The following is a 110,414-nucleotide window of genomic DNA, read 5'->3' on the forward strand; positions in this document are numbered from 1 at the left end:
TTCGATACATTTGATTTTGCTTGTGATTTCGTCACACCCGCGATCCCTTCCGGCGCCCGCGCCGGCCCAAGTTTTGATCCAGATCAAATTCTGGCACATGCCGTGCATAACGGAAATACGAAGCATACTTCGCTTTTTCAATGCGGCGCGCCACCGCGCAAATATGGACGGAGATCCAGATGGCTGAACCTGCGGGCTACGATATCCTCCTCAAGGGCGGACATGTCATCTGCCCCGCCTCCGGCATTGACGGCACCTATGACGTGGCGATCCGCGACGGACTGATCGCGGCGGTGGAACAGACCATCCTGCCGTCGAGCGCGGTGGAGACCATCGACGTCTCCGGCAAGCTGGTGCTGCCGGGCATGATCGACACCCACGGCCACGTCTACCAGTACGTCACCGGCCGCTTCGGCCTGAACCCGGACATGGTGGGCGTGCACTCTGGCGTCACCACCGTCATCGACCAGGGCGGCCCCTCCTGCATGACCCTGCCGGGGTTCCGGAAGTTCATCGCCGAACCTGCCGATACCCGGATCTATGCGTTCCTCTCGGCCTATCTGGTGGGCGGGCTGGAGGGTCATTACTACCCGAACCTGTACAGTCCCGAAGGTGTCGATATCGACGCCACCGTACGCTCCGCCGTCGCCAACCGCGACCTGGTGCGCGGCATCAAGGGCCATGCGGAAATCGGCGGCTTCGCCCGCTGGGGCATCAAGGTGATGGAGATGGCGGCGGAGATCGCCCGCCGCGCCGAAGTCCCGCTCTACGTGCATTTCGGCACCCTGTGGGGCCTGCCCGAGAGCGGCGCCAACGGCGAGGATGCCGACACCATCCTGGAGCGCGTCATCCCGCTGCTGAAGGAAGGCGACGTGCTGGCCCATCCCTTCACCCGCCATCCCGGCGGCTTCGTGAACCAGCAGGGCGAGGTCCATCACGTCATCCGCGCCGCCCTCGACCGCGGCCTGAAGGTGGATGTGGGCCACGGTAGCCACTTCTCCTACCGCCTTGCGAAAAAAGCTATTTCCGCCGGCGTGGTGCCGCACACGCTGGGTGCCGACATGCATGGCTACAACACCCATGTGCCCCCGCCCGCCGGCACTCCGGCCGAGCACTATGACGACGAGAACCACCCCTTCAAGGGCCAGGCCCGCTTCAGCCTGACCCAGGCCATGAGCTCCATGATGGCCCTCGGCCTGTCGCTTCAGGACGTGGTGCCCATGGTCACCAGCAACCCGGCGCAGATGATCGGCCTCACCGATCGCCTCGGCGCGCTGAAGGTGGGCTATGCGGCCGATGTCTCGGTGCTGGACGACCATCGCGGCCGCTTCCTGCTGCGCGACAACGAAGACACCAAGGTGATCGCCGAGCGCCTGCTCACCCCGGCCTTTTGCCTGCGCGCCGGCAAGCGCTTTGACGCCGACGCGCCCATCCTGCCCCAGGCGGTGGCGGCGTGAGCGGGGCCTCCGCTCCGGCCCCGCAGGCGGCGTGGGACACCCTGTCCCAGGCTGAGCGGGATGCCGCCTACAACAACAACGCCGCAGTGCCGGACAGCGCGGCGTGGGTGGCGGCGCGCGACCTTGCGGCGGCTGGATTCCGCGCCACGGCGCAGGCCCATCTCGATATCCCCTATGGCGACGGCGCGCGGCAGAAGCTGGACCTTTATCCCGGCCAGCCGGGTGCGCCGGGCCTGGTCTTCATCCATGGCGGCTACTGGCAGCGCAACACCCGCGAGGCCTTCGCCCATTATGCGCAGGGCCTGCTGGCCCATGGCTGGTCGGTGGCCCTGCCCGGCTACACGCTGGCGCCCGAGGCCCGCCTCGGCCAGATCGTGGCGGAGATCGGCGCAGCGCTGGACCTTATCGCCCGGGATGGCGCGGCCTATGGCGTCACCGGCCCGCTGGTGGTCTCCGGCTGGTCCGCCGGCGCGCAGCTGGCGGTGATGCAGCTGGACCATCCAGCGGTCGCCGCCGGGCTCGCCGTGTCCGGCGTCTATGAGCTGGCGCCGATCCGCGACACCTTCCTGAATGGCCCGCTCGACCTATCGGATGAAGACATCGCGGCCTGTTCGCCGCTGCGCCATGCCCCGTCGCAAAAGCCGCTCGCCATCGCCTACGGCACGGCGGAACTGCCGGCCCTGGTGCACGATTCCCGTGCGCTCGCCGCCCGGCGGACGGCGGCCCACGCGCCGGGCGCGCTGCTGCCCATCGCCGGCGCCAACCACTTCTCCATCCTCGATGAATTGCGCCGCCCCGACGGCCAGCTGGTGCGCGCCGCCCTCGACCTGATGGCAGGAGCCGCCGCATGAGCGAGACCCAGGCCCACGAAGGCGTGGGCGCCCGGCTTCCGCGACAGGAGGGTGTGGGCGCCCGTCTTCCGCGGAAAGAAGACGACCGGCTGATGCGCGGTCGCGGCCAGTTCATCGCCGATATCCGCATGACCGGCATGCAGGACGTGGCCTTCGTCCGCAGCCCGCTCGCCCATGCCCGCATCCGCGGCATCCATGTGCCGGACGACCTGAAGGACCGCGTCTTCACCGCCGCCGATCTCGACGGTGTCAAGCCCATCCGCGCCGTCTCCGGGCTGCCGGGCTTCAAGGTGTCCGAACAGCCGGTGCTGGCCACCGGCAAGGTGCGTCAGGTGGGCGAGCTGATCGCCATGTGCGTCGCCGACACCCGTGCCGAGGCCGAGGATATGGCCGCGCGCGTTGAGCTGGACCTCGAAGAGCTGCCCGCCCTCCACGACATGCTGGAGGCGCGCAAGCCCGGCGCACCCCTCGTGCACGAGCACTGGGGCGACAATGTCTTTCTGGAAAGCCTCGTGAACATCAACATCGAGGCCGCCTTCGACGCGCCGGTGAAGGTCTCGCGCACCATTTCCACCGCACGCCAGTGCATGGCCCCCATCGAGGGGCGCGGCGCCGTCATCCATTTCGACCACCGCTGCGACCAGTTGGTGGTCCACACCGCCAGCCAGATGCCGCACATCGTGCGCTCGGGCCTCTCCGAATGCCTGCAGATGGAAGAGGGCCAGATCCGCATCATCTCTCCGGATGTGGGCGGTGGCTTCGGCTACAAGGCCATCCTCTTGGCGGAGGAGGTCTGCCTCGGCTGGCTGGCGCAGAAGCTGCGCCGCCCCGTGCGCTGGCTGGAAGACCGGCGCGAGCACCTCACCGCCAACGCCAATTGCCGCGAGCACCATTACGAAATCACGCTCTATGCCGAGCGCGACGGCACGTTGCGCGGCATCGACTGCGAGGCGAGCGTCGATAGCGGCGCCTATTCGGCCTATCCCTTTTCCGCGTGCCTGGAAGCCGCGCAGGTGGCGAGCATCCTGCCCGGCCCCTACGACTTTCCGGCCTATCGCTGCCGCACCTGGTCGGTGGCCACCAACAAGTGCCCCATCCTGCCCTATCGCGGCGTGGCCCGCACCGGCGTGTGCTTCGCGCTGGAAGTGGCGCTGGATGCGCTGGCGGCGGAGCTGGGCCTTCCCCCCGAGGTGGTGCGGCTGAAGAACCTGGTGCGGCCCGAGCAGATGCCGTTCGACAACATCACCAACAAGCATTTCGACAGCGGCGATTATCCGCAGGCGCTCCATCGCGCCCTCGACGCCATCAAGGCGGATACGGTGCGCGCGCGTCAGACGGCGGGCGAGAGGGACGGGCGGCGCATCGGCCTCGGCCTCTCCATCTATTGCGAGCAGGCGGCGCACGGCACTTCGGTCTATTCGGGCTGGGGCATTCCCATGGTGCCGGGACACGAGCAGGCCGGCGCGCGCCTCACCCCCGACGGCGGGCTGGAGCTGCGCATCGGCGCCCATTCCCACGGCCAGGGGCTGGAGACGACGCTGGCCCAGGTGGCCTGCGAAATCCTCGGCATTCCCGTCGCCCGCACCCGGCTGGTGCATGGCGACACCGCCATGACCCCCTATTCCACCGGAAGCTGGGGCTCGCGGGTGATGGTGATGGCGGGCGGGGCGGTGGCCACCGCCTGCACGGAGCTTGCCGAGCGCGTCCGGCGCATCGGCGCCCACATGCTGCAGGCGCGGCTGGACGAGGTGCGGCTCGAAAACGGCCGCGTGGTCGGCCCCGCGGGTGATGTCACCATCAGCCAGGTCGCCCACACCTGGTATCGCCGCCCGCAGGACCTGCCGGCGGACGTGGATCCCCACGGGCTGGAGGTGACAGCCGGCTACAAGCCGCAACGTGACAGCGGCACCTTCAGCTATGCCGCCCATGCGGTGGTGGTGGCGGTGGATCCCGAGCTGGGCGAGGTGGAAATCCTCGACTACGTCATCGTTGAAGATGGCGGCACGCTGGTGAACCCCATGGTGGTGGACGGCCAGATCCTCGGCGGCCTCGCCCAGGGCATCGGCACCGCGCTTTACGAGGAAATGCCGTTCGACACCTCCGGCCAGCCCTTGGCCTCAACGCTGGCGGACTATCTTCTGCCCGGCGCGCCGGAAGTGCCACTGCCCTTCATCGACCATATGGCGACGCCCTCGCCCTACACGGCGTTCGGCGTGAAGGGCATCGGCGAAGGCGGGGCCATCGCGCCGCCGGCGGCCATCGCCAATGCCATCAATGATGCGCTGCGCCCGGTCGGGGCGGAGATGCTGCGCGCGCCCGTCACGCCGCGCCGCATCGTCGAGAGCGTGCTCAAGGCTCGCGCCAACCGCAGGAGCGCCGCATGAAGCCCGCGCCCTTCCGCATGGAGCGTCCGCGCGACATCGCCGGCGCCACGGCTCTCCTCGCCACCGGCGGCGACGGAGCGAAGGCCATGGCCGGCTCGCAGTCCCTCGGCCCCATGCTGAACCTGCGCCTCGCCACGCCCGAGCTGATCGTGGACCTCACCGGCATCGACGCCCTGCGCACAGTGCGCGAGGAGCCGGGCCACGTGGTCTATGGCGCCCTCATCACCCATGCCGACGTGGAAGACGGGCGCGTGCCGGATGTGGGCGCGCACATCCTGCGCCGGGTGGCGGGTGGCATCGCCTATCGCGCGGTGCGCAATCGCGGCACCCTGGGGGGCAGCCTCGCCCATGCCGACCCCGCCGCCGATTGGGTGAATGCCCTGTCCGCCCTCGGCGCTGAGGTGGAAATCGCTGGCCCGGACGGAACCCGCCGCCTCGCCATCGGGGCCTTTCTCACCGGCGCCCTTTCGACAGCGCTCGCGGCGGGGGAGATCCTCGTCGCGGTACAGGTGCCCAAGGTGCCCGCCTCCGCCCGCTTCGGCTATGTGAAGCACTGCCGGAAGGTGGGCGAGTTCGCCCACGCCATCGGCGCCGTGCTGGTGGACCCGGAGGCGGGGAGCTGTCGCGCGCTGATGGGCGCCATCGACGCCCCGCCCCTTCTCTTCCCCGATGCCGCACGGCTGTTCGGCGGCCACATCGATGCCGGCTTTGCCGCCCGCTTCGACGCAACGGCCGCCGACGCCGCCCTCACCGCCGCCGGAATGGACGATGCGGTCGACCGCCACGTCCATGTGGAGGTGCTGCGCCGCGCCGCCGTGCAGGCCGCCACCCTCTTCACCGAGACGCGGAGCGCCGCATGAACGCCCTGCCCCGGCCGGAAGGCGCAGCCCTTGGCGCCTCGCCCATGATCACCCTCACCCTCAACGGCCGGCCCGTCGCAACGGCGGCGGAAGCCCGCACCAACCTTGCCGATCTGGTGCGCGACACGCTGAACCTCACCGGCACGCACCTCGGCTGCGAGCACGGGGTGTGCGGCGCCTGCACCATCCTCGTGGACGGCGAGCCGGCCCGCGCCTGTCTCTCGTTCGCCGCCGCCTGCCAGGGCGCGGATGTGGTCACCATCGAGGGGCTCGACGATGATGCGGTGACCGCCGAGCTGCGCGCCGCCTTCAATCGCGAGCACGCCTTGCAGTGCGGCTTCTGCACGCCGGGCATGCTGGTCTCGGCCCGCGACCTGGTGCTGCGGCTGCCGGAGGCGGACGAGGCGCGCATCCGCCTCGGCCTTGCCGGCAACCTCTGCCGCTGCACGGGTTATGCGGGCATCGTCAAGGCGGTGGCCTCGGTCATTGCCGCGCGGCGGGCGCAGGGCATCGGCCCGGCCACGGCCGAGCGGCGGCTCGGGCCGGTGGGCGCGCGGGCCGGCGGGGCGACCGTGCTCGCCGTTCCGCTGGCGAACGTCGCCGCCCTCGCGGCGCCGGCTGCGGCCCCGCTCGCCCTCGGCGAAACCTTCATCCCCGCCCACAGCTTCGAGCAGGGCTTCGAGGTGCCGTTCCCGCCCGCCGACGTGTTCGCCTTCTTCGGCAAGATCGAGGAGGTGGCGGCCTGCCTGCCGGGCGCGGTCATCGATGCCATGCCGTCCGCCGATCTGGTGGAAGGCGGCATGCGGGTGAAGCTCGGCCCCATCGGCACCACCTTCCGCGGCACCGCCCGCATCCGCCGCAATGAAGCCACCGCCAGCGGCATCATCCACGGCGCCGGGGCGGACGGCCGCTCGCGCACGGAAGGCGAGATCCGCTATTGCGTCCTGCCGGGCACGGCGCCGGGCTCGGCCCGCGTGGCGCTCACCGTAGGCTACACGCTGAAGGGGCCGCTCGCCCAGTTCGGCCGGCCGGGCCTGGTGCGCGAGGTGGCAGGACGGCTCATCGCCGACTTCGCCACAAATCTTGCGGCCCGCCTGTCCGGCGCGCCGACCCCGGCGGCGGCAGGCCCCGGCCTCAACCCGCTCAAGCTTTTTACAGCCCTGATTTTCCAACGGCTCGGCGCCCTGTGGCGCCGCATCCGCCCCGCTTCCTGACCCTGACTGCCCCTTGAGACTGGAGACCATCATGATGATTTCGCGCAGGACGACACTCGCGGCCCTCGCCTTCAGCCTCCTCGCCGGCACGGCGATGGCCGCCGACACCATCAAGATCGGCGTCAACGAGCCCCTCACCGGCGCGTTCGCTGCCTCCGGCACCTATGTGGTGAACGGCGCCAAGATCGCCGCCGACGAGATCAACGCCAAGGGCGGCGTGCTCGGCAAGAAGATCGAGCTGGTCATCGAGGACAACAAGAGCAACCCCACCGAGGCCGCATCGGTGGCGGAAAAGCTCATCACCTCCGACAAGGTGCCGGTGCTGATGGGCTCCTGGGGCTCCAGCCTGACGCTGGCCACCATGCCGAAGCTGGAGGAATACCAGGTGCCCATGCTGGTGGAGACCTCCTCCTCCGGCAAGATCACCACCTCCGGCAATCCCTTCATCTTCCGCATCTCGCCGCCGTCCTCGGTGGAGGCCGACGCGTTCGAGCCCATCGCCAAGAAGCTCGGGCTGAAGAAGGTGGACTTCCTCGTCATCAACAACGACTGGGGCCGCGGCGCCGCCGCCGACTTCTCCAAGATGCTGAAGGCCAACGGCGTCGAGGTCGGCCTCACCGAGACCATGGACCAGTCCGCCCAGGACATGAGCGCCCAGCTCTCCAAGCTGAAGGCCTCCGACGCCGACACCATCATGGTGACCAGCGCCGTGGACCAGCTGACCCTGCTGTTCAAGCAGATGGCCGCCCTCGGCCTGAAGAAGCGCGTCATCACCACCGGCGGCTCGCAGAACCCTGACCAGATCATCGCCCAGGCCGGGGCGGCGGCCGACAACACCATGCACCTCACAACCTTCCTGCCCTGGTGGCCGGAGAAGACCCCGAACCCCGAGGCCACCGCCTATTTCCTCGGCGAGTGGAAGAAGCGCGGCTTCGAGTTTGCCGGCGCCACCGAGAGCTTCCGCGGCTATGACGGCATCCGCTCCGTGGCGGCCGCCATCGCGGCCGGCGGCGGCACCGATCCCGCCTCCATCCAGAAGGGCTTCTGGAAGGTGGACATCGTCGGCCTCAACGGCCCCATCAAGTTCGCCAAGAGCGGCCCGACGGGCAAGGAAAGCGGCCAGTCGAAGCCCAACGTCTACCTGATCGAGATCACCGACGGGAAGGTGAAGCAGGTTCAGCTCGGCGGCTGATGCCCGCCCTTTACCGGTGTTTCCCCGCATTTGCGCGGGGGCGCCGGGGTGAGGGACTGCACGCACTCAACTGCCTGATTGCGCAAGCTATCCCTCACCCCGCTCCCAGCTTCTCGCTCCCGTGGCGCGCAAGCCCCTCCCGCGCGGCCCCGCAAGGCCGCCCCGCACCGCCCCGAATGCCAGACGGACAGGCCAGATGGACCAATTGCTGCAACACATCCTGAATGCGCTGGTGCTGGGTGGCACCTATGCGCTGCTGGGCATCGGCCTCACCTTGATCTTCGGCATCATGAACGTGGTGAATTTCACCCACGGCGCGCTCTACACCTTCGGCGGCTATGCCATGTACCTGGCCGCCGTCGCGCTGGGCCTCAACTTCTTCGTGGCACTGCCGGTGGCCCTGGTGGCGGGCCTGCTGCTCGGGGCCTTCATCGAATTCACGCTGCTGCGGCCGCTGCGCCGCTCCGATATCGACACCACCATGCTGGTGATGATCGGCGCCGGCATCATCATGCAGTCGGGCACGCTTTGGATCTTCGGCGGCGTCGCCAAGGCGGTGCCGACCCCGTTCCCGGCGCAGCCGCTGGTCATCGGGCCGGTGTCGCTGTCCTACGTGAACCTGTTCGTACTGGCCGCGGCCATCGCCCTCATCGCCATTACCTATTTCACCATCAACGGCACGAGGCTCGGCCGCGCCATGCGCGCCACCTTCCAGGACCACGACACCGCCGCCCTCATGGGGGTGAACGTCTCCCTCATCTACACCGCCACCTTCGCCATCGGCTCGGCGCTGGCCGCGGCGGCGGGGGCGCTCTTGGGGCCGGTCTATGTGGTGACCCCGCAGATGGGCGAGCTGGCGGCGGTGAAGGCCTTCGCGATCGTCATCCTCGGCGGGCTCGGCTCCATCTCCGGGGCGACCATCGGCGGCTTCATCCTCGCCTTCGCGGAGGAACTGGGCGCCGGCTACATCTCGTCGGGCTATCGCGACGCCATGGGCTTCCTCATCATCATCGCGGTGCTGCTGGTGAAGCCCACCGGCCTGTTCGCCCGCGCGGAGCGGATCGGATGACGCGCTTCATCGCCCCCCTCTTCCTCGTGGTCTTCGCCCTGGTCCCGCTCGGGCTGAAGGACCCCTATCTACTCAATGCCCTGATCATCACCGGCATCCTCACCATCTGCGCCATGAGCCTGAATTTGCTGCTCGGCTTCACCGGGCAGCTCAGCCTCGGGCACGTGGCCTTCTTCGGCATCGGCGCCTATGTCAGCGCGCTCACCGCGCTGGGCTTCGACGTAAGCCTGCCGTTCGGCCTGCGCATCACCCATGAGGGCGGATCGCCGCTGCTGGGCTTCGTGCTGGCCGTGGGCCTTACGGGGCTGTGCGGCTATCTCATCGGCCGGCTGTCGTTCCGGGTGCGGGGCGCCTATTTCGTCATCGTCACCATCTCGTTCGCCGAGGTGGTGCGGCTGGTGGCGCTGAACTGGGTGGAGCTGACGCAAGGGCCCCTCGCCCTCACCGCCATCCCCAACATGGTGCTGCCGGTGCCCGGCCTCGGCGACGTGGCGCTGCGCTCCAAGATGCAGAACTATTACCTGGTGCTGGCGGTGGCGGCGGTGAGCTATCTCATCATCGCCCGGCTGGTGGCCTCGCGCTTCGGCCGGGCCATGCGCGGGCTGAAGGAGAACGAATCCCTCGCCCTCTCCCTCGGCATCAACGCCACCCGCACGCTCACGGTGGCGGCCACTATCTCCGCTGCCATGGCGGGGGCGGCGGGCAGCCTCTATGCCCATTACATCCGCATCATCGATCCGGACGTGTTCCTGTTCTCCTACACCGTCACCATGGTCATCATGGTCGTGTCGGGCGGCAAGGGCACGCTGGCCGGCCCGCTGGTGGGCGGCATCCTCTTCGGCCTGCTGCCGGTGGCGCTCAGGCCCGTGATGGCGCCGGAAGCGCAGTGGATCGTCTACGGCGCCATCCTCATCGCCATCCTGTTCCTGATGCCGCGCGGGATCGTGCCGGCGCTGGAGAGCCTCGCCCTGCGCCGCAGGCCGGCGACCGAGACCAAGAGCGCGGCAAAGCCCGCCGAAGCGGGGGCCAACCCATGAGCACGCCCATGAATCATCCTGCGGGCACCGCCATCCTCAATGTGGAGCATGTGGGCATGCGGTTCGGCGGCCTCACCGCCATCGCCGACCTGCATTTCGACGTGCATGACGGCGAGATCGTGAGCCTCATCGGTCCCAACGGCGCCGGCAAGACCACCGCCTTCAACATCATGACCGGCTTCCTCAAGCCCACCCAGGGCCGGGTGCTGTTTCGCGGCCAGGACCTCTCCCAGACCCGGCCCAACGAGATCGCCCGGCTGGGTCTGGCCCGCACCTTCCAGCGCACCAGCGTGTTCGCCGACGACACGGTGCGCGACAACGTGCTGATCGGCCTCCACCGCCACGGCGACGTGGCGCTCCTCGACCGCCTGTTTCCCACCCCCCGCGGCCGGCGCGCGGAAGCCGCAGTGCGCGAGCGGGCCGACGCCATCCTCGACCTCGTGGGCCTGGCCGCCCGCGCCGACGAGAAGGCGGGCTCCCTCTCCTACGGCGAGCAGCGCCTCGTGGGCTTCGCTTTGGCGCTGGCAGTGGAGCCGAAGATGCTGCTGCTGGACGAGCCGGTGTCGGGCATGAACGCGTCGGAAACCCAAGGCTTCGTGCGCCTCATCCGCAAGGTGCGGGACGAGGGCGTCACCATACTTCTGGTGGAGCACGACATGCCCATGGTGATGGAAGTGTCCGACCGCATCGTCTGTCTCAATTACGGCCGCCTCATCGCGGAAGGCCCGCCGGCGGCGATCCGCGCCGATCCCAAGGTGATCGAGGCCTATCTCGGCAAGAGCGCCGCCAAGCTGGAGCACAAGGAGCCGGTCCATGCTTGAGATTTCCGATCTCGTCTGCGGCTATGGGCAGGTGGCGGCGCTGAAAGGCATCTCGCTCACCGTCGGCCAGGGCCAGCTCGTCGCGTTGGTGGGCGCCAACGGGGCGGGAAAATCCACCACTCTGCGCTCCATCTCGGGCCTGGTGCCGGCGCGCGGCGGCGCCATCCGGCTCGAAGGGGACGACGTGACCCGCGCCGGTCCACAGCTCATGCTGCGGCTCGGCGTCGCCCATTGCCCGGAGGGCCGGCGGGTGTTCCCGCATATGAGCGTTGCCGACAACCTCGCCATGGGCGCATACCTGCGCCCGAGCGATGCCGCCCTCAGGGACGACTACGCGCGCATCTACGCCACCTTCCCCCGCCTCGCTGAACGGCGCGCGCAGATGGCGGGCACCCTCTCCGGCGGCGAGCAGCAGATGCTGGCCATCGGCCGGGCGCTCATGTCCCGTCCCCGCCTGGTGCTGTTCGACGAGCCCTCGCTGGGGCTCGCACCCAATATCGTGGAGCAGATGTTCGCCATCATCGGCTCCATCCGCGACGCCGGCACCACCGTGCTGCTGGTGGAGCAGAACGCCTTCGCGGCGCTCGAACTGTGCGACTACGCCTATCTGCTGGAGGCCGGCCGCATCGTGAAGTCCGGCACCGGCGCCGAGCTGATCGACGATCCGCACGTGCGGGCAGCCTATCTGGGCAGCTGATCCGGCGTCGGGGGATAAGCCGCCTCCCGCGGGGGCAGGGGTGGCGGCGGACGGAGGATCGTCACACTTCTGTCGCCGGCTTGTCACGGAAGGAGTCGACATCTCCCGCCGGATCAGATCGGGTGCCCCACATGGACTATTTCAAGCGATTCAACTTCCTGTTCGCGACCCCGGTCTTCGACGCAGAGGATCTGGAGGGCGCCCGCTACAACCAGATCGTCGCGGAGATCGAGCGCTCCGGCTTCGAGGTGGTGAAGGCCCGCAACCTCGAAGACGCCGAGATCGCGGTGCAGACCGATGCCGCCATCGGCTGCATGCTGGTGGACTGGGGCAAGAAGGGGCTGGAGGGCAAGACCGCCTCGCTCATCAACCTGATGCGCCGGCGCGGCCTCGACTTCCCCATCATCCTGCTGATCCGCCGCAAGCGCTTCGAGGATGTGCCGGTGGAGGTGCTGGACTTCATCGACGGCTACGTCTTCCTCTCCGAGGAGACCCCCGCCTTCATCGCCAAGAACCTCATCAGCCGGCTGAAGCAATATGCCGAGACGCTGAAGACGCCCTTCTTCGGCGCGCTGGTGGACTATGCCGAGGAAGGCAACCAGCTGTGGACCTGCCCGGGTCACAATGGCGGCGTGTTCTATTCCCGCAGCCCCATCGGCCGGGTGTTCATGGAGCATCTGGGCGAGGCGGTGTTCCGCGACGACCTCGACAATTCCGTTCTCGATCTCGGCGACCTCCTGACCCATGAGGGCCCGGCGCTGGCGGCGCAGAAGGAGGCGGCGAAGATCTTCGGCGCCGAGAAGACCTATTTCGTCCTCAACGGCACCTCCACCTCCAACAAGGTGGCGCTTTCGGCCCTCGTCACCGATGGCGACCTGGTGCTGTTCGACCGCAACAACCACAAGGCCGCCCACCACGGCGCGCTGATGATCTCCGGCGGCATCCCGGTCTATGTGCCCACCGTGCGCAACGCCCATGGCCTCATCGGCCCCATGGACTTCGCCGCTCTGGACGAGACCGCCTTGCGCGAGCGCATCCGCACCCACCCGCTGGTGAAGGACCCCGACGCGTGGCAGAAGCCGCGTCCATTCCGCGTGGCGGTGGTGGAGCAGTGCACCTATGACGGCACCATCCACAATGCCGAGATGATCCTCAAGGCCATCGGCCACCTCACCGACTACATCCTGTTCGACGAGGCATGGGCGGGCTTCATGAAGTTCCACCCGCTCTATGCCGGGCGCTTCGCCATGGGCTTGGCCGACCTCGGCCCCGACGCGCCGGGCATCATCGCCACACAGTCCACCCACAAGCAGCTGGCGAGCTTCAGCCAGGCGTCCCAGATCCACATGAAGGACCGGCACATCACCGGTCAGAAGCGCCGTGTAGAGCACCGGCGCTTCAACGAGAGCTTCATGCAGCACGCCTCCACCTCGCCCTTCTATCCTTTGTTCGCCTCCCTCGACGTGGGCGCGCAGATGATGAAGGGCCGTTCGGGCGAAGTGTTGTGGGACGACACAATCCGCCTCGGCATCGAGCTGCGCAAAAAAATCCGGGCCGTGCGCCGCGAGTTCGAGGAGAAGGAGCTTCGCCCCGAGCGCCGCTGGTTTTTCGAGCCGTTCGTGCCCGACCGGGTCGCCATCCCCGACGTGTCGAGCCCCGGCGCGGTGCACGAGGTGCCGTGGGAGAGCGTCGCCACCGACCTCCTCGCCACCAATCCGGCCTTCTGGCACCTGACCCCCGGCGCGTCCTGGCACGGCTTCGACGGCATGGCGGCGGGCTTCGCCATGACCGACCCCAACAAGCTGACCCTTTTGACCCCCGGCTTCGACCGCGCCACCGGCGCCTATGCCGAGCACGGCATTCCCGCACCTGTGGTGGCGCAATATCTGCGCGAGAACCGCATCGTCGCCGAGAAGAACGACCTGAATTCCCTGCTGTTCCTGCTCACCCCCGGCGTCGAGGCGTCGAAGGCGGGCACCCTCATCTCCGGCCTCGTCGCCTTCAAGAAGCTGCATGACGAAAACGTGCTGCTGGAGGAGGCGATCCCGGAATTCTTCCGCCGCCGCCCCGGCCGCTATGGAGGCGTGCGGCTGCGCGACCTGTGCGGGGAGATGCACCGCTTCTTCCGCGCCGCCAATGTCAGCGCGCTCCAGGCCATGCAATTCTGCGCCGCGCACCTGCCGGACATCGCGCTGTCGCCCCACGACGCGGCGCGCTGCCTGGTGCGCAACGACGTGGACTACCTGCCCATCGACGCCATCGCCGGTCGTATCGCGACCACGCCCTTCGTTGTCTACCCGCCGGGCATCGCCACCATCGTGCCGGGCGAGCGGCTGACCGAGCGGGCCAAGCCCATGATCGACTATCTCAAGATGTTTGAAGCCAGCTTCAACACCTTCCCCGGCTTCGACGTGGAGATCCAGGGCGTCTATCGCGAGACGGATGCATCCGGCCGCGTGCGGCTCCATACTTATGTGGTTGCGGAATAGGCTTTGGTCAGCTTGGGAGTGTCGGGTTCGTCCATGGAGCAGGAGCAAGCTGTCGTCGTCCGCCCGTCGCGGGAAGCGGACGTGGATGCCATGCTGGCGATCTATCGCCACCATATCCGTCGCGGCGTCGAGGAAGGCGTGGACGATGGCGAGACGCCGCAGCCGGACGACCTGCGCGAGCGCCGCAAGAACCTGAAGAGCCGGCGCTTCCCCCACCTCGTCGCCACCCGCGGCGAGGTGGTGGTGGGCTATGCCTATGTGGTGCTGTTCCGTAAACGGCCGGCCTATCGCTACAGCGTCAAGCACTCGATCTACGTGCACCACGCCCATCTGGGCGAGGGCATCGGCGGCCATCTCATGCGCGGGTTGATCGATGCCTGCGCCGCGGCCGGCTTTCGTCAGATGATCGGCTATATCGATGCCGACAACACCGCCTCGCTCACGCTGCACGAGAAGTTCGGCTTCGTGCGCGTGGGGCATCTGCCAGGGGTCGCCTATCGCTATGGCCGCTGGGCGGACAGCGTGATGGTGCAACGCTCGCTGGGTCCCGGCGCCACCACCCCGCCGCCCCCGCTGCCGCTCTCCACCCGCTGAGGCGACAGGGAGAGGGCCTGCCCCATGTCGGTTGCAGTGCCGGCTGCCGGTGCGGGCACCCCGCGCGCCGGCAGCGGAGGCGTGCCTCGACTTTTCCCGAAGTCCCGGGCCGCGGCCGCATGCTCCCCTATCGGCTACTGGCGAAAGGCCCGCGCGGGGCCGGAGCGAAGCTGCCCCGGCGTCGGCCAAAACCCGGGGCGCCTCGTCATAAGCATGCGTTTCGTGTCGTTTTTTCCCGGACCGGAAAAGGTACGTGATTATCGCATATTGCGGCCCCTCCCTGCCGGGCGTATCGAACCTTTCGAAGACAATACAATACGTTGAACACCGAAAGGCACCTCATGTCCCATACGACGGCGGAGCTTGAGACGCTCCTCATGCAGCGGTCCTTGACCGACACGCAGCTTCTGGCGGCAGCGGAGACGGCGGAGGATTTCCGCATCCTGCCGGACGCCACCGTCATCAAGATCGGTGGCCAGAGCGTCATCGACCGCGGACGCGCCGCCGTCTACCCGCTCGTCGAAGAGATCGTCGCCGCCCGCAAGGCCCACAAGCTGCTCATCGGCACCGGCGCCGGCACCCGGGCCCGGCACCTCTATTCCATCGCGGCCGAACTCAACCTGCCCGCCGGCGTGCTGTCCCAGCTCGGCGCCTCGGTCGCCAACCAGAACGCCGAGATGCTGGGCCAGCTGCTGGCCAAGTACGGCATCTCCAAGGTTGACGGCGCCGGCCTCTCCGCCGTCCCGCTCTATCTTGCCGAGGTGCAGGCCGTGATCTTCGCCGGCATGCCGCCCTATTCGCTGTGGACCCGCCCCGCAGCCGAGGGCGTCATCCCGCCCTACCGAACCGACGCCGGATGCTTCCTGCTCGCCGAACAGTTCGGCTGCAAGCAGATGATCTTCGTCAAGGACGAGAACGGCCTCTACACCGGAAACCCGAAGACCGACAAGACCGCAACCTTCATCCCCAGGACATCCGTCGACGAGATGAAGGCCCGTGGCCTCGCCGACTCGATCCTCGAGTTCCCCATGCTCGACCTGCTCCAGAAGGCCCGCCACGTCCGCGAGGTCCAGGTCGTGAACGGCCTCGTCCCCGGCAACCTGACCCGCGCGCTCGCCGGCGAGCATGTCGGCACCATCATCACCGCGAGCTGAAGAAGAACTGCCATGTCTGATATCACCACCGGCATCAAGCACGTCGCCTCGCCGCTCGCCAGCCAGACCCTCCTCGACGGCCAGCTCACCCGCCCTGTCGCAGGCGTCAAGCCCATCCGCCTCCTGCCCTGGCTGCAGGTGGTGAAGATCGGCGGACGCGCCATCATGGACCGCGGGTCCAAGGCCATCCTTCCCATCGTCGACGAGATCCGCAAGCTGCTGCCCGAGCATCGGCTGCTCATCCTCACCGGCGCCGGCATCCGCGCCCGCCACCTCTACGGCGTCGGCCTCGACCTCGGCCTGCCGGTGGGCACCCTCGCCCCCCTCGCCGCCAGCGAGGCCGGCCAGAACGGCCACATCCTCGCCTCCCTGCTGGCCCCCGAAGGGGTCTCCTACGTGGAACACCCCACCATCGCCAGCCAGCTTGCCATCCATCTGTCCGCCGCCCGCGCGGTGGTGGGAAGCGCCTTCCCGCCCTATCACCACCACGAGTTCCCCGGATCGCGCATCCCGATCCACCGGGCCGACACCGGCGCCTTCCTGCTCGCCGATGCGCTGGGCGCGGCGGGCATGACCATCGTGGAGGACGTGGACGGCGTCTATTCCACCGATCCGAACGGCCCAGACGGTGCCGCCGCCAAGTTCCTGCCCGAGGTCAGCGCCGCCGACCTTGCCACCGGCGAGGGCACCCTGCCCTTCGACCGCGCGCTCCTCGAGGTGATGGCCACCGCCCGCCACATCGAGCGCGTGCAGGTGGTCAACGGCCTCGTCCCCGGCCGCCTCACCGCAGCACTGCGCGGCGAGCACGTGGGAACCATCGTCCACACCGCAGCACGCAGAAACTGAACCTCAAAACCAAAATCCCCCTCCCTCAAAAGGGAGGGGGCAAGTGCCTTGGCCAGTACACTGCCGGGTGCGCTCGCGCGAGGTGGGTGCAGCCGGCATGGTCGCCGTCCGGTACCGCCCACCGGTATCGGACGGAAGCAAGGCACGGCGACAGCGGGACTTCGACCCGCGTGGAGGGCGCTGATCCCCGCACCATCCGACGCCGCCTCGTGTCGGGCGAAAAACACCGGAAACACAAAGCTGCTAACGACCAGGCCTCCGAGGACCCGGGAGCACCTGATGACGCCTGCCACGCCCTTCACCGGCACACTGCCTGCCGGTTCACCACGCAGCCGGGCGCGGACCGCGCGCCAGTTCCTGGCTACCCTCATCGCCACCCTCATCGTGGCCTTTGCCCTCGCCTGGGCGTTCGCGAGCACGGCAGCGGAGCAAGGCGTGCACCTGTTCAAGATCATCACCGTGCGTGACGAGATCGTGGTGGGGGTGGGACCGCAGGACGCAGCGTCCCTCGGTGGCAATGATGTCACCGTCATCGGACGTGCCCTCAAGGGCGGGGGCGAGCTGACCCTCTGGCAGTATGCCGTGCGCAAGGCGCCCGACGGCGAGCTGGAACAGGCGCCGCTGCGTCGCATCAGCATCATCGGCAGCGACAGTCTCCGCGTGGAGCCCTATGCCACCCCGCTGCGGGTGGTCGCCCCCAAATGAGCCGCCCCCGGACGGCGCAACCCCTGCTCCACATCGCCCTCGCTTCGGGCCTCGCCCTCTGGCTCGCGGTCCCGCTCCCGGCCCAGGCGCAAGACACCGGCTGGCTCGCGGAGGCGAAGGCGAAGCTGCCGCCCTCGCTGGTGGCGGGGCGCGTCATCCACCTCGATGAGACGGCGCTGAAGGCCACCGTCGCCGTGTTTCCCGCCGGGGCCGATTCGCCCGCAACTCCCGGCAGCGTGTTCACGCCCCTCCAGATGCTGGAGGTGCATCTCAAGTCGGACAACGGCACGCTCGCTGTGGCCACGACCACCGTGCGCCCGCGCCGCCCCGACGAGCCAGCCGACGACGACGACAGCGAGTCCTACCAGGCCGAGTTGCGCGCGGTATTGGCGGCCGCGCGCAAGGCGGAGCCGGAGGTGGAACCGTGCCGCATCAAGGGATGGGCACTCAACAACACCCGGCACAGTTTGCCGGTGCGCGCCGCGCCTTCGGCGCAGGCGAAGGTGGTGGGCCGCCTGGCGCCGGTACATGTCACCCCCGAGTCCGGGCAAGGCTCGGAAGAGGGGTGGCGGGTGGAATTCGACATCACCGGCTACAGCCACGGCTGGTTCCGCATCACCCATGCCACCCCGCCCGGCGCGCCCTATGGCGACCCGCCGCCCAGGGGCTATCCGAAGACCTATTCCGGCACCGGATGGATTCGGGCCAGCGACGCTGGCGGGGCCTATGCCAACTCGCAGATGCCGGTGCGGCGGCTGTTGTCCTATCCCCATGTGGATGCACCGGGCGAGCCGCCGGGCACGGACGTGGCGGGCCCCGATGGCGCGCTTTCCATCGACGGAACGCTGGTGCGCCTTTTCGCCTGCTCGGCGAACTGGGCATTGACCGAGAGCCGGGACGGCCGCCGCGGCTGGTGGCGCGGCATCTGCTCCAACCAGGTCACCAATTGCAGCTGACGGGGCAAGGGGTCGCGACCCAACCTGCGCCTTGACCATTCCGTCCAGGAGTTGTCCCCCCTAGAATGCTCGCACGGCGGGCATCAGACGAAGGGGAGCGCTTCTGGCGCGCGACAATGGCGGGGCAATCGGCGGGCGGCGAGACGGGCCCACGCATCATCGTCGTGGACGACGAGGAGGCGGTGCGCGAAACGGTGGCGGACTATCTCGCCGGCCAGGGCTTTCACGTGCGCTCCGCCGCCAGCGGGCGCGAGCTGGATGCATTCCTGGCCCGCGAGCCGGCGGACCTCATCCTCATGGACGTGCGCATGCCGGGGGAGGACGGCCTCACCATCGCCCGCCGCATCCGCGCGGCCTCCGCCACGCCGGTCATCATGCTGACCGCCGCCGACGACATCGTGGATCGCGTGGCGGGTCTTGAAGTCGGTGCCGACGATTATGTGCTGAAGCCGTTCGACCTGCGTGAGCTCAAAGCCCGCATCCGCGCCGTGCTGCGCCGCTACACCGCGCCCCTGCCGGCAGTGCCGGCGAACGGCGCCGCGTCCGTGCCTGCGGAGCTGGTGCCGTGCGGCGCTGTCTTCCTCGACATGCAGGCCCATTGCCTGGTGAAGCGGGACGGCACGCGGGACATGCTCACGGCCATGGAATTCGACCTGCTGCGGGTGTTCCTGCAGAACCCCAACCGCGTTCTCACCCGCGACCGGCTGCTGGACCTCGCCCACGACCGGGACAACGAGCCGTTCGACCGCAGCATCGACGTGCGGGTGACGCGCCTGCGCAAGAAGATCGAAGCCGACCCTGCCAAGCCCCAGGCCATCAAGACCGTGCGGGGAGTCGGCTATCTGTTCGTGCCCGGTCCCCGGGGCACATGACGACACCTCCGGCCGGGGTCTCCCTGAACGGGAGGCTCCGGCCGGAGGATCGCACACGGAACGGCAGCGCGGGGATGCCGCCGTCCGCGTTTCAGGACGCGCCCGCGGAGGCGGGACGCGAAAGCATGTCAGCGGCCGTGCCGCCCTCTACAGCGGCGCGACGGGCGGCCGCCATCATCACCCCCGCCACGGCCTCATAGGCGCCGACCCAGGCCCGGCGCAGCTCCGCCGTGAAGCGGCGGCCGAAATAAAGCGACAGGGTCTCGATCAAGGCTGCGCCCACCGTCGCGTAGTGACCATCTCGCACGCCATAGCGGACATGACGCACGGCGAGCTGCTCCAGCACCGGAACCACCTTGTCCAGGCTCCGCAGCGAGGCGACGACCAGGCCCAGCGCGGCGAAAAGCTTTTCGCCCTGCCCCGCCATATCCGTATCGCCGAACAGCCGCTTCAGTGCCGGATCAAGCACGAACAGCCGCTCGTAAAACAGCGCCGCCGCGTCCCGGCTCGCGGAAACCTCGGCGAAGCTGGTTTCGAGAAGTGCGATCTGGTCGTCGTGCATGAGCGTCCCGAGGATGAACGAGGCGCACTTTGGCCGGCGTGTGTTGCGGGACGCGGTCAGTTCTCGGTCCGCCGTGTTTCAAATGTTTCAGGCGGCGGCACCTGATCGGCGATGAGATCGCCCAGGAAGGCGCGGACATCGGCGGGCGTGAACGGCTTTTCGATGAGCGGGCATCCCGAGCGGGCCAGAAAGCGGCCGGCGGATGGGCCAAGCGTGTCGCCGGAGATGAAGCCGATCCGCATGGACAGCTCGGGCCGGTGGGTCAGCAGCCAGTTGTAGAGGCTCGGGCCATCACCGTCGGGCATTCGGATGTCGCACAGGATGCCGGCGAAGTCGTGCCCGCCGGCGGCAGGCGCGCGGGCCAGCAGCGCCTGCGCCTCCCGGCCGCTGTGGACGACCACGGCCGCATAGCCGCTGCCTTCGGCGATCTCCGCAAGCAGCCCGGCGATGTCCGGCTCGTCGTCGATGATGAGCACACATCCCAGATGCGCTCCGACCGCATGCCCAGCGTCCTCCTGCGGTACGGGCGACGGCGCTTCGGCCGCGGCCTCCTCCAGCGGCAGCTGGATGGTGAACAGGGCGCCGCCGTCCGGCCCCGCGCCGAGTTCCAGCGTACCGCCATGGGCCTCGATCAGCCCGCGCGAGACGGCGAGGCCGATGCCGGTACCCACGCCCTGGGCCTTGGTGGTGAAGAAGGGATCGAAGATGCGCGAGCGAATGTTCTCCGCGATGCCCGGCCCGTTATCGCCGACCCGGATCAGCACGGACCCGCGATCCGCATCAGCCGCCACCGAGACGGTGACGCACCGGTCGCCCGCCTTTTCCTCCAGGGCCTGCTGGGCATTGACCAGCAGGTTGAGCAGCACCTGGTGGATCTGGCCGGCATCCAGCATCAGGCGCGGCAGGCCGGGCTCGATGACGAGGGAGACATTCACCCCCGAGGCCCGCATGTTGTAGCCCAGCAGCTCGACGGCCTCACGCGCCACGTCGGCGAGATTGGTGGCCCGGCGCTCCGCCTCGCGCTGGCGCGCCATGTCGAGGAAGCTGCGCACGATCCGGGCGCAACGGTGCGCGGCCGTCTCGATGCGGTCGCAGCGCTGGATGACCTTCTCAAGCCTGGGCAGGCCCCTGGCTTCCTTCAGGACCTGCTCGCGCAGCAGCATGGTCTGGCCGGTGACCACCGACAGCGGGTTGTTCAGCTCATGGGCGACGCCCGCAAGCAGGGAGCCGAGCGCCGCGAGCTTCTCCTTCTGGTGGAGCGCGTTGCGTTGCCGCTTGATCTCCTCTTCCGCCTGCTTGGCGGCGCGCAGGTCGCGCATGTGCGCGGCAAATAGCCGGCGCTCGCCGCGGGTCACGTCGGTGATGGCCAGTTCGATGGGGATGCGCGTGCCGTCGGCCAGCAGCGCCGGCAGCTCCAGCCGCTGGCCGATCAGCCGGGTGATGCCGGTGGCGAGGTAGGACCGCATGCCCGCCGCGTGGGCGGCGCGCAATTCCGGCGGCACCAGCAGCTCGGCGATGGAGCGGCCGATGGCCTCGCCCTTCCGGTAGCCGAAGATCTGCTCGGCGGCCGGATTGAAATCCACCACGGTGCCCTCTTCGTCCACCACCACGATGCCGTCGAGGGCGGTGCCGACGATGGCGGCGTGATAGGCCTCGGCCTCCATCTGCGCCTGCGTGCGCCGGACGATCTCCATCTCCTGGTGCTTCATGTCGGTGAGGTCGCGGCCGACGCCGAAGCAGCCTACCACCGGGCCGGTGAGGTCCATCCGGTAGGGCGAGATCACCTCCTCCAGGTATCGCTTGCCGAGTCGGCCGTAATCCACCCAGGCCACCCGGCGCACCGGCTCGCCGCCGAATACCCGTTCCATGAGCGGGGCGTAGGATTCGAGCACGCTGGGTTCGAGGAAGTCCTGAACAGGCCGGTCAATCACCTCATCCCGACCCAGCCCGATGAAGTCCATGAACTCCTGGTTGGCGAAGCGGCAGATCCCGGCACTGTCCAGCAGCACGGCGCGGCCGGGAATGGACTGGAACAGCGCAGTGAACAGGCCGAGGTCGGAGAGCCGGACGAGGCTGGCATTGCCGCCGTCGGCCGGGCCGGGCTCCTGCGTATCCAGAGGCGATGTCATCGCGTCCTCCTGCCCCGCCGCCCCGGAGCACCATCGGTGCACCCCGCGCTGCGGGGAAGCGCATTAGGCCACCATTGTTTCAGCCCGGTTTCAATCCGGCCAACCCGCTGCGGCCACGCTCGTGGCACGCTCTTGGCGCGCTCTTGGCGCGCGGCAGGCGTCGCGCCTCCGGGGTAGCCCGCTATTGATCGGCCGGAAGCGCCTTGCCATTCTCCCGGCCGTCACGCCCGGGGATTTCCACCCGGAAGCTTCCATAGCCGGGAAACGACGCGATCCTGCCGAGATGGCCGGCTCCGACATCGTCCGGACGTGCGAAGATGGGGCATCATGCCGGGGCCCGCGCATGGTCCGGGGATCGAGGGAACATCGTGAACGCCGCCTCCGCGACCTCCCGGGAAAAGCGACCCGACAGCCTGCATGCCTTCTGGACCCAGCCTCCCGAAGCCGTCTGCGCCCGGCTTGGCTGCGGGCACGATGGCCTGAGCACGGACGATGCCGCCCGCCGGCTGGCGCAATACGGGCCGAACAGCGATGTGGAGGCGAAGGCCGACAGCCTCGCCCGCGCCATCTTCCGACGCCTGCTGGAACCGCTCTCCCTCATCCTGCTTGCCGCCGGCATCGTCTCGGTGCTGACCGGCGATGCCGTGGGCGGATCGATCATCGTGGTGATCCTGGTGGTGTCCATCGGGCTGGACACGGTGCAGGAAGGCCATGCCGCCCGGACGGCGGAGATCCTGCGCCGCTCGGTGGCGCTGAAGGCCGAGGTGAAGCGCGACGGCGTCTTCCGCGAGATCGAGGTGGACCAGGTGGTCCCCGGCGACCTGCTGCGGGTGCGGGCGGGCGACATCATCCCCGCCGATGCGCTGATCCTCGACTGCAAGGCCTTCACCGCCGGCGAGGCGGCGCTGACGGGCGAGCCCTATCCGGTGGCGAAGCGCGCCGGCCCCAGCGCCGGCGAAAGCCCCGGCGAGGCCGCCAATGCCCTGTTCCGCGGCGCCGTGGCGCAGACCGGGGAGGCCATCGCGCTCGCCGTCGGCACCGGGCGCAACACCGTGTTCGGCGCCGCTGCCTCGGCCCTGGCGCAGGCGCAGCTGCCCTCTCCGTTCGAGCGCGACCTGCACCAGTTCGGCCTCGTGATCGCCCGCCTGACGCTCGGCCTCGTGCTGGTGGTGCTGGCCACCCGTGTGGCGTTCGGACGCCCCGCGCTCGATTCGCTGATGTTCGCCGTGGCCCTGGCCGTTGGTCTCACGCCCGAACTCCTGCCCATGATCACCACCGTGACGCTGGCCCGCGGCGCCATGCGGATGGCCTCCCGCAAGGTCATCGTCAAGCGGCTGGCCTCCATCCACGATCTGGGCGCCATGACGGTGCTGTGCACCGACAAGACCGGCACACTGACCTCCGCCGAGATTACGCTGGCCCGCAGCCTCGATGAGGCGGGGGCCGACGACCCGCGCGCCGCCCGGCTCGGTGCTGTCGCGGCGGACCTCGGCGGCGATCGCGGCGCGCTCGATGCGGCGCTGGTGGCGTGTTCCACCGAGGCTGCGAAAGGCTGGTTGCTGTCGGGCCGGCAGGCCTTCGATTTCTCGCGTCGCCTGGGATCGGTGCTGACAGCCGGCCCGGAGGGTCCGCTGCTGATCGTGAAGGGCGCGCCGGAGGCGGTGCTGGCCCTGTGCACGGCGCAGCGGGCCGGCGATGTCCGCTCGCCCATGGGCGAGACCGAGCGCGCGCACGCCCTCGAAACGGTTCATGCCCTGGCCCAGGACGGGTTGCGGACCATCGCCATCGCTTCGCGGGCATGGTCCGGCGCGCCCCATGAGATCGCGGCCGACGACGAGAAGGAGCTGGTGTTCGAGGGCCTGTGCGCCTTCGCCGATCCGCCCAAGGCCACGGCGGCAACCGCCATCGCCCGGCTCGGCGCGGCCGGCGTGCGGCTGAAGATCCTGTCGGGCGATGATCCCATCGTGGTGAAGCGCCTCGCCGGCCTCGTCGGGCTGAACGCGCAGACGGTCCTGTCCGGCACCGACATCGCTGCGCTCAGCGACGACGCCCTGGCCGTCCGGGTACAGACCGTGGACGCCTACGGACGCCTCGCCCCCGACCAGAAATCGCGCGTCATCAAGGCTTTGCAGGCCCGAGGCGCGGTGGTGGGCTATCTCGGCGACGGCATCAACGACGCCCCGGCATTGAAGGGGGCGGACATCGGCCTGTCGGTGGCGGGGGCGACCGGCGTCGCCCAGGCCGCGGCCGACATGATCCTGCTCGCCTCCGACCTCGAGGTGGTGGCCGATGGCGTTCAGGAAGGCCGGCGGACCTTCGCCAACATCCTCAAATACGTGCGCATGGGGGCAAGCTCCAACTTCGGCAATATGCTGTCCATGGCGGTGGCCTCCATCGCCCTGCCGTTCCTGCCCATGCTGCCGACGCAGATCCTGCTCAACAACCTGCTCTATGATCTCTCGGAGATCGGCATCCCATTCGACGACGTGCGCCCCGAGGCGACCCAGCGGCCGCAGGTCTGGGACATGCACGGCCTCCTGCGCTTCGCCGGGGTGATGGGGCCGCTCTCCTCGCTGTTCGATTTCCTGACCTTCGGCGCCCTGCTGTTCGTGTTCCACGCCGCGCCGGAGGAATTCCGCACCGCGTGGTTCCTGGAATCCATGGCGACGCAGATCCTCGTCATCTTCATCATCCGCACCAATGGGCGTCCGTGGCAGGACCTCCCCAGCCCGGCGCTGGCCCTCTCCTCGCTGGTGGCGCTGCTGGTGGCACTGGCCCTGCCCTTCACGCCCATGGGCGCCTGGTTCGGCTTCGTGGCGCCGCCGCCCGCCATGCTCCTCGGCATCGCCGGCGTGGTGGTCACCTATCTGGTCTGCGCCGAACTGTTGAAGCCCCTGGCCCTGAGCGGAAGACAGCGCGCCAAGGCCATGCCCGGCGCCGCCTGACCCACTCCGGTCATCCCGTTGCGGTCACGCCTGGCCCGCCGTGCCCGTACCGGTGCGATAGCTGTCCTCGACCAGGGCGATCAGATCCTGCCGGATCGACAGGGTGCGGCTGTAGAGGCCGATGGTACGTGTTGGCTGGGGCGGCGGCAGCGGCAGGGTCAGCACTTTTGCCCCTTCAAGGCGCGGCCCGGTCCAGTCCGGGATGATCGCCACGCCGAGGCCGGCAGCAACCATGGCCACAATCCCGTCCAGGGCGTCCAGCTCGATCCGCTCTCGTACCACAATCCCGGTGGTGCGCAGAAAGCGGTCGACAATCCGGCCGCCCCAGTTGCGCCGGTCGTAGCGGATGAAGGCCTCGCTGGAGAGCAGCGAAATGGGGTCGCGCCCCGCGCAGGCGGGAGGCGCGATCAGCACCAGCGGCTCGACGGCCCAGGGGCTGAAGCGCTCGCCCTTGCGCAAAGGCGCGGGCGGCTCAACCACGATGGCGGCGTCGAGCGAGCCGTCCAGCACCCTCTCGCACAGGTCGAGGGAGGTTCCCGGCTGGATCATCACGTCGAGGTCGGGATGGCGGGCCGTGAGGGTGCACAGCAGCGGCGGCAGAATCCCGGTGCTGGCGGTAGCGATGGTGCCCAGCCGCAGTTCCCCCGCGATGCCGCCGCTGTCGATGGCGCGCCTTTGCAAATCCGTCGCCTGGTCGACCATGGCGCGCAGGCCCGGCAGCAGCCGCGCCGCCGACGCGGTGGGCGCGATGCTGCGCCCGGTCCTGCCGACCAGGCTGGTGCCAAGCTCGCTCTCAAGGGTCTTGACCCGCAGCGCCACGGCCCCGGCCGTCAGGCCGAGCCGCCGCGCGGCGGCGGCAATGGAGCGCTCCTCAATGACGGCGATGGCGGTCCTGACGAACTCGGTTTCCATCCGTAGCTTTCCTGATGCCTGAAGTCAGGCACCCGCAGCTTTTATCGTCTTTCGGACTGGCGTAGCAATGACGTGCACAGGAGATTGCCCCATGTCGCTCGGTTCCCCCTCGCTTCGCCCCTTCCACCTCGCCTTCCCCGTCCATGATCTTGCCGCCGCCCGCGCCTTCTACGGGGAAAAGCTCGGCTGCCCCGAGGGGCGCAGCTCCGATGAATGGATCGATTTCGATTTCTACGGTCACCAGATCGTCGCCCATGTAGTGCCCGGCATGGCCGAGGCCGACCGGGGCGGCAATGCGGTGGACGGCCATCACGTGCCGGTGCCGCACTTCGGCGTGGTGCTGAAGATGGCCGACTGGCAGACCCTGGCCGACCGGCTGACGGCGGCGGGCACCCATTTCGACATCGAGCCCTATGTGCGCTTCAAGGGCCAGCCCGGCGAGCAGGCAACCATGTTCTTCCGCGACCCGAGCGGCAACGCCATCGAGATAAAGGCCTTCGAGGATCTCGGCCAGCTGTTCGCGAAGTGAACGCAACGCTTGAGGCGTAAACCCCGGGAAGGACGGCGCGGATTCAGCCCCGCGTCGCCCCCCGGGCCTTCTCATAGCGCTTGATCACGCGTTCCCGCTTCAGTCGCGAGAGCCTCTGGGTCCAGAACACGCCGTCGAGCTGGTCGATCTCATGCTGGTGGCAGACCGCCCGCAGGCCCTCGGCCTCCTCGACGTGTTCGGCGCCGCTCAGGTCCTGGTAGCGCACGCGGACGCGCGCCGGACGCTCCACCTCCTCCGACACGCCGGGCATGGACACGCTGCCTTCCGGATGCCGGATCAGCTCCGCCGAGGCCCACACGATCTGCGGATTGATATAGGCGCGCACCCCGTCCTCGGCCGAAAGCTCCAGCACCACCACCCGCTGCGGAACGCCGATGTGCGGTGCCGTGATCCCGATCCCCGGAGCGGCACGCAGGGTGTCGAGCAGATCCGTGACGAGTTGTTCCAGCGCCTCGTCGAAGACGGTCACGGGCGTGGCTACGCTGCGCAGGCGCGCATCCGGGAAGGTGATGATATGCCGTACCGCCACGATCTGGTGCCTCCTCTGCCGCACCGGCCCGGCGTTCAGCCACGCGCGGGCCGCCGCCGATACCCGCATATAAGGCGGACGCTGCCCACGATCGACCCACGGGCCGGGCCTGCAACCGGAAAACACGCCAGAAAGCGCGTCCGCCTCGGAGCGGCCGCGATGACTGGCGGTTCGCCTTCCGGCGATGGCTAGACCAGCATCTGCAGGTCGCCGTCCACGGCGATGGCCTGGCCGGAAATGGTTGAGCCCATCGGGGAGGCGAGGAACACCGCCACATTGGCCAGATGCTGCGGGGGGATGAGGCGCTTCAGGGAGGTGGCGGAGAGTGCCATGGCCTGCACCTCCTCCATGGACATGTTGCGCTCGCGGGCCTTGTGCTCGAACACCGAGCGGATGCGCGGCCCGTCCACGGAGCCCGGCAGGATGGCATTGGCGCGGATGCCGAATTCGCCCAGTTCCATGGCCAGCGACTTGATGAAGCCCACCACTCCCCATTTGGCCGCCGCATAGGGCGAACGCAAGGGAAAGCCGAACCGCCCCGCCGCCGAGGCAAGGCCGATGATGGAGGGATTGTCGCTCTGCTTCAGGGCCGGGACGGCCAGCCGGGTCACGTTGAAGTGGCCGGTGATGTCCACCGCCAGCGTGCGGTCCCAGTCCTCGGGGGAGATCTGGTCCACGCGGCCGGTGGGGCCGGCGATGCCCGCGTTGTTCACCAGAACGTCGAGCCCGCCGAGCCGGCCGAGGGCGTCATCCATGAAGCGCTGCACCGCCGCGCGGTCGGCTACGTCGCAGACGGAGCCGGTGACGCCGGGCGCGGTCTCGCCGAGGGCGTCGAGGGCCGCCGCGTCCACGTCGCAGACCTCGACACGCGCACCCTCCGTGAGGAAGGCCCGGGCGATCTCGAGGCCGATGCCTCCCGCCCCTGCGGTGACGATGACGCGAATGCCGGCGATGCCGAGGTCCATGGCGTTTCTCCGTTGAAGTGCTTGTTGTTCTGGGTGTGAAGGCCGCGTCAGTCCGGCAGGACATCGCGGGAGAGGATGAAGTCGCCTGCGCTCCAGATGTCGGCGACGAGCGCGACGCGGGCCGCCTCCGGGTCGCGGGCCTTGAGGGCGGCAACGATGGCGGCGTGGCGGATGTGCGCCTCGCCCTGGCGCACACGCTCAGGGCCGGCGCGGAAATCGAGGTTCAGCACCGGGCCGATCTGCAGCCAGAGCCCCTCGATCATCTGGAACAGGGTGGGCAAATGGGCAGCCCGGTAGAGGGCAAAATGCAGGTCCTTGTTGTGGCACATGGCGACGGCGCCGTCCGGCGCCGGCTTGTCTCTTTCAGCAGCGAACAGACGCTCGAACCGCTCCACTTCCGCGACCTCGACGTCGGTCGCCTCGCGCACGGCGATCTCGGTGGCGAGGCCCTCGAGGCTGCAACGGATGAGGCGCAGTTCCTGGAAGCGGGCGCGCGGCATCAGCGGCACCCGCACCGCCCGGTTGGGGAGGACTTCCAGCGCATTCTCGGCGACCAGGCGCGACACCGCCTCGCGCACCGGCATGGCGCTGGTGCCGATGGCGCTCGCGAGGCCCCGCAAGGTGAAGCGCTCGCCCGGGGCGGCACGGCCGGCGAGCAGGATCTCCTTGAGGTCACCATAGACCTGGTCCGCGAGCGTCTGGCGCACGATGCGGCCCACGCGTGCGTCGAGGCCTCCGGAGGCCTCTCCCGCCGCTCCGTCCTCCTGCTCGTCCGCAGATGCCGTCTTGTGTTCCATGTTTCCCGTCTGCTATGTGTGATCACAGATAACAGATAGCCGAGCCTATCGGCAATCATCCGGTGCGGGTTGGACAGGGAAAATCCCGCCTCCGCAACACGCCGGTTCAAAAGGGAGGAGACCCACGCCGTGAAAGACACCTCACATCCCGCCTCGCTTGCGTCCGCTCCGCTGGCCCGCCGCACCCTGCTGAAGGGCGTCGGCGCAGCCGCGCTGCTCGGCGGCGTCGGCATGCCGGCCATCGTCAGAGCTCAGGCCGACACCATCACCTTCGGCCACCTCACCCCGCTCACCGGCTTCCTCGGTCCGCTCGGCGCCTATGGGCAGATGGGCGTGCAGCTCGCGGTGGAGGAGCTGAACGCCGTCGGCGGCATCAACGGCCGCAAGATCAACCTGGTGATGGAAGACAGCGTGAACCCCGCCACCGCCTCCTCCAAGGCGGAGCGCTACATCGAGCGCGACAAGGTTCCGGTGATCATCGGCGAGATTTCGTCCGCCTCGGCGCTCGCCATTTCCCAGGTGGCGGCGCGCAACAAGGTGGTGTTCGTGAACACCGGCGGCAATTCGGATGCCCTGCGCGGCAAGGACTGCAACCGCTACATGTTCCATGTGGAGGGCGCCAACACCCAATATGTGAAGGCAGTGGGCGCGGCCATGGTTCGCGACGGGCTGGTGAAGGGCAAGAAGCTGTTCTTCCTCACCGCCGACTACGCTTTCGGCCATGATCTCTCCCGCGTGGCCAAGCGCTACATCACCGCCAATGGCGGCGAGGTGGTGGCCGACGAACTGGTGCCCACCGATGCCACCGACTTCTCGCCCTATCTGCTGAAGGTCCGCCAGGCGCGGCCCGACGTGGTAATCTCAAACCTCGCCGGCAACCAGATCACCAACTTCATCAAACAGTATTCGGAATTCGGCCTCAAATATCCGTTCGGTGGCTTCGGCTTCGACACGGCGGTGGCGTGGGGCGCGGGCAAGGGCACGTTCGGCGGCCTCTGGCCCATGATCTGGCATCACGACGTGCCCGCCGCAGATTCGAAAGCCTTCGTGGCCGCGTTCGTGAAGAAGTTCGGCAAGCCGCCGGAGAACCAGGCCTGGGGCGACTATGTGGCCACCAAGGTGGTGGCCCGCGCCATGATCGAGACCAAGAGCACCACGGCGGCCGATCTCATCGGCTTCTTCGAGAAGGAGCCGGAACTGGACATCCTGAAGGGGCGCAAGGGCTATTTCCGCGCCTGGGACCACCAGCTCATCCAGGAGATGTACACAGTCACCGCCCGGCCGGTGGCCGAGGTGAAGGACCAGTGGGACCTGATGATCCTCGGCCCCGCCGTGCCCGGCCCGGAGACCGCGCTCTCGGCCATCGCCCCGACGCCGGAAGAAAACGCCTGCACCTTCCCGGCCTGAGAGCCATCGCGATGCCGCCCCTCTCCCGCGCCACCCGCGGGTGGGGGGCTTGCCGTCATCCGGGACGCGATGCGCCGCACGCGTGCCGGGTTTCCGCCTCAGGCCGGAGAACACCCCATGCCCCTCGAACTCGTCTTCCTGATCGAGCAATTGCTCAACGGGCTGCTGGTGGGCGTCGCCTACCTGCTCATCGCGCTCGGCCTCTCGCTCATCTTCTCGTTGGGCGGCATCGTGAACCTCGCCCACGGCGGCTTTTATGCCATCGGCGCCTATATCGGCGTTGAGATCGGCAACCGCTTCGGCTTTCCCGCCGCTTTCGTCGCGGCGCCGCTGTCAGTGGCGGTCATCGGCATGGTGGTCGAGCGCCTGTTGTTCTCGCGCTTCTACCGGGCCGATCCCATCCTCTCCCTGCTGCTCACCTTCGGCCTCGCCATGGTGATCGAGCAGGCGCTGCGCATGACCTTCGGCGCGACGCCCATTCCCTTCGCCATCCCCGAATTCCTGAAGGGCCAGGTGTTCGTCGGCGAGTTCATCTATTCGCGCTATCGCATCGCCATCCTCCTTGTCGCCGCAGCTGCGGTGCTGGGCCTATGGCTGCTGCTCCAGCGCACCGCCTTCGGCCGGGTGGTGCGGGCCGGCGTGCAGAACCCCGACATGGTGGGCGCACTCGGCATTTCGCTTCGGCCCTATCTGACGGCGGTGGCGGCCATCGGCATCGGCCTTGCGGGGCTCGCCGGCATCATGCTCGCGCCCATCTCCGGCGTGCATCCGGCCATGGGCGCGGAAATCCTCACCGCCGCCTTCGTGGTGGTGGTCATCGGCGGGCTGGGCTCGTTCTGGGGCGTGGTGCTGGCGGGGCTGCTGGTCGGGCTGGTGCGCGGTCTCACGGTGTATTTCATCCCACCGGCAGCCGAGGCCTCCATGTATCTGCTGATGCTGATGGTGCTGCTGTTGAGGCCGCGCGGCCTCTTCGGCGAGCGCATCCTGCGGTTCGAGTGAGGCGGCCATGCTCCAGCCCCCCACCTCCACTCTTCGCCCCGATCTGTCCGCCCGCACGGGCAAAGGAGGCGCCATGCTCGCGCGCAACGCCAATCTGCTCGTCGCGGCCGCAAGCCTCATCGCGCTGCCGTCGGTATTGTCCGCCCTGGGCCTGACCCTGACCTCCGCCAGCGACGTGGTGCTGCTGGCCATGGCCTGCATGGCGCTGAACCTGCTCGTCGGCTACACCGGCCTCGTCTCCTTTGGCCATGGCGCGTGGTTCGGCCTCGGCGCCTATGCGGCGGCCCTGCTCCAGCACCACCTCTTGCCCGGATGGGGCGTGGTGCTGGCGCTGCCGGCGGCACTGGTGGTGGCACTCGCCGCCGTTCCCATCGGCTTCGTGGTGCTGCGCCGGCGCGGCGTCTATTTCTCGCTGCTGACGCTGGCCTTCACCGCCCTGCTGTTTTCCGTCGCCTTCCGCTGGACCGCCGTGACCGGCGGCGAAAATGGCATCGGCGGGGTGCGGCGCGGCACCCTGTTCGGCTTCGACCTGGAGACGGGACCAGCCTTCTATGTGGTCGTCGCGGTAGTGATGTTCGTGGTGGTGTTCAAGCTGCAACGGTTCGTGCGTTCGCCCATGGGCTCGGTGCTGGTGGCGATCCGCGAGAACGAGCAGCGCGCCCGCTTCATCGGCTATGACACGCGGGCCTACAAGATCGCCTGCTTCACCCTCTCGGCCGGCGTCGCGGCACTGGCCGGCGCGCTCATGAGCTTCAACCATCGGTTCGCCTCGGCGGACCCCATCGCGGTGGCGTTCTCCGGCGAGCTTCTGGCCATGGTGGTCATCGGCGGCATGCGCAGCTTCCTCGGGCCGGCTCTTGGAGCGCTGTTCTTCGTGCTGTTCCGCGAGTTCCTGTCCATGTGGACGCCCAACTGGCTGTTCTACTTCGGCCTGCTGTTCATGGCCTTCATCGTCTATTCCCCCACCGGCCTCGTGGGTGTGGCGGGCCGCCTGATCGCGCCCCTGCGCAAGAAGAGCGAGGAAGCCGCCGCCATGGGCCAGCGCACCGGGGCGCTGGTCGGCGCCCTGCCCGCCGGCCTCACCGCCCGCCCGCGCTGGGACCGGCCCGAGCCGGTGCTGGAGGCGAAGGGCCTGGCCCGCAGCTTCGGCGGCATCAAGGCGGTGCGCGAGGGCGCGGTGGCGGTGAAGGACCGCACGCTTCACGCCCTGATCGGGCCGAACGGCGCGGGCAAGACCACCACGTTCAACATGATCTCCGGCATGTTCCCGCCCAACGCGGGCGAGATCCGCCTCGCCGGCGAGCGCATCGACGGCCTCGCCCCGGAAGCGGTGTGCATGAAGGGCCTGTCGCGCTCGTTCCAGATCACCAATCTCTTCCCCACCCTGACCGTGGAAGAGAACCTGCGCCTCGGCGTGCAGGCCACCCACAAGAGCCGGCTCGACCCCTGGCGGGACGCCGCCGCCATTCCCGTGATCGTCGCCGAGACCAGGGAGATGATGGACTTCCTCGGCGTCGCCGGCATGGAGAAGGCGGAGGCCGGCGCCCTCTCCTATGGCGGGCAGCGGCTGCTCGACATGGGGCTCGCCCTCACGTCACGCCCGCGGGTGCTGCTGCTGGACGAGCCCTTGGCCGGCCTGGCCGCCGCCGAGCGCACACGGGTGTCCAACCTCATCAAGCAGATTTCGGCGCAGGTGCCGGTGCTGCTGGTGGAGCACGACATCGACCGGGTGTTCGAGCTGGCCGATGCCGTCACCGTCATGGCCGATGGCGCCGTGCTGGTGGACGGCACGGTGGAGGACGCGCGCTCCAACAAGAAGGTGCAGGAGGTCTATATCGGCTCCGGCTCGGCGGCGCTGGCGTCGCGGGACCTTCAGTCGGCGGCCACCGACACCCCCATGCTGACGCTTTCGAAGGTGGATGCCTTCTATGGCAAGAGCCGCATCCTCACCGATGTGTCACTGGAGGCCAAGGAGGGGGAGATCCTGGCGTTGCTCGGCCGCAACGGCGCCGGCAAGTCCACCCTGCTCAAGACCATCACCGGCATCGTGAAGCCGGCGTCCGGCTCCATCGTGCTGGCGGGGGATGAACTCGCGGGCCTGTCCTCCGCCGCCATCGCGCGGCGGGGCGTCGGCTACGTGCCGCAGGGCCGCGCCCTGTTCCACGGCATGAGCGTGCGCCACAATCTGGAGCTGGGACGGCTGAAGCGCATCACCGGGGCCGGCAAGCACTTTTCCGAAGAAGAGGTGCTGGAGCTTTTCCCCCGCCTCAAGGTGCGCCTCGACACGGCGGCGGACCTGCTCTCCGGCGGCGAGCAGCAGATGGTGGCGGTGGCCCGCGCCCTCATGGGCGACACCCGCGTGCTGCTGCTGGACGAGCCGTTCGAAGGCCTGTCGCCGGCGGTAACGGAAGAACTGTTCGACGCCTTCGACCGGCTGCGCCAGTCGCTGACCCTCGTCATCGTGGACCACCATCTCGACGTGGTGCTGAACCTCGCCGACCGGGCGGTGGTGCTGGAGCGCGGGCAGGTGATGCACGAAGGCCCCGCCCGGCCGCTGGCCCGCGACCTCGATTTGCGGCGGCAGGTGCTGTGGCTGTGAGGCCCATTCGAGCATTCGCCCGGATGGCACTTGCAGCCCTCTCAGGCCATTCACCTCCGTCATGGCCGGGCTTGTCCCGGAAGTGGGCTGTTGCCGACTTCCGCTCCTGCGAACGGAGCCCGCAAACATGCGGGTTCCGGCCATCCACGCGGAGAGGCTGGGAACGATTTTCGTACGCTGTTCCAGGCGGTTCGGCGTGGATGGCCGGGACAAGCCCGGGCATGACGGGAGTGATCACGGGTATGCCCTTTTGCGTTTCCAAACCGGCTGTGAAGGGCGCCCTCCTCTCGCAAAGGTTCATTCTGAAGAGGCTTCCATGACCAAGATCGCCATCATCGGCTCCGGCTTCATCGGCCGTGCCTGGGCCATCACCTTTGCCCGCGCCGGGTTCGACGTGGCGCTGGCCGACCACGCGCAGGGCGCCCCTGAGGCGGCGCTGGCCTATATCGAGGGCGTGCTGCCGGACCTCGCCGACAACGATCTGCTGAACGGCGCCTCCCCTGAGGCCGTACGGGCGCGGCTGTCGGCCACCACCTCCTATGCGCAGGCGCTGGATGGCGCCGCCCATGCGCAGGAGAATGCGCCGGAAGACCTCGCCGTCAAGAAGTACCTCTATGAGGAACTCGACTCCCTCGCCGGCCCCGACACGGTGCTTGCCTCCTCCACCTCGGCGCTCCTGCCGTCTTTGTTCTCCAAGCACCTGAAGGGCCGGGAACGGGTGTGCGTGTGCCATCCCATCAACCCGCCCTATCTGATCCCCGCGGTGGAGGTGGTGCCCGCGCCCTGGACCAGCGCCGACACCATGACCCGCGCTGCGGACCTCATGCGCGCCGCCGGCCAATCCCCCATCGTGATGAAGAAGGAGCTGGACGGCTTCGTCATGAACCGCATGCAGGGCGCCCTGCTGGAGGAGGCCTTCCGCCTGGTCGCGGACGGCTATGCGAGCGTGGAGGACGTGGACATCGGCATCCGCGAGGGCCTCGCGCTGCGCTGGTCGTTCATGGGGCCGTTCGAGACCATCGACCTCAACGCGCCGGGCGGCGTCGCCGACTATGTGGCGCGCTACCAGCAGATCTACGAGCGCATCTCCCCCGACCAGTGGCGCCGCGTGGACTGGGCCGGGCCAGTGCTCGAAACCGTGCTCGCCGAGCGCCGCGCCCGCCTGCCCGAAGATGGGCTGGCCGAGCGGCAGGTATGGCGCGACCGGCGCCTGATGGCGCTCGCCGCCCACAAGCGCAAGGCCGCCAAGGACATCGGCGCCTGAGCCACTCTTCCATTCATTTCCCGATTTCCACAGAGGCTTGAACACCATGGCCGAGACCACGCCTGCCCCCAAGGCCCCCTCCACCGCGTCCCGCAAGGTGGTGATCACCTGCGCCATCACCGGGGCGATCCACACCCCCACCATGTCGCCCCATCTGCCCATCACCCCGGACGAGATCGTCACCGAAGCCCTGGCGGCGGCGGAGGCCGGCGCCGCCATCCTGCACCTGCACGCCCGCAATCCCGAGACCGGCCAGCCGGACCAGACGCCCGAAGGCTTCGCCCGTTTCCTCCCGCGCATCAAGCAGGCGACAAACGCGGTCATCAACATCACGTCCGGCGGCAGCCCCTACATGAAGGTGGAAGAGCGCGTGCTGCCCGCCGCCACCTTCAAGCCGGAGGTCGCCTCCCTGAACATGGGCTCCATGAATTTCGGCCTGTTCCACCTCGCCGACAAGTACAAGGAGTTCAAGCACCCGTGGGAGAAGGCGCATCTGGAGAACACGCGCGACCTCGTCTTCCGCAACACCTTCAAGGATATCGAGTACATCCTGTCGACCTGCTACGACAACGGCACCCGCTTCGAGTTCGAGTGCTACGACATCGGGCACCTCTACAACCTCGCCCACTTCCTCGATCGCGGGCTGGTGAAGCCGCCGTTGTTCGTGCAGTCGGTGTTCGGCCTTCTGGGCGGCATCGGCCCGCATCCGGAGGACGTGATGCACATGAAGCGCACCTGCGACCGGCTGTTCGGCGACCAGTATCGCTGGTCCGTGCTGGGGGCGGGGCGCAATCAGCTGCCCATCGCCGCCATGGCCGCCTCCATGGGCGGCAACATCCGCGTGGGGCTGGAGGATTCGCTGTGGGCCGGGCGCGGCAAGCTCGCCACCTCCAATGCCGACCAGGTGAAGCTGGCGGTGAAGATCATCGAAGGGCTGGGCCTTCAGGTCGCCTCCCCTGACGAGGCGCGGCAGATCCTGGAGCTGAAGGGCGCCGACAAGACGAACATCTGACCTACCCCAACGGCTCCGGCCTTTGACCGGTGCCGAAAGGGTATCGTTCAGCGTCGCGCGGGCTTGGCTCAACGACCCATGAGCCAAGCTCATGGGTCGTTACCCAGGTGCCGGCCTCCACCGTCACCGGGCCGGCAGGCCCGCGACCGGCCATCAAAGGCGTCGGATGGGACGCGGAACGTGAGCTTGGCCACTTGATTGACGGCCGATTTCCTGCCTCAATCCGGCCGCTCGCCGACCGCCCGCCCCATCCAATCGCCGCGCGGCCATGCTGCGCGCCAGCATCGGGAAAAGCTCGATGAACGTCGCCATGGCCCCGATCCCGCTTGCCGTCGTCACCCAGCGCATCTGGCTGGAATGCAAGCGGGCGCCGGACAGCTCGGCCTATTTCGTGCCCTTCGTCTATCGCCTGAACCCCGACGTGGACCCCGACCGGCTGGAGCAGGCCCTGCGCGAGACCATCGCCGCACACCCGGCCCTGCGCTCGGTGATCCGCGAGGTGGACGGCAAGCCCTACCAGGTGGTGCTGGATACTCCGGAGCGCGTGCTGGAGCGCTCGGACAGCTGGGAATGGGCCATCACCCAGCCCTTCGACGTGGAGAACGGGCCGCTGTTCCGGTTCGTGCTCTCCGGTGACATCTTCGTCCTCAACGGCAGCCACATGGTGCTCGACGGCGGCTCCATCATGCTGCTGATGGAGGAGGTCGGCGCCCGCTATCACGGGGAGGCGGTGCCCGAGCCCGGCCCCGGCCCGGCGGCGTGGGACGCCCACGAGCGTGCCTATCTGGACAGCCCCGACCACGAGGCGGACCGGGCCTATTGGGCCCAGGCGCTGGCCCAGTCCGATTTCCACGCCGGCCTGCCGACACGGCGGGAGAGCTACCAGGGCGAGAAGGACGGCAACCTCTATTTCTCGCTGCGCCTGCCGCAGATGAATGTCAGCCCGTTCATCACCACGCTGGCGCTGATCCAGGCGCTGATCCACCGCTACACCGAGCAGGAGATGGTGGCGGTGCTCTATCCCACGGACCTGCGCGGGAAGCCGTTCGCGCGCTCCATGGGCTCCTTCGTCAACACGCTGATCGCCACCGCAAGTTTCACGCCGGAACTGACCTTTGCTCAATTGGTGCAGCAGGTGCAGGAGCAACGGCGCGCCACACGCGAACATGACCGCCTGTCGTTCCAGGAGGTCATCGCCGGCCTGCGCAAGGCGCGCCCGTCCGACGGCATCCAGCTGCCCAACGTCTCCGTCTCCTGGGCCAAGCCCCTGTGGCCGTTCGCCCTCGGCACGCCGCTGCCGCTGGAGACGGTGGATTGCCAGAACGACCTCCTGTTCCTCGCCTTCGCCGAGGGCGAGCGGCTGGACGTGCGGCTGCAATACCAGGCCGCCCAGTTCACCCGCCGCTTCGCCGAGGAACTGGCCGCCCACCTCTCGCTGCTCGCCGATGCGGTGAGCGCCCAGCCCGATGCCCCACTGTCCAAGCTGAAGCTCGCCACTGACGCGGAGGTCGAGCGGATCGAGACCGAGTGGACGCCGCCGCCCGCGCCCCGGCCCGACCTGCAACTGCTGCACGACGCCTTCTCCGACTGGGCCGAGCGCCAGCCGGAGGCCCCTGCCCTGCTGATGCGCGAGCGGGTGGTGACCTATGGCGAGATGGAGCGCCTGACCAACCGCATCGCCCACGGGCTGCGTCGGCGGGGGGTGAAGCCCAACACGCTGGTCGCGGTGATGATGGAGAAGGGCTGGGAGCAGGCGGTGGCCTGCATGGCCATCCTGAAGGCGGGCGCCGGCTACCTGCCCATCAATGCCGCCTGGCCGCCCGAGCGCATGGACGCGGTGAACGCGCAGGGCGAGGTGGAGATCGTGCTGAGCCAGCAGCGGGTGCTGGACCGCCTCGGCCGCCCCGGCCTCGCCGTGGATGACGCCGCCCTATGGGCGGACGAGCCGGACACCCGGCCATCCTCCGTCAACGCCATCGGCGACATTTGCTACGTGCTGTTCACGTCCGGCTCCACCGGCAAGCCGAAGGGCGTGACGCTGACCCATTTCTCCGTCATGAACAGCCTGCGCAACGCCAATGCGGAGCACGGCGTCGGGCCGGGCGACCGGTCGTTGCAGCTGTCGGACTTCAGCTTCGACCTCTCGGTCTACGACATCTTCGGCATGCTCTCGGCCGGCGCCGGCGTGGTGATCCCGGACGAGGACCGCCACCTGGAGCCGCCGCACTGGGTGGAGCTGGTGCGCCAGCATCAGGCCACCATCTGGCTGAGCGTGCCCATGTATGTGGACATGTGGGTGCAGTCGGGCGAGGCGCTGCCCTCCATCCGCGTGTTCATGATGGGCGGCGACAAGATCCCCACCGACCTGCCGGACCGCATGCGCCCGCTCGCCCCCGGCGCGGTGATCTGGAGCATCGGCGGCCCCACCGAGACCTCCATCTTCTCCAACTGGTACCGCGTCGGCACGGTGGACCCCATCTGGACCACCATCCCCTATGGCCGGGCCATGCCCAACCAGAAGATGCTGGTGCTCGATCCCGGTCTCAACCCCTGCCCGCCGTTCATGCCGGGGCGCATCTTCATGGGCGGCGTCTGCCTTGCGCGAGGCTACTGGCACGACGAAGAGAAGACCAACGCCGCCTTCATCACCTATCCCGCCACCGGCGAGCGCATCTATTATACCGGCGACCTCGGCCGCTGGCTGCCCGACGGACAGGTGGAATTCCTCGGCCGGGCCGACTTCCAGGTGAAGGTCAATGGCTTCCGGGTGGAGCTGGGCGAGATCGAGGGCGCCATCGAGGCCCTGCCCGGCGTGAAGGCCGCCATCGTGGACGGGCAGGACCAGCCCAACCGCAAGGGCAAGTTCCTGGTGGCCTATGTGGTTTCGGAGGGCGCGCTGGACGCCGCCGAGATGCGCGCCGCTTTGCAGGACAAGCTGCCCTATTACATGATCCCGCGGGTGTTCGTGCCGCTGGAGCGCATCCCGCTCTCGGCCAACGGCAAGGTGGACCGCAAGGCCCTGCCCCGCCCCGACGTGGCGCAGATGCCCGGCGAACTGCCCTATGTGCCGCCGCGCACCGAGACCGAGGCTGCGCTGGTGGACATCTGGCAGGCGGTGCTGAAGCACGAGCCCGTCGGCATCCACGACAATTTCTATGCGCTGGGCGGCGATTCGCTGCTGGCGGTGCAGCTCGGCATCAAGGCGCGGGAGGTGGGGCTGCCGCTCGATCCCACCGCGCTCCAGCGCACCCCCACCATCGCCGAATTGGTGCAGGGCCTTGCCCCGGTGCGGGCGGTGGACGCAAGCGAGGCCACCGGCGACGAGCCGCTGTCGCCCATGCAGCGCTATTATTTCACCTGGGCGAGTGAGCGGCCGCAGCAGTTCAACGTCTCCGCCGTGTTCCGCTGCGCACTGGAGCCGGAGCGGCTGCGCGAGGCCCTGCAAAAGCTGGTGGCGCACCACGACGCCCTGCGCCTCCGCTTCCATGACGGGCGCCAATATTATGTGGAGACCGGCATCGAGGTGCCGCTCGAATGCGCCGACATCCCGCTGGTGGATGTGGCCGCGCGGGCGGCGCAGATGCAGGAGACCATCGACATCGCGCAGGGCCCGATCATGCGGGCCGGCCTGTTCACCACCGAACAGGGCCAGCGCCTGGTGCTCATCTGCCACCATCTGGTGACCGATGGCCTGTCCTGGGGCGCGGTGGTGACGGACCTGCAGCGGGCCTATCTGGGCCAGCCGCTGGCTCCGGCGGGCGGCACCTACAAGGCGTGGGTGGAAGGCCTCATAAGCTATGCCGCCACCCCCGAGGCGGAGGCGCAATTCCCCTATTGGCTCGAGCAGCAGGGCCCGACCTTCACCCCAGACAGCGACCAGCCCGGCGCCCGGCAGCGGGACATCGTGACCTTCCAAAGCGTCATGCTGGAGGAGACGCCGCACAATCCTTACGAGCGCGTCGCCGCCGCCCTGGTGGAAGCTTCCGGGCAGGATCGCCTGATGCTTCACGTGGTGGGCCACGGGCGCGAGCCGGTGGTGGAGGGGGTGGATCCCACCCGTATCTGCGGCTGGTTCACCACCCACACGCCCATCGTGCTGTCGGGCGGGCTTTCAGACGTGGCCGGGCAGTTGCACGCCATGCCCCGGCACGGCATCGCCCATGGCGCGCTGCGCGCCTATCATCCGCGCGGGGCGGAGCTGGCGGTGCAGGACCAGGTGAAGATCCTGTACAATTTCTTCGGCGAGACCTGGGATGCCAGCTTCCACGGCGCGGTGTTCGAGAAGCCGGAAGACGAGCTTCTGTACCTCAAGAACCACGCCTTCGCCGACAACCCGGCAGACTTCTGGCTGTATCTCGTCGCCGTCATACATGAGGGCAAGCTGCTGGTGCGGTTCCAGTACTCCTCCTTCAACTACAAGGAAGAGACCATCAAGGGCCTTGCCGACCGGATGCGGGAGAGCCTGAAGACGCACCTGAACGACCCTGTCGCCGTGCCGGTCGCCGCGCCGGCATGATCGCGCTCTATCTGCTGATCCTGGTGGATTCCATCAGCGCGACGGTGATCATCCCGCTGCTCGGACCGCTGCTGATCGATCCGGCCACGCTGGTGTTCCTGCCGGATGCCTCGCTGCCGCTGCGCAATTTCGTCAGCGGGCTGCTGGTCGCAACCTATGTCTTTCTGATGCTCTACATGGCGCCGGTGCTGGGGCGCCTGTCGGACCAGTGGGGCCGCCGGCCCGTGCTGCTGCTGTGTGGGGCCGGCGTGCTGCTGGGCAATCTTCTGGCCGGCCTTGCCATCGACCTGCACCTGCTGCCGCTGCTGTTCCTCGGCCGGCTCATCGGCGGCGCCACCGCCGCCGCCCAGCCCACGGCGCAGGCGGCGCTGGTGGATACCGGCAGCAACAAGGCCCGGCTGCTGAGCTACAGCATGCTGTTCTCCTCCCTCGGCTTCGTGCTCGGCCCGGTGGTGGCGTCCGGCCTGTCGACCATCTCCTTCTCCGCGCCGCTGCACCTGTGCACGGCGCTGACGCTGATCGCCCTGGTGCTGCTGTGGACCGGCTACCGGGAGGAGGAGAAGCCCGGACGCAAGGTGGACTGGTCGACCATCTCCATTTTCGAAGGCGTGCGCTGCTTCAAGGAGGCGGCAGGCGACAGGGCGGTGCGCGGCATCCTCGGCGGCTTCCTGCTGATGCAGGTGGCGTGGGGCAGCTTCTTCGTCTTCGTCTCGGTCTATCTGATGGAGGCGCCCCGGCTCGACATGAGCCTGCATCAGGTGGGCGCCTTCATGTCCATCATGGGGATCGGGTTCTGCATCTCCAACGGGCTGGTGCAACCGGCGCTCGCCGAGCGCTTCGGCATGCGCAGCCTCGCGGTGGCCGGGCTCGCCCTGAATGCGGCCACCATGGTGGCGTGCCTTCTTTTGGGCTCGGCCTATCAGGCCTATGCGGCGGCGCTGGTGGCTGGCATCACCGTCAACATCGCCTATCCCTCCATCGTCACCATGCTGTCGGATCGCGTAACCCCGGAGCGGCAGGGCTGGATCCTGGGCATGGTCGGCTCGGCGGCGGCCATGGGGTGGGGCGTTTCGTCGGTGATTTCCGGCGCGCTGGGCGGCTTGGGGCAGGCCCTGCCGGTGGTGCTGGCCGCAGCGCTGATGGCCGGCGCCGCGCTGGCCATGACCGTGGCGGGTTCTGGCGGGACGACAACCGCAGCGCCCGACTGAGCACGGGCGCATCCTGAACGCCAACGCAGATTGAACGCAGGGCGTGGCCTGTCGCGCCGGCCTGCGGATGGCCGCACGACCCGCCCCACGGCCGTCACCCTGGGCACCGCTTTTGTCCGCCGCACCCTCGCCGGGGCATCGCGGCCCGCCAGCCTCAGAAGGCCGCCAGCCCGAAGCCGCCTTCCGCAGATCAGAGCATACGCGCCGCCGGAGCACCCCGCACCAAGCGGCCGGGACGGGCACCGGTGTCCTCGCCGCCCTTCGTCACCCCGACGCCCTTCACATAGGTCGCCACATAGCCCTCGGCCTTCTGCATCAGGCGCTGGGCGCCGTTGGGCAGGTCATAGATCATGTGCAACTTGCCGAGCTGCAGGTTGGGATAGTCGATGAGGTTGACGTCCGCACGCAGGCCGGGAGCGATGCGGCCGCGGTCGTTCAGGCCGTAGAAGCTGGCGGTGTCGAAGCTCTGCTTGCGCACGATGTGTTCCAGCGGCAGGCGCGGGCCGCGCTGGCGATCACGCACCCAGTGGGTGAGCAGGAAGGTGGGCGCGCCGGCATCGCAGACGGTGGCCACATGCGCGCCGGCATCGCTGCCGCCGGGGATGGTGTGGGCGCTGCTCAAGAGGTCGAAGGTGGGGTCGAGGTTGCCGTCCGCATAGCCCATGATGGGCCGGTGCAGGAAGCCCTTGCCGTCCTCGCTCAGGAGGATGTCGAGTGCCACCTCGCGGGCGTCGCGGTTCTCGCGCTTGGCGGTGGCGCGGATGCTGGTCTCCGGCGCCGGCTCGTAATTGGCCGGATTGCTCAGGGGATAGACGCCGCGCCACTGGTTGAAGCCGGTGGGGAAGCCCAGCACGTCGTTCACGCCCTCCAGCGCCATGGCCTTGCGCAGCTCGGGCTGGGCCTTGAGCCGGCCGACCATCTCCGCATAAGGCAGCTTCGACAGCTCCTTGTAGATGGGCGATCCCAGGAACGGATGGTGCCGGCTCTCCAGGCAGACCATCACCCCGATGGAGCGGCAGAACATCTGCGGGCGCACCAGCGGGCCGTTGCTGCCGGCGGGGGCGGTCTCGTCGAGCTGGGTGCGCCAGAAGCTGGGCTGGATGTGGTTCTGTCCCATCAGGAAGGTGATGGGACAGCCGGTGCGCGCGGAAATCTCCTTCATCCAGGCGAGGTCGCGCGCCGGGTTGACGATGTCCTCGCCGAGCAGGCCCGCCGGCACCACTTCCATCACGCCGTGGCCGCTCGCCACCACCGCCTCGGCGAAGGCGTACAGCTCCTCGAACGAGGCGAAGGTGCCGGGCACCGGCTCCCCGTCCGTTGCGCGGTGCACAACTGTTCGCGAGGTTGTGAAGCCGAGGGAGCCGGCGTCCTGGGCCTGCCGCACCATGGCGGCCATGGCGGCGATGTCCTCGGGGGTGGCGTCCTCGTTGGTCATGCCGCGCTCGCCCATGACATATCCGCGCAGGGGGCCATGGGCGATCTGGCAGCCGACATCGATGGCGAAACTACGCCGGTCGAGGAAGTCGAGATATTCGGGGAAGGTCTCCCAGCCCCAGCAGATGCCCTCGGACAAAGCGGTGCCCGGGATATCCTCGACCCCCTCCATCATCTGGATGAGCCAGTCGTGCCTGTCCGGCTTCACCGGTGCGAATCCGACTCCGCAATTGCCTGAAATTGCAGTGGAAACCCCGTGCCAGAGGGAGGGGGCGAGCTGCTCGTCCCAGCTCATTTGGCCGTCATAATGGGTATGGATGTCGATCCAGCCGGGGGTGACCAGGAGGCCGTCGGCGTCCACCGTCTCGCGCGCGACGCCGCTCACCTTGCCGACCGCGACGATCACGCCGTCCTTGACCGCCACGTCGCCCGTGAACGACGGCGCCCCGGTGCCATCTGCAATCTGCCCGCCCTTGATCAGCAGATCATACATCGCGCCTCGCCTCCCGACCCTTTTCCGCGTCGCAAATTGCGACAAACGGGACACCTGTTGGAACTTGACTCCAAATCGCTGATCAGATTACCATTGCTGCACCTGCGAAGACAGCTTTCTTTTCGATGAAAAGAGTAATTTTTCATCATACCCTCTGTCATATGAAAGCTAATAGCAGTGATTACGAATGTTATTCGGCGAATTTTCGCAAGAATGCCGCTCCACGAGTCATGTAGACTATCCAGCGATTCATGAAACGGGATGGAAAAGAAGTGACGCTTGAACATCCAGACGTTTATGAAAAGCTTACGGATGTATTCCGTAATGTATTTCAGGACGACGATATCGTTTTGTTTCCTGAAATGACGGCAGCTGATGTAGAAGGCTGGGACAGCTTGGCCAATATCAGACTCATTCTGGCAGTGGAGACGGCATTTTCGATCCGGCTTTCTGCGGCGCAGGCCGCGTCACTGGCGAAGCTCGGTGATCTGGTGAGCCTCATCGCCAGTAAAATCTAATGGAACAGATAAAAATACCACAAAAGGTATTGATCTGAGGAAATGCACTCTGGGGAGGTCCGAGCAAGAAGGATCGGGCGATTATGGCGGCAATCTACCGAGACCTCGCGTGGCTACCTCGTGTTCAAGACTTTCGAGAGGCATGCAAGAGACTGAAGGACGAAGGAAACTCGTCTGCATTCCGTAAGCTTGCAGGGTATTTTCTTGACGGCACGCAGCTGAACCGCCTGGCGTCGCTGCTGCGCGCGGCCAGGCTGGATGATGCGTCGCCCGCGCAGCTTGCACCGCTTCGGCTTGGCGTGATCGGCGACGGCACCCTTGATCTTCTGTTGCCCGCGATCGAGGCGACGGGCCTGCGGCACGGCCTTAGGATCGAAACCATCGGCTGCAACTACGGCCAGACCCTCAACGAGGCGATGTTGGCCGATTCGCGGCTGAACCAGAGCGGTTGCGACGCTATCCTGCTGGCGATGGACCATCGCGGCCTGCCGCTCAGCGCGCCGATCGGCGATACTGCGACCGCGAAAGTGTCGGTGGACGGCGCCTATGTGCTGATCCAGGACCTGTGCGCGGCGCTGCGCAAGCATAATCCCGCCGCCCACATCATCGTCCAGACCATCGCTCCGCCGCCGGAGACCCTGTTCGGCCACCTCGACCGGCGCCTCGCCGGCACGCCGCAGCAGATGGTCGGCGGCCTGAACCGCAGGCTGATCGACATGCCCCCGATCGAGGGCTGCGTCATGTTCGACGTGGACGCGCTGGCGCGCACGGTCGGCCTCGGCGCATGGCATGCGCCGACCCAGTGGAACATGGCGAAGCTGCCCTTCTCCATGGATTACGCCCCCCTCTATGCCGACCATCTGTGCCGGCTGCTGGCGGCGCTGAAGGGCAAGAGTCGCCGCGTGCTGGTGCTCGACCTCGACAATACGGTGTGGGGCGGCGTCATCGGCGACGACGGGCTCGCCGGCATCAAGATCGGCGAGGGCGACGGCACCGGCGAAGCCTTCCTGAGCGTGCAGAAGCTGGCCCTGTCCCTGCGCGATCGCGGCATCGTGCTGGCGGTGTCGTCCAAGAATACGGATGCCGTGGCCCGCGCCGCCTTCCGCGAGCATCCCGACATGCTGCTGCGGGAAGATCATATCGCCGTGTTCCAGGCCAACTGGAACGACAAGGCGACCAATATCAAGGCCATCGCCGAGGAGCTGTCCCTCGGCCTCGACAGCTTCGTGTTCCTGGACGACAACCCGGCCGAGCGCGACCTGGTGCGGCAGTATCTGCCGCAGGTCGCCGTGCCGGAACTGCCCGAGGACCCGGCGCTCTACGCCCGCACCCTGAGCGCCGCCGGCTATTTCGAGGCCACCCTGTTCTCCGAGGAAGACCGCAAGCGCGCCGCCTTCTACGAGGGCAACGCCCGCCGCGCCTCCCTCGGCCAGGGCGTGGCCAGCATCGAGGACTATGTGGCCGCCCTCGACATGGAGATCGACCTGCGGCCGTTCGATGCCATCGGGCGCCCGCGCATCTACCAGCTCATCAGCAAGAGCAACCAGTTCAACCTCACCAGCCGCCGCTACAGCGAGGCGGACGTGAAGGCCATGGAGGAAGACCCCTCCATCTTCACCCTGCAGGTGCGGCTGAAGGACCGGTTCGGCGACAATGGCATGATTTCCGTCGTTGCCTGCCGGACCATGGAGGGCAACCGCTGGCTCATCGACACCTGGCTGATGAGCTGCCGCGTGCTCGGGCGCGGCGTGGAGAAGATCGTGCTGCGCCATCTGGTCGAGGCGGCGCGGCGGCAGGGCATCGCCGAGCTGGTCGGCGAATACCGGCCCACGGAACGCAACGCCCTGGTGCGCGATCACTATGCCCAGCTCGGTTTCACGACCCTGTCCACGGGTGCGGACGGCAACAGCCTCTGGACGCTGGCCACCAGCGTCGAGGTGCAAACCCCACCCGTTCGCTACGCGAACGCGGCCCCGGAACTGATCGCCGCCGAGTGAGACATGAGCGTCCCTTCCTTTGAGTTCTTCCTGTTCGCGCTGGTCGCGGCGGGGATCTACAATATCGTTCCCGTGGGCGCGGCGCGGCGGCTGGTGCTGCTGGTGGCGAATTTCGCCTTCCTCGCCACCTTCGCCGCCACCGGCTACGACCTCATCCCCTATGCCGCGTTCCTCACCATCGGCTATTTGTTCATCCGCGGCTGCGCGCCGATCCAGACCGCGTGGGCCTTCTGGTTCACGGTGGGCGCGACCATCCTGCTGTTCTGCTGGCTGAAGAAATACACCTTCCTGCCGGAGGAGAGCTTCCTGCACATGGTCTATGTGCAGGTGGGCCTGTCCTATGTCTTCTTCCGGGTGCTTCACCTGGTGGTGGACGCCCACAGCGACGAACGGCTGCAGAAACTCTCGCTCATATCCTATCTCAATTTCACGCTGAATTTCACCGCGCTGGTGTCCGGACCGATCCAGCGCTACGAGGATTATGTCGACACCACCGAGACGCGCCCCCGCCCCCTCGACATGGCGGTCCTCGGCGAGGTGCTGGAGCGGCTGGTGATCGGCTGCTTCAAGGTCTGGGCGGCGGCGGCCATCGTCGCCGAATTGCAGCACGCGCTGGAATTCCAGGTGGTGGAGGCGCCCGGCCTGTTCACGCGCATCTTCTGCGCGGCAGGGCTTGCGGCGCTGTTTCCCATCTTCCTGTTCTACAATTTCTCCGGCTACACCGACGTGGTCATCGCCATCGCCCGGCTGTTCCGCATCGAATTACCGGAGAATTTCAACAAGCCGTTCACGGCCGCCAGCTTCATCGACTATTGGAACCGCTGGCATATGTCCTTGTCGAACTGGCTAAAGACCTATGTCTACACGCCCCTGTTCGCCTCCATCATGCGCAACGTGAAGAACCCGAAGCTCCTGGCCTATGCGAGCGCGGTGTCGCTGTTTGCCACCTTCTTCCTGATCGGCGCCTGGCACGGCCGCACGTCGGAATTCTTCTTCTTCGGCTTCCTCAACGGCCTCGGGGTGGCGGTGAACCAGATCTACCGCACGATCCTCCAGGAGAAGATGGGCCGCAAGCCCTTCGCGGCGCTCAGCGCCCGTCCGCTCTACCTGTTCGTCGGCCGCGGCCTCACCTTCACCTGGGTGGCCTTCACCCTGCTGTGGTTCTGGTCGGACTGGGCGCAACTGGCGGAGATCGCCCGGGGCATCGGCTTCGGCGGTGTGGTGGCAGCGGCGCTCATCCTCATCCTGGCCTCCTGCGTGGCGCTTCAGGTGCTGATCTCGGTGGATGGGCTGCTGCGTGGGCCCAAGCTCGACGGCCGGCCGCTGGTGCTCAGCCGCTATGCCCGCACCGTCTTCGTCACCCTGCTGGTGATGGGCGTGGTCACGGTGCAGAGCGTCATGACCTCGCCCGCGCCCGACATCGTCTACAAGGACTTCTAGAACGTGGGCCGATCGGCGTGCATGGCCCATTTGTCGGCGCCTGATCTTTCCTGAAGTGTAAAGCCGGAGCACACGCCTTGGAGCGTCGCGACTACTTCATCCTCCCCCTCATCGTGATCGCCACAGTGCTGGTGGTGGCCGTGCCTGTGGAGGCGGCGCTGCGCATCTTCTTCCCCTATTCGGAAGCCGACCGCTGCGTGGTCTACGGCGACCCGCGCCCCAGCGCCTTTCACGCGACCGCCAATTGCGCGTCCCGCATCAAGGTGCCGGAAGGCCCATGGGTGGACATGACATACAATGAATGCGGCTACCGCAGCACCGACCCGTGCACGCCGAAAAAGCCCGGAAGCCTGCGCCTTGCCATCATCGGCAGTTCGCTGGCGGCGGGATATCTCGTGCCCTACGAGACCTCGGTCTCGGCCCGGGCGCGGGAAAGCCTCACCGCGCTTTGCCGCCTGCCGGTGGATGTGCAGAACCTGGGGGCCGAGGGCAACATGGGGGTGCGCCTGACCGCCAGCGCGGAAGCCGCCGCCGCGCTCGATCCCGACGCCATCGTGCTGGTGGTGTCCCCCACCGACCTGGTGCTCGACAATTCGATGGACCACGCGACACCGGCGCCGGGCGCCATCGCCAAGCACCAGACCGGCTGGATCCAGGAACTCAAGGTGCAACTGTCCCGCTCGCGGCTGTTGTACATGGAATCCTACCTGCTGCTGCGGAACGACGACAATTACGTGCCCATCTACCGGCGCTCCGGCCACAAAGCCGATTTCATGCGGCTGCCGCTCTCCCAGGACTGGCAGGAGCGCCTCGCCCATCTCGACCGCGACATCGCGCGCGTGAAGGCCGCCATCGGCCCCGACATTCCGCTGATCATCCTGTTTTCGCCAGAGCGGTCGCAAGCCGCCATGCTGGCCACGCCCCACCTCGCCAAGGGCATGGCGCCGGCGCACCTGCAGAGCGAAATCGCCCGTCGCGCCCAGGCCCATGGCGCACATTTCGCCGACATGTCGACGCAGATCGTGCCGGGGACCCCGTCGAGCAGCATCTATTACGCCATGAATGGCCACCTCAACGGCGAGGGCCATGCCCTGCTGGCCGAAGCCCTCGTCAACGGCCTTTTTGACGCGCGGATCCCCGCGTTCGAGGCCGCCTGCGCCGCCCCGCCCGCCGCCCTGGCGCAAAAGCCGGAGTGACCCGCAGGGCTCGGGCCGCGCCAGCAGCTTGGCACGCGGGGGCACGCGGCCCAGGGGCGCTAAGCTCAAGGCAGGGCGTGATATGATAATTACAAGTCTCGCCGCCTTGCGCCCGCAAGCGGTGGGCACGCGGGCGGAACGCCAATGATGATCCGGTTCCAACCTCAGCCCGGCAGGCCCTTGTTGCGCAAGCTCCTCGCCGCGCTGCTGATGGCGCAACTTGCGGGGGCCACGGGCGGGGCGGCCCTCGCCGAGCCTCCGGCGCGGCCGCCGGCGAATGCGGTGCCGGTGAATTCCTTCGATGAATTGTCCCGTGCCCTGTTCGCCTGCTGGGCGCCGCCGCCGGGAACGGTGGGATTTGAAATCACCCTCCGCTTCGGCCTCACCGGAAAGGGCGAGTTGCGCGGAAAGCCGCTTGCCACATATTCGGTGCTGAGCGGCCCGCCCGACCTTCAGCGCGCGTTCGTGGCCGCCGCCGTTCTTGCCCTGAGCGACTGCACGCCGGTGCTGATGACCGAGGCCTTCGCCCGGGTGGCAGCGGCGCGGGTGCTGACCGTCCGCTTCACCTCGAGCGGGCGCGAGACCTGAGCGCGCCCTGTTGTCAATCGCTGGAAGGGGTTACCGGGTCAGCCCGCCTCGGTGCGATGAAAGCCCCTACATCTCGTGGCTTGTTCTATCTTCGTTCTCATGGAATCCATAGGCCGGCAACCAGACCGGAGACGACCATGCCGAGCGAGCCCATGCCCGCCGAACGCTCCCCTTTTGACGTGAGCGACGCCGAGATCGAAGAGGCCCTGGCGGTTTGCGATGGCGATCCGCGCGAGACCATCCGCGCCCTGCTGGTCGGCCAGGCTTATCTTGAACACGAGATGTCGCGGCTGAAGGCGGATGCATCCGCCGGCTTCCGGCGGCGCCGGTGGCACGCGGAAGAGTGAGCAAAATGCCGGCCGACCCACATTCGAGGCCCTCGCCCGAAAGCAAGGGGGCCCACTGCCACGGCAGTCGGGATATTCTCGCGCGACAACCGGAGGCATCGGAATGATCGAGGTGCGGCAGAGCGCCGGCGGGGATCCCCTGAAATTCGAAGTGGTGGTGCGGGACGAGATGGGGGAGACCCGTCACGTGGTCACCATGGCGCCGGCCACCTATCAAGATCTGACGGCGGGAGCCCACAGCCCGGTCAGGTGTGTCGAGGCCGCCTTTCGCTTCCTGCTGGATCGGGAGCCGAAAGAGAACATCCTTGGGCGCTTCGATATGGCGATCGTCCCACATTACTATCCCGAATTCGCGCAGCGGTTTCCGGGCTACCTGTCCGCGCGCTGACGACGGGCGGCATGGTGATTGCTTCGCTCGTCGAAAGAGACTCAGGGCTGTCGGTTGCAATACAGGCCGTCACGGCGGAGCGCTTGGGCCGGCTTCGGAAAACGCGCCCAGGCACCACGTGATTGTTCGTCCCTCGCCGGTGTGGCGGGAACACTACTCATCCTTGTTCATACCCCCACCTTTCATGCAGATCGCCTCTTATGAACACATTCATCCAAGCCCATGCGGGTGATGCCAACTGGCAGATCGCCTTGGGCGCGTGCTGGGCCCAGCTCCGCCATCAGCTTCAGGATGGGCTCAAGCCGAACCTGGGCTGGTGCTACATCACCGACCACTATACCCAGGCTGCGGGCAACATCATGGATGCCCTGCGGGAGCGCATGCCTGGTGTCCATTGGGTCGGCACCGTGGGGGTCGGGGTGGCGGCCGAGGCGGTGGAGTATTTCGACGAGCCGGGCATGGTGCTGATGCTGGCCGATCTCCCGGCGGGGTCCTTCAAGCTGTTCTCCAGCCCCTCACCGCTGGAGCCCGGCGCGGACGGCTTCGAGGCCTTCACTGCTTTGGTCCATGCCGATGGCGGCGCCGCAGACCTGCCCGCCCAGCTCAAGACCCTGAGCGGTAAGACAACCACCGGCTACCTGTTCGGCGGATTGTCGTCAGCCCGCAACCAGCCCCTGCTCTTTGCCGACGAGGTGCTGCTGGGGGGTGTTTCGGGGGTGGCCTTCGGTCCCGAGGTGTCCATCCTGTCCCGCGTGACCCAGGGCTGCCAGCCCATCGGCCCCCAGCGCACCATCACCCGTGCCGAGGGCAATTATCTTGTCACCCTCGACAATGGCCGGGCGCTGGACTGCGTGCTGGCGGATCTGGGCCTGCCCGAGGACACGCCAGACCCGGAGCTACGCCAGGACCTGTCGCAGACCCTGGCGGGACTGATCACCCCCGGAGAGGATGTCTCCACCCAGCCCGGCCAGTTCGGCACCAATACGGAGGTCCGACACCTGCTCGGGGTCGGGCGCAAGGCCGGCGTGCTGGTGGTGGCGGAGCAGATGCAAGCCGGCATGCAGCTCGCCTTCTGCAAGCGCAACGCCGAGGCGGCCAGAGCCGATCTGCTGCGCATCGTCGCGGACGTGCGCGCGAAGGCCGAGGCGGCCGGCGGGATCCGGGGCGCCCTTTACATCAGCTGCTCCGGACGCGGCGGCCCCCATTTCGGCCATCGCAACGCCGAGTTCCAGATGGTCAGCGAGGGCCTTGGCCCGGTGCCCCTGGTCGGCTTCTTCGCCGGGGGAGAGATCGCGCGCCATCATCTGTACGGTTATACCGGCGTGCTGACGGTCTTTACCGGAGGAGCCTGAGGGCATGACGGGAGGCATGAGGATGTCTGCGCCGGATCGGGCTTCAACGGAAGGCGGCGAGGATGGTCGCCGCGTCGTTTCGGCCTATGGCGTGGCCATGCCCCGCATCATCTACGGCACCGCCTGGAAGAAGGAGCGCACCGCTTCTTTGGTGGAGATGGCCCTGCGGGCGGGCTTCCGGGGCATCGATACGGCCTGCCAGCCGAAGCACTACCACGAGCCCGGCGTCGGCGAGGGGCTGGCAGCGCCCCTGAGGGAGGGGCTGCGCCGCTCGGACATCTATCTCCAGACCAAGTTCACCTCTTTTCAGGGTCAGGACCCGGACACGGTCCCCTACGACCCCAAGGCCGGGCTGGCCGAGCAGGTACGCCAGTCCTTCAAGGCGTCGCTCCGCAACCTGCGCACGGATTATCTGGACGGCCTTGTGCTTCACTCCCCCTATCCCGACGACAAGGATACGCTGGAGGTGTGGCGCGCCATGGAAGGCCTCCATGAGCAAGGCCTCGTCCGCCAGCTGGGTATCAGCAACTGCTATGAATTGGGGCGGCTGGAACGCCTGTGCGGGCAAGCCCGTTTCAAGCCCGCGCTGATCCAGAACCGATTTCACGCCAAGACCCGTTACGACCGGGACATCCGCGTCTTCTGCGGGAACAAAGGCATTCTCTATCAGAGCTTCTGGACCCTGACCGCCAATCCCGAGATCCTGGCCCAACCCGCCCTTGTGGAGATCGCGGAAAAACACGGGCGAAGCCCCGCCCAGGTCTTTTTTCGCTTCCTGACCCAGAAGAACATCGTGTGCCTGACCGGCACTTCCTCCCGCGAGCACATGGCGCAGGACCTGGCCATCTTCGAATTTCGTCTGAGCCCGGCGGAATGCACAGTCCTGGACGCCCTGCTGGACGGGGCTGGCCAGTCCTAGAGTCCACGCCCGGCTTCTCCGGCTACCGCCAGCGACGCTCCTATCGCGTTAGCGGCCTCCGCCGCCTCGCGATTTCCGGTCAAGGGATGGAACCGGGTTCACCGGAGACCGTTTCGGTTCAAACATCCGGCTTCAGAACCAATCCTTTGTGAGGCTCGCCCGCACCGTGCCTCCTGCCCACAAGAGCCGATCATCTCGATTCGAAGCAGCATCCCGCGGGGCTCCCCTTGGGAACGCCCTGCCACAGGCACGGCGCGGATCAGCCTTTCGCGGGCGGCGGATGCTCCAGCTCGAGCGTCGGATCACCCGTGACGCAAGGCAAGATTGCCACTCGGGGGATAGCACCCACGCGACACGTCAAGTTCCCTGCCCCACCCGATCGCCCCTCTCCTGCGCGCGCCGGAAAACCCTTAAGGAATGCCAGCGCAAGGCGACCGACATATCCGCCATTCAATTCTCGAAAACCCACCATATATATAATAAGTGAAATGAAAGCCCTGACATGACAGATTCCGAAAAAGCATCATTCAACGTCACCGACTTTCTGACGAAGGTCGGGGAGGGGCGATGTATGCAATCCTATCCAAAATCAAGTTTGGTTTTTTTACAGGGCTCACCCGCCGATTCAGTCTTCTACATCCAAAGCGGAAAGGTAAAGATTGCTGTCGTTTCAGAGCAGGGCCGGGAGGCCGTCATTGCCATCCTTGGCGTGGGTGATTTTTTCGGAGAAGGATGCCTCGCCGGACAGGTCGTCCGCATGGCCACCGTCACAACCATGGCGGAATCAGTGATCTTGCGTCTAGATAAAACAGCCGTTGTCCGAACCTTGAACGACGAACCCGCATTCTCAACCCTGTTCATCGCACATCTTTTGTCTCGGAACATACGGACCGAGGAAGACCTTGTCGATCAATTATTCAACTCCAGCGAAAAACGTCTTGCCCGCCTCCTTTTGCTGTTGGCAAAATTTGGCAAGGACGAAAAGCCGGAGCCGATCCTGTACAAGATCAGCCACGAGACACTTGCAGAAATGATCGGAACCACACGGTCTCGCGTCAGCTTTTTCATGAACAAGTTTCGCAAACTCGGCTTCATTGATTACAACGGCACCATAGAGGTTCACAACTCCCTGCTGAACGTCGTGCTACTCGATAATCCCCATATCAGAAGCCGCCCCGCCAAGGGCGAGCACAACGAAGAATGATCGCCATATGCCTTTGTACAGAGTGACATTTCCTTGTCCCTTCCGACATGGCGGCATTGCGCTTCGATCGACAACCAACTCGCCATCGACCGCAACTGAGAGGCGCTACCGATCCCGGACTCTTCGAGGCACGGGCTCACCCCTCGAATGAAACCGACCTGAGCGGATAGGGCGTTGTCGGCAAGACCTTCAGGCGCTTGTTCCAGTCCCGGCTTGATCGGTCGGGTAGCTCACAGACACCTTCCGCATAAGTATCCACGCTGCGCAGCAGAAATCTCGCGCGCTCGACTTCGCCAGAGGTGTGGAGATCCCCTGCGTCGCGGAGCACCATATAGCCGTAGACTTGTCGATTATCCAAATACTGTGGAACGCCGAGCCGGCGCGCGCTTTCCGAAAAAATAACGTAAGGATGGCGCGCGGTTGCGTCCTCGCCGGACAGCCCCTCCCGCACATCCGTGCGGACAAGATAACAGCCGTTGACGACCGGCTGCTCCAGAATACCACGCACCTGTTGCCCCAGGATCAGGGAATATAGATCAGATTCCTTGAAGTATCCGTTCGCATCGATCTGCGAATGATAGTTTGAATAGGGGTTGCCCGGCTCCACCGAGCGCAGGAAGGGGGCGACGATGGGCAGATCGAGCGCCACCAATTCCCGCAGCGTGCAAGGTCGCACGAAGTGGCCCACATCCGCTATGAAGCAGAAATCGCAGGCATTTTCCTCCGCGCGGTCCAAGCAGCCGTTGCGGACCTGCCCGAGACGGCGAGCCCGCTCCAACTCCCGCTCCAACTCCCGCTCATGGCCCCCGAGCGGTCTGGCGTGCCCTTCCACATCATCGCATTCAAACTCCACCCCGGCGTAGAGGTCACCGTTCCGTTCGACCCATTCGCGCAGGAGGCGCTCGGTTCCGTCCGTGCTGTCGCAGGCATGGATATGGAGGACGATGGCCGATTTCGGATAGTCCAACGCTTCGATGCACTCCAGATACAGGGGCAGAACCGCCTCCTTCTGGCTCGCCAGTATGGCGACGAGCACGCGCGGCTCCCCCTTCACGCGGGACCTAAGCGCCCGCTGCGGCCGCAGCCCGTGCAGCTCGGCCAAGCTTTCGGCGGCGGAAGCCCCCGGAAGGGGGCCGCGTGGCAGGCCCTCGCTGGCGAGGCGCGCATTTTCCACCACCCGCGCCATATCCTCCGCCGAAAGCTTCGCCGTGGTGAGGATCTTCAGACTGGCATCAAGGCTCTCCCGCTTGCGCCCGGAGTGATACGCATTGACCGAAAATTCATCCAGGAGCCCGTGCCCGTAGATCCACGGTTCCACGAACAAGGCGTCTGTCGGCAACGGGATGGCCAGTCCGCGCCTGGCGATTTGATATCCCTCGTCATGGCGCCCCTTGTGGCGGCAGAATCGGCTGGCGTTGTGCAGGGCTTCGGCGCGCGTGGGCAGCGCATCGCTGGCACGAAGGTAGGCGTCGATGACCTCCCGCTCGGGGCGTCCAAGCTGTTCCTTCAACTGCGCGGCCGCATAGAGGCTGATGAAAACCTCCTCCTGCCAGAAGCCGAGCTCGGCCCGCAGCAGGTAGTTTTCCAGTGCCTTTTCGCGGTCCCTGCAATCGCGATAGCTTTGCGCCAGATAAAACCGGTAGCGTGCGATCAGGAAGGGATTGGTCTCGGTCCGCAATGCAGCTTCCAGAATGGTCACATCGCGCCGGTATGTCGTCGGATCCTTCCTGCGGGCGCCATCATTGTTGCGCCGCATCGTAATTTCGGACAAGCGCCCGTGGGGAGCGGCACCCTCGCAGGTGAGGTATTCGTGCAGCACCCCCTCGTAGCGCCAGGGCAGTGCGCTGCGCACCAGTTGCGGGCGCTGGTAGACGATGGTGGCATCGTTGATCGTCACCATGTAGGAATCGCCGGTCAGCGCGGGCAAGGCGCCATCGCCGTTGATTTCCAGCGTGTCGTCGGCATCGATGATGAAAGTGTAATCACCCTTCCCGCGCGCCAGTGCCAGAGCTTCCGAACGGTTGTGCGCGAAATCCCGCCATGGCCGCTCGTGCAACTCGCCGGGCAGATCTTTCAGATGCGCGCGGATAATGTCCTGCGTCCCGTCGGTCGATCCTGTATCCACGATCACCCAGCGATCGATGATCGGGCGCACGCTGTCCAGACACCGACGAATGACTTCGGCCTCGTCCTTGACGATCATGTTCAGACAGACCATCTGACCTGCAGCGTTCATCGAACGTCCTCCGCGTGCAGGACCGGCGGCGCGCCTGATCCCGATGAAAGGGATTTTTCCATGCCAGTCGCAGGCCGACCATGAAACGACGCTGCTTTCTGTCCCTGCTGGGGGCTGGCCTGCTTCTGCCCATCCGGCGGGCGCTGGCATGGACCAGGCCCAGCGAGGTGGTGCCCGGCGAAACCGATCTGCTCGGTGCCCGGCTTCAGCTTGGCGGCGACTGGGGCGGTTCGACGCCGGCGGACGCCAGCGTGGTGATCGGGAGCATGCGGGCTGGTTGCCTGGGGGGCGTGGCGCTTGTCTCCGACGCCCAGCCCAAGCGGCTGCGGATCGACAACAAGACCGGCAAAAACCCTTCCGTGTGGCTGCATTCCGGCAATTCGACCACGGCCTGGGTCACCGTCATCGTCGGCACCCGCGACTGGTGCAACCTTGCCTATCAGTTCGGACACGAACTGGGACATGTGCTCTGCAACAGCTGGGAGCGCAATGCCAAGCCGCGCAACCCCTGCCAGTGGCTTGAGGAAGCACTGGCCGAGGCTTTCACCCTGCGGGGGCTGGGGCGCATGGCCGACGGGTGGGCGCGCAGCCCCCCGTTCCCGAACGATGCCGCCTATGCCACGTCCATCCGAGACTACCGGGAAACCCTCCTCGCCGGCTATCGGACCACGGCGCTGGCCCAGGGCATGGCGGCCGGCTTCCCGGCCTGGTTCGCCGCCCATGACGTATTCTTCGAAACGCACGGCGGTCTCGACGACGCCAAGGGGGCGGTGTCGACCATGCTCGGCCTGCTGGAGGATGATGCGGACGCGGTTGCCGACCTTGGAGCCCTGAACCGCTGGCCGGGGCGCAGCGGCATCCCCCTGCCCGACTATCTCGACCGGTGGGAGGAAAGCTGCGCGCAATTGGGCGCGCCCAACCGGTTGCCAGGGAAAATAAGGGCACTGCTCGCCAACCGGTAGAAGGTCAAACTGCGCATGGGACGCGCTAGGCATGCCTGTCTCCTCGCCACGGTTCAGGTGCGCTCTCGATCAGGCTCCGAACGGTCGGGCTGCGGCGGAAAGGGGAGCAGCGTCTATCAAGGTCCGCATTCTCGGCCCCACCTTTACGGGACGCCGAGAAGGTGAAGCGCATGCGCCGCACGGGCACGAGAGCAGCCGGAGGGTGGATTTGGTCGGCCATCGGCATCACGCGGCTTCGGGCGCGTCGGCGCCGGTCGGCATGCCGGCCGCCATCCCGCCGTCGATGGCCAGCGACCGCTCAAATGCGGCCAGTTCGTCGGCCGCCTCGGGCAGTCCCAACGCCTGCGCCTGCACGTACCAGCGTCGGCCGGCCTCGATATCCAGCGGGCCGCCCAGGCCCCGTGCCGCGTAGCGCGCAAGCATGAGGGCGGCGCGCGGGTTACCACCCTCGGCCGCCTCCATGAACCAGCGCCGGGCCTGCGGGAGGTCCGGCTCGATATCGTGTCCGCCCGCATGCAGCGCTCCCAGGGCGAACATTGCGCCGGCGTGACCCTCGGACGCCGCGCGCAGGAACCAGGATTTCGCGCTCTGATGGTCGCGCGGCACCCCGCGGCCATCCATGTGGATCTCGGCCAGCGCCGCCTGCGCCTCCGCCATTCCGGCATTGGCGGCACGGGTGAACCAGATGGCGGCCTGGACCTCGTCCTGCGCCACGCCACGGCCGTCCGCAAGCATCCGGCCATACCAATACTGCGCGTCCACCACGCCCTCGGCGGCCCGCTTCAGCCAGAAGGCGGCGCGCTCGTCGTTGCGCGGCAGGCCGAAGCCCTCGGCAAGGCAGACGGCATAGTTGAACGCCCCCAGCAGGTCGCCCTGCTCGGCCGCGCGCTCGAACCATTCGTGGACCGGCGGCGGATCATCGGTGAGGCTCGCAGCCGTCCCCGCCTGCAGCAGGGCTGCCAGGCTGCCCTGGGCGGGGGGATCTCCCGCCTCGGCCGCCTGCTTGAACCAGATTGCCGCTTCATCGGGATCACGGACCACGCCGGCGCCGGTGAGGTAGAGCATCCCCAGCGCGCGAGCCGCTGCGCTGTGCCCGCGTTCCGCGGCGATGCGGAACCAATGGGCCGATTCCGCGTAGTTTGGCGGCAGGGCACCACCCTGGGCATAGATACCACCGAGCATCGCCGCCGCGTCGGCGTCGCCGCCCAGACCCGCGCGGCGTAGCCAGGTTTCCCCATTCAGCGCGTCCACCGCTCCACCACGGCCTTCCAGCAGAAGCAGGCCCAGCCGGGCTTGGGCTTTGCCCAGTCCGGCCTTCGCCGCGATGGCGTAGTGATGACGGGCGGCGACCTCGTCCAGCGGCGTACCCACCGCGCGCTCGGCGCTGACGCCGAGCAGGTAATGCGCCGTGGGCAGGCCCGCCTCCGCCGCGCGAAGCATATGCTGGCGCGCGACAGCCAGGTTTTCCGCCGTGGAATCGCGCATCATCAGGGCGATGGCGTAGCCGAGCTGGCCCTGCGGGCAATCCTGTTCGGCGGATCTGCGGTACCAGTCGAACGCCGCCTCGGGATGGCGCAGGTCCGGCGGCCCAGCCGAGAAGATATAGGCCAGCATGGCCTGGGCATCGGCCGCACCGGCATCGGCCGCCCGATGGGCCCAGATCTCCGCCGCGTGAAAATCCGCCTGGCTGCTCGCGACCGGCTCGAACAGCCCCGCGTCGCGCTCGACCGCCGCCTCCGGCAGCCCGAACAGATGAAGCTGGGCGAGACCGCACTGCGCGCGCACATGCCCGGCGATCGCCGCCCGATGGTACCAGCGCGCCGCTTCAACAAGGTCGTTGGGCGTGCCCTTTCCCTCAACAAGGCACTCGCCGACCCTGAAAGACGCTTCGGCGTCCCCCGCCTCGGCGGCCACGACGAACAAGGCGAACGCGCGCCCGGGAGACGCCTCGCAAAGGCGCTCGGCGCGCTGGCGTGCCCGCTCCGGCGAGCCGAACGCGAAGCGATCCAGCCGTCCGGCGAAGAAGTGCGACAGGGTCATGTGGGTCACGGTTCATGGCTCCCGCATGCTGCCGTAGGCAACAGGCATGATCTTCGTGATGAAGTAGGACAGCACGGACCGCGTCCCGACCTTTATGTCGGCCGTCACCGGCATGCCGGGCATCAGCCGGAAGCCCGGCGGGGTGTCGTGCATCATCAACTCATCGAGCACGATATCGCCCTTGTAATAGAGCGAGCGCGGCCGGTTTGGCAGCGCCGAGCCGCCTTCCTGAACCGTGGTCTCCGGGCTGAAACTGTCGGCACTGATCGCACTTACCGATCCGCGGGCGCTGCCGTACTGCAGGTAGGGCAGCGTGTCGAACTTGATGGTGACCTGGTCGCCCTGACGAACGTAGCCGCTGTCGATGCCGGAAATATCCGCCTCCACCGAGAGCCGCGCATCGAGCGGAACAAGGTAGATCAGCGGCTCCGCGCTGCTGACCACCGAACCCACCGAGATCTTGGCCACCGAGAGCACGATCGCGTCGCGGGGCGCGATCAACGCCACGAGCTCGTGGTGCAGATCGGCCTTGGCAAGGTCCTGCTGGGCCTGCACCAGCCGGCGACGCGTATCGGCCAGTTCCTGGGAGGTCTCGCTGTTCCAGTGCTGGACGAAAGCCTCGCGCTCGGCCTGCTGGGCGGCCAGCTTGCGCCCCCCCTGGGCGGCATCCGATTTCGCCTGGGAGAGCGACGCAGCCATGGTCAGCCGGGTATCCTGGGCCAGCAGCGTGTTGAGCAGGCTGCCGACTTTCAGATCCTCGAGCTTCTGGCGCATTCCCTCGACCCTCACCGCAAGGTCGAGCCGTTCGACAAAATATTCGGCCTGAGAATTATTGCCGGAAATCTGGGTCTTCAGCTCGTTGATCTTCTGGTCGAAGTTCAAAAGAGAAAAGCTGTTCCCGCTAGATCTCTGACGGAAGATGGATTCCTGGAGCTCCGCGTGCGGATTGGTCAGGTCTGGCAGGTAGACCGCGCCAAGGGTCTCCGCCTTGAGCCGCGCGGTCTTGGCGGTGAGCAGATCAACCTGATCCTTTATGGCCACCGCGTCGGCGGAACTGAAGGTCGGGTTGAGGCGGGCCAGCACCTGGCCTTTGCGGACGATGTCGCCCTTCCGCACGTCGATGCTCTCGACGATGGTCTGATCAAAGGGCTGGAGCAGGATATTGGGCGCATCGGCCACCAGCTTGCCGGTGGCCGAAACCACCTTGTCGATGCGGATCAGCCCGCAGGCGACGAGCAGCGAGACGACGAGCAGGAAGACGAAGAGATTGATCGCGCGCGATAGCCTCGGCACCCGGGTGGCGATGACCGCCGCCGACGGGCTTTCGAATTCGAGCACGGCCAGCGGGAGGGGTTTGCCGCCCGCGGCGTCGTCAGCCTCTCTGGGTGAAGTTCGGAGCAGGCGCAACATGGGTTTTTCCTTGCGGGTCCGTATGACGGGTCTGCTGCAGCCAGAGATGGCGATAGACGGCGCAGCGCTCGACCAACTCATGGTGCGGGCCAAGGTCGACAACCTTGCCGCGATCCAGCACGAGGGTCTGGTCGCAATCGACCAACGAGGAGAGGCGGTGGGAAACGATCACCATGGTGCGCCCGGCTGCCATCCGCTGGAGATTGGCGTTGATCAGCGCCTCGCTCTCCGGATCGAGCGAAGACGTCGCCTCGTCGAGGATCAGCAGCTTGGGGTCCACGATCAGCGCGCGCGCGATGGCCAGCCGCTGGCGCTGGCCGCCGGACAGGTTGGGTGAGCCTTCCTGGATCCAGGTCTCGTAGCCCTGAGGCAGGCGCTCGATGAATTCCTCCGCGCCGGCGAGCCGCGCCGCGCGCACCGCATCCTCGAAAGTAAGGCCGGGCCGGCCGGCAAGGATGTTGTCCTTCACCGTGCCCCGGAACAGGAAATTGTCCTGCAGCACGACGCCGAAGCTCTGGCGCAGATGGCGCAGGTTGATCTCCCGCAGATCCGTGCCGTCGATCTTCACCGCGCCCGAATAGTCACGGTTGATGCCCATCAGCAGTCGCGTGATCGTGGATTTCCCGGACCCCGAGCGGCCAACGAGCCCGAGCATCGTGCCCGGCTCGATGGCGAAGCTGATCTTGTCGAGGGCCGGGACCTTGGTGCCTTCATACTTGAAGGTCACGTCCTCGAAGCTGATGGCGCCGTGGAACTTCGGCCTCAGCCCCTGGGTCAGCGCCCGCCTTTCGGTCGGCCGGTTGAGAACCCAGCCGACCTGCGAGAGCGCCTGACGGGCTTCCTGGACGTCCTGCAGAAGGCGGGCGAGATTGACCAGCGGGCCGGCGACGCGACCGCCGAGCATCATGAAGCCGATGAGGCCCCCGAGCGACAGCGGATTGTCCGAACTCAGCGCGATGAAGGCTCCGAGCGCCAGCACTCCGGCCACGGTATACTTCTCGAACGGCATCACCAGCACCATCGGCCAGTTGCTCAGCTTACCCATCTGAAGGTTGAGCTCACCCAGCTCGGCGACGCGCCGGTCCCATTCCGCCGCGCGCGTGGATTCCAGGCAGAGCGACTTGATGGTGCGGATGCCGTAGATGCTTTCGACCAGTGTCGAGCCCTTGTTGGATTCCGCCTGAACCAGCTTCGCCGTCATGCGCGCCAGCGGCCCGAGGAATGCCGCGATGATCGCGGTGATGCAGCCGGCGGCGATCAGCACGGTCCAGGCCAGGGTTGCCTCCATGTAGAACAGGACGGGCAGCAGCAGGGCGACCATGGCGATGTCGATGAAGGTCGTCATCATCCGGCCGGTGAGAAAGTCGCGGACGCGATAGAACTGCGCGATCTTGTAGGAGAGTTCGCCGGCCTGATTGCGCTCGAAGAAATCAATGGGCAGCGTCATCAGCCGATCGAAGATGGCAAGATTGAGCCGCGTATCCAGCCGGCACGCGAGGATGACGAGCAGCATCCGCCGCGCCCATGTGATCAGCATCTCGAAGACGAGCGCGATGACCAGCACGATGATGATCAGCGTGAGCGTATTGAAGCTCCGATACATGATGACGGTATTCAGGGTCGTCATGATCATCAATACGGGCAGAATACTGAGGATCGTTATGGTGACCGAGCCGATCATGACATCCCGCAGGATCGACTTCTCTCCCCAGACCAGGCGCGTGAGCAGGCCGAGATCGAAAGGCGCCTCATCCTCGCTGCTTGCGCGGGAGGCCCGCACGAGAAGGGTCGCGCCATCCCAGACCTGCTTGAGGCGCAGTTCCGCCACAGCCACCGGAGGCTCGAATGCCGGCGCAAGCGGATCGCGCAACAGCAGCACGCCGCGCTCGCGATCGCGCCCAACCACCAAAGCGGCGTCGCCCCCGGACAGCAGCAGCAGGATGGGCGCCGCACTGTCGATCTTCATCAATTGATGGAAATTGAGACGGATGCTGTGCGCCCACAGGCCGGATCGCCGGAACCATGCCACCAGAGCGGCTGGAGAAGGGCTGTCCTCGGCGATGACGGATCTGGCTTCACGGGGATCGGGGTCGATGCCGTGATACCGGGCGATGGTCATCGCCGCGGCCAGCCGCGCGGATGCTTCACCGGTGCCGGAAGCGTCGGGGGCGAGCTTGGGCGCTTCATCCGGCATGGCCTGTGGCGCATCAGGGCCGGTCGTGCCGGCGCCCGGCGCGGACGCACGGAGCGGCGAAGAAGGACCTTGTTGCGCCGGGGCGTTGGCGTTGCCGGATCGCCAGCCTTTGGCGAAGACCCCGTCTCCCGCATCCAGCAGCCCCTGCACGCCGACCGCGCCGATGAAGATGTAGCCGAGCGCGAGCAGGGGTTCGGTAACACCGCTCGCGACCCCGAGGCCAAACATCGGAATGAAGATGACCATCGTCGTCAGGAGAAAGATATTGAGGGCCGACGAGAAGAAGCCCGCAGTCATGATGGCCCAGCGATGTTTCATCTGTCGGATCCTCGACGTGCGGAAAAGAACCTGGGTAAGTCCGGCTGATAGTCCGAAATGAAAAATCGGAGAAGATCGGCCTTTCGGCCGGTCTTCCCCGCTTGTTCGCAGATCAATGCTTGAGATGCGTCATGATCGGCGTGTGGTGGTTATCGAAGCTCGGGGAAACCGAACCCGATGTGCTTCCCGTGTTCGGCGGCGCTCCCGATGCCAAGGATTGGCTATCGCCGTTCGCAACACTCGAGGAGGCAACGTTGGGCGACGCGATATCCTGAGCACTCAGGCTCGCACCCGACTTCTGCACGATGCTCTTGACCGAGCCCTCGAAACCGGCGCTGGCGCTGTTGAGCTTCGCCGTCGCCTGTTCATCGCAGCACTTCGAATGCCCTCCCGCGAAGCTCATCCGCGGCTTCCCTCCGCCGTGTCCGGTATCGCAGGTATGCCCGGTTGAGCCAGTTGAACCCGTCGGGCCGGTAGCTCCAGTCGAGCCGGTCGGGCCGGTGGCTCCAGTTGAACCCGTCGGACCGGTGGCTCCAGTCGAGCCGGTCGGGCCGGTGGCTCCCGTTGAACCCGTCGGACCAGTGGCTCCAGTCGAGCCGGTCGGGCCGGTGGCTCCAGTTGAACCCGTCGGACCAGTGGCTCCAGTCGAGCCGGTCGGGCCGGTGGCTCCAGTTGAACCCGTCGGACCAGTGGCTCCAGTCGAGCCGGTCGGGCCGGTGGCACCAGTGGCTCCAGTGGCACCCGTCTCACCGGTTGCTCCGGTTGCACCCGTCTCACCGGTTGCGCCTGTGGCTCCCGTTTCGCCGGTGGCTCCGGTAGCTCCAGTGGCTCCAGTGGCTCCGGTGGCTCCGGTGGCACCCGTCTCACCAGTTGCTCCGGTTGCACCCGTCTCACCGGTTGCGCCTGTGGCTCCGGTTGCGCCGGTGGCACCCGTGGCTCCAGTGGCTCCAGTGGCACCCGTCTCACCGGTTGCACCTGTGGCACCCGTTTCGCCGATACCAGTCGCACCTGTGGCTCCGGTTTCGCCGGTGGCTCCAGTGGCACCAGTGGCTCCGGTGGCACCCGTCTCACCGGTTGCACCTGTGGCACCTGTTTCGCCGATACCCGTCGCACCTGTGGCTCCGGTTTCGCCGGTGGCTCCAGTGGCACCAGTGGCTCCAGTGGCTCCGGTGGCACCCGTCTCACCGGTTGCACCTGTGGCACCTGTTTCGCCGATACCCGTCGCACCTGTGGCTCCGGTTTCGCCGGTGGCTCCAGTGGCACCAGTGGCTCCAGTGGCACCCGTCTCACCGGTTGCACCTGTGGCACCTGTTTCGCCGATACCCGTCGCACCTGTGGCTCCGGTTTCGCCGGTGGCTCCGGTCGCTCCGGTGGCTCCAGTGGCTCCAGTGGCACCCGTCTCACCGGTTGCACCTGTGGCACCCGTTTCGCCGATACCCGTCGCACCTGTGGCTCCGGTTTCGCCGGTGGCTCCGGTCGCTCCGGTGGCACCCGTTTCACCGGTTGCGCCTGTGGCGCCCGTTTCGCCGATACCCGTCGCGCCTGTGGCTCCGGTTTCGCCGGTGGCACCGGTCGCTCCAGTGGCACCCGTCTCACCGGTTGCACCTGTGGCGCCCGTTTCGCCGATACCCGTCGCGCCTGTGGCTCCGGTTTCGCCGGTGGCTCCGGTCGCTCCGGTGGCTCCAGTTGCTCCGGTGGCACCCGTCTCACCGGTTGCGCCTGTGGCACCCGTTTCGCCGATACCAGTCGCGCCTGTGGCTCCGGTTTCGCCGGTGGCTCCCGTGGCTCCAGTGGCGCCCGTTTCTCCAGTCGCGCCCGTGGCACCGGTTTCGCCGGTGGCTCCCGTGGCTCCAGTGGCGCCCGTTTCTCCAGTCGCGCCCGTGGCACCGGTTTCGCCAGTGACTCCGGTAGCTCCAGTGGCACCCGTCTCACCAGTCGCGCCTGTGGCTCCGGTTTCGCCAGTGACTCCGGTGGCACCTGTGGCTCCGGTTTCGCCGGTGGCACCCGTGGCTCCAGTGGCACCCGTCTCACCGGTTGCGCCTGTGGCACCGGTTTCGCCGGTGGCTCCAGTGGCACCCGTCGCGCCCGTTTCTCCAGTCGCGCCTGTGGCACCGGTTTCGCCAGTGACTCCAGTGGCTCCGGTGGCACCCGTCTCACCGGTTGCACCCGTGGCGCCCGTTTCGCCGGTGGCTCCAGTGGCTCCAGTGGCACCCGTCTCACCAGTCGCGCCTGTGGCACCGGTTTCGCCAGTGACTCCGGTGGCACCTGTGGCTCCGGTTTCGCCAGTGGCACCCGTAGCACCTGTGGCACCTGTGGCACCGGTTTCGCCGGTGGCTCCGGTAGCTCCGACCGGGTTTACTTCAGTGACTGTATAGACACCACTGAGGGACGGATCCGTGCCCAGCGTCTGGACCGTTCCCGCCTGATTGTAGACGACGACATTTGCCGGATCAAAACCATCCGGCAGATAGATGAGCGCCGCATAAGACGCCAGGCCGACATTGCCACCATCCTGCGCGTCATTCGCCGCAGTGGTGTTGGAGGCACTGCCAAGAAGCGTGAAAGACCCGCCATTGTTGTAGTATATGAACATTGTTGTGCCGGACACATCTCGGCCCTGGACCTGAATCAGCTCACTCATGACGTTTGACTCCTTTTGCGTTCCATCATTATTTGCCAAACATCTCAAGGCAATATTGAGCTAACGCTGATGGTGTCCGCTGATGGCTGGAGGTTCACGCCGCCGGGGCGGCGGAAGCAGAGATCGCCGCGGGCCGATATCCCACGCTGGGCGAACATTGTTTTATGGTGATATCAGACAAAACGACTTTGCCATCCCGATCGCCAGTAACGACGATACTGTCGGCGGAGCAGTCGTTCGGCAGCGGGAAAACGACGCAAAACTGTCCCGCCTGGATGCCAGGGGGGGGATTACTTGCAGCCGGGACCACATGTCCGGATCCCACGAGAATGCGGTCGTCCTGGCCATGAGGACGACACCAGACAAAGGCGATATCGGCGCTGTCGTGCGGATCGAGACCCGAGACGCTGAAAAATGTGCCATTCATGTTGAGGGACCTCCATGATTTGCTCGCGGACAAGTATTAACGCAAGCCATTTGTTCACTTCGGGGCACACATCTGTATAGAGCGATCAACACACGACTGCGTGCGACAAGCTCAAGCTGTGCGCGACTGGAAACATTTTGTTAAGAAAATCCTAGCCCCCTTCTTGGGGACGTCTGAGCAGATTTGCTCACACAGCGACAGAAACGATAAATAAACACGCATGGAGGTAGTATTTACCCGCACTTGAGACGCACAGCAGACTTCTGATGCCAAAAGAATGATCATCCAGTGCCTGCCAGACGCGGCAAGCCTGGAAAAGCCATTGCAAAGCTGACATGGGCGGACATGCGGATTGCACCGGGAACAGCGCCGCCCCCCTTGCAATGGCCGAAGATGTCGCGCGGCCAGCTCCGCCGGCGGAACAACCTCCACACATGCGGCGCCAATGCCCTTTCGAAGACGCCGAAGGAGGTGCTAGAAATGATCGTTCGATAAAGACGGATGACCGCCTTGCCTGCACCCAAAGTCCAGTCGCCGCCGCGACGCCGCCTCTCGCCCGCGGAGCGGGAGCGGGACATCGTCGCCGGCGCGGTCGCTTTCTTTGCCGAACACGGCTTCGACGGTGCCACGCGCGATCTCGCGCGGCGGCTCGGCATCACCCAGCCTTTGCTCTACCGCTATTTTCCCGGCAAGGACGCGCTGCTCGACCGGGTCTACCAGGAGGTCTACCAAAGCCGCTGGCGGACCGAGTGGGAGACGGAGATCGCGGACCGCTCCGTATCCATTGATGAGCGCCTCAAGCGCTTCTACCGGGCCTATGCTGCCCTGATCCAGACCTATGAATGGGTGCGGCTGTTCATGTTTGCCGGGCTCAAGGGTCTCGACTTCAACAGTCGCTACCTCGCCTTCCTGCGGGCCCGCCTCTTCGACCGGATCGTGATGGAGATCCGCGCCGCCCACGGCCTCGACGAGACCGCGCCGGTCACGGAGGCGGAGATCGAGCTGATATGGTCGCTCCACGCAGCGATCTTTTATATCGGCGTGCGCAAGTTCATCTACGGCATGCCCATTCCCGCCGATCTCGATGCCGACATCGACTTCAAGGTCAATGCATTCCTCCACGGCGCCCCGGCCGCCTTCGCCGCGGTGCTTCCGCAGCCGGCACTGGCCGGGAAGGCCGGGGCACGCAAAAAATAATCGAACGATAAATTAGAGTTGACGCCGGCCGGACCGCGCGCCACTATCTATCATCCGATAAATATCGGACGGGCACCGCAGGACTGGCAAAGCCGGCCGACGGGGGCTCGACGCCATCAACACATAACGGCACGTGCGAACCGGAAGGTCGTCCGAACTCGACATCCGGCGCCGGCGGAGCCGAGGGAGAATACCCATGCCAGGAGACAGCACCGGCGGCGGGCTGGACCGCGCGCCGAAGCGGAAACGCGCCATCATCATCGGCGGCTCAATCTGCGGGCTTTTCACCGCGCTCCTGCTGCGCAGGTCGGGCTGGGACGTGGCTGTGTTCGAGCGCATCGGCAGCGAGCTTGCCGGCCGCGGCGCCGGCATCGTGACCCACCCCGAGATGTTCGATGTCATCGCCCGGACAGGCATCGACGTCACCGAGGCGCGCGTGGGCGTGGGCGTCAGCGGCCGGCGGGTCTTCGACCGCGAGGGGCGGCTCGCCGGGCAGCTCGACCTGCCGCAGGTGCTCACATCCTGGGGCCATCTCTATCGCCTGCTGCGCTCCGCCTTGCCGGACGGCACCTATCACCACGGTCGCAATCTGGTGTCGGTGGAGGATCGTGCCGATGCCGTGCGGGCGCATTTCGCCGACGGCTCCACCGAGGAGGCCGACCTCCTCGTGGGCGCAGACGGGCTGTTCTCCACGGTCAGGGCGGCGTTCCTGCCCGAGGCCCAGCCCACCTATGCCGGCTATGTCGCCTGGCGGGGGCTGGTCGATGAGGCTGCTCTCTCAGCCGCGACCCGGGCAGCCCTTTGCGGCCACTTCTCCTTCAGCCTGCCCCCGGGCGAACAGATGCTCGGCTATCCCGTGGCCGGCGCGGACGAGCAGCTCGAAGACGGCCACCGACGCTACAATTTCGTCTGGTACCGGCCCGCGGCCAGCGACGGACAGCTCGCCGACCTCCTCACCAACGTGGATGGGAAACGCCACCCGCTTTCCATTCCCCCCCACCTCATCCGGCCGGAGGTGGTCGCCGCCATGCGGGCCGACGCGCGCCGCCTGCTGGCCCCGCAGTTCGCCGAAGTGGTGGAGCGCACGCCGCAGCCCTTCCTGCAGGCGATCCAGGATCTGGAGACGCCGCGCATGCGGCTCGGGCCCCATGTGGTGATCCTGGGCGATGCCGCCTTCGTCGCCCGGCCCCACGTGGGCATGGGCGTGACCAAGGCGGCCGCGGACGCCGCCGCCCTCGTGTCGGCCCTCGACGATGGCAGCGACGTGGAGGCCGCGCTCGCCGCCTTCGAGGCGCGCCGGCTTTCCTTCGGCCGGGCCGTGGTCCAGCGGGCACGGCACCTGGGCGCCTACATGCAGGCCCAGATTCTCGACGCGGATGAGCGGGCGCGCGCCGAGCGGCACCGTCGTCCCGAGGCCGTCATGAGCGAAACCGCCGTCGCCACGGGGATCGCCGCATGAAACACGTCAATGTCTGCCCCACGCGGTACGTGTCGGCCCCGCAGGATATCGCGGCTCGCATCGAAACCATTCGCCGCAACCCCAACTTCCGGCGCCTCGCCTCCGCCCGGACCCGCCTGGGTCTCTCGCTGGCCACGACCATGGCCACGCTTTACTTCGCCTACATCCTGACCGTGGCGCTGGCACCCGGCGCGCTCGGCACGCCTGTGCTGCCCGGCGCGGTCACCACCTGGGGGATCCTGGCCGGGGTCGGACTGCTGAGCCTCGGCTTCGTGCTGACGGCGATCTATGTAGCCGTCGCCAATCGTCATTTCGATCATCTGACGACGCGCCTCGAGGAGGAGATGCAATGAAAGCCGGAACGCTCCTTTATCCAGGCTTCTCGGCCTGCATCGTTGTCCTCGCCTCGGCCGTTCCAGCGGCGGCGGCAGGCGCCATCGCGGAAGGCGGAAGCCGGCAGCCGTTGAATCCGGTCGCCATCGGCCTGTTCCTTCTGTTCGTGGCGGTCAGTCTCGGCGTAACCTGGTGGGCCGCCCGCAAGGGTACCGGCGGCGCGCAAGACTATTACGCCGCCGGTGGCGGCCTCAGCGGCTTCAAGAACGGCCTGGCCATAGCCGGAGACTATACTTCGGCAGCGACATTCCTCGGCGTGACCGCTCTGGTCTACAGCTCTGGCTATGACGGCATGATCTATGCAATCGGGTTCCTGGTGGGCTTCCCGATGATATTGTTCCTCATCGCGGAGCCGCTGCGCAACCTTGGACGCTATACCTTCGCCGACGTGGTGGCCTACCGGCTCTCGGAAGTGCCGGTGCGCGTGGTGGCGGCCACCAACACGCTGGTCATCGTGCTGCTCTACCTCATCGCCCAGATGGTGGGGGCCGGCAAGCTCATCGAACTGCTCTTCGGCCTGCCCTACTGGGCCGCGGTGGGCCTCGTGGGCCTGTTGATGATGGCTTATGTCACCTTCGGCGGCATGCTCGCCACCACCTGGGTGCAGATCATCAAGGCGGTGTTGCTGCTCACCGGCTCGGTGGTGATGTCGGTCCTCATCCTCGCCCGGTTCGGCTTCAGCGTGGAAACGCTGTTCGCCCACGCCGTGGCGCTGCACCCGAAGGGCGTCGCCATCATGGCGCCCGGCGGGCTGGTGAAAGATCCCGTGTCGGCCATCTCTCTCGGCATCGCCCTTGTGTTCGGAACGGCCGGCCTGCCCCACATCCTGATGCGCTTCTTCACCGTGACCGATGCGCGGCAGGCGCGGGCATCGGTCCTGGTGGCCACCGGCTTCATCAGCATTTTCTACACGCTGCTGTTCGTCCTCGGCTTCGGCGCCATCGCCGTGGTGATGGCGGATTCCGGCTTCAAGGATGCGTCGGGGGCGGTGATCGGCGGCACCAACATGGTTGCCCTGCATCTTGCCAACGCCCTCGGCGGCTCGGTGCTGCTGGGCTTCATCTCGGCGGTGGCCTTCGCAACCATCCTCGCGGTGGTTTCGGGCCTCACCATCGCCGGGGCATCGGCGGCGAGCCACGATCTCTACGCCCGCGTCATCCGCCGCGGCGCCGCATCCGAGCAGGAGGAGGTGCGGGTCTCGAAGGCGGCGGCGGTGCTCATCAGCGTGCTCGCCATGGGGTTCGGCCTGCTGTTCGAGAACCAGAACATTGCGTTCATGGTGGGGCTCGTGTTCGCCGTCGCGGCGAGCGCGAACTTCCCGGTGATCGTTCTGTCGGTGTCGTGGCCCGGCCTGTCCACCCGTGGGGCGGTGTCCGGATCGGTGACGGGGCTGGTGGTTGCGCTGGTGCTGGTGGCCCTGAGCCCGAGCGTGTGGACGGCGACGTTGAAGCTCGGGCCGGCGCCATTCCCCTATGACAATCCGGCGCTCTTCTCCGTGCCGCTGGCCTTCCTGGTCTCGATCTGCGTGTCGCTGGCGGACCGCAGCGCGGCGGCGCAGCGGGTGCGGGCGGCCTTCCCCGCGCAGCATGTGAGGGCCCAGACCGGCTTCGCCCTCGACTGACGCGCTCATACTCCAAGGAGATGCGACATGACCACGACGAGCTATGCCACAGTCGAAGCCCCGCTGGACTGGCCCGAAGCGCTGCGGGCCGACCTCCATGCCAGCCGGGGCAACGGCCGCGTCGGCAGCCGCCTCGTATCCCAGAGCGACCGGGTGCGGGTGTGGCACCTCAGTCTCAGGCCTGGAGAGCGGATCGGCTTCCACACCCATGTGCTCGACTATTTCTGGACGGCGGTGACCGGAGGGCGCGCCCGCTCCCATTATGCGGACGGGCGCGTGGCCGAGGTCACCTATGATCCGGGCGATACCAAGCATCACCATTTCGCCACCGGCGACTTCATGATGCACGATCTGACCAATATCGGCGATACCGAGCTCGTCTTCACGACTGTCGAATTCCTCGACAGCGCGAACACTCCCCTGGACGTCGACTAGCGTCTTCTGGTTCACGCCCCTTCGGCGTGGCCATTATGCAATGTCGTGAGCGGAGATATGCGTCGTTCGCGACCTTGCCGAGCTGAGGGACGTCATGGGCGTGTTCGCCGGTGACGTCCGCCGTTCCCCAAGGCAGTCCCCGAGGCAATCCCGACGGCAGTCCCGAAGGCGTTCTCCGAGGGGATCAGGGGCGTTCAGCCGCAATGATCCTGTGCAGCGGGCATCAGATCCGCCTTTCGTTCCAAGAAACGACACTCCTGTTCAAGATCGAGGCCTGCGACCGGAATAATGTTCTCACCCAGCGGCACAGGCGGATCGTGGCCGAGCACGCGGCAGCCAATCGGAAGGAAGCACGCAATGGACCGACCTCATCGTCCGCTCTCGCCAGCCGTTTGCCGCGCCACCGCCGCGCGGAGGCGATGATGGATCGGCGCGTGCGCGAGGCGGGGGAATACGACCGGACCGATCCGACGCACCAGGGCGATAAAGACACGATCACCTTCGGCCACCTCACGCTCAGCACCGAGGGCAATGAAGACGGGATCGAGCATGGCCTGGCGCGCAATGATGCGACCGGCCGGCAATGGCGTGTCAGGAGCGCGCCGCGGGGGAGTGCGGCAGCTGCGGCGCTGGATCGCGAAGCGCTTGTGACCCGGCAGCTTCCGGAGCATCTCGTGGAGGTGCCGCGGCGGCTGGAGCATCGCGATCACGTCATCCTCCTCTACCCGGACCACACCTCTACGACACTCGCGGACCTTCCCGCCGACACGCTCACGCTGGAGCGCTTTCTGGATGTCGCCGCTGCCACCGCAGAGGCGCTATCCAGGCTTCATGGGCTCGGCGTGGTCCACGGCGGCCTGCGGCCGTCATCTGTCCTGGTGGAGGACGAGGGCCGCATCCGTTTCCGGCATTTTGCCGGCTCGGTCGCGTCGCAGGCGGATCCGCAGGCCGGCGCGGCGGTGCTGTCGCCCGCGACCATGGCCTATGCCGCACCCGAGCAGGCGCGGATCCATCGCCCCGCCTGCGATGTGCGAAGCGACCTCTACGCGCTGGGCGTCGTCCTGTACGAGCGCCTCGTCGGGCGCCTTCCGCTGAGCGGGGGAAACGTGGCGGAGTGGCTGCACGCCCATGTGGCCGTCGACGTGGTGAAGCCGAGCGCCGTGCGCGGCGATGTCCCCGCCGTCGTTGACGACATCCTGCTGAAGCTCGTCGCCAAGGATCCCGGGCACCGATACCAGAGCGCGGAATCGCTCCAGGCCGACTTGCGCCTGGCCCGCGCCGCGCTCGCCGAGACCGGTGGGATGGCGAGCTTCGCGCTGGGACGGGGCGACCTCGCGCCGCGGGCGCAAGTGTCGAGGCGCCTGTTTGGTCGCACCTCGGAGCTTGCCGATCTCGTGGGGGCCTTCGAACGGGTCCGCAAGAGCGGCGAGAGCGAGCTGGTGCTCATCTCCGGCGAGGCGGGCGCCGGCAAATCCGCCCTCGTCGAACAATTGTCGAAGGTGTGGCTTGCGGCGGATGTTCATTTCGCGGCCGGCAAGAGCGATCTCCTTCAGAAGGGCATTCCCTATGCGCCCTTTGTTCAGGCCCTGCGAACGCTCATCATGCGGCTGCTGAGTGAGAATACTGCCGTATTGGAAGCCACGCGCGCGCGTCTTGCCGCCGCCCTTGCCGGCTACAGCCGTCTGTTGATCGATCTCGTCCCGGAAGCCGAGTTCGTTCTCTCCGAAGCCGGCCCGTTGCCCGATGTAACGGCCACCCTGGCGCAGGCGCGCATCGCGCGGGTCATCCTCCAGACCGTGACGGCCGTTGCGACGCCTCAGACGCCCCTCGTGCTGTTCCTCGACGACCTGCAATGGCTCGATGCGGCGAGCTTTGGAACCCTGCGGGCCTTCCTGAACGAACCGCCGCCGCACGTGCTGCTGATCGGCAGCTATCGCGAAGAAGAACGCGCCCAGCAGCCTGAGCTGCGCGGCCTGCTGCAGGAGGCACGCGGCGGCCGGACACCGGTCAGCGAGATCAGTCTGCGTCCTCTGTCGAGCGCGGATGCCGCCGAGTTCGTCTCCATCGCGCTGAACAGCTCTCCCGCGGACGTGGGTGCGCTGGCCGAGAGCATCTATCGCAAGACCCAGGGCAATGCCTTCTATATCGGCCAGCTTCTGCAGAAGCTCGTCGACGACAAGGTGGTCACATTCGATCCCGAGCGGCAGCGCTGGAACTGGGATCGGTTGCGGCTCGGCGCGTACGATTCCGTTTCGGAGTTCATGCTGCAGCGGCTCGATGCCCTCAAGCCGGACCAGCGCGCCTTCCTGCGCCGGCTGGCCTGCGCCGGGGGGCGCTGCCCGGCCGAGCTTTTCCTGCGCCTGCTGGGGCAGGACCCGGCCGAGGTGGAGGCGGTTGCCGCTCCGCTGCTGGAGTCCGGCCTGCTGCTACGGCGTGAGACCGACTACCTCATCGCCCATGACCGCGTGCTGGAAGCGGCATATGCCCTTACGGCGGAGGACGAGCGGCCCGCCGAGCACCTCTCCGTTGCACGGCGCATGGTCGAGATGCACGGCGACGCCAACGCCGACTGGGCCTTCAGCATCGCGGCGCAGATCGAGCGGGCCGACCGCGAGGCGCTCGGCGAGGCGGAGCGGCTGTCCTTCGTGAGGGTCCTGCGGATGGCGGCGCGGCGCGCCCGCAATGCCGGCGCGGTCCCGCAGGCGGCCGGTTATCTCGTCATCGCGCGCGACATGATGGAGCCAGGCTGGCGCGAGAGCCATCACGCCCTGTTCGTCGAGGTGGAATGGCTTTATTGCGACAGTCTCCTGGCGCTTGCGAAGATCGACGAGGCGCTCGTCGCCATCGACAGGCTGCTGGCGCTGGCCGTCCGTCCCGTCGACCGGGCGGATACGTTCCGCCTGAAAGCCATCGCCCACACTGTCCAGTCAGACTATGAGCGCGCCATAGACGCCGCCCTCGCGGGGCTGGCCCTGCTGGGCGTCGATCTCGAGCGCTCACCTAATGCCGAGCAACTCGATCTTGCCTATCGGGCCTGCCGCGCCCGGCTCGACGGCGTCGCCATGCCCGAGCTGCGGGCCCTGCCGGAAATGACCGATCCGTCCATGCGTTCGGCGCTCGCCCTGCTGCCCACGCTTGCCGCGTCGTTCTTCGTCGAGAGCGGCCTGCGCTTCCTGCATCTGATCCGGATCGTCGAACTCACGCTCGAGCATGGCACGACGCCGGAATCCGCCTACGGCCTGGCATGGTTCGGTGTTTTCAGCGCACATCATTACGGCGCCTACGAAGACGGCGCGACCTACGCCATGGCAGCTCATGACATGGTCCAGCGCGACGGCTACGAGGCCCAGCGCACAGCCACGCTGGTCGCGCTCGATCAGATCATCGCCTGGACCCGTCCGCTGGGCTTCGCGCTCGCCCAAGCGCGGGAAGCGGCACAGGTGGGGCGCGCGGCCGGCGACCTCGGCATGGCCTGCTATGCGCGCAACCATATCGCCTCCGACCTGCTGATGCTGGGCGCGCCCCTGGCTGCCACGCGCGGGGAAATCGAGGAAGGCCTGGCCTGGACCCGCCAGTTTCGGTACCGCGATATCGAATACATCCTCGATGCCCAGCTTCGCCTCGTGAATACACTCGTTTCCGGGGAGTATGACCGGGAGAACGTGGTTCCCGAGGACCAGATCGCCTCCATCCCGACGCGGTTCTGGGTCCATCATTATGCGGGTCTCACCGCTTTCATGTTCGGCGATACCGAGAAGGCCGTCGCACATCTGGAAAAGGGCATGCGCCTGACCTGGTCCGCGCCCGCCCATATCGATGCGGCGTCCTGCGCCATGTTCTTCGTGCTGGCGCTGGCGCGCTCCTCGCAGGCGGTGGCCGCACCGGAAACCGTGCTCGCGCGCGTGGCCGACCTGCGCCAGCGCTTTGCCGGCTGGGCCCGGCTCAATCCATTGACCTTCGAATGCAAGCACCTGCTGCTGGAGGCCGAGGCCGCGCGCCTCTCGGGGGCGCGGACGGCGGCGCAATCCCTGTATGAACGGGCGGCCGACGCGGCGGCGGCGGCCGGCTTCGTGCACGAGCAGGCGCTGGCCTATGAATTGGCGGGCTATTGCTACCAGGAGATGGGGCTGGAGATCCCGACCGAGGGATATATGCGCGCCGCCATCCGTCACTATCGTCACTGGGGCGCCGAGGGAAAGGTCGCGCAGATGATGCGCTGCTTCCCGCTTCTGGCCCTTGGCCAGGATGTGCCCCGGCCGAGCGAGGAGGGACAAGGCGAGCTGAATCTCGCGGTGATGACGAAGGCCGCGCAGACGCTGGCCGAGGAAGTCGGGCTGGAACAGGTCATCCGCACCCTCATGAGGGACATGATCATCCACGCCGGCGCGCAATATGGACTGCTGCTGCTGATGCGGGGGGAAGATCCCGTCATCGAGGCCTCGGCCCGCATCGAGGACCAGCAGGTGAAGGTCGATGTCCACACCTCGCTTCCCACGGCGCGCGACCTGCCGCTCCCGGTGCTGAACACGGTGATGCGGACCCGCAAGACGGTGGTCTTCGCCGATGCCTTCTCCGAGGCGCCACGCCTGCGCCTGGGTGGGCCGGATGCGCCCCTGGTGCGTTCGCTCCTGTGCATGCCGCTGATCAAGCGCGGCGCCCTGGTTGGCATCCTTTATCTGGAGAACAGCCTGGCGGCCGACATCTTCACACCGAACCGAACCGCGATGCTGGAGCTTCTGGCGCCCCAGGCGGCCATCTCGCTCGATGCCGCGCGGCTCTACAAGGACCTGCTGGACGAGAACACGCGGCGCGCCAGCGCGGAGTTCGCCCTGCGTGAGGCGCGGGCGGAGCTGGGTCGCGCCTCAAGGATGACGGCCATGGGCGGCTATGCCGCCTCGATCGCCCATGAGATCAACCAGCCGTTGACGAGCATCGTGGCCAGTGCCGATGCGACCGTGCGCTGGCTCAGGCGCCCGCAACCCGACCTCCAGGAAGCGTTGCAGGGGCTGGAGCAGATCCGGGCCGCGGGCATGCGCGCGGCCGGCATCGTCAAATCCCTGCGCTCGCTTTCGAAGCAGGCGCCGCCGGCCTTCGAGACGGTCCGGCTTGAAGACCTCGTCGAGGATGTGCTGCGACTGATCGCCAAGGACCTGGAAGCCCATGGGATCGAGCTGGTCGATCGCCTCGCCGTCGAACGCCGGCCTGTCCGCGCGGACCCCGTCCAGCTGCAGCAGGTGGTCTTCAACCTCATCACCAACGCCATTCACGCCATGGATGAAACCGAAGCGGCGCGCCGGCGCTTGCGGGTGGAGACATCCATCGAGGCGGGGGCGGTCCGCCTCGACATCGGCGATGCGGGGTGCGGCATGACGCCGGAGGTGCTCAGCCACATTTTCCAACCCTTCTTCACCACCAAGCACTCCGGCATGGGCATCGGACTGTCGATCTGCCGTTCGATCATCGATGCGCACGGGGGCACGCTCGAGGCCCGCTCCACCACGGGAGAAGGCAGTACCTTCTTCTTCAGCCTGGCATTGGCCGAATGATCGTCCGGAGCGCGATCCCGGCACCTTGAGCCGGGGGGCGGCGACTGGCGATGGCTTGCCGAGTGCGCGCCACCGCGGCGCGCACTCGCGGCGGCCGATGGCACGCCGGATCTCAGGCTTCGCCTCCATAGCCGCCGTGATCCACCGTCTTGCCGCGGAAGACCCAGTAGGCATGGACCTGATAGGCCAGCACGATGGGGATGATGACGGCAACGCCAATGCCCACGAAGGCGAGGGACTGGGGATCGGCGAGGCCGTCCCAGACGGTGACCTGGCGCGGCACGACATAGGGCCACAAGCTGACCACGAGGCCGATGAGGCCAAGGGCGAAAAGGACCAGCGACAGCACGAAGGTCTGGCCTTCCCGCGCGGTCCAGATGCCGCGCCAGATTGAGACGACCACCGCGAGCGCCACCAGCGGAACCGGCGCGAGCCACAGGAGGTTCGGGAGGGAGAACCAGCGCTCGGCGACATCCGGAACGCTCCACGCACTCCACAGGCTGACGAGCAGCATCATCACGGCGGTGAGGATCAGGGCCGCGTGGGCGATCTCGCGGGCGAAGACTTGCGTCGGCCCCTGCCCTTTCCAGATCAGCCAGCCGGCGCCGATCAGGCCATAGCCACCCACGAGGCCAACGCCGCACATGACCCCGAGCAGGCTCAGGAAGCTGAACGGCCCGCCGGCGAACATGCCGTTTTCCACCGGCACGCCATTGATCAGGCCGCCGAGGATGAGCCCCTGGCAGAAAGTGGCCAGGACGGAGCCGGCGAAGAAGGCTGCATCCCAGGCCGGGCGGTAGCGCGTCGCCTGCAGGCGGAAGCCAAAGGCGACGCCCCGAAAGATGAGAGCGAACAGCATGAACATGATGGGCAGGTAGAACGCCGGCAACAGCACATAATAGCCGGCGGGAAAGGCCGCGAACAGCAAGGTGCCACCCATCACCAGCCAGGTTTCGTTGCCGTCCCACACGGGTTCGATGGAAGCCATCATCACGTCGCGGTCCTGGTCCCGCGGGGCGGCGAGGAACAGGATGCCCACACCGAGGTCGAGCCCGTCGGCAAGCACATAGACCGTGACGCAGAATACGGCGACGGCGGCGAAGAGGAGCGGCACATGGTCCGCCTGCATTAGCTCGGTCATGGTCAGGCCTTCGCTTGTCCGGTGCCATGGGCTAGCGACGGGGGAGGAGTGGTGGCGAACAGATCGACGCTGGTGCGTTCGAGGCCGGGCCGCTCGCTGACGCGTAGCGAGGTATCCGTCGGGCCCGTGAGCGCCACACGGCCGGCAAACCAGACGAAAGCCAGCAGCAAAAGGTTGTAGACGGCGAAGAAGATGACGAGGCTCGCCGTCACCGCTCCGGCAGCCACGGGCGCTGCCGCGTCGGCGGTCCGCAGCGCTCCGTAGATGATCCAGGGCTGCCGCCCGGCTTCGGTCACGGTCCAGCCCGCGATCACGGCGACGAAGCCGAGCGGCGTCGTCGCCATGGCCACCAGATGGAACCAGCGGGCCTCGTAGAGCCGTCGGCGCAGCCGCAGCACTGCTCCGGTGATCGCTGTCGCCAGCAGCAGCATGCCGATGCCGACCATGATGCGGAAGGCGAAGAACACCACCGGCACATTGGGCTGGTCGGCCGGCGGGACGGCCTTCAGCCCCTCCACCTCGCCATCCCAGCTGTGGGTGAGATAGAGGCTGGCGAGATGGGGAATGTCGAGCGCATAGAGGTTCTTCTGCGCCGCCATGTCCGGCCAGGCGAACACGGTCATGGCCGGGCCCCGGGTGGTCTCCCACAGGCCCTCCATGGCGGCAAGCTTCGTCGGCTGCTCCTGCAGCGTGTTGCGGCCATGCAGGTCGCCGATGAAGATCTGGAGCGGGGCGAGGACCAGCGCGAGCCAGAGCGCCATGGAGAAGGCGGTGCGGGAGGCCGCCACATGCTGGCCGCGCCAGAGATGAAAGGCGGAAACGCCGGCGATCACGAAGGCGCAGGTCAAAAAGCTCGCGCAGACCATGTGGGCGAGGCGATAGGGGAAGGACGAGGTGAAGATCACCTGCCCCCAGTCGACCACATGGAAGACGCCTTCGGCATCGGCCACGGCCCCGGCGGGTGTCTGCATCCAGCTGTTGGCGGCGATGATCCAGGTGGAACTGATGAGGGCGCCCATGGCGACCATCAGGCAGGCGAAGAAATGGGTCGCCTTCGACACCCGCGCCTCGCCGAACAGCATGATGCCGATGAAGCCCGCTTCCAGGAAGAAGGCGGTCATGGTCTCATAGGCGAAGAGCGGGCCGAGGACATTGGCCACCGAGCGGGAGAAGCCGGCCCAGTTGGTGCCGATCTCGTAGCTGAGCACGATCCCGGTGACGACACCCATGCCGAAGCCCAGCGCGAACAGGCGCATCCAGAAGCGCATCAGGTCGCGATAGACGAGCTTGCCGGTCCGCCACCACAGGAAGCTGAGCAGCGTGACGAACCAGGCCGTCCCGATGGTCAGCGTCGGCCAGAGGATGTGGAAGCCGATGGTGAAGGCAAATTGCAGGCGCGAGAGTGCGAGCGCGTCCATGGTCACTGCGCTCCCGACTGGAGGTCGGATTTCACGAGGCGCACCGGCACGCCCTTCGAGGCGGGGGTGAAGCTCTGGGGATCGTGGGCATAGAGCGGCACCAGCGGATTGGTCTCGGGGTAGTAGGCTGCGCAGCTTCCCGCCGGAAAGGCGTGGGGAACGATGCGAAAGCCGCGCACCGCCCGCTCGATCCCGTCCTCGGAGAGGGTGACGATGTCCACCCGGTCGTCGGCCCTCAGCCCGCGCTTGTCCATCTCCGCTTCACTCAGGAAGATCACGTCGCGCTGGCCGTAGACGCCGCGATAGCGGTCGGAGAGCGAATACAGCGTGGTGTTGTACTGGTCGTGGCTGCGCACGGTGGTGAGCCACAGGGCGTCCGGGTCGTCCACCTTCCGGTCCTCGCACAGCCCCTCGCAGACGATGAGGTTGGCCTTGCCCGATGCGGTCGCCCAGATGCGCTCGCGCGCCAGCGAGGTGAGATGGAAGCCGCCGGGCTGCCGGATGCGCGCATTGTAGCCCTGGAAGATCGGGAACACCGCCTCGATGTCCTCGCGGATCAGCCCGTAGTCGGCGGTCAGCGCCTCCCAGTTCACCCTGGAGCGGCTGCCCAGCGTCGCCCGCGCCAGTCCCGCGATGATGGCCGGCTCGCTCTTCAGGTGCTCGGAGGCCGGCGGATTGTGGCCGGTCGAGGCATGGACCATGGACATGGAATCCTCGACCGTGACCGACTGCACCCCACCCGCCTGCACATCGATCTCGGTGCGGCCGAGGCACGGCAGGATCAGCGCCTCGCGCCCATGGACCAGGTGGCTGCGGTTGAGCTTGGTGGCGATATGGACGGTGAGGTCCAGCCCGCGCATGGCCTGCTGGGTCAGCTGCCAGTCCGGGATCGCGGCGGCGAAATTGCCGCCGAGCCCGATCAAGACCTTGGTCTCACCCCGCACCATCGCTTCGAGCGCGGTGACCACGTTGTGGCCGAAGGCGCGCGGCGGGGTGAAGCCGAAGCGGGCCTCGATCGCATCCAGCAGGGCCTTGCTCGGGATCTCCGTGATGCCGACCGTGCGGTCGCCCTGCACGTTGGAATGGCCGCGCACCGGGCAGATGCCCGCCCCCTCGCGGCCGACATTGCCGCGCAGAAGCGCAAGATTGGCCAATTGCTGGACGTTCTGCGTGCCGTGCCGATGCTGGGTGATCCCCATCCCGTAGACCAGGATGGCGCGCTCGGCCTTCATGTAGGCCTGCGCGGCGATCTCCATATCGGCGCGGGCGATGCCGCTCCGGCCTTCGATATCGGCCCAGGAGGTCGCCTTGAGGTCGGCGACCAGCGCCTCGATGCCGACGGTGTGGCCCCGGATGAAATCCCAGTCCAGGACGGGGGCAGCCTCGCGGGCGCGGGCATCCTCGTCCGCCGCCACCAGATGCTTCATCAGCCCCTTGATGAGCGCCACGTCGCCGCCGACCTTCACCTGGTAGAGCCGCGATGAAATGGGCGTGGAGGTGAGGGTCGCCATCTCCACCGGATTCTGCGGCGACTGGAAGCGTTCGAGCGCGCGCTCGCGGAAGGGATTGAACGACATGATGGTGGCGCCGCGACGCGAGGCGTTGCGCAGCTCCGTCATCATGCGCGGTGAGTTGGTTCCGGGGTTCTGGCCGAAGATGAAGATGCAGTCGGCCTGCTCGAAATCCTCCAGCAGCACCGTGCCCTTGCCGACGCCGATGGACTGGGGCAACCCGACACTGGTCGCCTCGTGACACATGTTCGAGCAGTCGGGGAAGTTGTTGGTGCCGTATTCGCGGGCGAACAATTGGTAAAGGAACGCGGCTTCATTGGAGGCGCGCCCGGAGGTGTAGAAATCCGCCATGTTCGGATCGGCCAGCGCGTTGAGGTGCCGGCCGACGATGGCGAAAGCCTCTTCCCAGCTCACCGGCAGGTAGCGGTCGCTGGGCGCGTCATAGCGCATGGGATGGGTGAGGCGGCCCTCCATCTCCAGCTCATAGTCGCTCAAGGCGGAAAGCGCGCCCACGGTCCGGCCGGCGAAGAAGTCCGGCGTGCAGCGCTTGGTGGTCGCCTCCCAGGCCACCGCCTTGCCGCCGTTCTCGCAATATTCGAAGGGCGAGGTGTGCTTCGGATCAGCCCAGCCGCAACCGGGACAGTCGAAGCCGCCGGGCTGGTTCATGCGGGAAAGGGTCGCCATCCCGGAGATGGCGGTATGCTGCTTCACCAGTGCGACGCCCATGGCGTTGAGTGCGCCCCACCCGCCCGCAGGTTCGTGATAGGGACGAATAGTCTTCGCTATACCCATGGGTCGCTCCTGACGATGCGAGGCTTCAGATGGCGGCGGAACGCGAGCAGGATGAATCTGCTGTCGTTCACTGATAAACCTTCGATACAATTCGTATTGGGAGCCTCGGACCGCATAAATGATCTTCACATATGCGCAGGGCAAACCTTGGTATGAAGGAATGTCCGTCCGCTCACCGAGGAGAGCGCGATGCGTCGGCTGGCATCCCCTGTGACGCCGCGACGGAGGCGGCCACCGGGGCGGCGGCTGGGGCGGCCACCGTCGTCCCGTCCCGGACGATGGAGACGGTGGCGGTGAGGCCAGCGGCCAGTGTGACCGTGGGCGGGACATGATCCAGGAGCACACGGACCGGCACGCGCTGGGCGAGGCGCACCCAGGTGAAGACCGGGTTCACCGTCGCGAGGCCGGAGCCGTCGGGCTGCGCATTGGACACGGCGATACCCCGCCCGATGCCGGTCACGCGACCGGTCAGCCGTTCCGGATAGGCCATGAGCGAGACCTCGGCCTTGTCGCCGAGATGGATGCCGTTGAGCAGGGTTTCCTCGAAATAGCCATCGACCCAGAAGCTGTCGCTGTTCACCACCGAGAGCGCGCGCTGGCCGCTGGTGGCGAAGTCTCCGGGCTGGGTGAGCAGGTTGGTGATGTAGCCGTTCACCGGCGAGACGATCCGTGTTCGGCTCAGGTCGAGCTGCGCCTTGTCGCGATTGGCGATAGCCTGCTGATAGGCGGCGGCCGCCATGTCGGCCGCCGCGGCGAAGCTCTGCTTCTCCTCCCGGGAGGCGGCAAGGGCGCTGAGTTCCGCGCGCCTTTGGGCTTCGGCCTGCTTGTTGTCGAGGTCGGCCTTGGCGCGCGCGACGGCGGCCTGCGCGTTGGCGAGCGCGATCCTGTAGTCGTCGGGCTCGATCTCCATCAGCGGATCGCCCTTGTGGACGAACTGGTCGGCTTTCACGGGAAGATCGACGATGCGCCCCGAGACCTGCGGGGTGACCGTGACCACATAGGCCCGCACGGTTCCATCACGCGTCCAGGGCGTGGTCATGTAGGCAAGCCACATCCACCATCCAAGCAGCGCCGCGACGCCGACGACCATGAGCGTCAGCAGGACCGGCACCAGGCGACGGACTGGGGAGGGCCGGCTTCCGGCGAGACTGTCGACGGCGGTCATGAGCGCGCTCCCACGGCAAGCACGATGAGGGAAAGAACGATGATGTAGATGCAGAGGTTGAACAGGCCGGGGTGCCACACCATCCGGGGCAGCCCGTAACGGTTGCTGATCATGCTCAGCGGGAGGGTGGCGATCCACGCCGCCGCGATCATTGCCACGAACGGCGCGATGTAAACGCCGAGAATGTCGATTTCGGAATACATGGCATCAGCCCCTTTCATCCAAGTGAAAGCCGAAAAGACCGCCCGTGTCGGCCGGGCTGGTCAGCAAGCCGGAATGGCTCTCCATGGCATCGAGGATCACCGTCACCTGCGTGCGCACATGCATCTGCGCCGGCATGCGGGACAGCGCGCCGAACGCCACGCGGGCGCTTGCCAGCTGGCCCGCGGCGAGCGCGCCGAGCGCCTGCGATAACACGCCGCGTTCGGCCTCCCCCGGAAGCGCCCTCAGGAGGGAGAGAACCGCCCGTCCGAGGGCGAGCAGCGCCATCAGGCCTCCGGCCTGTTCCGATGTCGCCTGCGGTGGCAGGGCCTCGATCCGCCGGGCCAGAAGCTCGGTCCAGCGCGCAGGAGCGGCAGGGCGTTCACCCCGGGCGAGACTCCGGAAATCGCGCAGCGACAGGGCCAGCAGGCGCCGCGCGCGCACCTCCGGCTCGATCACCGGCATGACGACGAAGAACAGCGTTCCGATGGCACTTCCGGAAACCAACGCAAGCGCGAGGTTGAAGTAACCGGACGCGCTGTAGGCAATCGGGTTGCCCACGCCGAGCAGCGGCAGGGAGGCGATGGACATGGCAAGGAAGACGATGGGGTGCCACGTTCCGGCCTGCATGATCCCGATCGGCACCAGCACCAGGGCAAGCGCGGCAACCAGTGCCGGGAAGCTCGAGAGCGACGGCAGGACACCGAAATACAGGACACCGCCGACCACCGCCATCAGGGCCGCGCCCATCGTATAGTCCTTGGCGAGGGCGCGAGCCTGGTCCCCGAATGATCCGAACACCAGCGTGGCGACGGCGGCGAAGACCACGGCGAACGGGCCGCTGGGCCAGGCGGTGACGATCGAGAAGGTGGCGGTTGCAAGCACCGCCGCGAAGACCCTCACGCCACCCAGCAGGGCGGGGAGCGGGTCGGCGAGAACCATGGGCGGTGTCGGCCAGCTCCGGCGTTCTCCCCCCTGGCCACGTAGCAGCATGACGCTGTCGGCCATCATCTCCAGGCTGATCACCACGTCGCGGGCCGCATCCACCACCATGCCGCTGGCCAGATCGGTGCTTGGGATGGCGCGGATGTCGGCGAGGACCTGCCGGCAGATGTCCCGAAACCGGGCCGGATCCCGGACGATCTGCGCGGGATCGAGCCGCCCCAGCTGCGAGCCCAGCTGGCGTTTCAGGCTGACGGCGCCCGCGCCGGCCAAATCGTGACGATAGGTGACGTTTCGCCAGCCGAGCAGAGCCGTCAGCAGCGCAGCGGCCGTGGCGCGCAGGTTGCCGCTCCGGGACTGGAGGTAGGAGGATTCGCCGATGGCGTTGTCGATCGCGATGTTGAGCGGACCCAGCGCCCGCGTGACGTTCCGCCGCGCGGTGCGCAGCTCCGGCGTTTCGTCCTGCGCGTGCAGCGTCGCGCGGAAGCCCGCCGCGAGCTGGCCGGCCGTATCTTCCAGCATCCCGGCGAGATGCCGCCCCGCCGCACCGAAATCGGTGACGAGAATGACCAGCGCCGCCGCTCCGATGCCGATGCCGATTTCACTCACGCGGGCGATGGCGAGGAAAAACGCCGAGGTCGGATCGCCGATCGTATCCGCGAAGATGATGGCGGAGGTGATACCCGCAAGCCCGGCGGCATAGGAGGCGAAATTCCGCAGCATCACCACGGCGAAGCCGCACAAGCCGCACCACAGTGCCAGAGAAAGCACCAGCGCGTTGCGGTCCTGAGCGAACAGCCCAAGCAACGCCACCATCACCAGCGCCCCGATGATGGTCCCGATGACGCGGTAGCGTCCTTTTTGCAGCGAGGCACCGAGGTTCGGCTGGCAGACGATGGCCGCCGTCGTCGCCGCCCAGAACGAATTCTGGAGTTCGAGAAAATAGGTGATGTACAAGGCAAGGCAGACCGAGGTCGCGAGACGAACGCCGAACAGGGTGCGGGCTCCGAAGGGACGGAACGGCTCCAGTGCCCCGCGCAGCCGCGTGAGCGGACGATGCCATCTTTCGAAGCTTAAGTCTGACACGGTGCCCACCGTTGCTATGCCATGTTGGGCCCATCCGGGCTTTTTTCAGCATAGTCGCGGCCAGCCATGGAAAAACTATACGTACGCTCCCTGGGACCTACCTTGGTTTAACTGCGACGCCGGATCAGTCCAGCGAACGGCCAAGCCGTTGCCCGTAGGCCACGATGGCCGCTCCCGCCGGCGCCCGCTCCGCCTCATAGGCGGCAAGCGCCGCGTCGAGGTCGGTGGCGCGGGTCAGCGCATCGCGCAGGGCGAAGGCATCGCCCGCCGCCTTGGCGACCCCCATCGCGGTATGGGGCCGCGCCACGAATGCCGCATCGCCCATCAACGCCACCCGCCCTGAAACCATGTGCGCGGGCGCATAGTCGAAGATGGCGTGAAGGAACGGCCGAGGCTCGGCCGCCACCGCCGCGGCGAAGGCGGGGGGCAGCAGCCGTTCCGCATCCGCCTTCATGGCAGCGACCGTCTCCGGGCGCACCCGGCCGGGGGCGAGGGAGACGGGGCGGCGCACGCCGTCCCTATCCGTGAGGGCGCCATCGAGTTCATCCGGCGTGTAGCGGCGGTACCAGACCCAATTATAGCGGCGGCGATCCACGGCGGTGGAGCCGTCGGGTCCGGGAACCAGATAGCCGAGGATTTGGGAGCCCGGCATCTCGTAGAACGCGAAGCGATCAAAAAGCTGCGCCGCCGCCATTTGCGGAACCTGCCCCTCGGGCACGAGGCCGCGCCACGTGGCATAGCCCACATAGTCCGGCTGCGAATGCGGGCCGGAGACCGCCACGCGCATGGTCGAGCCGACCCCGTCGGCGCCGATCACCAGGTCCGCCTTCTCCTGCCCGCCATCTTCATAGCTCACCCGGGCGCCATCCGGCTCTTGCACCACGGCGACGGCCTGGCGCCCGGTGTGATAGCGATCATCGGGCAGCAGCTCGCGGAAGGTGCGAAACAGCACGTCCCAGGAGAGCTGCGTCTGCGGGGTCCTTTGCCGATGGATGACCTGCCCCGCGTGGTCGAGATAGATCCGCTCGTGGGCCGTCACCCCGATATGGGCCAGATGCTCGACGCCGACTTCGCGCAGGATGGCGAAGACTTCGCGCTGGGCGACGAGGCCCGCCCCGCGTCCTTCCAGCCCGTGGACCGAGCGCTCGGTCACGGTCACATCGAAGCCGGCCCGGTGCAGCAGCACGGCGGCGAACAGGCCGCCGATGGAACCGCCGACGATGAGGAGGCGAGGGCTCATGATGCAGGTCTCTCCCGGCGCGGCATCAAACGATGAATTCGATGACACCGCCATCGACGCGCAGCGCGGCACCGGTGGTGGCGGAGGCGAGCGGCGAAGCGATGTAGACCGCCATGTTGGCGACCTCCTCCACGGTCGCCGGCCGGCCGATGATCGAGCTGGGCCGATGCGCCTTGACGAAATCGACGCCCGCCTGCTCCAGGGTCTTCCCCGCCGCGACCTCGTCCTTCAGCATCTCCGCGACACCTTCGGACAGCGTCGGACCCGGCAGGATCGAATTGACGGTCACGCCCGTCCCGGCCATGCGCTTGGCAAGCCCCCGGGCAAGCGCGACGTCGGCCGTCTTGCTCACCCCGTAATGGATCATGTCCGCCGGAATGTTGAAGCCGGATTCCGACCCCAGGAACAGCATGCGGCCCCAGCCGCGCTGCCCCATGCCGGGCAGATAGGCGCGGGCAAGGCGCACGCCGGACATGACATTGATGTTCCAGTGCCGCTCCCAGACCGCGTCGTCGGTCTCGAAGAAGTCGGACGGCTGGAAGATGCCAAGATTGTTCACGACGATGTCGAAAGCAGGCTCGGCCGCAACAAGCTCGGCGGCGCCTTCAGCGGTGCCGAGATCGATGGCGCGGCCGCGCGCCACGCCGCCGAGCCGGGCGACGGCCGCGTCCACCTTCGCCTCCGATCGCCCGTTGAGGACAACCTGGGCGCCGGCCTCATGCAATCCCCTGGCGATGGCAAATCCGATGCCCTCGGTCGAACCGGTGACGAGCGCGGACTTTCCCGAAAGGTCGATGTTCATCAACTGCTCCTGTCTTTCAAAGCCGGTGCGACGGCGTGGCGGCAAACCGGCGGTGTCTTGTCTGGCTCAGCGCGAGGGCTGGGCACCCATCATCGCACGGCGGGCCCTTGCCCCATCAGGGGGAAGCGTTCAGAGCCGGCTGCCGGTGAACCCTCCACCCCATTCTGCCCGTGGCAGACGGCCCCTTCCAGATGGATGCAGCGGACCTTGCCCGAAGTCCGGCCGAGCAGGGCCGCGAGCGCGTCCCGCAGCACGCCGAGCGGCAGCGTACCGGGCGCGGCGTGACGGATGCCGCAGTCTCCGATCAGCGAGAGAGCGCCGCCGCGCATGATCTGCGCACGGTGGAACCATATGGACTGAGGGGGAAGAGATGGGTGCGATCACCCCTCGCCATGCGGAGGCGGACCCGGTGCGCGCCACGGGACCGGCACGGATCAAGGTTATGGCAACACCGCGTTTGATCATCATCCGCCCCCCGCCGTGGAACCACAATGGCTCGGAAAGACCTGCCCCTCTTCCTGGAACGCACGGGCCATGGACCAGCGGCGGGACCTGGAAGGCGCGCCACCGCATCCGCAGTGCCCCCCAGATAAGACTGCTCTCATCCGCGACCGCATGCCCATGCGGCGCGCGCGGGGAGCCGGGCGCAAGGCACAGGGAGCGCCGGCGATCCTGATGGGCGCGGGAAATCCGCGGACGGGCACCCCGCCTGATCCCCCCGGAGCTGCTACGCGGCTTCAGGCCTTCCGGAGCACGCAGAAGGTGAGGTTCTGGCGGACCGCTCGCATGCGGGGGCCAGGCCCCATCCCATCCATCCGCGCGCCATGCGGCGCACTGAAGTCCATATGGACTCAAGCAGAAATGATAGTCGCCGCCTCATGATCGGTCTTTTGTATTTCGGCGATAAACCCATGTATAGGTGATCCACGCACGTCCGACAGCTAAGTTGGATGTTGTCCGGGGCGCACTTCAAGCCTCAAGAGCGCACCCGTACCGGCAATACGCCCGCAACGCAGTCGCGTGCAGGGCCGCTCGATCATCGCATCTCAAATTCGCATTCCCGCGTCTCCGCGGGAGCGGGGACGGCTGTCGCCGCCACCTCGATCCGTCCCGCGGAGACGCCGGCCGCTTCACACAGCAGAAGGACCAGGACCATGGGTTACGTCACCACCAAGGACGGCGTTGACATCTTCTTCAAGGACTGGGGCCCGAAGGAGGCCCAGCCCATCGTCTTCCATCATGGCTGGCCGCTGTCGTCGGACGACTGGGATGCGCAGATCCTGTTCTTTCTCCAGCACGGCTTCCGCGTGGTCGCCCACGACCGTCGCGGCCACGGCCGCTCGGCCCAGGTGAGCGAAGGCCATGACATGGACCATTACGCCGCCGACGCGGCCGCGGTGATGGAACATCTCGACCTGAAGAATGCTGTGCATATCGGCCATTCCACCGGTGGCGGCGAGGTGGCGCGCTACGTGGCCCGCCACGGCCAGCCCCAGGGACGCGTGGCAAAGGCGGTGCTGGTGAGCGCGGTGCCGCCGCTGATGGTGAAGACCGAGGCCAATCCCGGCGGCACCCCGATCGAGGTGTTCGACGGCTTCCGCGCGGCGCTCGCGGCCAACCGCTCGCAATTCTACCTGGATGTGGCATCCGGGCCGTTCTACGGCTTCAACCGCCCCGGTGCGAAGGTCTCGCAGGGCGTGATCCAGAATTGGTGGCGCCAGGGCATGGTCGGTAGCGCGAAGGCGCACTACGAAGGCATCAAGGCCTTCTCCGAGACGGACCAGACCGAAGACCTGAAAAGGATGGCCGTGCCCACCCTCGTCCTCCATGGCGATGCCGATCAGGTGGTGCCCATCGATGATGCCGGGCGTCTCAGCGTGAAGCTTGTGCAGAACGGGACACTGAAGGTCTATCCGGGCTTTCCCCACGGCATGCTGACGGTCCACGCCGACATCCTCAATCCCGACCTGCTCGCCTTCGTGAAGGCCTGAGGCGCCGCGCGCGATGCCGTCGGCTTCCCGAAGCCGGCGGTGTCGCGCCGCAGGTCCGAGAACCCGCACCTTGCCACGGGCACGACGAGGCCATCGAGCGGACCTCGCGCATGACCGACATCAATTCCATCCTTGTGCTCCTCGCGGGTGTCGTCGTGGCCAGCTGGGTCGGCCGCGCCCTGGCCGACCGCATCGCCCTGCCCCTGGTCCAGGTCGCGGCGGGTGTGGTCATCGGCTTCCTCACCACCTTCGACACGCCGCTGAGGCCGGAACTATTCTTCCTCTTCTTCCTCATCTTCCTGCCGCCGCTCCTGTTTTTCGACGGGTGGCGCGCTTCCAAGACGGATCTTGCGGCGAATGCCCCGCTCGTCTTGTCGTTGGCGTTGGGTCTTGTGGTCTTCACCGTCGGCGGCGTGGGTGTGATGCTTCACCTCCTCATTCCCGCCATGCCACCGGCCATGTGCTTCGCGCTCGCGGCGGTCCTGTCTCCCACCGACGTGGTGGCCGCAGGCGCCATCGCCACCCACATTTCCATTCCCACACGCATTCTCCGGCTGCTGGAAGCCGAGGCCCTGTTCAACGATGCCGCCGCGCTGATCTGCCTGCGCCTCGCCGTGGCTGCGGCTCTGACCGGCATCGTGCCCGGACTGGGCTCCTTCGCGGATTTCGCAGGGGCGGCCGGTGGCGGCATCGCCGTCGGCGGCGCGTTCAGCTGGGCGGTGTCCGATCAGCTCGGGCCAGGGGCGGCCTGAGCGCGCGTGGCGCCTGCCCCCACCCCCCTCTGTCAAGGGCACCCACGTCACCCCTCGCCCGTTGCCGGTTCACCTTGGGCCCGACCTTCGGAGAGGACCGGCAAACTCAAGTATGAGCGGACCAACCCAACGACCGATTTCGGCCCGACGGCCGGGGCTTTACCTTCAAGACCGTGATGACAGCGGCTTTCACCGCAGCGCCGCGCAAGCCGCCGCCACGCTGAATATTTCTTCATTCAAGGAGTTTCCGTCATGACCCATACCCCGGCCAAGATGCGCCAGATCGCGCCGCTGCGTACCCCCAGCGATCTCGGCGAAGAAGCCACGCGCGACATTGCCGCCGCCCTGACCACGCTGCTGGCGGATGTCTTCGCGCTTTATTTGAAGACCAAGAATTTTCACTGGCATATGTCCGGCCCGCATTTCCGTGACTACCACTTGATGCTTGACGACCAGGGCGAACAGCTGTTTGCCATGACCGACGACATCGCCGAGCGCGCGCGCAAGGTCGGCGGCACCACCCTGCGGTCGATCGGCCAGATCCAGCGGCTCCAGCGCATCGCCGACAATGACGCCGACTTCGTGACCGCCCCGGACATGCTGGCCGAGCTGGCGCAGGACAATCAGCAGCTCACCGCCTTCCTGCGCGCCACCCATGCGGTGTGCGACGAATACAATGATGTGGCCACCGCCAGCGTGATCGAGAACTGGATCGACCAGACCGAGCGCCGCACCTGGTTCCTCTACGAAGCGACCCGCTCCAACCACTGAACGCACCCCTGGTGTCCTGCGGCCGGACGGCCTTCGCGCCGGCCGGCGCCCTTCAATGCGGAGCTGACCTGATGTCCAACCCGAACGTGCCCCCCTCCGCCGGCCCCCTCAAGGCCGGTCAGTCGGCGCCGGTATTCTCGCTTCCCTCCACCCCCGACCAGATGCTGTCGCTGTCCGATCTCAGGGGGAACCCCGTCATCATCGCCTTCTATCCGGCGGACTGGAGCCCGGTCTGCGGCGACCAGATGGGGCTCTACAACGGGGTGCTTCCCGAATTTCACCGCTATGGCGCCCAACTCGTCGGCATTTCGACGGACGGCGTGTGGTGCCATGCGGCCTTCGCCAGCGCGCGCAAGCTGCACTTTCCCCTGCTGGCCGACTTCGAGCCCAAGGGCGCGGTAGCGCGCAGCTACGGCGTTTATCGAGACCATGAAGGCACCTCGGAACGGGCGCTTTTCGTCATCGACGGCGAAGGCGTCATCCGCTGGAGCTACGTCTCCCCCGTCGGCCTCAATCCGGGAGCGGACGGCATCCTGAATGCGCTGGACGCGATGGTCGGCCAGCCCCAAGCCGCCGGAGCCCTGTGATGAGCCACCTCACAACAGCCGTCAGTGCCGACGACCACGCGCTCGGGCCGGACGACGCGCCCGTCACCCTCGTCGAGTACGGCGATTACGAATGCCCCTATTGCGGGGAAGCCTATCCGGTGCTCAAGGCCGTCCAGCATGCGCTGGGAAAGCAGCTGCGCTTCGTGTTCCGCAACTTCCCGCTGACAGACGCCCATCCCCATGCCGGCCGGGCCGCCGAGTTCGCCGAAGCTGCGGCCAGCGTGGGCCAGTTCTGGGCGGCCCACGACATGCTCTATGAGCATCAGGACGCGCTCGACGATGAAAGCCTGATCGCCTACGGCCGTGTTCTCGGCATCGGCGATGCGGCGTTGCAGGCGGGGTTCGATGGCCGTTTCGACCCGAAGATCCGCCATGACTTCACCAGTGGTGTGCGCAGCGGTGTCAATGGCACGCCGTGCCTGTTCATCAACGGCGAACGCTATGACGGTCCCCGCGACGTCGACGCGCTTGTTGCGGTGATCCGCTCGGCCGCGAAGGCGCGGGCCTGAGACACAGGCGTCCGCCAACGCCTCACGCCCGGAGGATCGCCGGCGCGCCGGAAATGGCGCGCCCTGACGGTCATCCGCCATCGACCCATCATTCAAACCCGCCCGGTGCTGTCGGCAGCGCGAGAACCGATCATCCCGGGAAACTCAGGATTACTCTTCGCCATGTCGAACCCTGAAGTCACGCAAGGCGGCCTGCCTCTGAAAGCTGTTGCCGGCGGCGGCGCGACCTTCGCCATGGCGGCGGCGGCCGGCATCGCGGTCGCCAACATCTATTACAACCAGCCGATGCTGGCACTCATCGAGCAGGATCTGCCGGGCCGCCTCGCGGGCGCCATCCCGACGGCGACCCAGCTCGGCTATGCGATCGGTCTTTTCCTGCTGGTGCCCCTGGGCGATCTGGTGGAGCGCCGACGTCTCATCGTCGGTCAGTTCATCCTGCTCGCCGCCGCGCTGGTGCTGACGGCGCTGGCACCGAGCGCGCCGCTCATCCTGCTGGCCTCGCTTGCCGTCGGCCTGGCATCCACCGTCGCGCAGCAGATCGTGCCCCTCGCGGCCCACATGGCGGCGCCGGAGCGGCGCGGGTCCACGGTCGGCACGGTGATGGCCGGCCTGCTCACCGGCATCCTGCTCAGCCGCACGCTGGCGGGCTTCGTCGCCACCCACGGCGGCTGGCGGGAGATGTTCTGGCTGGCCGTCCCCATGGCCCTGGCGGCGGCTGCACTGATGGCGGCGATCCTGCCCCGCAGCGCGCCGGAGTCCACGATGAGCTACGGACGGCTGCTGCACTCCATCGCGGGCCTCTGGTTCGAGTTCCCGGCGCTGCGGCTGGCGGCGCTGACCCAGGCCGCGCTGTTCGCAGCCTTCACCGTGTTCTGGACCATACTGGCCTTCCGGCTGGAACAGCCGCGCTTCGGGCTTGGCGCGGACGTCGCCGGGCTGTTCGGCCTCGTCGGTGCCGTCGGCATCCTGGCGGCACCCCTTGCGGGCCACTTCGCCGACAGGCATGGGCCGACGCGGGCCGTCGTCCTCGGAGCGGTGGTCACCCTGGCGTCGTGGATCGTCTTCGGCGCATGGGGCGCGCTGGCCGGCCTGGTCGTCGGCGTGATCCTGCTCGATTTCGGCATGCAGACCGCCCTCGTCTCGAACCAGCACATCGTGTTCTCCCTGCGGCCGGCGGCCCGCGGCCGGCTCAACACGGTGCTCATGGGCGCCATGTTCCTGGGCGGCGCGCTCGGTTCGGCTCTCGCGACCCTGGCCTGGGGCGCCGGAGGATGGTTCCTGGTATGCATACTCGGCACCGCCTTCGCCGCACTGGCGGCCGGTCTGCAGCTGCTGGCCTGGTCGCGGCGCTGAGTCGGTCCGCGCCGATCACGAGCCGCCTCTTGCGCCGACCGGCGGCAGGGATGGGGTCGCGGCCGCCTGGACGGCATTAAAATACCGTGCGCACGAGCGTGGTCATGGCAGTTGAACCCGATGCCGGCGATCTTGCCGATATCGGCGAGCGGTACGCCCAGAGGCAGCGGTCCTTCAGCGATCGGAAGTAGAATTTTATCAATTGCTTACACTTGAACCCGAAGGCTTGGGCCGGCGAAGAAGAACCTGTGGAAGTCGCCGATGTGTTCGGCGAGGCCACGCACGGCGCTGTCACCGCGACGAGGCCGGGACGCTCCCGTCGCGCCGCGCCACCGCATTGCCGTGGGAGCAGGTCGCTCGTTCAGGCGAAGATGGTTCACGCCGCGCGTCGGCGCGCCTCTTTCCAAAGCCATGCTGGAGTTGTATCTGTTATTTCACAGCTTGTTAGCCGGATGCGCCCGGCGCTTCTACCGAGGTCGACCCGTTGGTGAAAAGTCCGTTCAGGTGGATCGGCCGGCTCACCAAGCCGGTGCTTATCGCCTGCGTCATCGGCTTCTTCTCGGCTTTCGGCCTCGCCGACCGGATCGCGGGGTTCAGCGCCAATCTCGGCGAGAAGGACCGCATGGTGCGTTGGTCCGCCGTCCTGTCCGGCGCCACGCGCGACGCCATTCCGGTGACGCTCATCGACATCGACCCATCCACCATGGCTGCGCTCGGCCACCCCCAGAGCGCACCGCGAGAAGTCCTTGCCGGGCTGCTCTCCCTCGCCGCCGCCAAGCATGCGAGCGGCATATTCCTCGACATGGATACCTCCCGGCCTGGATCCCCCGCGGGCGACGCGGCGCTGGCCGCCGTCCTCGCCGCGTATCCGCCGGACGCGCCGCCCCTCGCCCTTGCCCGGCGCCTGGGAGCCGCCGACCAGGCCGGCAACACCATCAACGCACTGGCCGAGCAGGCGTCCGTCCTCGATGCAGCCGTGCGTGGCAAGCCGAATGTGATCTGGGCGGCGAGCGTGAGCCGCATCGACGAGGACCGTGTGGTGCGGCGCTGGCAGCTGAGCCACACCACCTGTGCGCCCGGCCCCGGCGCGACCCTGCCTTCGCCCCAACTCTTCGCCGCCGCGGTGGCGAGTGCTCACCCCCGGCCGCTTTCTGATCTGAATGCCTTCGCCGACAGCCGAACGCAAACGGCTTGCGCACCCGGCACGGCTGCCGCATCGCCCCCCGCCTGGCCTCGCAATCCCGACCAGCGCGCCGCCATCGCCTTCCTGATCCCGGATGGACCGGACCTGGCCGCTCCGCAATTCATTACGCGCGATGGCCGGCGCGTGCCGCTGTTCCGCCGGATGCCAGCGCGGGCGCTGATGTCGGCATCGGGCGCCGTGGTGTCACCGCAGGCGGTGGCCGACGACCTGCTGCGCGACCGTTTCGTTATCATCGGCGCCAGCCATGCCGAGAGCCTGGACGGCCACCTCACGCCCATCGGCTTCCTGCCGGGCGCGCTCATCGTCGCCAATGCCGTGGCGACCGCGCCCGCGGTGCTGTCCGGCCAGCCCGTCGGGCCGCTGGGCGCAACCCTGATCGCGCTGGCCCTTCTCGGGGCGCTCGTGGCGATCACCTCCCGGCTGCGGCCGCTCGCGGCGGCTCTCGCCGTCGCCGTCGCCGTGTTGGCCGCGCTGATGGCGCTCGGCCGCATCTTCGCCCCCTCCACCGCCAGCGACATTGTGCTGGCGGCGCTCGGCATGGTCGCCTTCCTCTCGACCATCGAGGGCATTCATGCCATCGGCAAGGACTGGCGCGCGCGGGGATGGCGCGCCCTGTTGAAGCCGGAGAAGCCGCCCGCCGCGCAACCAACGGAGACCATCACGTGACGCGTGCTGCCCCGCTGCTCCCCGCATTGCGCCACGCATTGGCGGCCCTGCTCGTGCTTGTCGCCGTCATGCCGGCGATGGCGCGTGATGCCGACATGCGCACCCCTGCGGGCTACATCGTCGGCATGGAACTGCCGGCCACCGATCCGGGTATGGCGGCCCATGTGCAGCGCGAGGGGCAAAAGATGCCCGTGCAGATCGGCGGTGCGCTGTTCGACGGCGACGAGGTGGTGGTCCGCGATGCCGGTGCGGCGGTCACCATCGAGACAGTGAACGATCGCCAATTGCGGGTCGATGCCACGCACTCTCCGCATCGTGTGACCGGTGCGCTCCCCTCCGGAGGACGCTTCAGCGCCCTTGCCGCGATGATCGGCGAGCTGTTCGAAAGCAAGCCGGCGGCGCGCACCGTCAATCTCATTGGCCGCAACGACGAAACCCTGCGGCTGCAGATGGGCCGTGGCGCAGCCCAGCGCATGGTGCCGGGAACCCGCCTGTGGCTGGGCTGGCAAGGCGGCGCGGCGCCCTTCACCATCGAGATCCGCGCTCCCGGGGAGGGAGGGGCCGTGCTCTCCGCCACTCCGGCGACCGGGCGCTCCGCCGCCCTGACGCTGCCGTCCACGGCCTCGGGCCCGCTGGTGCTGGAGGTCCGCGACAGTGCGGACGAGGCGGTGCAGGTGGGCCTCCTGGCCCAAGCCGACCCGCCACCCGTCCCCGCCTGGATCAGCGAAGGCGCGCCCACGCCAGCCTTCGGGCAGGTGGCGAGCGCGCTTTGGCTGCTTGAGCGCAAGCCGGCGGAATGGGACCTGCAGGCAGCGGCGCTCGCGGCCGACGCGGGACATTACGCGGCCGCCGAGGAACTGCTTCGCCGCCTCGCCGAAGGCTGGAAGCCGAAGCGATGAGGCCGGCGCACCGCGCCGCGCTGGCGCTGCTCGTAGCCCTCGGCTGCAGCATCGCGGCCGAGGGTGCCACGGCAAGGACGCTGGCGCTCCTTGTGGGCGTCTCGGACTATCCAGCCCTTCCGGCCGACAGGCAGCTGAAGGCCCCGGCCAACGACGTGCGCCGCATGCAGCTTGCGCTTAAGACCCGCGGCGTCGCGCCGGAGGACGTCGTGGTGCTGGCCGACGGCGTCGAAGGCACCGCCGGCTCCCCTACCCGCGCTGCCATACTTGCCGGCCTGGAGCGCCTGGCCGGCGCGGCGCAGAAAGGCGACCTCGTCATCTTCTACGCCTCGGGCCACGGCACCCGCCAGCCCTCGCGTACCGCCCTGAAGGTGGACGGGCTCGACCAGGTGTTCCTGCCCCGCGACGCCGCGCCGCCCAAGGCGGGCGAAGCGCGCAACCAGTTCGAGAACGCCATCGCCGGACCGGATTTCGGCGCGCGCCTCGACGCCATCCGCAGCCGCGGCGCGGACGTCTGGTTCATCCTGGACAGCTGCTTCTCCGGCTCGGCCTCGCGCGCCGTGGGCGACGGGGTCCATGACAAGAAGATCTCGCTCGAGGACATCGGCCTGTCCACCTCAAGCGCCATGACGCCCGAGAAGACCACGGTGCTGGCGGATTTTGCGCCGGACTTGCCACCGGGGTCGGGGAGGCTCACCGCCTTCTACGCGTCGCAGCCCAACGAGACGGCCCGGGAAGTGGCGCTGCCGCCGGGCGCGCCCATGGAAAGACGGGTCTGGGGCTCCATCTTCACAACCGCCCTCGCCGACGTGCTGCAACGCACGCCGGCGCTCAGCTATCGCCAGTTGATGGTGGAGACCGGCCGCGTGCTGCGCGCCGATGCCGCCTTCCAGGCGCGGCAGACGCCGAGCTTTGAAGGCGACGGCATGGACGGCCCAGTGCCCGGCGGCGGCACGGCGACTGCCGAGAACGGTTCAACATGGCGGGTTGGGGCCGGCATCCTCCATGCCGGCCAGATCGAGGGCGTGGAGACCGGCGCACTCGTCGCGCTTTATGACAGCGCGGCGCAGCCGGCCGGCAAGCCCTCCGGCCATGCCATGGTCGAGGAGGTGGAAGCGACCCGCGCCCGGCTCGTGGCGCTCAAGCCTGGCTGTGTGCCGGCCCGCACCCGCTGTCCCACGGTGCCAGGCTCGGCGGTTCTGGACAAGGCCGCCTATGCCCGTCTGGCGCGCCCCGCGCCCCAGGCCGCCTTCACCATCTCGCGCCCGCGTCCATGGCCCCGCCGCGGAGCGCCCGACGCAGCGCAGGAGGCGCGGCTGCACCAGGCTTTCCAGGCCGCCCTCTCCGGACCGCTGAAGGACGTGGCGCGGCTGGATGATGCCGCGCCAGCGCTGGTGGCGTGGATGACCGGCGACGGCCTGCGCTTCATGCCCGACGGCCTCGACCCCCTGGCGATGGAGGCCGGCCCGCTCGCCGCGATCACACCCGAAACGGACACCGATAGCGCCACCACGGCAATCGCCCGCGCGGTGCTGCGCGCGCGTCAGCTGTTACGGCTGCAAGCACTAACCGCCGCAAGCGCCGGCCGCGACCTCGACCTCTCGACGGAGGTCAGGCGCTTCGGCCTCGACCCGACGGCGCGGCAATGCGCATTCAAGGGCACACCCGCCACGGTGGCCGAGGATGGGTCCGTAGCCGTCTGCGACAAGGTGCAAGTGGCGGTGCAGAACCGCAGCACCCGTCCGGTGCTGGCCGCCATCTTCTTTCTCGACGATGCCTGGAACCTGATGGCGCGCCGGCCCACCTGTCCGGTTGGCCTCACCGTCTCCGACCGGCTGGAGCCGGGGCGGCGACTGGTCTTCGAGGTGCCTTACCATCCCCGCGCCATTGTGCCGGGGCACGCGCCGGGCACCAGCAACGGGGTGTTCGTCGTAGGCGTTCCGTTCATCGAAGGAGAGACGGACCTGCCCTCCCTCTGCGCCCTGACGGGCTTTAACGACCTCGCCGGCCAGGCGACGCGCGGTGACGAGGGCACCGGCCTCGACGACCTCGTGGACGGCACGACGCGCGGCGGGCGGCTGCCGCTGGAAAGCGCCAGCCTATCCTTCGCCTTCTGGCCCGTCAGCCAGCCGGTCAAGCCGTAGGACCGCGCGGCGCGGGGACATCGTCCACCAAACACCGGTCAGGGACCGGGGCCGATGGCGCAGGGCGAGGCCGGCACGATCCGGTTGCGCGGCCTTGCCGCCGGCTCAGCGCCGCGCTTGCGGATTGGCCGGCGCCGCCGGGGGCGGGCTCGGCGGGGCGATGGATGCCTTGATCCAGTCGATATAGAGGGCAAGGCGGGTGTAGACGCCGGGAAACTCGGCATGGCCGCAGCCGATGCCGAAGCTGACGATGCCCACCTGCACGAGCGACCCGTCGTCCTTGCGGCTGAGGATGGGGCCGCCGGAATCGCCCTGGCAGGTATCCACCCCATCCACCGCGGCGCCGGCGCAGAACATCTGCGGCGTCACCACGCCGCCAATCTGCGGTAGCTGTTGCTCCAGCGTCCGGCGCGCCGCCGGCGTGAGGTTGAACACGTAGCTCAGGTCCTCCAGCGCCCGGCGCGCATCGGGCGAGCCGACCAGCGCAGAGGTGAGGACGCGGTTGCAGCGGTTGCGGTCCACCGCGGTCAGACGGGTTTCAAGGAGATCGGGCGAGGGGCGCCCACCCTCGGAGGTGGTGCCCCAGCCGATGATGCGAAGCTCGGCCTGTTCGGGCAAAACGGCGGGCTCGGTGTCCCGCGTCACCACCGTCACCTGCTGCACCTTCACGCCGCGCTTGGGCGCGCGCTCCAGTTCCACCAGGGCAATGTCGTTGACGTTGGTGCCCGTCACGTATTTCGGATGGGCGACGATGCGCTTGATCGGGATCCAGTCACGCTCGTCGTCTTCGGCCAGAAGGCTGGTATTGCCCACATGGACGACCAGGTTCTTGGTGCTGCGCAGTCCCTCCACCTTGCCGCCCGCGCCCTCCACGAAACAATGGGCCGCGGAGAGGATCCAGCGCGAGGTGAGCACGGTGCCCCCGCACATGGGGGAAAAGCCGGTGACCTTGCCGTTGGTGGTGGCGACGCGGAGAATTGCAGCCTGGAACGGATAGGAGCCCGGCGTCGCCTCCGTGCCACCAACGATCTTCTCGTTGGTGCCCCGCTTCAGCAGGCCGCCGGACTTCACGGCGACCCCGGCGGCGGTATAGGGCAGCGAGCGCGGATCGTCCGCCCGGGGCCGGCGATCCGCCGCCAGTTCGGCCGGACCGACGTCATCCGACGCCGGCAGGGTGGCCGGGCGCGCGCCGGCGGTGCCGGACGCCTGCGGGAGCAGAAGCTGATCGCCGGGCGCGGATGTCTGGGCCTGGGGCCCTTCCGCCTGCGCGACGACGGTGCCGCCGATGAGACATGCGGCGAACGCGAGGAGCCGGAGGCCCTCCCTGGAGGCGTGGGATCGAGACGACTGGAGTTGCATGGGAACCACTCTGTGAGGAGGGGGAAGAGGAACTGCAAGGCCGGCATCCCGGCTCCGAGAAGCCGCATTGCTAGGGTGGGCGACGCGGGAAAAGAGGATCGACCCTGATAATGTCGGCCCGCGCGCACCGCGTGATGCGGCCTGTCCGCCGGACCGGAACGGGCCAGCCCAGCTCCCGCGACGAAGGCTGTTGGACGGCCGCGCCGATCCGGATCGAATTGTGCGCGATCATGGCTGCACCACCAAGCGGCTGCCCTGCCAGTCCGCGCCCACGAGCGCCTCCAGGAGCTTGCGGTCCTCGCGCTCGGTTTCGGTATCGCTCGTGGGTGGCCGAGGCGCGCTCAGGGCATCTCGGGCTACCCGCCGCGCCCGCGCGCCGTCGCCCAGGCCGTGATAGGCAAAGGCTTGCGCACGCAGGATCCGCGGCACCAGGTCCCGATCGGCTCTCACCCGCAGACGCGCGCGCTCCAGCAGGGTCGAAAGGGTGCGCACCGTGTTGCCGTCCGGCGCGTAATAGGCTTCCAGATTGGCGAGCCCCAACCGGTCGGAAATGGCCTTCTCCTCGCCGTCCACCATGGTATTGCTGCGCGCGAGAACATGGGTCTCGTAGGTCTTGCGGGCATCGTCCATGCGGCCGAGGGCTGCGTAGAGGCCGGCCAGGTCGCGGGCCGGCGTAACGACCATCCAGGTGCCGCCCTTGCCGGCCGCCACAAGGCGCGCGAGGGCGCCCTCGCCGAGGTGCAGAGCCAGATCGGTGTCGCCGTCGTCGAAGGCGATGAAGGCGCGCTTCAGGTCGAGCCGCACCCGTGCGCCAAGACCGACCTGTCCGCCCGCCTCGGCCAGCTTCGCAGCCTCCGCCACCAGCGCGCGGACCAGACTGCTGTCGGCCTGGTCCAGGGCCATGTCCAGGAGCAACTCGATGCGCCGCGTTTCCTCGCCCGGTCGCGCCGCGACGATCTCGTAGGCCTCCCGCGTCAGCCGTGCCGAAAGAGCCGGGTTCGTGGGCGCGACGATGCCGGACCGGACCACCAGCAGATTCACCAATGCGACATCGCGCCCCTCCGGCGCGGCGCGGATCTCTCGGATCGCCTCCTCAGCCAGCGCATCGGCACCGGCGCTGTCGCCCCACCAGACCTCCAACGCATTCACCCAGCCGCCAAGCGCCTCATCGTGCCGCGGGTCGCTCGCGGGCAGCCGCCGCGCCAGCCGCCCCATGAACTCCACAGCCGCGGCGTAGCTGGGAACGACGAAGTCCTCCACCCCGGCATATTCCACGACGGTCAGGCGCTCGATGGTGTCGAAGGCGGCAAGGTCGATGGTTGCGATCTGGCGTTCCACCTCTGCCCACTGGGCCTCGGCGAAGCGCAACAGCGTGCTTCCCACAGCGATGCGGGCGCTCTCGATCCGCAGCAGCGCAGCGGTGAGCCGCCGCTGCAGCGCCGGCGGATCGGCGACAGACAGCGACCCGCCGGCCTCGGCGAGGCCCGCCAGGAGCACCTCGCGCTGAAGCGCGATCATGCGCCGTGCCAGGTCAGGCGCGCCAGCCCGGAGGGCGCGCCTGGCAATGTGGCCGCAAGTCTGTGCCAACTGCAGGTCGTAGGTGCCGCCATCGATGGCGCTGCGGGCAGCACGGGCCCCGACCATGGCCGCGGACGTCACCTCGCCCGTATAAGCGAGATAGTTGGCGATGAGTTCGGCGCTGACGCGCAACTGCGGATCGCTGGCCTGCCGATGCAGCAGACGTACGACCAGCAGGTCCCGCGCCGCATCGTAACGATCGGCCCGCAACGACGCACGGGGCACGTCGCTGATGAGGCGGTCCAGGATCGCGTCCGCCGCCGCTGCGTCACCGCGCGCGACGGCGAGATCCGCGCTCCGCCGACATGCCGCCATCTGCGCCGACTCCAGCCCGGCATGTCCCGTGCAGTCCTCGAGCCGCGCCGGCAGCAGGTCGCGGCGCGCCTCCGCGTCACCCTCAGCCTCGCCGATGAGCCGATCGAGCTTGCGGACATCGCCCGCATTGATATGGCCCTGGTCCGCCAGCACGCGGGCGCGGCGCAGGAAGACGAGAGCGATCTCGGGCCGTCCGTCGCCCTGCAGCCGTTGACCCATGAGCGCGGCGGCCTGGGCCTCCAGCTCCTCCAGGTCGGAGGACGGCGGGCCGACCCGGCGCGCGCGCTGTGCCGCCGCCAGCACGTGCGCGAGAGCGAAGACCTGCCCGTCGCGTCCGTCGCGGCTGCCATAAGCCGCGGCCAAAGAGAATTCGGCCAGCACCGTATCGGGCGCATCCAGAGGCGCGACCTGATAGTTCAGGATCGCCGAATGGGCGTTCCCATCGATCTCGATGGCGCGATCCTTCAACTCATGGCCCACGTATCCGATGAGGTCGTAGAGCCGGATCAGCTGATGGGGATCTCCTGCATCCTCCAGGGGACGGCGCAACGCCTCCAGCAGCGCCCTGGCCTCGCCAGGCCTGTCCGCGCCCAGCAGCCGGTAGACGTCGTCCAGCTGGTCGACCAGAGCCGCCCCTTGCGTCTCCGGGGCGGGCGACTGCGGTGCCGCGGCCGACGCCCAGGCCTTGGCGGGACTGGCGATGAGAAGGCTCGCGACCAGCACCGGGGCGAGGCAACGGCGGAGACTCATCGCCCCTCCCCCACCATGACGAAAGGCGCCCAGATCGCCGGATGCGCCAGGGTCGGATCCGAGGAATCCGCCATCAGTGCGAGGGTCGCGCGGCGGAACGCTTCCGCCTTGGAGAGCGCGGGATCAGCCCGCAGGGCGGCGAGGGTGCCCGTGGTCATCCGTGCCGCGGCGTCGTCCCGCACCGGCCAATGGGACACCAGCAACGTACGCGCACCAGCATAGAAGAAGGCCCGCGCGAGGCCGGAGAGACCGTCTGACCCCGGCGTTCCATCGCTGCCGGCGGTGTTGCAGGCGGACAGGATCACCCAATCGGCGGCGAGATGAAGCCGTGCCGCTTCCGAGGCGGTCAGGAGGCCATCGTCGGCCCCCTCCGCTGCGGGCGGCGTGAAGACCAGCGCCGGCTCGGACAGGCCGGGGATGTCGCCGGCCAGAAGACCGTGGGTGGCGAAGGCGAGGATGCGATAGCGGGAGAGGTCGGCCGCCAGCACGGCGCTCTTGGTCGCAGCGGCCCCCACCTGCACGGCGTCCGTGGGCGCGCCCAGTGCCTCTGCCAGACGGCGCAGCTCACCCTCCGTCTGCGGCAGCGGCGACAGGCCGCGCACCGTCTCCAGATCGACCCGCCCGCCACGCAGCAGGGCACCAGTCAGGTCCGGCGCAGCTGAGGCGACTTGTGCCGGCGGACCGCTCCCGCCCAGCAGCGGGGCGCCATAGCCCCGGAACGGCAACGGCGCCGGTGTGGCGGGCGCGGCGCGCAGCGACCTGAGGCTCGACACCGAGGGCAGGGTGACGATGCCCTGCCGCCGGATCAGCCACGCCGTCTCCCGCAGCGCGGCGGGGTCGGTATCCTCGCCCTGCGGCGCCTCGGTCACCAGCAGCGCGAACGGGAGGGCATCGAACGGTCGCTCGACGACGATGAAGACGCGGCGGCGCTGCGCCAGAAGTGGGTCGAGCGGCGCGAGGATCTGGCGGAACAGTTCGTGGGCACCAGCGCGGCTGAAACCCACATGCCCGCGGGGGGCGAGGCCATCTCCCGCCACATCGGTATCCCCGAAGTCGCGTAAGGCGGATCGCATCACGGCAACGGCGGCGGGATCGAGGCCGGCACGCAGCGCCTTCACCTGCGCTACCAGCGCATCGCGCGTCACCGGCACACGGTGCCAGTCGGCTTCGTCGCGGGTCACCGCCCAGACAAAGGCCTCGCGGGTGCCGACGAAGACCAGGACCAGCGCCTCGTCCTCCCCCAGCAGGGCCTGGGTCGCCGCAATGGAGACCGGCTGCGGCTGCGACAGCTCGGCGTAAGCGGGGAAACGCGCGGCCATGTCGCGGTCGCTGTCGGCGATCCGCGCCTGAAGCGCGCTCGCCTCGGCGCGGCGCGCCTCCACATCCTTGTTCACCCCGCTGTCGCCGCCCGCCATGCTGAGCGCCTTGACCAGCGCGCGGTCCGCCCCCTTCCAGGCGGCGACAAGGTCCTGTCGCTGGCGCACCAGCCGGGCGAGTTCGTCGGAACCGGCCGAAAAACGCACGCCGAGCTGCGCAAGGGCCATGCTGGCAGAGGTGAGCATCGCCTTCTGCGCCGCCTGGAAGGCTTCATCGCGCAGCTGCGCGGGCGATGGCTCCTGCGCGCCCAGAGGCCGGATCAAACCAAGCGCACAGACACCCAGCAGGATGAGACGAAGCACGCGGCGCATCACCGGCTTGCCTCCGGCGGCAGCAGATCGAGGCTGAACTGGCGCACCACGACGGTGCCCGCAGCGCCGTCCTCCGCGTCGAAGGGATTGGCGGCGCGCAGGCCGGGCGCGACCAGCGCCGCGCGGCCCAGCAGATCGAGGAAGCCCCGCTGGCCGGTGCCGCGCAGGGTGCCGGCCGAAGCGGACGCGACGTCCCGTTGCAGCAGGTGGCAGAGCGACGGCGGGATACCGCCTGCCCGTGGCAAGGCGAACACGAGAATACGGTGCAGCCCGATCTGCGACGGGCCATCCTTGCCCCACGTGGTCAGCGTCGTGCGCACCACCAGGGGCCCGGAGGCGCGGGCCGGCAGGGTCGTGACGCAGCCGCTCTGGCGCCAGCCGCGCACCGGCACGTCGATACCCCCCAGGGGATCGAGGAAGAAGATGCCGAGGTCGATGTCGCGCTCGGACCGGTTGGCGATGGTCAGGCGGGCCGTGTCGCAATGGGCGAGGGGCGCCGCGACCCCGCTGTCCACCGACACCGGGGCCGAGGGGCGCGCGGCCTGCGTGCATCTGCGACGCGGATCGGCCAGTTGCGCCCCATCGGTCTCGCGGATGAGGTCGAGGCTGATCTCAACGTCACCGGAAGTGGCGCTCCCACCCATATCCACCACGCTGGCAAGACGCACCAGATTGGCCGCGCGCGCGAAGACCCAAACCGCGTTGCGCAACAGTGCGGGATCCGCGTCGGCGGGGATGGAGAAGCTGCGGCCATAGGCCTGCGGGTCCTGAACGAGACGGCCGCCGTCCGGTACCAGCCAGAGGCGCCCGCCCACCAGGTGCAGGTTGAGGTCGGCCGGCTGGCCCGGCACCACCAGTTCGACGCCGATGGCCGGCGTCCCCTCGCCCGGCGCCAGCGCGCGGGCGATGGCCTGCGCCGCTTCGGGGAGCTCCACATTGGCCACCCGGAAGCGGAAGGCGACACCGGGACGCTCCATCTGCGCCCACAGGCCCTTCCCCGAGCGCGTGGCGCTGCCGGGCGGCAGGTCGGCCAGCGGCACCCGGCTTTCACCGGCGCCGGTCCCTGGCAGGCGGGTCCTGCCGAGGGGCAGCGCATCCGCCAGCGGGCCGTCGAACAGGGCGATTTCCGCGCCTTCATCGAACCCCTGGAGCGCCCCGGCCTCGATCACCAGATCCTCGCCCTCGCGACGCGTGGCGAAACGCCGGGGGCCGGTTGTCGTGGCGCCGGGCAGGCTGCGGTCGAGGTCGCCCTCGAATACCGGCAGCGGCGCATGGGCGAGTTGCGCGGCCGCCGCCATGTCGAGGGAGATCATCTGGGCGAGGTCACGGAAGGTGGCGGCGCGCCCGCTGTCCAAGACACGCAGCAGGTGCCAGCTGAACACCCCGAAGGTCGCCTGCGCCGCGCCGTCCGCGCCGGGCTTTTCGATCAGGCCCGCGGCCGGCGCCGGATAGGCGCGCTCGAGGGCCGGCGTCCAGGAATCCACCGCGAAGAAGGCGACCAGCGCCCCGGTCTCCGCCGGGGCCTGCGCACCCGCGCTCCGCAGAGTACCGCCGCGCTGTGGGACACGGACCGGCCGGTGGGAGGGCGCCGACGCGGCAGCGCCCGTCACCTCCTGCGGCGCCCCCAGCGCGGCAGCATCGACCCCACGCGCCATGTCCGCCGAGCGGGTCACCGTCCCGGCGTGGCAGGCATCCACCACGACGAAGACCGTGGCGCCTTTCGTCCGGATGCGGTCGAGGGCGGCCCCCAGCTCGTTGTCGATGATGGCGTTGCGGATGGTGCGCGCAGCCGGATCATAAAGGCCGGCATCCTTCGGCAGCAGCACCTGGTCGCGACCGCCGGCCTCGGGCACGGCGCCATCGTCAGGGGCGGCCTCCGGCTGGGTGGTACCGTGGCCGGAAAAGTGGAACAGCACCATATCGCCGGGGCCGGCCCGTTCCGCGAGACGGGCGAGCCCATCCATGATGGCCGCGCGCGTCGGCGCGGCCTCCGGGCGCGGCACCTCCGCCGCCTGCGGCAACCCCTCCGCCAGCACGGTGATGTCGTCCGCATTAAAGCCGTGGCGGGAGAGGTGGCGCCACAGCAGGATCACGTCGTTGCGGGGCCCGGACAAGGCACGGATCTTCGGCTCGTCGTAATCGGCGACGCCCACCAGCAGGGCCAGATTGCGCGCCGCCGCCAGTTGCGGACCAAACAGCCCGAGCCCGAGCACGACTGCGGCCAACAGACAGCCCGCGCGCCGGTGGACCACCGGCCGCCACAAGGCATATCCCTGCGAAGCGCAGGGAATCCTGCGCCGTCTCACCGGGTGCCTCGACGATATGTCCGCCACCCCCCGCATGCCCCGGCAGGGCCTCCCCCCTGGATCTCTGCGACTATAGGCCGTTGAAATATGGCCCGAAAGTGACCCCTTCCCCTGCGGCGCCCCATCAGCTCCGGCAGGCGGTGAGTTTCCACAGGCCATCGGGCGGAATGAAGCGTCGCCCGTCCCTTTTCCAGGCCCAGAAGGCCTTGGACAGGCCGGGAAGCTGCATCAACGGCGGCGCCTTGGGCGGTGCCTCGCCCCTCGGATCCACACGCTTCAGGTCGTCCCCAAAGTAATAAAGCAGGGACGCAGGGGCCTTGCCCGGATCAAGCCCCTTGCCCGTGCCGCCCGGCGGCACCAGCATGTAGACATGGGCTGCGCTGAAGCCGGGCGGGTCGGCAATGGCGAACTCGGCGGCGAGGCCTTGGCGCTTTTCGGCGAGGCGCACCACCCAGGGCCGGTCGGCGGAGGTATCCGGCTTCAGGGGATGGGTGATCTCCCACGAATTGATGACGCCGTCCGCTGCGCTCCAGTCGTCGTCGGCGTCGAGCGGCGTGTAGACTGCCTTGTCGAGCGGGCAATCCACCGCCGCCGCAGGCAGCGTCGCGGCAAGCACGAGGACGACTGCGCAGGCGGCTCGGATCATGGTTCGACCTCGTTGACGTCCTGCGCGAGGTTAGCCTAACCCGCAGGCGCGGCAAGACGAGACGCATACGCATGAGCGAGAACGTTATCGACGACATGGGAGATCTAGCGGCGATCCGGGTGGATCGCCACGCCGTGGAGCGCCTGGCGTCGCGCGGCCTCATCACGGCAGAGGCGCGCGATATCGCCCTCACCTTGATCGAGCCCCCGCGTCGATGGGGCCTGTGGGCCGGGCGGCTGCTCGGTACGGCCGGTGCCGCGCTCGTGCTTTCCGGCATCATCTATTTCTTCGCCTTCAACTGGAACCGCATCCCGCCCCTCACCCGGCTGGGCGTCATCGCCGCGCTGATCGCCGCCGCCTGCCTCACGGTGGTGATCCTCGGCTTCGGCCGGCGCGTGTCGGAAACGGCCGCTGCTGCCGCGGTGACCCTGGTGGGCGTGTTCCTGGCGGTGGCCGGCCAGATCTACCAGACCGGCGCGGACGCCTGGACCCTGTTCGCCGCCTGGGCCGGCCTCACCCTGGCCTGGACCCTGCTGGCGGGATCGGCCGCCACATGGGCGGTGTGGATCGCGGTCGCCGCCGTCACCATCATCACCTGGTGGGACCAGACCCAGCCGGCGGATACCGTCTTCCACAGCGGCCGCAACCTCAGCCTGATGGCCCTCTTCGGCATTGCGCTGCTCAGTCGCGAGACGTTGGCGGCGCGGGGCATCGCCTGGCTGACGGCACGCTGGACGCGGTTCTTCCTCGGCGTCCCGCTGCTGGCCGCAACGGTCCATCTGGCTATCGCGCTGCTGGAGGAGTTCGACGGCTTCCGCCCGGCGGAAGAGGGGGCGCTCGTCGCCATTCCCCTCTGCCTTGCAGCCATGGCCGTGGTCTACCGGCGCCCGATCCCTGACCTTGCCATGCTGGCAGCCGTGGCGCTCTCCGCCTGCATCATCGCCGACTTCGGCCTGTTCCGATTGCTGGCCAGCGGCGGCAAGCGAGCCGACATCGGCACCTATTTCATCATGGGCGTTGCCACGCTCGCCTTGTTCGCCGCCGCCATCGCCTGGCTCAGGGCCACGTCGCGGAAGCTGGAGGTACGGCCATGACACGGCCCTCCATTGAGGCTGGAACGCTCCTCGCCGCCTGGACGGCCTCTGGTGCGCTGCCGCACGGAGCGCAAGCAGCTGTGGTCGCGGCGATCCGCGCCGACGCCGCTGTAGAACGTCCGCCGCTGCACCTGAAAATCCTCGCGGCCGTCGGCACCGTCCTCGCGACGGCTTTTTTCTTCGCCTTCATCGTGATCGCAGACCTGATCTCGTTCGACAGTGGCGGGAACCTGCTTGCCTGGGGCCTCGCCTTCGTCGCCGCCGGCATCGCCCTGTCGGTGTCCCGGTCGCGTGTCCCGGCGGGAATGGGCCGCGACGTCCTCGCGCAGACCGCCTTCACGGCCCTGGCGCTGGGCAAGGTGATAAGCGTCTTCGGCATCATCATCCTGGTGGGCAGGAACACGCCTTGGGCGCCCACGATGGCCATCCTCGCCGTTACCATCCTCACCTATCCGGTGACGGCCGCCTCGCTCGACCGCGTGCTCTCGCCCTATGCGGCAGGGGTGGCGGCAATGCTGGAGATCCTCTTGCGCCGGAACTTCGGCGCCGATCCCAGCCTTGCCGTCGCCGCGCTCTTCACCCTTGCCGCGGGAATCGCCGGCCTTCTCCTCCTGTCCCATCGCGTGCCGCTGGCGCTGCGACCCATCGGCACCGCGGCCCTCGCCCTCATGGGCACCATCGTCTGCATCCTCGCCGCAGGCCAGGATGCAGGGGCGTGGGCGAACGGCAAGCCCATGGACCCACGCCCAGTCGAGGCGGTGCTCACCCTTGCCCTCATCGGCGTGATCGGCTGGGTGGCGGGCGGGCTCGACCGACTGGCCCAGCCGCCGTTGCTTGCCGCGGTCGCGGGGACCATCCTTCTCGGCCTCGCGGGGGCGCCGGGCATCAGCTTCGCCCTGCTCGTGCTCATCATCGGCCATGCGCTTCACGACGTGCCTCTGCGCGTGGCGGGAATTCTGGCCCTGCCCGTATTCCTGGTGCTGTGGTATTATGGACGGGAAATGACCTTCCTTGAGAAGTCGGCCACGCTGGTGGGGAGCGGCCTTCTCCTGCTGGCCGGACAGGCGGTGATCGCCCATTTCGGCTGGGACCGGGAGGAGACGCCGTGAGCAACACCATCCGGCGCGCGCTGTTCCTCGTGACGAGCCTCGCCGTGCTGGCCGTGCTGGGCTGGAGCGTACGCGACTTCGAAGCCCTCGTGAACTCGGGCGAGGTGGTGCTCCTGCAGCTCGCCCCTGCGGATCCGCGTTCGCTCATACAGGGCGACTACATGCGCCTTGCCTATGGGCTGGAACGTGAACGCATCGCCCTTGATGCGCCATCCGGAGCCATCATCATCGCCCTCGACGCGCGCCGTATCGGCAGTTACCGGCGTGTCGCCGGCACCCCAGGCACGGGCGAGCTGGCATTCCACGTGGGAAGCAATGCGGCCGGCGACGGGGTCCTCATCGAGCCCCATTCCTTCCTGTTCCAGGAGGGCCACGCGGAGCTTTATGCACAGGCCCGCTATGGCATCTTCCACGTCGACCGCAGCGGTCGCCACCTGCTCGTCGGCCTCGCCGACACCGAAGCCCGGAAGATCGAGCCGCGCTAGAAGCCAGCGCCGGTGGCCGACCTATTCGGCCTTCCCGACAGACCCGCGCACACTGAGCGCCCGCACCGTCCAGACAACGCCCGCGACGATCGCGACACCTGCCGCGACGAGGAGCCAGACAGGCGCATCGAGCCAGGGCCGCAGCACACCGCCACGCGCCGCCGCCGCCACAAGGGCCGTCGCCACCACGTAGACGATGGCTGCATTCCAGGTTTTCGCCCGCCCGCCCGCATCCGGCTCATCATGGGGATCGAAATAGCGCGGCGCGATGAAGCCGAGGTAGGCCAGTTGCTGGATTGCTCCAAGAATGAACAGGACTGCGGCCACATCCAGCAGCAAGACCAGCGCAAGCCCGCCAACCCCGATCAGAACGGAGCCGGCGGCGAGCCAGATCTCGCGGGCCCGCTCCGCCGGGTGCGTCGGCGTGCCCACAATGGCCGAATAGGTGGCATCCGCCATCGCCGACACGGCCAGCGATCGCACCACCAGCACGCCACTCAGTACATAGAACAGGCCGAGGGCCCGCAAGACAGCTTCAAGAGCGATATTCACAGGTGTCCCTCCCAAAAGTTCCCAGGAGCGCGGTGGAAAAGGCGGAGACCAGCCAGCCGACGGCGCATCAACATCTCCCGATATGGGAGAGGTTGATGCGCCGTCACGAACTGACAGACGAGGAATGGGCGATCATCGCGCCGCTGCTGCCGAACAAGGTGCGCGGTGTTGCGCGGGTAGATGACCGCAGGGTGATCAACGGCATCCTCCGGCGCTTTCGGACCGGTGCGCCGTGGCGGGATGTGCCGGAGCGCTATGGACCTCGTACAACCCTCTACAACCGCTTCGTACGCTGGCGGGCGGCCGGGGTCTGGGACCGGCTGCTGGAGGCGGTCTCGGCTGCTTATGACGGCGATATTGTGATGATCGACTCATCCTGCGTTCGCGTGCACCAACATGGGGCCGCGATTAAAAAAGGGGCGACAACGATCGTTGCATGGGACGCTCCCGGGGCGGCCTGACCACCAAGATCCATGCCGTGGTCGATGCCGAAGGGCGGCCGATCCACCTCACCCTCTCGGCTGGGCAGGCCGGCGACGCGCCGGTGGGGCGCGAGTTACTGGCCCGCCTCCCAGCGGGTGGCATCCTTCTCGCCGACAAGGCCTGCGACACCGACGCCATCCGCGCCGAGACGGCGGAGCGCGGCACGTTCGCCAACGTGCCGCCGCGCGTCATCCGCAAGCGCACCTTCGCCTTCAGCCACTGGCTCTACCGCCAGAGGAATGCCATCGAGCTCTTCTTCAACCATATCAAGCAGATGCGCGGCCTCGCCACGCGCTACGACCGCCGCCCGGAAAACTTCCTCGCGGCCCTCAAGCTCGCCGCCGCACGCATCTGGATCAATGCGTTATGAGTCCGCTACCTAGCACTACTTTGGCAGATTAACGGATTGATAAGGCTGAGGTGTTGAGGTTTGCGCTCGGATTGGAGCGCAGGCCATGACGATCTGGGATGAGGCGCTGGGGGAGTTTCTGAAGCCGTTCGTCGCCC

General features: G+C 67.8%; 83 protein-coding genes. 56 read left to right on the forward strand and 27 right to left on the reverse strand.

What is annotated here, in order from left to right; genetic code table 11:
• Window positions 1–179: 179 nt before the first annotated feature.
• The 17 genes from FBQ73_RS22215 (at window position 180) to FBQ73_RS22295 (ending at window position 19,198) form a co-directional block, all read left to right on the forward strand.
• The gene (locus FBQ73_RS22215) at window positions 180–1,457 is read left to right on the forward strand and encodes an amidohydrolase/deacetylase family metallohydrolase (protein ID WP_138401670.1); all 1,278 of its coding nucleotides are present in this window, start codon (window positions 180–182) and stop codon (window positions 1,455–1,457) included.
• Window positions 1,454–2,308 (forward strand): alpha/beta hydrolase, encoded by an 855-nt coding sequence (locus tag FBQ73_RS22220; RefSeq protein WP_138401671.1) that lies wholly within the window; start codon window positions 1,454–1,456, stop codon window positions 2,306–2,308. Before FBQ73_RS22215 ends, FBQ73_RS22220 begins: the two co-directional genes overlap by 4 nt.
• On the forward strand, window positions 2,305–4,692 hold the full coding sequence (locus FBQ73_RS22225) for a xanthine dehydrogenase family protein molybdopterin-binding subunit (protein WP_138401672.1): 2,388 nt from the start codon (window positions 2,305–2,307) through the stop codon (window positions 4,690–4,692). The genes FBQ73_RS22220 and FBQ73_RS22225 overlap by 4 nt, the downstream gene beginning before the upstream one ends.
• Entirely contained in the window at window positions 4,689–5,552 is an 864-nt protein-coding gene (locus FBQ73_RS22230; RefSeq protein WP_138401673.1) for an FAD binding domain-containing protein, read from the forward strand. Before FBQ73_RS22225 ends, FBQ73_RS22230 begins: the two co-directional genes overlap by 4 nt.
• Complete coding sequence (locus FBQ73_RS22235) at window positions 5,549–6,766, forward strand: xanthine dehydrogenase family Fe-S subunit (protein ID WP_138401674.1); 1,218 nt, start codon at window positions 5,549–5,551, stop codon at window positions 6,764–6,766. Before FBQ73_RS22230 ends, FBQ73_RS22235 begins: the two co-directional genes overlap by 4 nt.
• A 31-nt stretch (window positions 6,767–6,797) precedes the next feature.
• Window positions 6,798–7,958 carry an ABC transporter substrate-binding protein gene (locus FBQ73_RS22240; RefSeq protein ID WP_392567250.1) on the forward strand — a complete coding sequence of 387 codons (1,161 nt, stop codon included), beginning with the start codon at window positions 6,798–6,800 and terminating at the stop codon, window positions 7,956–7,958.
• Between the two features lie 196 nt (window positions 7,959–8,154).
• Window positions 8,155–9,027, forward strand: coding sequence for a branched-chain amino acid ABC transporter permease (locus FBQ73_RS22245; RefSeq protein WP_138401675.1), 873 nt, complete (start codon window positions 8,155–8,157; stop codon window positions 9,025–9,027).
• Window positions 9,024–10,064, forward strand: a complete 1,041-nt coding sequence (locus tag FBQ73_RS22250; protein WP_138401676.1) for a branched-chain amino acid ABC transporter permease — start codon at window positions 9,024–9,026, stop codon at window positions 10,062–10,064. The genes FBQ73_RS22245 and FBQ73_RS22250 overlap by 4 nt, the downstream gene beginning before the upstream one ends.
• Before the next feature lie 8 nt (window positions 10,065–10,072).
• Window positions 10,073–10,885: an ABC transporter ATP-binding protein gene (locus FBQ73_RS22255; protein WP_138401677.1), complete on the forward strand. Its 813-nt coding sequence runs from the start codon at window positions 10,073–10,075 to the stop codon at window positions 10,883–10,885.
• Window positions 10,878–11,582: an ABC transporter ATP-binding protein gene (locus tag FBQ73_RS22260; protein ID WP_138401678.1), complete on the forward strand. Its 705-nt coding sequence runs from the start codon at window positions 10,878–10,880 to the stop codon at window positions 11,580–11,582. Before FBQ73_RS22255 ends, FBQ73_RS22260 begins: the two co-directional genes overlap by 8 nt.
• 131 nt (window positions 11,583–11,713) lie before the next feature.
• Window positions 11,714–14,071 (forward strand): Orn/Lys/Arg family decarboxylase, encoded by a 2,358-nt coding sequence (locus tag FBQ73_RS22265; protein ID WP_138401679.1) that lies wholly within the window; start codon window positions 11,714–11,716, stop codon window positions 14,069–14,071.
• A 33-nt stretch (window positions 14,072–14,104) separates the two neighbouring features.
• Window positions 14,105–14,665 carry a GNAT family N-acetyltransferase gene (locus tag FBQ73_RS22270; protein WP_138401680.1) on the forward strand — a complete coding sequence of 187 codons (561 nt, stop codon included), beginning with the start codon at window positions 14,105–14,107 and terminating at the stop codon, window positions 14,663–14,665.
• Window positions 14,666–15,006: 341 nt separating this feature from the next.
• Entirely contained in the window at window positions 15,007–15,819 is an 813-nt protein-coding gene (locus tag FBQ73_RS22275) for an amino acid kinase family protein (RefSeq protein ID WP_138401681.1), read from the forward strand.
• Between the two features lie 12 nt (window positions 15,820–15,831).
• Window positions 15,832–16,665 carry an amino acid kinase family protein gene (locus FBQ73_RS22280; RefSeq protein WP_138401682.1) on the forward strand — a complete coding sequence of 278 codons (834 nt, stop codon included), beginning with the start codon at window positions 15,832–15,834 and terminating at the stop codon, window positions 16,663–16,665.
• A gap of 279 nt (window positions 16,666–16,944) precedes the next feature.
• Window positions 16,945–17,370 (forward strand): hypothetical protein, encoded by a 426-nt coding sequence (locus tag FBQ73_RS22285; RefSeq protein ID WP_246089918.1) that lies wholly within the window; start codon window positions 16,945–16,947, stop codon window positions 17,368–17,370.
• A complete protein-coding gene (locus FBQ73_RS22290) occupies window positions 17,367–18,326 on the forward strand; it encodes an SH3 domain-containing protein (RefSeq protein WP_138401683.1) in 960 nt (319 codons plus the stop codon). The genes FBQ73_RS22285 and FBQ73_RS22290 overlap by 4 nt, the downstream gene beginning before the upstream one ends.
• A 116-nt stretch (window positions 18,327–18,442) precedes the next feature.
• A complete protein-coding gene (locus tag FBQ73_RS22295) occupies window positions 18,443–19,198 on the forward strand; it encodes a response regulator (RefSeq protein WP_138401684.1) in 756 nt (251 codons plus the stop codon).
• 91 nt (window positions 19,199–19,289) lie between these two features.
• On the opposite strand, the gene FBQ73_RS22300 is transcribed toward FBQ73_RS22295, so the two are convergent.
• Both FBQ73_RS22300 and FBQ73_RS22305 read right to left on the reverse strand, forming a co-directional pair.
• Window positions 19,290–19,760, reverse strand: a complete 471-nt coding sequence (locus tag FBQ73_RS22300) for a globin family protein (RefSeq protein ID WP_138401685.1) — start codon at window positions 19,758–19,760, stop codon at window positions 19,290–19,292.
• A 56-nt stretch (window positions 19,761–19,816) separates the two neighbouring features.
• On the reverse strand, window positions 19,817–21,889 hold the full coding sequence (locus FBQ73_RS22305) for a PAS domain S-box protein (protein ID WP_138401686.1): 2,073 nt from the start codon (window positions 21,887–21,889) through the stop codon (window positions 19,817–19,819).
• A 368-nt stretch (window positions 21,890–22,257) separates the two neighbouring features.
• Here FBQ73_RS22305 and mgtA point away from each other — a divergent pair, with 368 nt between their 5' ends.
• Window positions 22,258–24,834, forward strand: coding sequence for a magnesium-translocating P-type ATPase (mgtA, locus tag FBQ73_RS22310; RefSeq protein WP_170219021.1), 2,577 nt, complete (start codon window positions 22,258–22,260; stop codon window positions 24,832–24,834).
• Between the two features lie 24 nt (window positions 24,835–24,858).
• Here the strand turns inward: mgtA and FBQ73_RS22315 are convergent, their stop codons facing one another.
• Complete coding sequence (locus tag FBQ73_RS22315; protein WP_138401687.1) at window positions 24,859–25,746, reverse strand: LysR substrate-binding domain-containing protein; 888 nt, start codon at window positions 25,744–25,746, stop codon at window positions 24,859–24,861.
• Between the two features lie 91 nt (window positions 25,747–25,837).
• On the opposite strand from FBQ73_RS22315, the gene FBQ73_RS22320 reads away from it, so the two are divergent.
• On the forward strand, window positions 25,838–26,275 hold the full coding sequence (locus tag FBQ73_RS22320; protein ID WP_138401688.1) for a VOC family protein: 438 nt from the start codon (window positions 25,838–25,840) through the stop codon (window positions 26,273–26,275).
• 43 nt (window positions 26,276–26,318) lie between these two features.
• On the opposite strand, the gene FBQ73_RS22325 is transcribed toward FBQ73_RS22320, so the two are convergent.
• From FBQ73_RS22325 to FBQ73_RS22335, 3 genes are all read right to left on the reverse strand, one after another.
• A complete protein-coding gene (locus FBQ73_RS22325) occupies window positions 26,319–26,825 on the reverse strand; it encodes a peptide deformylase (RefSeq protein WP_138401689.1) in 507 nt (168 codons plus the stop codon).
• A 188-nt stretch (window positions 26,826–27,013) separates the two neighbouring features.
• Window positions 27,014–27,790, reverse strand: a complete 777-nt coding sequence (locus tag FBQ73_RS22330) for an SDR family oxidoreductase (protein WP_138401690.1) — start codon at window positions 27,788–27,790, stop codon at window positions 27,014–27,016.
• 47 nt (window positions 27,791–27,837) lie between these two features.
• Window positions 27,838–28,587: a GntR family transcriptional regulator gene (locus FBQ73_RS22335; RefSeq protein ID WP_138401691.1), complete on the reverse strand. Its 750-nt coding sequence runs from the start codon at window positions 28,585–28,587 to the stop codon at window positions 27,838–27,840.
• 129 nt (window positions 28,588–28,716) lie between these two features.
• Between FBQ73_RS22335 and FBQ73_RS22340 the strand changes: the two genes are divergently transcribed.
• From FBQ73_RS22340 to FBQ73_RS22370, 7 genes are all read left to right on the forward strand, one after another.
• Window positions 28,717–29,994 (forward strand): ABC transporter substrate-binding protein, encoded by a 1,278-nt coding sequence (locus tag FBQ73_RS22340; protein ID WP_170219022.1) that lies wholly within the window; start codon window positions 28,717–28,719, stop codon window positions 29,992–29,994.
• Between the two features lie 117 nt (window positions 29,995–30,111).
• Entirely contained in the window at window positions 30,112–30,993 is an 882-nt protein-coding gene (locus FBQ73_RS22345) for a branched-chain amino acid ABC transporter permease (RefSeq protein ID WP_138401693.1), read from the forward strand.
• 7 nt (window positions 30,994–31,000) lie between these two features.
• A complete protein-coding gene (locus FBQ73_RS22350; RefSeq protein WP_392567251.1) occupies window positions 31,001–33,592 on the forward strand; it encodes a branched-chain amino acid ABC transporter ATP-binding protein/permease in 2,592 nt (863 codons plus the stop codon).
• A gap of 316 nt (window positions 33,593–33,908) precedes the next feature.
• Complete coding sequence (locus FBQ73_RS22355; RefSeq protein ID WP_138401694.1) at window positions 33,909–34,856, forward strand: 3-hydroxyacyl-CoA dehydrogenase; 948 nt, start codon at window positions 33,909–33,911, stop codon at window positions 34,854–34,856.
• 46 nt (window positions 34,857–34,902) lie between these two features.
• Window positions 34,903–35,868, forward strand: a complete 966-nt coding sequence (locus FBQ73_RS22360) for a BKACE family enzyme (RefSeq protein WP_138401695.1) — start codon at window positions 34,903–34,905, stop codon at window positions 35,866–35,868.
• Between the two features lie 298 nt (window positions 35,869–36,166).
• Entirely contained in the window at window positions 36,167–40,384 is a 4,218-nt protein-coding gene (locus FBQ73_RS22365) for a non-ribosomal peptide synthetase (RefSeq protein ID WP_170219023.1), read from the forward strand.
• The gene (locus tag FBQ73_RS22370) at window positions 40,381–41,592 is read left to right on the forward strand and encodes an MFS transporter (RefSeq protein ID WP_138401697.1); all 1,212 of its coding nucleotides are present in this window, start codon (window positions 40,381–40,383) and stop codon (window positions 41,590–41,592) included. Before FBQ73_RS22365 ends, FBQ73_RS22370 begins: the two co-directional genes overlap by 4 nt.
• Before the next feature lie 190 nt (window positions 41,593–41,782).
• Here FBQ73_RS22370 and FBQ73_RS22375 read toward each other — a convergent pair whose 3' ends face one another.
• Window positions 41,783–43,519, reverse strand: coding sequence for an N-acyl-D-amino-acid deacylase family protein (locus FBQ73_RS22375; protein ID WP_138401698.1), 1,737 nt, complete (start codon window positions 43,517–43,519; stop codon window positions 41,783–41,785).
• A gap of 272 nt (window positions 43,520–43,791) precedes the next feature.
• Here FBQ73_RS22375 and FBQ73_RS22380 point away from each other — a divergent pair, with 272 nt between their 5' ends.
• The 10 genes from FBQ73_RS22380 to FBQ73_RS22425 all read left to right on the forward strand — a co-directional run bounded on the left by FBQ73_RS22380 (window position 43,792) and on the right by FBQ73_RS22425 (window position 53,468).
• Complete coding sequence (locus FBQ73_RS22380; protein WP_210236868.1) at window positions 43,792–44,037, forward strand: acyl carrier protein; 246 nt, start codon at window positions 43,792–43,794, stop codon at window positions 44,035–44,037.
• A 329-nt stretch (window positions 44,038–44,366) separates the two neighbouring features.
• On the forward strand, window positions 44,367–46,034 hold the full coding sequence (locus tag FBQ73_RS22385; protein WP_246089921.1) for an HAD-IIIC family phosphatase: 1,668 nt from the start codon (window positions 44,367–44,369) through the stop codon (window positions 46,032–46,034).
• A 3-nt stretch (window positions 46,035–46,037) separates the two neighbouring features.
• A complete protein-coding gene (locus FBQ73_RS22390; RefSeq protein WP_138401701.1) occupies window positions 46,038–47,474 on the forward strand; it encodes an MBOAT family O-acyltransferase in 1,437 nt (478 codons plus the stop codon).
• Between the two features lie 77 nt (window positions 47,475–47,551).
• Window positions 47,552–48,670 carry an SGNH/GDSL hydrolase family protein gene (locus FBQ73_RS22395; RefSeq protein WP_138401702.1) on the forward strand — a complete coding sequence of 373 codons (1,119 nt, stop codon included), beginning with the start codon at window positions 47,552–47,554 and terminating at the stop codon, window positions 48,668–48,670.
• Window positions 48,671–48,853: 183 nt separating this feature from the next.
• Window positions 48,854–49,258, forward strand: a complete 405-nt coding sequence (locus FBQ73_RS22400) for a hypothetical protein (RefSeq protein WP_170219024.1) — start codon at window positions 48,854–48,856, stop codon at window positions 49,256–49,258.
• 152 nt (window positions 49,259–49,410) lie between these two features.
• Window positions 49,411–49,605: a hypothetical protein gene (locus tag FBQ73_RS22405; RefSeq protein ID WP_246089923.1), complete on the forward strand. Its 195-nt coding sequence runs from the start codon at window positions 49,411–49,413 to the stop codon at window positions 49,603–49,605.
• Window positions 49,606–49,708: 103 nt separating this feature from the next.
• Window positions 49,709–49,993: a hypothetical protein gene (locus FBQ73_RS22410; protein WP_138401705.1), complete on the forward strand. Its 285-nt coding sequence runs from the start codon at window positions 49,709–49,711 to the stop codon at window positions 49,991–49,993.
• A gap of 200 nt (window positions 49,994–50,193) precedes the next feature.
• A complete protein-coding gene (locus tag FBQ73_RS22415) occupies window positions 50,194–51,345 on the forward strand; it encodes an FIST signal transduction protein (protein ID WP_138401706.1) in 1,152 nt (383 codons plus the stop codon).
• A gap of 22 nt (window positions 51,346–51,367) precedes the next feature.
• Window positions 51,368–52,264, forward strand: coding sequence for an aldo/keto reductase family protein (locus FBQ73_RS22420; protein WP_138401707.1), 897 nt, complete (start codon window positions 51,368–51,370; stop codon window positions 52,262–52,264).
• Between the two features lie 502 nt (window positions 52,265–52,766).
• Entirely contained in the window at window positions 52,767–53,468 is a 702-nt protein-coding gene (locus FBQ73_RS22425; protein ID WP_138401708.1) for a Crp/Fnr family transcriptional regulator, read from the forward strand.
• 136 nt (window positions 53,469–53,604) lie between these two features.
• Here FBQ73_RS22425 and FBQ73_RS22430 read toward each other — a convergent pair whose 3' ends face one another.
• A complete protein-coding gene (locus FBQ73_RS22430) occupies window positions 53,605–55,704 on the reverse strand; it encodes a glycosyltransferase (RefSeq protein WP_138401709.1) in 2,100 nt (699 codons plus the stop codon).
• Window positions 55,705–55,784: 80 nt separating this feature from the next.
• On the opposite strand from FBQ73_RS22430, the gene FBQ73_RS22435 reads away from it, so the two are divergent.
• Window positions 55,785–56,666: a hypothetical protein gene (locus FBQ73_RS22435; RefSeq protein WP_138401710.1), complete on the forward strand. Its 882-nt coding sequence runs from the start codon at window positions 55,785–55,787 to the stop codon at window positions 56,664–56,666.
• A 225-nt stretch (window positions 56,667–56,891) separates the two neighbouring features.
• Here FBQ73_RS22435 and FBQ73_RS22440 read toward each other — a convergent pair whose 3' ends face one another.
• The 5 genes from FBQ73_RS22440 to FBQ73_RS22460 all read right to left on the reverse strand — a co-directional run bounded on the left by FBQ73_RS22440 (window position 56,892) and on the right by FBQ73_RS22460 (window position 65,696).
• On the reverse strand, window positions 56,892–58,706 hold the full coding sequence (locus FBQ73_RS22440; RefSeq protein ID WP_138401758.1) for a tetratricopeptide repeat protein: 1,815 nt from the start codon (window positions 58,704–58,706) through the stop codon (window positions 56,892–56,894).
• Between the two features lie 12 nt (window positions 58,707–58,718).
• A complete protein-coding gene (locus tag FBQ73_RS22445; RefSeq protein WP_138401711.1) occupies window positions 58,719–60,116 on the reverse strand; it encodes an HlyD family type I secretion periplasmic adaptor subunit in 1,398 nt (465 codons plus the stop codon).
• A complete protein-coding gene (locus tag FBQ73_RS22450; RefSeq protein WP_246089925.1) occupies window positions 60,079–62,628 on the reverse strand; it encodes a peptidase domain-containing ABC transporter in 2,550 nt (849 codons plus the stop codon). Before FBQ73_RS22450 ends, FBQ73_RS22445 begins: the two co-directional genes overlap by 38 nt.
• Before the next feature lie 112 nt (window positions 62,629–62,740).
• On the reverse strand, window positions 62,741–63,031 hold the full coding sequence (locus FBQ73_RS23330; protein WP_246089928.1) for a hypothetical protein: 291 nt from the start codon (window positions 63,029–63,031) through the stop codon (window positions 62,741–62,743).
• Window positions 63,032–65,363: 2,332 nt separating this feature from the next.
• A complete protein-coding gene (locus FBQ73_RS22460; RefSeq protein ID WP_138401713.1) occupies window positions 65,364–65,696 on the reverse strand; it encodes a hypothetical protein in 333 nt (110 codons plus the stop codon).
• 510 nt (window positions 65,697–66,206) lie between these two features.
• Here FBQ73_RS22460 and FBQ73_RS22465 point away from each other — a divergent pair.
• The 6 genes from FBQ73_RS22465 (at window position 66,207) to FBQ73_RS22490 (ending at window position 76,347) form a co-directional block, all read left to right on the forward strand.
• Window positions 66,207–66,893 carry a TetR/AcrR family transcriptional regulator gene (locus FBQ73_RS22465; RefSeq protein WP_246089930.1) on the forward strand — a complete coding sequence of 229 codons (687 nt, stop codon included), beginning with the start codon at window positions 66,207–66,209 and terminating at the stop codon, window positions 66,891–66,893.
• 196 nt (window positions 66,894–67,089) lie between these two features.
• Entirely contained in the window at window positions 67,090–68,352 is a 1,263-nt protein-coding gene (locus FBQ73_RS22470) for an FAD binding domain-containing protein (protein WP_138401715.1), read from the forward strand.
• The gene (locus tag FBQ73_RS22475) at window positions 68,349–68,705 is read left to right on the forward strand and encodes a DUF485 domain-containing protein (protein WP_138401716.1); all 357 of its coding nucleotides are present in this window, start codon (window positions 68,349–68,351) and stop codon (window positions 68,703–68,705) included. Before FBQ73_RS22470 ends, FBQ73_RS22475 begins: the two co-directional genes overlap by 4 nt.
• Window positions 68,702–70,366, forward strand: coding sequence for a cation/acetate symporter ActP (gene actP, locus FBQ73_RS22480; RefSeq protein WP_138401717.1), 1,665 nt, complete (start codon window positions 68,702–68,704; stop codon window positions 70,364–70,366). The genes FBQ73_RS22475 and actP overlap by 4 nt, the downstream gene beginning before the upstream one ends.
• Window positions 70,367–70,393: 27 nt before the next feature.
• Window positions 70,394–70,801 (forward strand): cupin domain-containing protein, encoded by a 408-nt coding sequence (locus FBQ73_RS22485; protein ID WP_138401718.1) that lies wholly within the window; start codon window positions 70,394–70,396, stop codon window positions 70,799–70,801.
• A 422-nt stretch (window positions 70,802–71,223) separates the two neighbouring features.
• Window positions 71,224–76,347: a trifunctional serine/threonine-protein kinase/ATP-binding protein/sensor histidine kinase gene (locus FBQ73_RS22490; RefSeq protein ID WP_170219025.1), complete on the forward strand. Its 5,124-nt coding sequence runs from the start codon at window positions 71,224–71,226 to the stop codon at window positions 76,345–76,347.
• 112 nt (window positions 76,348–76,459) lie between these two features.
• Here FBQ73_RS22490 and cydB read toward each other — a convergent pair whose 3' ends face one another.
• The 8 genes from cydB to FBQ73_RS22530 all read right to left on the reverse strand — a co-directional run bounded on the left by cydB (window position 76,460) and on the right by FBQ73_RS22530 (window position 86,645).
• On the reverse strand, window positions 76,460–77,488 hold the full coding sequence (gene cydB, locus FBQ73_RS22495; RefSeq protein ID WP_138401720.1) for a cytochrome d ubiquinol oxidase subunit II: 1,029 nt from the start codon (window positions 77,486–77,488) through the stop codon (window positions 76,460–76,462).
• Window positions 77,489–77,490: 2 nt separating this feature from the next.
• Window positions 77,491–78,906 carry a cytochrome ubiquinol oxidase subunit I gene (locus FBQ73_RS22500; protein ID WP_138401721.1) on the reverse strand — a complete coding sequence of 472 codons (1,416 nt, stop codon included), beginning with the start codon at window positions 78,904–78,906 and terminating at the stop codon, window positions 77,491–77,493.
• 2 nt (window positions 78,907–78,908) lie between these two features.
• A complete protein-coding gene (locus FBQ73_RS22505; protein ID WP_138401722.1) occupies window positions 78,909–81,209 on the reverse strand; it encodes an FdhF/YdeP family oxidoreductase in 2,301 nt (766 codons plus the stop codon).
• A 172-nt stretch (window positions 81,210–81,381) separates the two neighbouring features.
• A complete protein-coding gene (locus FBQ73_RS22510) occupies window positions 81,382–82,374 on the reverse strand; it encodes an efflux RND transporter periplasmic adaptor subunit (RefSeq protein ID WP_138401723.1) in 993 nt (330 codons plus the stop codon).
• Window positions 82,371–82,577 (reverse strand): DUF1656 domain-containing protein, encoded by a 207-nt coding sequence (locus tag FBQ73_RS22515; protein ID WP_138401724.1) that lies wholly within the window; start codon window positions 82,575–82,577, stop codon window positions 82,371–82,373. The genes FBQ73_RS22510 and FBQ73_RS22515 overlap by 4 nt, the downstream gene beginning before the upstream one ends.
• 4 nt (window positions 82,578–82,581) lie before the next feature.
• Window positions 82,582–84,603, reverse strand: a complete 2,022-nt coding sequence (locus FBQ73_RS22520) for an FUSC family protein (RefSeq protein ID WP_246089932.1) — start codon at window positions 84,601–84,603, stop codon at window positions 82,582–82,584.
• Window positions 84,604–84,727: 124 nt separating this feature from the next.
• A complete protein-coding gene (locus FBQ73_RS22525) occupies window positions 84,728–85,843 on the reverse strand; it encodes an FAD binding domain-containing protein (protein ID WP_138401725.1) in 1,116 nt (371 codons plus the stop codon).
• 25 nt (window positions 85,844–85,868) lie between these two features.
• Entirely contained in the window at window positions 85,869–86,645 is a 777-nt protein-coding gene (locus FBQ73_RS22530) for an SDR family NAD(P)-dependent oxidoreductase (RefSeq protein ID WP_138401726.1), read from the reverse strand.
• A gap of 1,154 nt (window positions 86,646–87,799) precedes the next feature.
• On the opposite strand from FBQ73_RS22530, the gene FBQ73_RS22535 reads away from it, so the two are divergent.
• The 9 genes from FBQ73_RS22535 (at window position 87,800) to FBQ73_RS22575 (ending at window position 97,542) form a co-directional block, all read left to right on the forward strand.
• Window positions 87,800–88,636 carry an alpha/beta fold hydrolase gene (locus tag FBQ73_RS22535; protein WP_138401727.1) on the forward strand — a complete coding sequence of 279 codons (837 nt, stop codon included), beginning with the start codon at window positions 87,800–87,802 and terminating at the stop codon, window positions 88,634–88,636.
• 110 nt (window positions 88,637–88,746) lie between these two features.
• Entirely contained in the window at window positions 88,747–89,388 is a 642-nt protein-coding gene (locus FBQ73_RS22540; protein ID WP_138401728.1) for a cation:proton antiporter domain-containing protein, read from the forward strand.
• A gap of 252 nt (window positions 89,389–89,640) precedes the next feature.
• Window positions 89,641–90,159, forward strand: coding sequence for a Dps family protein (locus FBQ73_RS22545; RefSeq protein WP_138401729.1), 519 nt, complete (start codon window positions 89,641–89,643; stop codon window positions 90,157–90,159).
• 71 nt (window positions 90,160–90,230) lie between these two features.
• Window positions 90,231–90,746 (forward strand): redoxin domain-containing protein, encoded by a 516-nt coding sequence (locus FBQ73_RS22550; protein ID WP_138401730.1) that lies wholly within the window; start codon window positions 90,231–90,233, stop codon window positions 90,744–90,746.
• The gene (locus tag FBQ73_RS22555) at window positions 90,746–91,276 is read left to right on the forward strand and encodes a DsbA family protein (protein WP_138401731.1); all 531 of its coding nucleotides are present in this window, start codon (window positions 90,746–90,748) and stop codon (window positions 91,274–91,276) included. The genes FBQ73_RS22550 and FBQ73_RS22555 overlap by 1 nt, the downstream gene beginning before the upstream one ends.
• A gap of 162 nt (window positions 91,277–91,438) precedes the next feature.
• Window positions 91,439–92,629, forward strand: coding sequence for an MFS transporter (locus FBQ73_RS22560; protein WP_138401732.1), 1,191 nt, complete (start codon window positions 91,439–91,441; stop codon window positions 92,627–92,629).
• 487 nt (window positions 92,630–93,116) lie between these two features.
• Window positions 93,117–94,499, forward strand: a complete 1,383-nt coding sequence (locus tag FBQ73_RS22565; RefSeq protein WP_138401733.1) for a CHASE2 domain-containing protein — start codon at window positions 93,117–93,119, stop codon at window positions 94,497–94,499.
• Window positions 94,496–95,398 (forward strand): hypothetical protein, encoded by a 903-nt coding sequence (locus FBQ73_RS22570; protein ID WP_138401734.1) that lies wholly within the window; start codon window positions 94,496–94,498, stop codon window positions 95,396–95,398. Before FBQ73_RS22565 ends, FBQ73_RS22570 begins: the two co-directional genes overlap by 4 nt.
• Window positions 95,395–97,542, forward strand: a complete 2,148-nt coding sequence (locus FBQ73_RS22575; protein WP_170219026.1) for a caspase family protein — start codon at window positions 95,395–95,397, stop codon at window positions 97,540–97,542. Before FBQ73_RS22570 ends, FBQ73_RS22575 begins: the two co-directional genes overlap by 4 nt.
• A 105-nt stretch (window positions 97,543–97,647) precedes the next feature.
• Here FBQ73_RS22575 and FBQ73_RS22580 read toward each other — a convergent pair whose 3' ends face one another.
• The 5 genes from FBQ73_RS22580 to FBQ73_RS22600 all read right to left on the reverse strand — a co-directional run bounded on the left by FBQ73_RS22580 (window position 97,648) and on the right by FBQ73_RS22600 (window position 106,184).
• On the reverse strand, window positions 97,648–98,901 hold the full coding sequence (locus FBQ73_RS22580) for a serine protease (protein ID WP_138401736.1): 1,254 nt from the start codon (window positions 98,899–98,901) through the stop codon (window positions 97,648–97,650).
• 228 nt (window positions 98,902–99,129) lie between these two features.
• Window positions 99,130–101,544: an ATP-binding protein gene (locus tag FBQ73_RS22585; RefSeq protein WP_138401737.1), complete on the reverse strand. Its 2,415-nt coding sequence runs from the start codon at window positions 101,542–101,544 to the stop codon at window positions 99,130–99,132.
• Window positions 101,541–103,232 (reverse strand): CHAT domain-containing protein, encoded by a 1,692-nt coding sequence (locus FBQ73_RS22590; RefSeq protein ID WP_170219027.1) that lies wholly within the window; start codon window positions 103,230–103,232, stop codon window positions 101,541–101,543. Before FBQ73_RS22590 ends, FBQ73_RS22585 begins: the two co-directional genes overlap by 4 nt.
• On the reverse strand, window positions 103,232–105,457 hold the full coding sequence (locus FBQ73_RS22595) for a caspase family protein (protein WP_170219028.1): 2,226 nt from the start codon (window positions 105,455–105,457) through the stop codon (window positions 103,232–103,234). Before FBQ73_RS22595 ends, FBQ73_RS22590 begins: the two co-directional genes overlap by 1 nt.
• A gap of 205 nt (window positions 105,458–105,662) precedes the next feature.
• Window positions 105,663–106,184, reverse strand: coding sequence for a hypothetical protein (locus tag FBQ73_RS22600; RefSeq protein WP_138401740.1), 522 nt, complete (start codon window positions 106,182–106,184; stop codon window positions 105,663–105,665).
• A gap of 71 nt (window positions 106,185–106,255) precedes the next feature.
• On the opposite strand from FBQ73_RS22600, the gene FBQ73_RS22605 reads away from it, so the two are divergent.
• From FBQ73_RS22605 to FBQ73_RS22615, 3 genes are read left to right on the forward strand one after another with little or no spacing between them, the layout of a single operon-like run.
• A complete protein-coding gene (locus tag FBQ73_RS22605) occupies window positions 106,256–107,278 on the forward strand; it encodes a DUF2157 domain-containing protein (protein WP_138401741.1) in 1,023 nt (340 codons plus the stop codon).
• Complete coding sequence (locus FBQ73_RS22610) at window positions 107,275–108,387, forward strand: DUF4401 domain-containing protein (protein ID WP_138401742.1); 1,113 nt, start codon at window positions 107,275–107,277, stop codon at window positions 108,385–108,387. Before FBQ73_RS22605 ends, FBQ73_RS22610 begins: the two co-directional genes overlap by 4 nt.
• A complete protein-coding gene (locus FBQ73_RS22615; protein WP_170219029.1) occupies window positions 108,384–108,872 on the forward strand; it encodes a GDYXXLXY domain-containing protein in 489 nt (162 codons plus the stop codon). Before FBQ73_RS22610 ends, FBQ73_RS22615 begins: the two co-directional genes overlap by 4 nt.
• Before the next feature lie 21 nt (window positions 108,873–108,893).
• Here FBQ73_RS22615 and FBQ73_RS22620 read toward each other — a convergent pair whose 3' ends face one another.
• The gene (locus FBQ73_RS22620; RefSeq protein ID WP_138401744.1) at window positions 108,894–109,424 is read right to left on the reverse strand and encodes a hypothetical protein; all 531 of its coding nucleotides are present in this window, start codon (window positions 109,422–109,424) and stop codon (window positions 108,894–108,896) included.
• Window positions 109,425–109,519: 95 nt separating this feature from the next.
• On the opposite strand from FBQ73_RS22620, the gene FBQ73_RS22625 reads away from it, so the two are divergent.
• A protein-coding gene (locus tag FBQ73_RS22625; RefSeq protein WP_170219033.1) for an IS5 family transposase occupies window positions 109,520–110,277 on the forward strand; the annotation gives its coding sequence in 2 pieces (ribosomal slippage) (window positions 109,520–109,835 and window positions 109,835–110,277; 759 coding nt in all).
• Window positions 110,278–110,414: the final 137 nt, after the last annotated feature.

The organism is Xanthobacter autotrophicus, from assembly GCF_005871085.1.
Classification (GTDB): Bacteria; Pseudomonadota; Alphaproteobacteria; order Rhizobiales; family Xanthobacteraceae; genus Xanthobacter; species Xanthobacter autotrophicus.

Coding starts and splice junctions, on each gene's coding strand:
- FBQ73_RS22215 (WP_138401670.1), top strand. CDS start 180: ATGGCTGAACCTGCGGGCTACGATATCCTCCTCAAGGGCGGACATGTC.
- FBQ73_RS22225 (WP_138401672.1), top strand. CDS start 2,305: ATGAGCGAGACCCAGGCCCACGAAGGCGTGGGCGCCCGGCTTCCGCGA.
- FBQ73_RS22230 (WP_138401673.1), top strand. CDS start 4,689: ATGAAGCCCGCGCCCTTCCGCATGGAGCGTCCGCGCGACATCGCCGGC.
- FBQ73_RS22235 (WP_138401674.1), top strand. CDS start 5,549: ATGAACGCCCTGCCCCGGCCGGAAGGCGCAGCCCTTGGCGCCTCGCCC.
- FBQ73_RS22240 (WP_392567250.1), top strand. CDS start 6,798: ATGATGATTTCGCGCAGGACGACACTCGCGGCCCTCGCCTTCAGCCTC.
- FBQ73_RS22245 (WP_138401675.1), top strand. CDS start 8,155: ATGGACCAATTGCTGCAACACATCCTGAATGCGCTGGTGCTGGGTGGC.
- FBQ73_RS22250 (WP_138401676.1), top strand. CDS start 9,024: ATGACGCGCTTCATCGCCCCCCTCTTCCTCGTGGTCTTCGCCCTGGTC.
- FBQ73_RS22255 (WP_138401677.1), top strand. CDS start 10,073: ATGAATCATCCTGCGGGCACCGCCATCCTCAATGTGGAGCATGTGGGC.
- FBQ73_RS22260 (WP_138401678.1), top strand. CDS start 10,878: ATGCTTGAGATTTCCGATCTCGTCTGCGGCTATGGGCAGGTGGCGGCG.
- FBQ73_RS22265 (WP_138401679.1), top strand. CDS start 11,714: ATGGACTATTTCAAGCGATTCAACTTCCTGTTCGCGACCCCGGTCTTC.
- FBQ73_RS22270 (WP_138401680.1), top strand. CDS start 14,105: ATGGAGCAGGAGCAAGCTGTCGTCGTCCGCCCGTCGCGGGAAGCGGAC.
- FBQ73_RS22275 (WP_138401681.1), top strand. CDS start 15,007: ATGTCCCATACGACGGCGGAGCTTGAGACGCTCCTCATGCAGCGGTCC.
- FBQ73_RS22280 (WP_138401682.1), top strand. CDS start 15,832: ATGTCTGATATCACCACCGGCATCAAGCACGTCGCCTCGCCGCTCGCC.
- FBQ73_RS22285 (WP_246089918.1), top strand. CDS start 16,945: ATGACGCCTGCCACGCCCTTCACCGGCACACTGCCTGCCGGTTCACCA.
- FBQ73_RS22290 (WP_138401683.1), top strand. CDS start 17,367: ATGAGCCGCCCCCGGACGGCGCAACCCCTGCTCCACATCGCCCTCGCT.
- FBQ73_RS22295 (WP_138401684.1), top strand. CDS start 18,443: ATGGCGGGGCAATCGGCGGGCGGCGAGACGGGCCCACGCATCATCGTC.
- FBQ73_RS22300 (WP_138401685.1), bottom strand. CDS start 19,760: ATGCACGACGACCAGATCGCACTTCTCGAAACCAGCTTCGCCGAGGTT.
- FBQ73_RS22305 (WP_138401686.1), bottom strand. CDS start 21,889: ATGACATCGCCTCTGGATACGCAGGAGCCCGGCCCGGCCGACGGCGGC.
- FBQ73_RS22315 (WP_138401687.1), bottom strand. CDS start 25,746: ATGGAAACCGAGTTCGTCAGGACCGCCATCGCCGTCATTGAGGAGCGC.
- FBQ73_RS22320 (WP_138401688.1), top strand. CDS start 25,838: ATGTCGCTCGGTTCCCCCTCGCTTCGCCCCTTCCACCTCGCCTTCCCC.
- FBQ73_RS22330 (WP_138401690.1), bottom strand. CDS start 27,790: ATGGACCTCGGCATCGCCGGCATTCGCGTCATCGTCACCGCAGGGGCG.
- FBQ73_RS22335 (WP_138401691.1), bottom strand. CDS start 28,587: ATGGAACACAAGACGGCATCTGCGGACGAGCAGGAGGACGGAGCGGCG.
- FBQ73_RS22345 (WP_138401693.1), top strand. CDS start 30,112: ATGCCCCTCGAACTCGTCTTCCTGATCGAGCAATTGCTCAACGGGCTG.
- FBQ73_RS22350 (WP_392567251.1), top strand. CDS start 31,001: ATGCTCCAGCCCCCCACCTCCACTCTTCGCCCCGATCTGTCCGCCCGC.
- FBQ73_RS22355 (WP_138401694.1), top strand. CDS start 33,909: ATGACCAAGATCGCCATCATCGGCTCCGGCTTCATCGGCCGTGCCTGG.
- FBQ73_RS22360 (WP_138401695.1), top strand. CDS start 34,903: ATGGCCGAGACCACGCCTGCCCCCAAGGCCCCCTCCACCGCGTCCCGC.
- FBQ73_RS22365 (WP_170219023.1), top strand. CDS start 36,167: ATGAACGTCGCCATGGCCCCGATCCCGCTTGCCGTCGTCACCCAGCGC.
- FBQ73_RS22370 (WP_138401697.1), top strand. CDS start 40,381: ATGATCGCGCTCTATCTGCTGATCCTGGTGGATTCCATCAGCGCGACG.
- FBQ73_RS22375 (WP_138401698.1), bottom strand. CDS start 43,519: ATGTATGATCTGCTGATCAAGGGCGGGCAGATTGCAGATGGCACCGGG.
- FBQ73_RS22390 (WP_138401701.1), top strand. CDS start 46,038: ATGAGCGTCCCTTCCTTTGAGTTCTTCCTGTTCGCGCTGGTCGCGGCG.
- FBQ73_RS22405 (WP_246089923.1), top strand. CDS start 49,411: ATGCCCGCCGAACGCTCCCCTTTTGACGTGAGCGACGCCGAGATCGAA.
- FBQ73_RS22410 (WP_138401705.1), top strand. CDS start 49,709: ATGATCGAGGTGCGGCAGAGCGCCGGCGGGGATCCCCTGAAATTCGAA.
- FBQ73_RS22415 (WP_138401706.1), top strand. CDS start 50,194: ATGAACACATTCATCCAAGCCCATGCGGGTGATGCCAACTGGCAGATC.
- FBQ73_RS22420 (WP_138401707.1), top strand. CDS start 51,368: ATGTCTGCGCCGGATCGGGCTTCAACGGAAGGCGGCGAGGATGGTCGC.
- FBQ73_RS22425 (WP_138401708.1), top strand. CDS start 52,767: ATGACAGATTCCGAAAAAGCATCATTCAACGTCACCGACTTTCTGACG.
- FBQ73_RS22430 (WP_138401709.1), bottom strand. CDS start 55,704: ATGAACGCTGCAGGTCAGATGGTCTGTCTGAACATGATCGTCAAGGAC.
- FBQ73_RS22435 (WP_138401710.1), top strand. CDS start 55,785: ATGAAACGACGCTGCTTTCTGTCCCTGCTGGGGGCTGGCCTGCTTCTG.
- FBQ73_RS22440 (WP_138401758.1), bottom strand. CDS start 58,706: ATGACCCTGTCGCACTTCTTCGCCGGACGGCTGGATCGCTTCGCGTTC.
- FBQ73_RS22445 (WP_138401711.1), bottom strand. CDS start 60,116: ATGTTGCGCCTGCTCCGAACTTCACCCAGAGAGGCTGACGACGCCGCG.
- FBQ73_RS22450 (WP_246089925.1), bottom strand. CDS start 62,628: ATGAAACATCGCTGGGCCATCATGACTGCGGGCTTCTTCTCGTCGGCC.
- FBQ73_RS23330 (WP_246089928.1), bottom strand. CDS start 63,031: ATGAGCTTCGCGGGAGGGCATTCGAAGTGCTGCGATGAACAGGCGACG.
- FBQ73_RS22460 (WP_138401713.1), bottom strand. CDS start 65,696: ATGAATGGCACATTTTTCAGCGTCTCGGGTCTCGATCCGCACGACAGC.
- FBQ73_RS22470 (WP_138401715.1), top strand. CDS start 67,090: ATGCCAGGAGACAGCACCGGCGGCGGGCTGGACCGCGCGCCGAAGCGG.
- FBQ73_RS22475 (WP_138401716.1), top strand. CDS start 68,349: ATGAAACACGTCAATGTCTGCCCCACGCGGTACGTGTCGGCCCCGCAG.
- actP (WP_138401717.1), top strand. CDS start 68,702: ATGAAAGCCGGAACGCTCCTTTATCCAGGCTTCTCGGCCTGCATCGTT.
- FBQ73_RS22485 (WP_138401718.1), top strand. CDS start 70,394: ATGACCACGACGAGCTATGCCACAGTCGAAGCCCCGCTGGACTGGCCC.
- FBQ73_RS22490 (WP_170219025.1), top strand. CDS start 71,224: ATGGATCGGCGCGTGCGCGAGGCGGGGGAATACGACCGGACCGATCCG.
- cydB (WP_138401720.1), bottom strand. CDS start 77,488: ATGACCGAGCTAATGCAGGCGGACCATGTGCCGCTCCTCTTCGCCGCC.
- FBQ73_RS22500 (WP_138401721.1), bottom strand. CDS start 78,906: ATGGACGCGCTCGCACTCTCGCGCCTGCAATTTGCCTTCACCATCGGC.
- FBQ73_RS22505 (WP_138401722.1), bottom strand. CDS start 81,209: ATGGGTATAGCGAAGACTATTCGTCCCTATCACGAACCTGCGGGCGGG.
- FBQ73_RS22510 (WP_138401723.1), bottom strand. CDS start 82,374: ATGACCGCCGTCGACAGTCTCGCCGGAAGCCGGCCCTCCCCAGTCCGT.
- FBQ73_RS22515 (WP_138401724.1), bottom strand. CDS start 82,577: ATGTATTCCGAAATCGACATTCTCGGCGTTTACATCGCGCCGTTCGTG.
- FBQ73_RS22525 (WP_138401725.1), bottom strand. CDS start 85,843: ATGAGCCCTCGCCTCCTCATCGTCGGCGGTTCCATCGGCGGCCTGTTC.
- FBQ73_RS22530 (WP_138401726.1), bottom strand. CDS start 86,645: ATGAACATCGACCTTTCGGGAAAGTCCGCGCTCGTCACCGGTTCGACC.
- FBQ73_RS22535 (WP_138401727.1), top strand. CDS start 87,800: ATGGGTTACGTCACCACCAAGGACGGCGTTGACATCTTCTTCAAGGAC.
- FBQ73_RS22540 (WP_138401728.1), top strand. CDS start 88,747: ATGACCGACATCAATTCCATCCTTGTGCTCCTCGCGGGTGTCGTCGTG.
- FBQ73_RS22545 (WP_138401729.1), top strand. CDS start 89,641: ATGACCCATACCCCGGCCAAGATGCGCCAGATCGCGCCGCTGCGTACC.
- FBQ73_RS22550 (WP_138401730.1), top strand. CDS start 90,231: ATGTCCAACCCGAACGTGCCCCCCTCCGCCGGCCCCCTCAAGGCCGGT.
- FBQ73_RS22555 (WP_138401731.1), top strand. CDS start 90,746: ATGAGCCACCTCACAACAGCCGTCAGTGCCGACGACCACGCGCTCGGG.
- FBQ73_RS22560 (WP_138401732.1), top strand. CDS start 91,439: ATGTCGAACCCTGAAGTCACGCAAGGCGGCCTGCCTCTGAAAGCTGTT.
- FBQ73_RS22575 (WP_170219026.1), top strand. CDS start 95,395: ATGAGGCCGGCGCACCGCGCCGCGCTGGCGCTGCTCGTAGCCCTCGGC.
- FBQ73_RS22580 (WP_138401736.1), bottom strand. CDS start 98,901: ATGCAACTCCAGTCGTCTCGATCCCACGCCTCCAGGGAGGGCCTCCGG.
- FBQ73_RS22585 (WP_138401737.1), bottom strand. CDS start 101,544: ATGAGTCTCCGCCGTTGCCTCGCCCCGGTGCTGGTCGCGAGCCTTCTC.
- FBQ73_RS22590 (WP_170219027.1), bottom strand. CDS start 103,232: ATGCGCCGCGTGCTTCGTCTCATCCTGCTGGGTGTCTGTGCGCTTGGT.
- FBQ73_RS22600 (WP_138401740.1), bottom strand. CDS start 106,184: ATGATCCGAGCCGCCTGCGCAGTCGTCCTCGTGCTTGCCGCGACGCTG.
- FBQ73_RS22605 (WP_138401741.1), top strand. CDS start 106,256: ATGAGCGAGAACGTTATCGACGACATGGGAGATCTAGCGGCGATCCGG.
- FBQ73_RS22610 (WP_138401742.1), top strand. CDS start 107,275: ATGACACGGCCCTCCATTGAGGCTGGAACGCTCCTCGCCGCCTGGACG.